The following is a 113,241-nucleotide window of genomic DNA, read 5'->3' as shown; positions in this document are numbered from 1 at the left end:
GGGGCGCCGTCGACCTGCGCGGCCGCCTGCCCGCGACGCTGACCCGGATCGACGCCGGCCAGGCGGCCGCGCACCAGATCGTGCCGGTGCTCGCGATCGCGCTGGTCCTGCTGGCCTGCCTGACCATCTATCTCGCCGTCCTCTACAGCACCGAGGGCCGCCGGCCCGAGCTGGCCGTCGTCGCCCTGCGCGGCGCCCGCTGGGGGCAGCGGTGGGCGCTGGCCACCGGCGAGAACGTCCTCGCGATCCTGGCCGGGTCGCTGGCCGGCTGCGTCGCCGGTCAGGTGCTGGTCGACGCGTTGGCGGCCTGGCGGTTCCCGGACGTGGGCAGCGACTTCGGGCTCGGCTCGCTGCGCTGGGCGCCGGTGGCGGCCGGGGCGGCCGTGCTGACCGCGCTGTTCGCCGAGCGCCGGCAGGTGTCGGCCCCGGTTGCCGAGTTGCTGCGCCGGGCGCCCCGGGTGCCCGGCATCGCCCGGGCGGTCGCGGCCGAACTGGTCGTCGTCGCCCTGGCCGCGGTGGCCGTGCTGCAACTGTCCGGTCAACTGCGCGGGGTCGGCACCGCGGCCGCGGCGCTCGTCCTGGTCGCGGGCGCACAGGTCGCGGCCCGCCTGCTCGTGCCGCTGGCCGCGATCGGGAGCCGTCAAGCCCTGCGCCGGGGCCGGCTCGGAGTCGCCCTGGCCGGTTTCCAGCTGTCCCGGCGGCCGGGCGCGATCCGCCTGTTCGCCCTGGTCACCGCGGCCGTGGCGGTCACCGGTTATGCCGCGGCCGCCATCGACGTGGCCGCCCGGGGCCGGGCCACCGAGGCTTTCACAGGCACCGGCGCGGCCCGGGTGCTGCACCTCGCGCCCACCAGCCGCCAGAACCTGCTGGCCGCGGTGCGCGCGGTCGACCCGTCCGGATCGTTCGCCCTGGCCGCGGTCCGGCTCCCGGGCGTGGACGGCGGCCCGGTGGCGGTCGCGGTCGACACCACCCGCCTGGGCGCGGTGGCCGAGTGGCCGCGGGAGGGCCCGGCGCCGTCGGCCGTCCGGGAAGCGCTGCGGCCGGACGCGCCGCCGCCGCCGGCGTTCGACGGCGTACGGATCTCGGCCGAGGTCACCGCGACCTTCGAGCCCGGCAAGTACGTCACCCTGACCGCGATCCTGTCGCCGCGCAACGGCGGCGAGGACCAACGGGTCGAGTTCGGCGAGCTGCGTCCCGGCCGTCACCAGTATCAGCGTCCGGTACCGGCCTGCGCCCGCGGGTGCACGCTGAACACCCTGCGGATCACCGGCGGCCAAGGCACGATCGACGCCGGTGGGACCATCGCCGTGCATCGGCTGACCGGCGCCGGCGTTCTGGCCACGCCCGAGCGCTGGCGGGCCTCCGAGGGCGGCACGATCGGCACGGCCGGCGACGGGCTGCTGATCAAGGTGGCCTCGCTGGCCGAGACGACCGACGGCCTGCTCGTGCAACCGGTCACCACCCCCTATCCGCTGCCCGTGGCCACGGCCGGGATCGCGGCCCTGCGCGGCTTCGAGGGGCTCGACCACCGGAACGTGCCGGTCGTCGTGCGGCTGCCGGTGCCGGTCGTGCCCGGCGCCGGTTCGCCCGCGATCCTGGCCGACCTGGACTACGCCGACCGGCTCGCCGCCGACGGCTTGCCCAGCACCGAGCCGATGGTGTGGCTCAACGCGCACGCGCCGGCGGACCTCGGCGACCAGCTCGCCGCGCACGGGGTCACCGTGGTCGGGGAGACCCGGGCCGATCAGGTACGCCGGAGCCTCGACGAACAGGGGCCGGCCATCGCCATGGTGTTCTACGGGATGGTCGCCGGGCTGGCCACAGTCCTCGCCGCGGGGACGCTCGTGCTGGCCGCCACGGTCGACCGGAACCGCCGGGTCGAGGACCTGTCCGCCCTGCGGAACCAGGGCCTGACCCGGGCCGCCGTCCGGCAGGCGACCCTGTGGACCTACCCGGCGCTGGTGGCGGTGGCGGCGACGGCCGGGATCGGCGTGGCCCTGGGCGGCTGGTGGCTCACCGGCTGGGCGCTGCCCCTGGCCGGCCTCGAACCGTCCAGCCTGTCGACCGCGCAGGCACCCCGGCTGCCGGTCGTCGTGGCCACCAGTCTCGGCTCCGCCGCGCTGCTCGCCGTCGTGGCCGGGCTGGCCGGTCACCGCACCCTGCGCCGGACCGGACCTGGACCTTCCCGGCCACGACGGCCGGCCTGACCGGCGCCGTCCGGCCGGCGGCGACGCTGTTCCGAGCCGGCGCGGTACCGACCGCAGTACGCGCCTCCGGCCGTCCCCAACCCGGTCGAGTACGCCTGGGGGTCGATCAGCCGGTTCGCACCTCCACGCCGGCGAACGACACCTCGGCCGCAGTGACCGGGTCGTCGTTGGTGACGCCGAGCTGGACCCGCCCGGAGGTCAGGCCGGGGTTGGCGACGGACGCCTGCACGGCCGTGTTGTTGTCGACCGCGACGGTGGCGTGGGTGCCGCTGATCGTGACGGTCAGGGCGTGGGGCGCGTTCGGCGTCAGCGGGACCGCGGACGTGCGGCCGATCGAGGTCAGCACCGCGCCGTTCCGCTCCTCCAGCTCGAGGGTGTCAGCACAGGCGGTCAGCTGGTAGCCGTGGGTCTCGTGGTGGCGGAACCACACCATGGCGCAGGAGTCATGGCCGACCAGGCTGACGTTGACGGTGACCTCGGCGCCACCACGCGCGGCGCCTGCGGCGGGCTCTCGGCGATGATCTGTTCCAGCAGGTCACGGGCGCCGAAGCGACCGGTCTCCCGGTGGTCCCGTAAGGCGGGCAGGACCGGTTCCACGGGCGACGCCGAGCTCCCGGCCGCAATCGGGCTCGGGGTGTCGACAGTGAGCAGCTCCGGCGTCTGCACGAGGAGAAGCCGTTGCAGCAGCTCGTTCGCGGTCGGCCGCTTTCGGGGGTCCTTGTCGAGGGCCGCGGCGACCAGCGAGGCCGGATGGCCGGACAGGTGCGGCGGTTTCGTGAGTACCCGAGCCATGGCCGCCACCGGGGTGTCGCCGCCGAACGGGACGCGGCCGGTGCCGGCGAACGCGATCACGGCACCCCAGGCGAAGATGTCGGCCGCCGGTGAGTCGGGACCGACGCTCGGGTCGAGCCGTTCGGGCGCCATGTAGTCGACAGTGCCCATCCACTGGCCCGGCCGGGTGTGCTGCGTGATGCCCCCGAGGGCCCGGGCGATACCGAAGTCGATCACCTTGGGCAGACCGAGCGAAAGCAGCACATTGGCCGGTTTCAGGTCGCGATGGATGACGCCGGCGCCGTGGATCGCGGTGAGGGCAGTCGCGACGCCGACCGCCACGCTGTGCAGATCTCCGGGCGACATCGGGCCGCGCTCGTCGATCATCTCTTGCAGGCTGGGGCCGTCGACGTATTCCACGACCAGGTAGGGGGCGTCGCTCTCGGAGTCGGCGGCGAGGACCCCGGGGTGATCGCCTCGGACCCGCTGACCTACAGCCAGCCGGCGCGGCGCAGCACCCGGTGCAGGGCGAACGCGCTGACCAGCACGAGCAGCAGGACCGTCGGGTAGCCGTAGCGGGAGGTCAGCTCGGGCATGTGGGTGAAGTTCATGCCGTAGATGCCGGCGATCGCGGTCGGCAGGGCCGCGATGGCCGCCCACGATGCGATCTTGCGCAGGTCGTTGTTCTGCTCGACGGTGAGCTGGGCCAGGCGGGCCTGCAGCAGCGCGTTCAGCACGTCGTCGAACGCGACCACCTGTTCGACCGCGGCGATGTGGTGGTCGGCGACGTCGCTGAAGTAGCGGCGGATCTCTTTCGGCAGGTCGGCGAACTGCTTGCCGGTCAGCGCGGCCAGCGGGCGCTGCAGCGGCAGCACCGCCGCCTTGAACTTCATCAGCTGGCGTTTGAGCTGGTAGACCTGTTCGACAGTGACCGGTGTGCCAGGGGCGAACACGGCCGCCTCGGTCAGTTCGATGTCGAGCTGCAGGGCCGCCGCGATGTCGACGTACGCATCCACGAGCCGGTCGAGGATCGCGTGCACCACCGACCACGGGCCCTGGGCCAGCGCCCGCGCGTCCCGGCTGAGGTCGGCCCGCAGCGAGCTGAGCTCCATGACCGTGCCCTGGCGGACGGTGATGACGAAGTTCGGGCCGACGAAGAGCCGGACGAACCCCGTGCTGACGATCTCGCTGGTGGCGGTGACCCGCTCGTGCTCGACGTACTGGGCGGCCCGGACAACGAGGAAGAAGACATCCTCGTACCGCTCGATCTTGACCCGCTGCTCCCGGTGCAGGATGTCCTCGACGGCCAGCGGATGCAGCCCGAACACCTCGGCCACCCGGGTCAGCGCGGCCTCGGTCGGCTCGTGCAGCCCGAGCCACACGAAGGCGCCCTCGTGCTCGCACGCCCGCTCGTAGAGCCCGGCCAGGTCGGCGGCCGGGCCGGGGCTCTCGACGGCCACCCCGTCGACGTAGAGCTCGCAGCCCACGATCGCGGTGTGGTCGGCCCGGCCCCGCACGACCGGCCGCGGCGGCTGCCAGGTGCGTCGCCCGTCCACGATTGCCTCCACCCCCGGCCGGGAGCCTACTGCGGCGAGGTGACGGCGCCGGTCTGGAACGTCGAGACCGGCGTGCCCGCCTCGACGGTTCGGGTGACGGTGCACAGCTTGTCGTGCGACTGCCGGATCACCCGGGGCACGACGGCCCGCGCCCGGTCGCCCGCTTCCCCGGGCGGGAACGCGAGGTCGAACTCGACCTCCAGGTTTTCGAGCCGGTTCTCGCCGTCCGCGGTCCGCACCTTGTCGCCCCGGACCCGGATCAGGAACCGCTCGGGCTCGCCCTTGCGGCTGGTCACCACGTCGACGTCGATCCCCGAGCACCCGCCGATCGCCGCGAGCAGCAGCTCGACCGGCGTGAACCGCTCGTCGTCGCCCGTGCCCAGGGGAATGACCCCACCGCGGACGTTCCGGACGTCGTACGCGCCCTCGCCGGTCCGCTCGATCTCGACCGACCGCTGGTTCTCGTGGCTCATGGCCGCGACGCTACGCGCCCCCGGGCGTCACCAGGGCAGCACCCCGTTCTCGTCCCGCAGGGTGCCGGTCGGGCCGTCCGGGCCGAGGGTGGCCAGGCCGACCACGACGCGGGCGCTCTCGGCCACCGGGCGGCCGATGCCGAAGGCGGCGGTCATGTCGGTCGCGGTGGCGCCCGGCTCGACCGCGTTGAACCGGATGCCCGGGTGGGCCTTGGCGTACTGGACGGTGAGCATGGTGGCGGCCGCCTTGGACGCCGCGTAGAGGGCCAGCGGCAGGCCGTACTCGGGACGCTCGGGGTTGGTCACGGCCCAGAACGAGCCCATGCTGCTCGAGACGGTGACGACCGTGGGGTTGGCGGACTCGCGCAACAGGGGCAGCGCGGCCTCGGTGACCCGCACGACGCTCACCGCGTTGGTGTCGAACGCGCGCAGGGCGGCCGGGCCGTCGAGGTCGCCGGCGGCCAGGATGCCCGCGTTGTGCACCAGCACGTCGAGGCGGCCCTCGTCGGCGCCGACCGTCGCCAGCGCCGCCCGCACCGAGTCGTCGTCGGTCACGTCGAGCTGGACGAAGCGGGCGCCGAGATCGGCGGCGGCCTTCTCACCCCGTACGGCGTCCCGGGCCCCCACATAGACGGTGTGGCCCAGGTCCAGAAGCTGCCGGGCGGTCTCGAAACCGATGCCCTTGTTGGCCCCGGTGATCAGTGTGATGGTCATGTCACCGAGGTTCGCTCGGGCCCGGGCCGGCAGGCAGAGCCCTCTTCAGCCTGGGGTGTCGCAGGACCCCCTCTGTTCGCGGGACGCCGACCTACGCTGGATCCGTGAACGAGACGACCAACGCCCTCGGGGCCTTCCTGCGGGCCCGGCGCGAGCTGGTGACGCCCGAGCAGGCGGGCATCCCCGAGGTCGGCGTGCGGCGGGTGCCGGGGCTGCGGCGCGAGGAGGTCGCGATGCTGGCCGGCATCAGCGCCGACTACTACCTGCGGCTCGAACGCGGCCGCGACCGCAACCCGTCGGCCCAGGTGCTCGAGTCGATCGCGCGGGTGCTCCGGCTCGACGACGACCACCTGGCCCACCTGCTGTCGCTGGTCGGCGAGGCGACCCGGCAGCGCCGGCGGCGGCCCCGCCGTCGCGAGACGCCGCCGGCGGGCGTACTCAAACTGCTCGACTCGCTGGTGCAGCCGGCCTTCATCGAGGACCGCTATTTCGACATCCTGGCCTCGAACCGGCTGGCCCGGGCGCTCTCCCCGCGCATCGCGGCGGGCAGCAACCAGCTGCTCGACCTGTTCCTCGACCCGAACGAGCAGGCGCTGTACCCGGAGTGGAAGAACGTCACGGAATGCTTCGTGGCCAACCTGCGGCAGGCCGTGGGCACCGACACCGACGACCCGCGGTTCATCGAGATCACCGGTGAGCTGTCGCTGGCCAGCCCCCGCTTCCGGCAGTTGTGGGCCCGTCACGAGGTACGCGGCCAGCACGGCACCCCGATCCGGCTGGAGCACCCGCAGGTCGGCGAGCTGACCCTCAACCGGGAGAGGCTGACCATCGCCGGGGCCGAGAGCCTGATGCTGGTCGTCCTTCACCCCGACGCCGGCTCCAGCGACGCCGACAAGCTGGCCCTGCTGGCCTCGGCCGGTCTGCCCGCCCACAGCTCCGCGCCCGAGGTCAGGACCACGACGGGACAGTGACGATCCATCGTCCTCACTACCATCGTCGCCATGATCCAGAACATTGCGGGGATGCTCGTCGGTCAGGACTTCGGGGCGTGGTCGCGGGCCGACATCGAGCGGATCGCCGGCGCCGCCGGGTGGTCCGTCCAGGACGGCGAGTACAGCCTGCCTCTCGAGACGGGTGGCCCGCTGAAGGCGCGGTCCATGAAGATCAGCTACGGCCAGGACGAGTTCGGCTTCGGCGAGCAGACCGATCTCGAGGTGTCCGAGACCTGCGCCCCCGAGGCGCTGGCGGAACTGCACGCAGCCACCCTGGCTGCCGTTGTCGCCGTGCTCGGACCGCCGGCGATGGTCGGCGGCCCGGACGCGTGGACGTTCTGGCGCCGTCCACGGGTGCGGTTGGAACGCAACCTCCGGCGCTCGTCGGTCACCCTGCGGGTGGAGCCGACCGAGCCGGCCGAGGAGGAGGAGTACAAGAACGCGGAGTACCTCCCGGGCTGGCGGCCCGCCCACCTCTGGAACGCCGAGCCCGACGTGAACAGCGCCGCGGCCAAGTCGCTGGACGGCATGATGATCTATGAGGCCGGGCCGGCCACGACCTGGGACGAGTTCGAGTCGAGCCTGCGCGACCTGTTCGTCTCGCTGGCCTCGGACGTGCCTACTCTGATCGACCACGTGCCCCACGTGGGCTGGGAGATCTCCGAGGCGACGGGCGACCATGCCGTGGCAGGCGGGTTCAACGCCGACGGTGTCACCGTGTACTCGCTCGTGTACAACACGACCGAGTACACCACCTACCCGACGCTGCCCCTGGGACCGGACAGCGGCTCGCGGGTCGCCCAGATCACCGTCGACACCTTCCGCGACTGGGGAATCACCTCACCGGCCGGGCTGCGCCACGAGTGCTACGTCCGGAACCCGGTCCGGCTGAGCGCGATTTCCGGGTTCCGCGTGCCCCTGGCCTGATCGGGACCGTCGGCCAGGAGCTCCGAGACAGTCACGAAGCGGTAGCCCTTCTCCTGCAGGGCGCAGATCATTGCGGGCAGGGCGTTCAGCGCGACCAGGCGGCGCTTGTCCCCAGCGTCGTGGGCCAGCACGATCGCCCCCGGACGTACAGTGTCGATCAGATCCTGGGCCTGTGCGGTGGGGTCACCGGCGTACCGGCGCTCACGCATCTGATGCGACCACAGCGCGATGTCGTAACCCATCGAGTCGGCGGCCAGCACGGTCGACCCACCGAGATGCCCGTACGGGGGCCGCATGAGGGTCGCTTCGCGGCCGAGGTGCCGCTTGATGGCGTCGTGGGTGCGCTCGAGCTCCCGCCGGGCGCCGGCCAGGTCGAGGGTGGCCAGGTCGTCGTGCGACCACGAATGGTTGCCCACCTCGTGCCGCCCGAACCGCTGCCGCACGAGCCCCGCATGCTCGTCGAGGTGCCGCCCGACCACGAAGAAGGTGGCCGGCACCCGAGCCTCGTCGAGCACGTCGAGAAACTGAGGCGTGTACTCCGGCAACGGCCCGTCATCGAACGTCAGCGCGACCAACTTCTCTTCCGTACGCCGGAAGTAGTGGATCTGCACCCCGCCGTGCGCCACCGCGTCCAGGTTGTCGGCCGCCGACGCGTACCCACCACCCAGCGGCGGCCGATCCCACCCCAGCCAGTGCCGGACCGGCTCGGCCCCGGCAAAAGCGGTGGCCGCCCCGGCCATCGTGAACAGCGATCCGCGCAGCAGCGCCCGTCGGTCGACCATGACGCAGCAGCCTGGTTGATCATGAACACTTCCCGCGTCGGCCACCGGACAGGTTCCGGCGGCCGTCACTATCGGCCGGAAGTAAGAGCGGTTGTCAGCCGTTGGTCTTGTCGCGCCAGGCCAGCATGTCGCGCAGTTCGGTGAGGTCGGGCTGCGGGCCGCCGGTGCTGACGGTGAACAGGCGGGCTCCCAGTTCGTGCATGCGGTCGCGGCTGTCGGGCTTGCCGACCACCGACACCTCGATCTCGGACGGGTCGCGGCCGATCGTCTCGCAGTGGCCGCGCAGCACGCCCAGCTTGTGTTCCAGGGTCTCGGCGTCGGCGAAGCTGTGCCAGATGTCGGCGTGCTTGGCCACCAGGCGCAGCGTCTTCTTCTCGCCGCCGCCGCCGATCAGGGTCGGGATCTTGCGGGTCGGAGCCGGGTTCAGCTTGGCCCAGCGGGATTCGATGCGGGGCAGCGCCTCGGCCAGCGCGTCGAGGCGGCCGCCGGCCGTGCCGAACTCGTAGCCGTACTCGTTGTAGTCACGCTCGAACCAGCCCGAGCCGATGCCCAGGATGAGCCGGCCGCCACTGATGTGGTCGACCGTGCGGGCCATGTCGGCCAGCAGGTCCGGGTTGCGGTAGCTGTTACAGGTGACCAGGGCGCCGATCTCGACCCGGCTGGTCTGCTCGGCCCAGGCGGCCAGCATCGTCCAGCACTCGAAGTGCAGCCCGTCCGGCTCGCCGTAGAGCGGATAGAAGTGGTCCCAGTTGAACAGGATGTCGGCGCCCAGGTCCTCGGCCTCGGCGGCGGTGCGGCGGATGGTGTCGTAGTCCATGTGCTGGGGCTGAAGTTGCAGCCCGATCCGGACCGGCCTGGAAGTCATGATCGAAGCCTAGGCCTGCCGATGCCGTCGCGCTCGGCAAGCCTCGTCGGTGGGCGTGCTCAGCCGGCCGCGGGCACCGGTGTGACGGCCGCCAGCCAGTCGGTCAGGGCGTCGCCGGGCATCGGGCGGGCGAAGTGGTAGCCCTGGCCGTAGGTGCAGCCCATCTCGACCAGGCAGGCGGCCTGCTCGGCGGTCTCGATGCCCTCGGCCACCACGTGCAGCTTGTAGGCCTGGGCCAGGCGGACCACGGCCTCGGCCACCGCGTACGCCTCGGGGTCGGTGTCGATGCCGGTGACGAAGGAGCGGTCGATCTTGAGGACGCTGACCGGCAGGGCCCGCAGGTAGCTCAGCGCCGCGTAGCCGGTGCCGAAGTCGTCGACCGAGAGGCCGATGCCCATCGCGCGCAGCTCGCTCAGGCGGGCCACGGTGTGCTCGTCGGGTTGCAGCACCACGCTCTCGGTCAGCTCCAGCGACAGACGGTCGGCCCGGAAGCCGGTCTCGTCGAGGATGCCGCGGATGGTGTCGACCAGGCCGGCCTGCATGACCTGCCGCGCCGACAGGTTGACGCTCAGCCACACCGGCTCCGGCCAGTCGGCGGCCTGGCGGCACGCCTCGCGCAGCACCCACTCGCCCATCGGGATCACGGCGCCGGTCTCCTCGGCCAGCTCGATGAAGGCACCCGGCATCAGCAGGCCCCGGGTCGGGTGGTTCCAGCGCACCAGCGCCTCGACCGCCATGTTCCCACCGCCGCTCAGGTCGACGACCGGCTGGAAGTGGACCACGAGCTCGTTGTTGGCCACGGCCGCCCGCAGCTCGGCGTCGCGGGCCTGGGTGTCCAGCTCCGGGGAGTACACGCGGTACTGGCCGCGGCCGGAGCGCTTGGCCGCGTACATGGCCGTGTCGGCGTGAGCCAGCAGCCGCGCGCCGTCGGTGGTCGTCTCGTCACGGAACGCGACGCCGATGCTGGCCTCGACGTTCAGCAGCACGTCGCCGAAGATGACCGGCGTGCGCAGGGCGTCGACCAGGCGCTGGGCGATGCTCTCGGCGACCTGGCGGTTGGGCAGCGCGGGCAGCACGACGGCGAACTCGTCGCCGCCGAGCCGGCCGGCCGTGTCGCCGGAGCGGATGACCGCGCGCAGCGCCGTCGCGACCGCCTTGAGCACGGCGTCGCCGGCCTCGTGGCCGTGCGCGTCGTTGATCGGCTTGAAGTGGTCGAGGTCGATCAGCAGGACGGCGCTGTGCCGCCCCTCGCGCACCGGCTGCCGGGTCACCTCGGTCAGGCGCTCGGTGATGAGGGCGCGGTTGGACAGGCCGGTGAGCGGGTCGGTCACGGCCAGGCGGCGGTTCTCCTGCTGGGCGAACATCTGCCGCACGATGACCAGGGCGGTCAACGCGATGGCGCCGAAGATCATGCCGCCCAGCGGGTACAGCGACTGCTCGCGGGCGACGAAGGCCAGCAGACCGTACGCGAGCACGACAGCGACGTACGGCAGCCACCCCAGCCGGCCGCGGCCGGGCCGCTCGACTTCGGTGAGCTGGTCCTGAAGCAGCCGGCGGCGGGTCGCCAGCAGGGCCAGGAAGGCGGCCGTGGCCCACAGCGCGTAGGGCCAGCTGCCGGGCTTGAAGAACACCCCGAACTGCACGTACGCGATGGTGAAGGCGCTGTCGGCCACCACCTTGACCGCCATTGACCCGGCCAGCAGGCCCACCACGGCCCCGGCCTGCGCGCGGCGCAGCAGCACGGTGATGAGCGCGAAGACGAGCAGCAGGTCGAGCACGGGCACGGCAGTCGAGAACACCAGCACGACCGGGTCGGCCCCGCCCATGTGCACGATGGGACCGATCTCGAGGTACCAGAGAGCCATGCAGGCGCCGGCCACGACGATCAGCGAGTCGATCAGAAGCTTGACCCGCTCGGCGCCGGTCCGCCGCCCGACCGGCAGCATGAGCACGCCGGCGACGACGAACGAGAGTCCCACCGCGTACAGATAGTCGGCGAGGCTGGGGTAGGTCGGCAGCCCGGGCACGAAGTTCTGAGCCATCGACACGCAGTGGGCCACGACCTGGAAGAGGAACGACACCATGAGCAGCGTCCACGCCCGTCGCTCGCGGCGCTCCAGTCCGGGCTTGCGCACCACGCGTCCGGCCAGCACCGCGGACAGCACCGTGACCGGCAGGTAGGCCAGATCGTTGGACATCCGCTCCTGGACGTCGCCACTCCATTCGCTGAAGCACTGGACCAGGAGGAGCACCCCGAGCAGGGCGCCGGAACCCCACACGGCGGCCGTCAGCAGCCGGGACGAACGTGCTCGCAGTTGTGCCATGGCCATCCGATCGGCCGCAACCCGCCGGGGCTGCGGCCGATCACCGTTGCGAGCCGGGAGCAAACAGACCTAAGGCGTGTTTCATAACTGGACCTCGCCGCAGGCCGACCCCAGTTATGAAACACGCCTTAGCCGTACAGGTAGCGGTTCGCGTTGTCCGTGAGCAGTTTCTGTCGCTGGGCCGGGGTGAGGAACGAGGCCGTGCGGACGACGTTCCCGGCCGGGCGCTCGCCCAGCGGGTAGGGGTAGTCGCTGCCGACCACCACCCGGTCCTCGCCCATGGTGTCGACCAGCAACCGCAGCGCGGGCTCGCTGAACACCACGGAGTCGACGTAGAGGCGGTCGGTGTACTCGCTGGGCGGCCGGGTCGAGCGTCCCCGCACGAGGTCGCCGCGCCGGTGCCAGGCGTTGTCGGCCCGGCCCAGCCAGTACGGGAAGCTGCCCCCGCCGTGGGCGAAGCACAGCCGCAGCGTGTCCGGCACCTGGTCGAGCACGCCGCCCAGGATCAGCGCCAGCGCCGACAGGTGGGTCTCGGCCGGCATGCCGGTGAGCCAGCGCGCCATCCAGCGGTCGAGGCGCGGGCCGTCGGGCATGTCCCACGGGTGCACGAAGACAGGCGCCCCCACGGCCGCGCAGTGCTGCAGGAACTCCACGATCCCAGCCGCGTCGAGGTCCTGGTCGCCGACGTGATTGCCGATCTCGACGCCGACATGGCCGGCTGCGAGAGACCGGTCGAGCTCGGCACACGCAGCCGCCGGATCCTGCAACGGAACCTGACAAAATGGCACAAATCGCGAATCGCCGTCAACCATCGACAGCGTGAGGTCGTTGAAGATCTGCGCCAATGCCACCGCCTGAGCGGGCGTGCGGTCGTAGCCGAAGAAGACCGGCGTCGGCGACACGACCTGGCGTTCGATCCCGTCGAGATCCATGTCGGCCCGGCGGACCGACGGGTCCCAGGCCGAGGAGTCGACCCGCCGGAACTCGGTGTCGCGGATCATGATCATCGCTTCGCGCTCGGACTCGATCCGGAGCCAGGGCCAGCCGGTGCCGCCGCACGCGACTTCGAGATCCGGCCAGCCCTTCGGCACGACGTGCGTGTGGACGTCGATGGTCAAGCGTCAGCCCTTTCCGGGGTGCAGCGCGCCGCAGTTGCCGCAGGTACGGGCCTTCTCGTCCTCGTAGAAGGCCGTGAACACCGGCGGCAGGTCCTCGACGATGTCACGCACCTGCAGCTCGACCTCGTGCACCTTGTGGTTGCACTCGAAGCAGTACCACTGGAACTTCTCGAGCGTGCCCTCCTCGCGCACCCGCTCGACGACCAGGCCGATCGAGCCCGCCTCGGGCCGCTGCGGCGAGTGCGGCGTGTTGCCGGGCAGCACCCACATCTCACCCTCGCGGATGTGCACGTCCTTGGGCCCCTCGGGCGTCATGGTCTTGACGTGCATGTTGCCCTTGACCTGGTAGAAGAACTCCTCGTAGGGGTCGACGTGGAAGTCGGTCCGCGAGTTCGGGCCGCCGACCACCATGACGATGAAGTCGTCACCGGTCGGGAACATCTGCTTGTTGCCGACCGGCGGCTTGAGCAGGTGCTTGTTGTCCTCGATCCAGCCCGGGAAGTTGATCGGGTCGGTCATGACGCCTCCAATGGCAGTACGGCGACGGCTTGGATCTCGATGAGCAGGTGCGGATGGGGCAGTTGGTGCACGGCGACGGTCGTCCGGGTCGGGCCGTCGTAGTCGAAGAACTCGGCGTAGACGGCGTTGTAGCCGCCGAAGTCGTTCATGTTGACCAGGTACGTCGTGATCTGCACGAGGTCGTCCAGCGAGGCCCCGACCGAGGCCAGGATGTCGGCGATGTTGGTGATCACCGCCCGCGTCTGCACCGCGATGTCGAGCGACGTCGTGCCCATGGCGTCGACCGAGGCCCCGGCGATGGAGTTGTCCGGCAACCGGCTGCTGGTCCCGCTCACGAAGGCGAACCCGTTGGCCACCTTGACGTGCGGGAACCTCCCGCGCGGGGTGGCCTTGCCGTCGACCAGCTTCCCGGTCATGCCGACGCCACCAGCGAGGCCGACCCCAGACCTTCAACCTCTACCCGTACGGTCTGACCGGGCCCGACGGCCACGGCCGCGGTCGCCGCCCCGGCCAGCACGACCCAGTCGTCCTCGAGCGTGCCGGCCAGCCGCAGCGCCTCGGCGAAGGCCTCCCGCGGATCACCGAGGATCGCCGCCGTGGAGCCGCTCTCGATTACCTCGCCGTCGAGGATCAGCTGCACGCCGAGGCTGTCGATGTTCCCGGGGAGCGGCTGCCAGGCCCCGACCACGAACCCGGCGGCCGACGTGTTGTCGGCGATCACCTCGTCCAGGGTGAACTTGAAGTCGAGCCAGCGCGAGTCGATCACCTCGAGCGCGGGCGCGACGGCCGCGATCGCCCCGTCGCGCACCAGGAACGCCACCTCGGGCTCGACCTTGGGGTGGATGCGCGGCCCGAGGTCGAGCAGTCCGCCGTCCTCGATCCGCATGGCGTCGGTCAGCCAGCCCCAGATGACCGAGTCCACGCCCATCTGCTGCATCTTGGCCTTGCTGGTCAGCCCCAGCTTGACCCCGGCCACCGTCTCGCCTCGGGCCAGCCGCAGGTCGACCACCTCGCGCTGCACGGCATACGGATCATCCGCCGGGAAGGACCCCGACTCGAGCTCGGTGGCGGTGGTGAGGGCGTTGTCGAGAGCGACAGCGAACGAGGTCATGACATGTCCAAGCAGACGTTGGTGTATTCGGAGTAGAAGTCGAGCGAGTGCCGCCCACCCTCGCGGCCCACGCCCGAGGCGCGCATGCCGCCGAACGGGGTGCGCAGGTCGCGCAGGAACCACGTGTTGACCCAGACCAGGCCCACGTCGAGCGAGGCGCCGGCCCGCAGCGCCCGGCCCACGTCGCGGGTCCAGACCGTGCCGGCCAGGCCGTACGCGCTGTCGTTGGCCAGCGCGAAGGCCTCGTCCTCGTCGTCGAACGGCGCGATGTGGCAGATGGGACCGAAGATCTCTTCCCGTACGGTCCGGGCGTCCTGGCCCAGGCCCGTGATCACGGTCGGCTCGATGTACGACCCGCCGTCGCGCGCGTCGCCGAAGTGCGGCACGCCCCCGCCGGCCAGCACTGTCGCGCCCTCCTGGCGGGCCAGGTCGTAGTAGCCGAGCACCTTGTCGCGGTGCGCCTTGGAGATCAGCGGCATGGTGCCGGTGGTCTCGTCCGAGGGCCACCCGTACGTCAGCTCCTTGGCCCTGGCCGCCAGCCGCTCGGTGAACTCGTCGAAGACCGGCCGCTGCACGTACAGCCGCTCGGTGCACAGGCAGACCTGGCCGCCGTTGGTGAAGCTGGACCGCACGCTGCCGGCCACCGCCGCGTCCAGGTCGGCGTCGGCGAAGATCAGCCCCGCGTTCTTGCCGCCGAGCTCGAACGACACCGGCTTCACCCCGGGCGCGGCCGCGCGCATGATGGCCGAGCCGGTGGCCGACTCGCCGGTGAAGGTGATCGCGTCGACGTCGGGGTGGGTGGTCAGCCACTCGCCGGCCGCGTCCGGCCCGTGGCCGTGCACGAGGTTGAACACGCCCTCGGGGACGCCGGCCGCGGCCATCACCTCGGCCAGCACCGTGGCCGAGGCCGGGGTCTCCTCGCTGGGCTTCACGATGACCGCGTTGCCGCAGGCCAGCGCCGGCGCCACCTTCCAGGTGAGCAGCAGCAGGGGCAGGTTCCAGGGCACGATGACGGCGACCACGCCCATCGGCTTGCGCACGGCGTAGTTGAGCGCGCGGCCACCGCCGGCGGTGGCCGTGGTGAACGATTCGGTGCCGGTCGCGGCGACCACGTCGGCGAAGGCCCGGAAGTTGGCCGCGCCGCGGGGGATGTCGAGCGTACGGGCCTGGGTGTAGGTCTTTCCGGTGTCGGTGACCTCGGCCGTGACCAGGTCGTCGAACCGGCGCTCGAGCTCGTCGGCGATGCGGCGGAGCACGGTCGCGCGCTCCTGCTCGGTCGTGCGGCCCCAGGGCCCGCGCACGGCGGCCCGGGCGGCGGCCACAGCGTCGTCCACATCGGAGCGCGGCGACTCGGTGACCGAGAAGACCGTCTCGCCGGTGACCGGGGACGCCTTGGCGAACGTGGTGGCGGCCGGGCGGAACTCGCCGGCGATGAAGTTGCGCAGCTGGGGCGGGCTGTCGGTCATCGGGTCAACCTCCGGATCAGGGCCGTCGCGGCCAGCGCGACCAGGGCCCCGGCCACCGCGCCGACGACCTGGTGCTGCTGCTTGACGCGGCGGCGGACCTCGGCGTACGGCGTGGTCGAGAACGACACCAGCTCGTAGCGCGAGACGTACTTGCCGGGCAGCCAGCGTTCGAGGGTGTGCTCGACGTTCTTGCCCAGCTTGAAGAACGGGTCGGCCACCTTGTCGCGCATCTCGACGAAGTTGGCCAGGGCCATCTCGGCGATCGCCTCCGAGTTCTCGCGCCGCCCCTGCTCGTACAGGGGAAGGGCTTCGGCCCAGTTGTCGCCGGTGGCGTCGAGGCAGCGGTCGAGCTCGACCACGTCCTCGAAGCTGGCGTTGGCGCCCTGACCGTAGAACGGGACGATGGCGTGCGCGGCGTCGCCGATCAGCGCGACCCGGCCCAGCATCTGCCAGGGCGCGCACTTGACCGTGCCGAGCAGGCCGACCGGGTTGTGCCGGTAGTCCTCGACCAGGTTCGGGATCAGCTCGAGCAGGTCGGGGTAGTTCTCGCGGAAGTGCCGCTCGACCGCGGCCGGGCTGCCGATCGAGGCGAAGCTGTCGCTGCCCGAGCTGGGCCAGAACAGCGTGCCGGTGAACGAGCGGTCCGGGTTGGGCAGCGCGATCATCATCGACGTGCCGCGGGGCCAGATGTGCAGGGCGCCCGGGTCCAGCGCGTACTCGCCGTCGCGGGCCGGGATGGTCAGCTCCTTGTAGCCGTAGTCGAGGAAGCTGACCGTCTCGGAGAAGCCTTCCCCGGCGTACGCCATGAGGAGTCCCCGCGTGGCCGAGCCGGCCCCGTCCGCGCCCAGCACGATGTCGGCCTTGGCCGAACTGCCGTCGGCGAACCCGAGGGTCCCCAGCGAAGGGTCGAGCGCGGTCAGCGGGTGGTCGAAGTGGATGGTCACGCCGGGGGTGGCGCCCGCGGCGTCGAGCAGCGCGTCGTTGAGGGCGCCGCGGCCGATCGAGTTGATGGCCCGGTCCCCCGACAGGCTGTACGGCTGGAAGTTCGTCTCGCCGTGCAGCGGGTGCACCATCCGGCCCCGCATCGGCAGCGCGTCCCGCAGCACCTCTTCGTCCAGCCCGATCCGGCGCAGCGCGTCGATGCCCCGCTCGGACAGCGCGAGGTTGATCGACCGGCCGCGCTCGGCCCCGGTGACCCGCGGGTCGGGGCGGCGCTCGTACAGGTCGACGGTGTAGCCCCGGCGCCCCAGATAGCAGGCGAGCAGGCTGCCGCACAGCCCGGCCCCGACGACCGCTACGTGCTTCACTTGGTCTCCTCCACACAGGCGGCGAGCGCCTCGGCGGCCCGGCGGCAGTCCTCGTAGGTCGAATAGAGCGGCACCGGCGCGAACCGCACGATGTCGGGCTGCCGCGCGTCGGCGATGACCCCGTACTCGAAACGCAGCCGCTTGGTCAGCGCGCCCGCGTTGCCCTCGAGCAGGCGGACCGAGAGCTGGCAGCCGTGCCGTTCCGGCTCGCGGGGCGTGATGATCGACAGCGGGCGCGTCGCGACCACCGCGTCGAGCAGTTCGCGCAGGTACGTGGTGAGGCGCAGGCTGCGCTCGCGCAGGGCGGGCATCCCGATCTCGTCGAAAATGCGGAGCGACGTACGGACCGGGCCCATGGCGAAGATGGGCGGATTCGACACCTGCCAGGCGTCGGCGCTGCGCGGCGGCCGCGACTCGGGGGTCATCTCGAAGCGGGTGGCCGACTCGGTGCTCCACCAGCCCTCGAAGCGCTGCAGGTCGGCGCCGTGGTGGCGCTCGTGGATGAACACGCCGGCCAGTGCGCCCGGCCCCGAGTTCAAGTATTTGTACGAGCACCAGGCCGCGAAGTCGGCGCCCCACTCGTGCAGGCTGAGCGGCACGTTGCCGGCCGCGTGGGCCAGGTCCCAGCCGACGACGGCACCCGCTTCGCGCCCGGCGGTGGTGATGGTGGCCATGTCCATCAGCTCGCCGGTGAGGTAGTTGACGCCGCCCAGCATCAGCAGGGCCACGGTGCCGCCCTCGTCGCGCAGGAACGCCAGGACGTCCTCGGTGCGCAGCGTGTCCTCGCCGTCGCGTGGGCGCAGGCGTACGACAGTGGTGTCGGGGTCGAGGCCGTGGAACCGGGCCTGGCTGCGGACGGCGTAGCTGTCCGACGGGAACGCCGCGTCCTCGATGACGATGCGGGTGCGGTCACCGGCCGGGCGGTAGAACGACACCATCAGCAGGTGCAGGTCGACGGTGAGCGAGTTCATCACCACGACCTCGGACGGCAGCGCGCCGACGAGCCGGGCCGCGGGCTGGGTCAGCAGCTCGTGGTACGGCAGCCAGGGCCGGGCCGCGTCCAGATGCCCCTCCACGCCCAGCCGGGCCCAGTCGTCGAGGTCCTCGTTCAACTCGACCCGGGTCGCCCGGGGCTGCAGCCCGAGCGAGTTGCCGGCGAAGTACGCCACCTCGGGGTGATCGCCGCCCTCGGCCGGCGGGATATGGAAGAGGTGCCGGTGCCCCGGATCCTGCTCGTCTTGCCGCATCACATCTCCGTCCGCGAGGTCCACAGCTCGGGGAAGACCGGCCGGCTCATGCTGCGCTGCAGGAAAGCCAGGCCGTTCGATCCACCGGTGCCGCTCTTGGCCCCCATTGTTCTTTGCACTGCCTTGAGATGCAGGTAACGCCAGTCGCCGAATCGATCGGCGACCTCGGTCAGCGCCTCACCCAGCAGCCTAAGGTGGTTCTCGGGGCCGGTGTCGCGATAGATGCGCACCCAGGCGTCCGACACCGACTGCTCGGCCTCGTGCTCGTCGGCGACGTCCCGCCCCAGCAACTCGGGCTTGAGGTCGTGACCCTGGCGGGCGAGCAGCGCGATCACCTCGTCCCACAGGCTCGGCCGCTGCAGGGCCGCGGTGAGCTCGTCGTGCTCGGGGGTGCCCTTGAACGGGCGCATCAGCGACCTGGTCCGCAGCCCGAGCAGGAACTCGACCTGCCGGTACATGGCCGACTGGAAGCCGGAGCCCTCGCCCAGCAGGTCGCGGAACTTGTTGAAGTCGGCCGGGGTCATCCAGCGCAGGGTCTGCCAGGCCGCGTTCAGGCCCTCGATGTGCAGGGCGGCCCGCTTGAGCGGGGCCAGCGCCTCCCACGTCTGGTCGGCGCGCACGTGGTCGCGCGCCTGTTCCAGCTCGTGCCGGATGAGGTTGAAGTACAGCTCCATGATCTGGCTGACCACCAGGAACGACATCTCGCCGGGGTCACCGCTCAGCGTCTTCTGCAGCGTATGCAGGGTGCTGGCGTGCACGTAGGCGTCGTAGGGCACCCGCTGCCCGAACTCCAGGGTCGGCGCGCCGCCGTTACGGGATCGACGGGCGTCACGCTCCGCCGCATTGGTGGGCCGCACGGCCGCCGTACTCACGGTTTCCACTGACTTCTCCTCGCCCTTGACCGGTCCATGATTTCGCTGCGAGGGGCCCGGCCGGAATGCCGAATTAACGGCCCTGACCTCCGGGAGCCGAAGATCGGTGGCTAGATTTGGGCTATCGGTTAACGATCGGAAGGTTGCCTGATGGACGCGATGGACTGGGCGTTGCTGCGCGAGTTGCAGGACGACGCACGCCTGTCCTACAGCGAGCTCTCCCGGCGGGTCCACCTGTCGCCGCCGGCGGTGGCCGAGCGGGTGCGCCGGCTCGAGGAGACCGGGGTCATCACCGGCTATCACGCCCACGTCGACCTGGCCAGGACCGGCCGCCAGGTGCTCGCCCTGATCCGGATGTCCTGCTACGGCCCGACGTGCGTGTTGCGCGACGACAAGGTGCCGACCTGGCCCGAGGTGCTGGAGATCAACCGGGTCACCGGCGACACCTGTTGCGTGCTCAAGGTCGCGACCGCCTCGATGGAGGCGTTCGAGGAGGTCATCGACCGGTTGGGCGGGTACGGGGCGCCGTCCAGCACGATGATTCTGTCCACTCCGCTGACCTGGCAGCCGATCGCGCCTCCGCTCGATTTTTAGTACCATCGAACGCGTGACGGAGCCGCTCGAAGACACCTCGGCCGTGCAGGTCGGTCCGCGCATCCGCGAGTTCCGCAAGCAGCGCGGCCTCACCCTGCGCAGCCTGGCCGCCCGCTCCGGGTTGTCGATCGGCTTCCTGTCCCAGGTCGAGCGGGGCATCTCGTCGATCGGGCTGACCGCGCTGGGCAGCGTGGCCGGCGCGCTCGGGCACTCGGTGGCCGACTTCTTCGACACCCCCATGGCCGGCCCGGCCGACGACCCGGTGGTGGTGCCGATGCCGCGGCACTTCACGCTGACCCGGGGCGAGACGGCGGCTGTGCAGTACGTGTCGGGCCAGCAGACCTACCGCATGCTGTCCGACCGCGGGGCCGGGCTGGTGCTCGAGCCCATGGTGGTGCACATCGCGCCGGGCGGGCGGCGCGAGAACGCGTACGGCCACGCCGGCGAGGAATTCGCGTACGTGATCTCGGGCGAGCTGCTCTACGAGGTCGACGGGGTCGAACACCGGCTGAGCCCCGGCGACAGCGTGCACCTGCGCTCATCGGTCCCGCACAGCATGTACAACGACACCGAAGAGGTGACCACCGTCGTCTCGGTGGTCACCCCACGGCTGTTCTGAGTGTTCACGTACGTGAAATAACCGCTGCCATCGTCGCCGCCCAGATGGCCGAGCCCGGCGCGATCACGTCGAAGTGGTCGCCCGCCTGCTCCAGCAGCGTGATGCCGGAGGCGGCGGCGAACCGCCGGTTGATGTCGACCAGGTCGAGGCTGTCGCCGCTGCCCTGCACGAGCAGCGCCGGCGAGGCCAGCGGCAGCCGGGCCATGGGGTCGCTCGCCGCGTAGACGTCGGGCACATCATCCGGCCCGCCGCCCAGGGCGGTCGTGATCGCGCCCTCGCCCAGGAACCGCCGCTGCCCCTCACCGAGGTCGAGCACGCCGGCCAGCGACACGGCCAGGGCCAGGCCGGGGTCGTCGGCGGCCAGACGCAGCGCGAGCTGACCGCCGGCCGAGTGCCCGAACAGCACGATCGGCGCGCCGGGGTGGCGCTCCCGGGCCTCGGCGACACCGTTGCGCAGGTCGTCGGTGGTGGCGTCCCAGCCGTTCCGGTCAGGGCGGCGGTATTCGAGGTTCCAGCTCGTCCAGCCCCGGGCGGTCAGGTCGATGGCGAGCGCGTCCATCAGGTCGGCGGCCCAGTTCGACCGCCAGAACCCACCGTGGACGAGGATCCCGACCGGCGCCACGGAGGGGGCGTCTGCGGCGCCGGTCGGGATCCGCTCATCGGCCCACTGCTCCGGGTGCTCGCCGTAGGCGATCCGGGTGGCGGGCTCCCGCAGGCGGTGGACGGCGTGCTTGATCGCCCAGGCCAGCCCCCACACGCCCCGGCCGTGCAGGTGCAGCTGCGAGACGGGCTCGGCCGCGGTGGTCAGGTCGTAGAAGACAGTGTTCGCGGGACCAGCGGCGATGAGCGCACGGTCGGCCCCGACCACCACGGCGGGGCCGTCGTGCGCGGCCAGCTCGGCGGCGGTCGCGGCGGAGACCACCTTCAAGCCGACGTCCAGATCCCAGGCCGTGCTGCCGGCCAGCGAGGTGAGCAGGCCGCGATCAGCGACCAGGTCAGGACCAAGAACGAGCAGAACGTCCATCGCGACGAACTCCTAACGGGACGACCGTGGTGACTGACAGTGCGAGAAGCAGAAGCCGAGCCGATCTTGCATCTTCCGCCCAAGCACACCCCGCCCTCCCAAAGGGGGCCCCCGTCCACCGGGAATTATGGCGAATTTTTGGCGGCGGGCGACGGCTTGGTCCTGGCGGCCTGTGGACAACTGACGACTGGGGACAACGCGTGAAGATCGGCCGAACGTGCTAGCGAAGCGCAACCTGCTGCCGGGCGAGCAGATGTGCTACCGGGAAAGCAGCGGCAGAACCTCCTTGCCCAGCAGTTCGACGCCACGGTCGTCGGTCAGGCCGTGTGGGGTGCCGAACTCGACCCGGGAGACCCCGGCGTCGATCAGTTTCTGGGCCTGGGCGGCGACCTGGGACGGGGTGCCGGAGAAGGCGAAGCGGTCCAGCACGTCGTCCGGGATCAGCTTGCCGGCTTCGACGTCGCGGCCGTCGTCGACCAGTTTTCCGACCTCGGCGACCAGGCCGTCGGGCAGGGTCACCGTCGGGTCGAGCTCGGCCACCACCGCCAAATACATGGCCACTTCGGTGCGCGCTTTCGCACGAGCCGCTTCGCCGTCGGTGTCGACCACGGTCACCGCGCCCAGCACGATGCCGATCTCCTCCACGTCACGTCCCGCTTCGAGAGCGCCGAGGGCCAGCCGCTCGCGGATCACCGGGACCATGTCGGGGTTGGCGCTGCCACCGACCTTGATCTCGTCGGCGATCCGGCCGGCCAGGGCCGCGCCCTGCGGACCCCACGCGCCGAGCAGCAGCGGAATCGACGGACGCTGGCGGTCGTACCGCAGCACGGTGTCCGGTTCCAACGAGAAGACGCGGCCCGAAAAGCCCGATCGCTCACCCCGCAGCAGGTGAGAAACGACCGAGGCCGCCTCGGCCAGGGCGGTCAGCGGGCGCGGCTGCGGCAGCCCGACCGCGCCCAGCCAGGTGCCCCGGGCCAGCCCCAGGTACGCCCGCCCGTGCGACGCCAGGTCGAGGGCAGCGATCTGCCCCGCGATCTCGTACGGCGCCATCGAATAGGGGTTGAGACAAGCTGGCCCCAGCCGTACGCGGGATGTCGCGCCCGCCATCTCGAGCAGCGGGAAGATCGGCGGCTGGTACATCAGGTCGCCGAACACGGTCAGCACGTCGAAGCCGGCGGCCTCGGCCGAGCGGGCCAGCCGGGCGTACGTGCCGGCGGGTTTGTCGCTCTGCAGGCCGAGGCCGATCTCCGTACGCATCAGGTCAGGTCCTCGGAGTTCATCGTGCGCTTGCAGGTGCGCTCGACCTTCATGACGAGGCGCTCCTCGGGGTCGGGGCAGATGAAGTGCGAGTCCTGCGCGAGCCAGTCGCCGGCGGGCAGGTCGCGCTGTTTGGCCGCGAGGAAGGGCAGCACCGAGGCCAGCGCGTACACGCAGAAGTGTTTGCCCTCGGGGATGGTGAGGTGCGCGCTGTTCTTGAGGTCGAAGTGGTCGCCCACCTCCATCCCGCACACCGACCGGCCCTCGATCCGGTCGACGCTGACCCGCAGGTCGTAGATGTCCATCTCGCTCATGATGCCTCCTCGTTGAAGCGGTTGACCTGCACGATGACCTTGCCGGTGGTGCGCCGGGCGGCCAGGTCGGCCAACGCGGCCGGTGCCTCCTCCAGGGACACCACCCGGGTGACCGGCGGCCGCAACTCGCCCGCGGCGCACCGGCGGAACAGTTCGTCGTAGGCGGCCCGCACTTCCGCCGGGCGGGCCCACGGATAGCGCGACCCCCACGAGACGCCGATCAGGTCGGCGTTGCGGGCGATCAGCCGGGCCGGGTCGACCGGCGGGGGTGGCCCGGCCGCCATGCCCACGCTGACCAGCCGTCCCTCGAAGGCCAGGCGGTCGATCGAGCGGCTCAGCAGGTCGCCGCCGACCGGGTCGATCACCACGTCGAGGTCACCGGGGAAGTCTTCGTAGCCCCAGGCCTCGGCCGCGCCCTGCGCCAGACATATGTCCCTTTTCTCGGGCGAACCCGCGGTGGCGATCACTCGGGCGCCGCGGGCGACAGCCAACTGGATGGTCGCGATCCCGACCCCGCCCGCACCGGCATGCACCAGCACGGTTTCGCCCGGCTTCAGGCGCGCCCGTTCGAGCGCGAACCACGAGGTCTGGTACGTCACCGGAAGCGCGGCCGCCGTGATCGGATCCACGTCCGAGGGCCGTTCCACCACGAGGTCGGCATCGATGGTGACGGTGTCGCCGAGCGCGCCGTGCGGCAGAGCCGGGCACGCCACGACCTCCCGGCCGATCCACTCCGCCGGCCCGTCGATCACCCGTCCCGCCGCCTCCACGCCCGGCGTCATCGGTGGGTCGGGCCGCACCGGGTACTCGCCCCGGCACAACGACACGTCCAGGAAGTTGAGGCCGACCGCGTGCACCGCCAGCGTCACCTGCCCCGGCCCCGGCGGCGGGTCGTCGTCCAGAGTGGCGAGCCGCAACACGTCCTGCGGCTCGCCCTCCGACGTGGCGATCAAGCGGCGGATCACGCGCGGACCAGCTCGAAGGGCGTGGCGATCAGCCGGCTGATCACGGGCGCACCAGCTCCGAGTGGTGGTGCACGATCCGCCACTCGCCGTCGATGCAGCGCAGCACGTCGGTCACCCGCGACCGCTGCTCCTCGCCGCCGGCGGCGTCCCGCGTCACCAGCACGTACCGGGCCACGCCGGTGTCGCCCCAGACATCGATCCGCTTCTCGGTGGCGGCCATGACGTCGAGCACCGGCCGCTCCCCCGCCGCGTCCCGCGTCTCCCGGTACGTGTCGAGTTCGCGCCGCGTCCGCAGCGGGCCCGGCAGGTGCGTCTCCCATGTCGTCACGTCGTCGTGCAGATGCGCGTCGAAGCCGGCGCGGTCGCCCTTCAGGAACGACGCGTACATGTCGTCGATGCCGGCCGCGATGGCCGCGGCCCCGATCTCGGCGAAACTCATCGCTGCTCCTCAGGGAGGGACTCGTGGTGAACGGAGGTGGCCGCGGAGGCGAGGGCGACGTCGTCCCGGTACACCTGGCCGCCCTTCATCACCCAGCGCACGCCCCGGAAGGCCGAGGTGTCGTCGAGCGGGTCGGCGTCCATGGCGATCAGATCCGCGTACTTGCCTTCCTCGACCGTGCCCAGGTCGTCGGTGAGGCCGAGCCAGCCGATCGGTCCGCGGGTGCCGGCGTGCAGCGCCCGCTCCGGCCCGAGGTGCTCGGCCAGGTTCTCCAGCTCGCGCACGGTCGCGTTGGTGCCCTCGAACGACCAGAACGGGGGCATGTCGCTGCCGAGGAGGATCTCCACCCCGGCATCCAGGGCCATCTTGAAGCTCTCGATGTGCCGCGGCCCCGCGCCCAGCGACCGGCACTGCATCCATTCCGGTACGCCGAGCTCGTCGAAGAACTCCTTGCAGCGCGTGACGAGCAGGGTCGGCACGAGCGCCGTGCCCTGCTCGGCCATCCGCGCCGCGACCTGCGGGGTCAGCTGGTAGCCGTGCTCGACGCAGTCCAGCCCGAGCTCGACCGCGGCCGCGATGACCTCGGCCGGCCCGGCGTGCGCGGTCACCTTGCGGCCCCACGCGTGGGCGGTCTCGATGACCGCGGCCATCTCGTCGGCGAACAGCTGCGGGGTCGAGATGGCCTCGTGCTCACCGGCCAGCCCGCCCGAGATCATCACTTTGATCAGGTCGGCCCCGGCCTTGATCTGGCTGCGGACGCCGTGCCGGAAGCCGACCGGCCCGTCGCACTCCATGGTGTCGCCGCTCTCGTGCCCGTGCCCGCCCGTGCACACCAGCGCCCGGCCCGCCGTGTACATGCGCGGCCCCGGCACACGTCCGGCCTTGATGGCCCGCCGCAGCGCGAAGTCCGCGTGGTCCTTCTCGGCCACATTGCGTACGGTCGTGACCCCGCACTCGAGCGTGCGGCGCGCGCCGTCGGCCATATAGAGGGCCAGGTCGTGCGGCCCCATGTCCTTGACCGCGTTGCCACCACCGCCGGGCAGCGACAGCGAGAAGTGGGTGTGCATGTTGGTCAGTCCGGGCGTCACGAACGCGCCGCCCAGGTCCCGCTCCACGACCGGTCCCGCTTTCCGGGCCTGAGAAGCGATTTCGGAGTACGGACCCACGGCCGTGATGCGGTCGCCGGTGATCCACACGCCGGCGTCCTTGATCGGGAGCGCCCGGGCGTCGACCACCGTGCAGTTGCCGAGTAGTTGGTTCATGCGTTCACCCCGTACACCTTGCGGGCCGCCTCGTCCGAGACGTAGCCCTCCTGAACGTCGTGGCGCACCGCTTCCGGGTCGCGATGGGCCGGGTCGCCGTGCCCGCCGCCACCGGCGGTCAGCAGCGTGATCCGGTCGCCCGCGCGCACGGGGGTGCGTTTGGTGCTGACCCGCCTCTCGCGGTCGGTGCCGGGGAAGACGACGACCTGGTTCGGTTCGGGCGACCGTCCGCCGTCGAGCGCCCACGGCGCGCTCCTGGTCTTCTTGATGACCGACAGGAACTCGCCGTCGGTGACGAACCGGATGTCGCGCCGCAGCCCGCAGCCGCCCCGGAACCGGCCGGCGCCGCCCGAGTCGGCCCGGATCTCGACGCGGTCGAAGAACATGCCGGTCTTGGCCTCGAGCACTTCGACCGGGGTGTTGCGGGCCTGGGTCTGGCAAAGGTGATTGGCCGGGCCGATGCCGTCGTGGTCGGGTGAGCCGCCCCAGCCGACCGGGTCGTTGTTGCTGACCGCGAACATCGCGCCGGTGTCGGGGTGGACGCCGACCATCATGAAGCCCGGCACGTCGCCCCCGCTGCTGGCCGGCAGCCGCTCCGGCATGCCTTGCGCCAGCGCTTTGTAGATGAGCTCGAGCGCGACCGTGCCGGTCCACTGGGTGAACGTGGCCGCCGGGTAGACCGCGTGGAACAGAGTCCCCGGCTCGGCTTCCACCCGCAGCGGGGCGAAGTGGCCGGCGTTGGTCTGCTCGTCGGGGGTGGTGATGGCCTTGAACGCGACCCGGCAGGTGGCGATGGTCGAGCCGATCGGCAGGTTGACCGGGCCCGGCACGGCCGGCGAGGAACCGGCGAAGTCGACAGTGAACGTGCCGTCCTGGATGGTCACCGTGCAGCGCATGAGGATCGGGTCCTCGGTCACCCCGTCGTCGTCCAGCCAGTCCTCGGCGGTCCAGCTGCCCTGCGGCAGCCGCGCCACCGCCTCGGCCGCTGACTCCTCGGCGGCGGCGACGAAGCGGTCGACCACCGCGTCCACCACCGGTGCGGTGTAGCGATCGAACAGCTCGGCCACCCGCCGTTCGCCCGTGCGCAGGGCAGCGACCTGGGCATTGAAGTCGCCCAGCACGAGGTCCGGCATGCGGGAGTTGAAGCGGATCAGCTCCAGGATGTCGCGCACCGGCTCGCCGCGGGAGACCACCTTCGTACCCGGGAAAACAAGACCCTCTTGGTGCATGTCGGTGGAGTCGAGCACGTAGCCCGCGTCCTTGGCCCCGAGATCCATCCAGTGGGCCCGGATGCACAGGTACGCCACCAGTTCGCCGCCGGAGAACACGGGCGCGAACATCGTCGCGTCGTAGGAGTGCGCGGCGTTCCAGTAGGGGTAGTTGAGGATGAAGATGTCCCCCTCCTGCAACTCCCCCACGTACTCGACGCCCATGCGGATCGAGTAGTCGTTGGCGCCCAGGAACCGCGACAACCCGGTCGACTCGGCCACCAGCCGCAGCGACCGGTCGTAGATCGAGATCCCGAAGTCGTGCACCTCGTAGATGACCGGGTTGAAAGCCGTCCGTACGAGCGCCGCCCGCATCTCCTCGGCCGCGGACACGAGGTGGTTGCGGATGACCTCGACGGTGGCCCCGTCAGTCATCGATCTCCACCCCGTAGACCTCCTCGGCCGCGGCCGCCGACACGTACCCCTCGGCGACGTCACGGCGAACCGCAGCCGGCTCCCGATCGGCTGGGTCGCCGTGACCGCCGCCGCCCGCGGTGAGCAGGGTGACCCGGTCACCCGGCACCACGGTCAGGCGCTTGGTGCTGATGCGTTCCTCGCGGTCGGTGCCGGGGAACGCGACGATCTGGTTCGGGTCGGGCCGAAGGCCGCCGGCGAGCGCCCACGGCCGGCTCTTGGTCTTCTTGATGACCATGAGGAACTCGCCCGGCGTGACGAACTTGATCTCGCGCCGCACCCCGGCCCCGCCCCGGAACTTGCCGGCCCCGCCGGAGTCGGTGCGGATCTCGACCCGCTCCATGAACATGCCGGTGCGGGCCTCCATCACCTCGATCGGGGTGCCGCGCCCGGTGCTGCCGCTGACGTGGGTGGCCGCGTCCGTGCCGTCGTGGTCGGCGGTGCCGCCCCAGCCGACGAAGTCGTTGTTGCTGACCGCGAACATGGCCCCGGTGTCGGGGTGGACGCCGACCATCATGAAGCCGGGCACGTCACCGCCGCTGGACGCGGGCAGCCGCTCCGGCATGCCCTGGGCGAGCGCCTTGAGGATCAGCTCGAACGCCACGATGCCGGTCCACAGGGTGAACGTGGGCTGCGGGTAGACCGCGTGGAACAGCGTGCCCGGCTCGGCCCGTACTTCGAGTGGCGCCACCGTGCCCGCGTTGGACGGCTCGTGGGGCGAGGTCAGCGACTTGAGAATCACCTTGCAGATGGCCTCGGTGGCGCCGAACGGCATGTTGATCGGGCCGCGAACTGCGGGCGAGGAGCCGGCGAAGTCGACCAGGAACTTGCCGTCGGCGATGGTGACCGTGACCCGCATCCTGACCGGCTCGTCGGTGATGCCGTCGTCGTCCAGGAAGTCCTCGGCGGTCCAGGTGCCCTGGGGCAGCGCGGCCAGGGCGGACCGGGTGCGGGCCTCGCCGTCGGCGATGATCCGGTCGATCGCGGCCAGCACGGTCGCGCGGCCGAACTTGGCGTGGATCTCGAGCAGGCGGCGCTCACCGGTGCGGATGGCCGAGATCTGCGCGTGCAGGTCGCCCAGGATGGCGTCGGGCATCCGGGAGTTGAACCGCAGCAGCTCGTGGATGTCGCGCACCGGCTCGCCGCGCGAGACGACCTTCGTACCCGGGAAGATCAGACCCTCCTGGTGCATGTCGGTCGAGTCGAGCACGTAGCCCGGGTCCTTGGCCCCCAGGTCCATCCAGTGGGCACGGATGCACAGGAAGCCGATCAGGTCGTCGCCGTCGAACACCGGAGCGAACAGGGTGGCGTCGGAGGCGTGGGCCGCGTTCCAGTACGGGTAGTTGAGCAGCACGACGTCGCCCGGGAACAGGTTCTCGACGCCCACGTACTCGACGCCCTTGCGCAGCGAGTAGTCGTTGGCGCCCAGGAACGAGGTGAGCCCGGTGGCCTCGGCGATCGGTCGCATCTGCGCGTCGTACAGCGACAGGCCGAAGTCGTGCACCTCGTAGATGACCGGGTTGAACGACGTACGGATGAGGGTGGCCCGCATCTCCTCGGCCGCCGACAGCAGATAGCTGCGCACGACCTCGACGCGAGCGCCGTCCAATGTGGTCACTTGGTCACCTCCGCCGGCGTGACGTGCAGGTAGCCGTGCTCGTCGACGGTCACGTTCTGGCCGCTGGGCACCACGGTGGTCGAGGTGCCCTCGTCGACCAGGGCCGGGCCGGCAAAACGGTGGCCCGCCCTCAGATCGGCCCGGTCGTAGACGGCGAACGGAACGATCTCCCGGGTGCCGAAATCAAAGGCTTCCCGATGCGTACGGGGTGTGGCCTCGCCGCCCGCCTCAATGCGCGGGAGCTCCGGCCGGGAGGTGCGGCCGATACCGCGTACGCGCAAATTGAGGATCTGCAGCGGGTTGCTCATCGTGTGGCCGTAACGCGCGTGGTGCAGCTCGTTGAAAGCGGCCCGCACGGCCTCGGCGTCCAACGTGGAACCGACAGTGACCATCAGGCTGTGCTCCTGACCCAGGTAGCGCAGCTCGAACTGCCGCTCCAGCACGCCGTCGCCGGCCGGCACCCCCTGCGCGGACAGCGACGCGATGGCCTCGGCCTCGGTCTCCTTGAACAACGGCTCCAGGGCGGCCAGGTCGGCGCCGTCCAACGTCGTCATCACCGTACGGCTGAAGTCGTTGACGATGTCGGCCGAGAGCATGCCCCAGGCCGAGAAGCCGGACGGCGCGAACGGCACCAGCACCTCGCCGATGCCCATCTCGCGGGCCAGCAGCGGGGCCAGCAGCGGACCGGCGCCACCAAAGGCCAGCAGCGAGAACACCCGCGGGTCGTGACCGCGCTCGACGGTGATCTGGCGGACCGCGCCGACCGTCTTGGCCAGCAGCACGTCGAAGATGCCGGCCGCGGCGTCGGGCACCGAGAGCCCCAGCGGCTCGGCCAGCTGTTCACGGATGGCGTCGCGGGCGGCCTCGTCGGCCAGGCCCATGGTGCCGGCCAGGAAGCGTTCGGGGTCGACGAAGCCGAGCACCACGGCAGCGTCCGTGACGGTGGGCTGGGTGCCGCCGCGGCCGTAACAGACCGGTCCGGGGGCGGCGCCGGCGCTCTGCGGGCCCACCTTGAGCAGGCCACGGTCGAGCCAGGCGATCGATCCGCCGCCGGCGCCGATCGTGCGGATGTCGTACGTGGGGATCAGCAGGGGGTAGTGCTCGAGCTGGGCCTCGTAGGCGGCGACGGCGGTGCCCTTCTCGATCACGCAGGCGTCGAGCGAGGTGCCGCCGATGTCGAAGGTGAGCATGTTGTCGCGGCCCAGCTCGCCGGCCAGGTAGGCCGCGCCGACGATGCCGCCGGCCGGGCCGCTGAGCACGGTGTGGGTGGGCGAGGTCTTGGCCACCGCGCCGGTCATCGAGCCGCCACCCGAGCGCATGATCAGGAAGCGGCCGGCGAAGCCCTGGTCGGCCAGGCCCTTCTCGAGCTCGTCGACGTACCGCTCGAAGATCGGGCGGATGTAGGCCTCGAGGACGGTGGTGCTGGTCCGCTCGTACTCCCGGTACTCGCGCACGATGTCGGTGCTCAGCGAGAGGCTGACGTCCGGGTAGGCCTCGCGGATGATCCGGGCCGTCTCGCGCTCGTGCGTGGGGTCGAGGAACGAGTGCAGGAAACAGATCGCGATCGACGTGACGCCCTGGTTCTCGACCAGCTCGCGCGCGGCGTCGCGGACGCTCTGCGGGTCGAGCTCGTCGACGACGGCGCCCTTGTAGTCGAGGCGGCCCTTGACACCGGCCGTGAAGCGGCGCTGGACCAGGCTTTCCGGGCGCTGGTAACGGAAGTCGTACATGTGGTCGGACGGCACGTTGCCCCGGCCGATCAGGAAGACGTCCCGGAAGCCCTCGTTGGTGATGATGCCGGTGTTGCCGCCGCGCCGCTCCAGCACCGCGTTCAGCCCCAGGGTGGTGCCGTGGATGAACAGCTCCACCTCGGACAGGTCGGTGCCGAGCGCGGCGATCGCGTTGAGCACGCCCTCGGCCGGGTGGGCCGGCGTGGTCGACGCCTTACGGAAGCGGACCTGACCGGTACGGGTGTCGAGCTCCATCGCGTCGACGAACGTGCCGCCGATGTCCACGGCCAACCTGATGCTCATGACGAACTCTTTCCGATCAGGGCGGGCAGCTCGGGGATGCGCCAGCAGGCGGCCCGGCTTTCGCCGTAGGGCTGAAGGGTCTGCTCCTGCGACCGGCACGTGTCGGTCACGAAGGGGCAGCGGGCGGCGAGGGCGCAGCCGGTGGCGGCGTCGGCCTCGTCGAGGTCCTTGACCAGCTCGACGTCCGCGGTGCGGGTCTCGCCGAGCCGGGGCGCGCTGCCGAGCAGCGCGCGGGTGTACGGGTGCTGGGGATTGTCGAAGACCTCGTCGACCGGCCCCTCCTCGACCACCCGGCCGAGGTAGAGCACGACGACCCGGTCGGCGAAGCCACGAACGGTGGCGAGGTCGTGCGAGATGAACACCGAACCGTGGCCGGCGTCGGCCGCGACATCGGCGATGACATCGAGGATCTGGGCCTGCACGGTGACGTCGAGGGCGCTGGTCGGCTCGTCGAACACGATCAGGTCGGGCTGGCCGACGAGCGCCCGCGCGATCCCGATCCGCTGCGCCTGGCCGCCGGAGAGCTCGTGCGGCATCCGGGTCAGGATCGAGCTGTCGAGCTCCATCCGCTGGAGCGCGGCCTCGGTCTTCTTGGTCCGCTCGGCCGTCGAGACCTTGGCCGCCCGCAACGGCTCGGCGATGGAGTCGGCCACGGTCCGGCGCGGGCTGAGCGAGCCGATCGGGTCCTGGAACACCATCTGGGCCCGCGTCCGCTCGACGCGGCTCTGCTTGCGGACGCTCTTGCCGGCCACCTCGACGCTGCCCTCGGACGGCTCGACCAGGCCCATGATCAGCTTGGCCAGCGTCGACTTGCCGCAGCCGCTCTCCCCCACGACGCCGAGCGTCTCGCCGGCCTTGATTTCCAGACTGACGCCCCGCAACGCGTGATGCCCACCCGACCCGAACCGGCTGCGATAGACAACGTGCGCATCCTGCACCCGCAACACCACCCGCCCGGCCTCAGCGGACCGGCCGGGCTCGGCGTGCCCGCTCGACTCCGCGTGGTTGCTCGGCACTGTGTCGGCGAAGAGTGGTTCTTCCTGGGGGTGGAAGCACGCCAGGGACCAACCGCTGGAGAGGGCCTTCGTCTCCGGGCGGGTCTCGCGGCACACGTCGGTCGCGTGGGCGCAGCGCGGGGCGAAGGGACAGTTGTGCGGAGCGGCGGTCATCAGGGGCATGCCGCCGGCCGTGGCGACCGCTCGGCCGCCGCTGACGTCGGGGACCGAGCGGAGCAGGGCTCGCGTGTAGGGGTGCGCGGGGTGACGCAGCACCTGGGCGGCGGGGCCGGTTTCGACGACAGTGCCGGCGTAGAGGACGACCACGCGGTCGCAGACCTCGGCGATCGAGGCCAGGTCGTGCGAGATGAGCAGGACGCCGCGGCCGTCGGTGTCGGCGGCGTGGCGGAACTGGCGCAGGATCTCACGGGTCAGCGTCACGTCGAGGCCGGTGGTCGGCTCGTCGGCGATCAGCAGGCCGGGCGCGCAGCCGGTGGCCAGCGAGATCATCACGCGCTGGGCCATGCCGCCCGACAGCTCGTGCGGGTAGGCCTCCAGGCGTCGCGACGGGTTGCGGATGCCGACCGCGGCGAACAGCTCCTTGGCCGATTCGGCGGCGCGCTTGCCGTCCATGTCCTGGTGGGTGACGAGGCGGTCGATCAGCTGCCGCCCGACCGTGCGGGTCGGGCTGAGCGCGCCCCGCGGGTTCTGGAAGCACATCGCCGCGCCCCGGCCCCGGTGGTGGGCCAGCGCGGCCGCGTCCATCCGGAGCACGTCATCGCCGTCGAAGCCGACCCGGCCCGTGGCGTGCGAGCCTGACGGAAGCATCCCCACGATCGCGCGGGCGACCATGCTCTTGCCGCCGCCGCTCTCTCCCACCAGGCCGACCACTTCGCCCGGCGCCACCGAGAAGCTGACGTTGCTGAGGGCCGCGACCTGCCGGCCCGGCCGGTGAATGACCACCGAGAGGTCTTCGATCTGGAGCATGGTCACCGCCTTTCCTGGAGGAGCCGTACCGGCCGGCGCTTCCGCGGCCGCCCGCTGAGCAAGCTGAAGCCGAACAAGACGGCCGGGCGACGGCTGGGTTCGCTGGAGCTGGGCATGGTCACCGCCGGCTCTTGGCGTCGGCGCGTTCCTGGAGGCCCTCGCCGAGCAGGCTGAAGCCGAGGACGCACACGAGCAGGGCCAGGCCGGGTGGGACCGAGGTCCACCAGCGGCCGGCTACCACGTCCGAGGTGCCGAGGCTGATCATCGAGCCCCACTCGGCCGTGGGCACCGTTACGCCCAGGCCGAGGAAGGACAGGCCGGCCAGGGTGAGCATGGCCCAGCCGCAGTTGAGCGGGGCGATGACGCGGACCGGGGTCAGGCTGTTGGGCAGCAGGTGGCGCCACATGATGCCGAGCGTGGACGCGCCGGAGGTCTTGGCCGCCTCGATGTACTGCATCTCGCGCAAGGTCCGCACCTCGGCTCGCACCAGCCGGGCGTACGCCGGGGCATTGACCGCGGCGATCGTGATCACCAGGTTGAAGAAGCCGCCGCCGAGCAGGGCCGACACCGCGAGGGCCAGGATGAACGTGGGGAACGCCTGGAAGATGTCGACGATGCGCATCAGCACGTCGTCGACCCAGCCGCCCAGGTAGCCGGCGAGCAGGCCGAGCAGCGTGCCCACGACCACGGCCAGGGCCACCGCCAGCACGGCGATGCCGAGGTCGATGCGGGCCGCGTGCAGCACCCGGCTCCACACGTCCATGCCGTTGCCGTCGCTGCCGAGCAGGTGTTCGCCGCCGGGCGCGGCCAGGGTGCCGGACGGGTCGATCTCTTTCGGGCCCCACGAGCTCAGCAGCGGGGCGAAGATCGCGGCCAGGGCGGCGACGATCAGGATGCCGCTGCCCACATAGATGAGGGCTTTGGCGAACCGGCCGTCCTTGGTGCCGGAGACGACCGGCAGCATCTCGAGTGAGGCCATCAGATTTTCACCCTCGGGTCGAGCCAGGCGTGCACGACGTCGGCGATGAGGAAGACCAGCACGTAGGCGAAGGCGATGATCAGCACGGACGCCTGCACGACCGGGTAGTCGCGGTAGAGCAGCCCGCGCAGCGCCCACTGGCCGAAGCCCTGCCACGAGTAGACGTACTCGACCAGGACCGTCGAGCCGAGCGCGGTGCCGAAGACCAGCGCGGCCAGCGACGGCAACCGGACGAGGGTGGCCCGCCGCAGGTAGCCGCGCAGCAGCGTGCGCTCCGGCAGGCCGTGGGCGGCGGCCGCGGCGTACGCCTCGGATCGCAGCACTTCCAGGGCCGAGGCCCGGACGCTGCGCAGCAGGGGCGCCAGCACGCCGATGACCAGGGTCAGCACCGGCAGCACGAGGTGCGCGGCCGACGAGCTGATGGCCGGCCCATTGCCGGTGATCAGCGCGTCGATCAGGTCGGCCCCGGTCAGCGGGGTGAGGTTGGTGTCGGGGTCGACGCGGCCGCTGGGCGCCGGGAACCAGCCCAGGGCGGCATAGCCGACCAGGATCAGCACCAGGCCCAGCCAGAACTCGGGTATCGAGTTGCCGAACAGGGCGAAGATCCGTACGGAATGATCGCCGACGGTGTCGGCCCGCCGTGCCGACCAGATGCCGAGCCAGATGGCCAGCACGATGGCGATCGACACCGCGATGAACACCAGTTCCAGGGTGGGCCCGAGGCGCAGCGCCATCTCGCCGGTGACCGAGGCGCCGCTCTGGATCGAGGTGCCGAAGTCACCGGTGACGAGCCCGCCCAGATAGTCCAGGAACTGTTTCCAGATGGGCTGATCGAGGCCGAAGCGGGCGCGCGCGGCGTCCGCATCGGCCTCGGTCGCGTTGGGCCCGAGGATGCTGCGGATCGGGTCACCGGGCAGCACGCGCACCAGCAGGAAGGTCAGCACGACCACCCCGAGCAGAACCGGGATCAGCTGGAGCAGCCGGCGACCGACGAAACGCAGAATTCGCACGGGATCAGGCCGATGCGCTCAGGTAACGGAGACGCGCGAGGCCGTCCATCGGCTGCACCCAGCCCGCGACCTTCTCGCGTACGGGAAGGTTGAAGTTGGGTTGACAGATGATCACCCAGGGCACGTCGGCGGCCAGGATGGTCTGCACCTGGGCCCACAGCTGCTGGCGGGCGGCGTCGTCGACGGTGGTGTGCGACTTGGTGTAGATCTCTTCGATCTCGGGGTTGGTGTAGTTCGAGTAGTTCAGGGCGGCGCCCTTGACGAAGCTGGTGGCCAGCATGTACTCGACGTCGTTGACCCAGAGCTGACCGGTGGTGATCTGCAGCGGGATGCTCTTCTGGCCCCGGCGCTCGCCCAGTGTGGCCGGGTCGAGCGGGGTCAGCTTGAGGGTGATCCCGGCCTTGGCCGCCTCGGCCTGCACCTGCACGGCGATCTTCTGCTGCTCGTCGCTGTCGGAGGCGAACACCAGCTCCGAGCTGATGCTGGTCTTGCCCGACGCCGCGAGGGCCTGCTTGGCCTTCTCGATGTCGTACGTGAACGGGTAGCCGGTCTCGGCGTAGCCGGGCATGTCCAGCGGCACCAGGCTCTTGGTGGGCCGCGCGTCGCCCCCGTACACGTTCTTGATGATCTGCTCGTAGGGCACCGCGTAAGCCAGGGCCTTACGGACGTTCACGTCGTCGAACGGCGCCGTGGTGACCGACATCTGGATCGCGACCTGGTTGTTGCTGGCCGCCGAGAGCACCTTGACCCCCTCGACCTTCTTCAGGTCCTGCAGGTCCTGGCCGGTGATGCCGAGGGCGATGTCGATGTCGCCCGCCTGCAGCTGCAGCCGCTGGTTGGCCGCGGCCGGCACGACCGAGAGCCGGATGGTCGGGGTCTTGGCCCCGTCGGTGCCCGGGTAGCCGGTGTTGGCGGTCAGCTCGATCTCCTGGCCCTGGGTGGCCTTGCTGACGTTGAAGTAGCCGCCGGTGGGCGCGTTCTTGGCGAACCATTCCTTGGCCCACGGGTCGGCGTCGGTGGCGTGCTTCTTGGCCTCGACCGAGTCGAAGACGTAGAGCGAGATGGCCTGGATCTGCTTGGTCAGGGCGCTCGGGAACTCCTGGTGGAACTCGACCGTGTAGTCGTCCTTGACGATGACCTGCTCGGCCTTGGTCAGGCCGATGGTGCGGTAGATGCCGGCCACGTTGGCCTGGGCCGCGAACGCGCGGTCCTTGGACCACTTGACGTCGGCCGCCTTCATCTCGTTGCCGCTGGCGAACTTGACGCCCTGACGCAGCTTGAGCGTCCAGATCTTCTGGGTGCTGTCCGGCTCGAACGACTCGGCGAAGGTGGGCGTGATGTTCGCGGTGTCGAGGATCTCGCTGTCCCCGGCCTTGGTCACGCCATAGTCGATCATGTATGGGTACACGTTCTTGAACAGCATCAACGCGGTCAGGTCGAAGCCCACGAAGTCCTGGTCCCAGCTCGACAGGTAGCTCGAGACGGCGATCCGCAGGGTGCTCGCGGCCGGGCCGCCCGAGGCCTTGGACTCCGGGTTGTCCTTGCTGCCGGCGGCGCAGGCGCCGGTCGTCATCAGAAGCGCCACGCTGCCACCGAGCTGAAGCAGGCCGCGACGAGAAATGTTTGGCGGAGCCATGAGTGGTCCTCCTAGAGCCGAACGGCTGGCCGGCCCAACAGGCCGTGAACGGAGTTCTACCGGATAACGTGAGAGTGAACAAGAGCCTGCCTGTTGTTCACAGCAAGACCGCAACACTTGGGCCGGAGACTCGCCCGAACAGCCGATTACCAGCGTCAGAAGAGTTCACAAGCGTTCACACACCCGATACAAACGTTTGTTCACGGTAGCGCCGACCACCCGGCCCGCGCGGCTAAAGTCGGCCGTTCCGCGGCCGATGAGTAGTCGATGTTCTTCATGGTCGGCGCGGTGCTGCTGCTGCCGATGCGGCCCATGACCCGGGGCGAGAAGGTCACGCCGGCCCTGAACATGTCCACCGTCCTGGCCGCCGGGGTGCTGTTCGCCCTCCACCTGGTCGTGGTGCCGGTCTGGGCCGGGTCGACCACGTTCGCCGCGTCCGGGCCCACCATCGGCTCCAACCTGGCCGCGGTGCGGGCGCTGGGGGTCCGGATCGCGCTCGACGACTTCGGCACCGGGGCATCGACGCTGAGCCTGCTGGTCGACTGCCCGGTCGACCAGATCAAGCTCGACCGCTCGTTCGTCCCCGTGCCGGGCCGCGACGCCATCGCCCGCGCCGTGCTGCAACTCGCTCAGGCCATGAATGTCGAGACAGTTGCCGAGGGTGTCGAGACGATCGAGCAGGCCGAACTGCTGACGGCCATGGGCTACCGGCGGGCCCAGGGCTTCTATTTCGCCCGCCCGATGCCGGCCGACCGCATCGGCGTCGAACCGGCCCTAAGGAGCTAGCGGCTCCTTGCCGTCGGCCAGCGTGAGCAGGGTCGGGCGGAGCAGGCCGCCGCTCGTGGCGACGAGATCGCCGGCGATCTGCAGGGACCGGGCCCGCAGTGAGGTCACCCAGCGCACGGAGCCGTCGCGGTCGAGCGCCACTGCCTGGTCGTCGCCGAACGAGGCGACCAGGCGGCCGTCGTCGGCGCAGGCCAGCGCGCGCGGGCGGTCCCGGGCCACGCGCAGGCGGTGGGCCGGGCGGAACTCGGCGTCGAAGCAGGTCGCCTGACCGTCCGGGCCGGCCACCACCAGCAGCGTGCTCGACCAGGTGCAGGCACTGACCGGCTTGTCGGTCAGCTTCACCCACTCGCCCGGACGCCGGCCGGGCCGCCAGAGCCGGGCCCAGCCGCTGTCGGTGACCGCGACGACCTCGCTGCCGCGGTAGTGCGCGCCCACCACCGGCCGCCCGCCGGTCAGTTCGGCCCGGCCCACGCAGGCGCCGCTGCCGACGTCCCAGACCGAGGTGCGGCCGGAGCCGGTCATGCTGAACACCCAGGCCCCGCCGGCCACCCAGCCGACGTGCCGGGGCCGGTCGGGCAGGGCGGCCCAGCGCGCGACGCCCTCGGGCGGACGGTCGTCCCGCAGCCGCCAGAGCGCGCCCGAGCCGTCGGCCGACGCCGTGGCCAGCATGTCGGTCGCGGCCGGGCTCCAGGCCGCGGCCACGATGCCCCGGCCCAGGCGCAGCCGCCCGGCCGGCTGGGGGCGGGCCGGATCGGCCGTGTCCCACAGCGTCAGCTCGCCGTTGGGCGCGCTGACCGTGAGCCGGCGCGCATCGGGGCGGAACGCTATAGCCCCATAGGGAGAAGTTCTCACAGAGGTGGTCCCTGGTCCGCTCGGTTCGACGGCGGATCCCGGCGGGACGGGATGCTCCACAGTGGCGGCCGTGGAGCATCCCGTCGCCCGCGCGGCCAGGACGCATCGACAGCCTCATGGCCATTCTCGGGAAACGCTGGGTGGGCACACCAGGGAGTGCGCACATTCGCATGAATAGCGGTGCGCGGTGTGCACGAACGTTCAATTAACTGTCGTTACAGTGATGCGCTTATGGCCTCCGACCAGGCCATCGAGTCATCCGGGCATTCAGTTTTCAGTCCTTGTGGGTATCGCAAGCCGCCGCCACAGCAAGGCTCGAACGATGTGCCACTGACATGCTTCTATATGGATCGAGGATGCGCAAGCACCGAATGCCAATACCTCTGACAATTGGTCGGGTAAAGGGCCCGCTGTGGCGCCTCTGTTCGATCTGCGCGAGGATCATGTGGTTCTTGGGGTCGCCGACTGCTGGGAGAACTCCGATGGCGTACGCCCGCAAGCTGGCCGACGGTCAGTCCTGCCGCATCCACGTCCACGACGTCGCCACCGGCGCCGGCACGGTGGTGCACAGCAGCCCGACGATCCTGTTCGAGGCGCCCAACTGGACCGCCGACGGCCAGCTGATCCTCAACGGCGACGGCCTGCTGTGGAGCATGCCGGCCGACGGGTCCGAGCCACCGCGCCCGATCCCGCTCGAGGGCGTGCCCGAACTGAACAACGACCACGTGCCGGCCCCGAAGGGCAACACCATCTATATGTCGGCCAACGACGGGCACATCTACGCGGCTTCGCTCAGCGGCGGTCCGGGGCGCCGGGTGACCCACGCCGACCACCGGCACTTCCTGCACGGTGTCAGCCCCGACGGCGCCACCCTGGCCTATGTCGGCGTCGAGCCGGACGACTGGTCGACCGCCAGCCTTCGCACGATCGGCGTCGATGGAACCGGCGGCAGCCCGCTCACCGCGCCCGGCGGCATCGACGACGGCCCGGAATACTCGCCCGACGGCGGCTGGATCTATTTCAACACCGAGCGCTTCTCCCCCGGGCAGGCCCAGATCGCCCGCATCCGGCCCGACGGCAGCGACGTCGAACAGCTGACCTTCGACGAACGGGTCAACTGGTTCCCGCACTTCGCCCCGGACGGTGAGCACGCGCTCTACCTCAGCTACCCGCCCGGCACCCAGGGCCACCCGGCCGACCTTCCGGTCGAGCTGCGGCTGGTGCGGGGCGGCGACTGGCGGAATCCGCGCACGGTCGTCGCCCTCGACGGCGGCCAGGGCACCGTCAACGTCAACAGCTGGTCCCCCGACTCCCTCCGCTTCGCCTACGTCGACTACCCGTAGGCCGGGCCCGAATACGCCGGACAGCCCAGGCCAGGCCGGTTCCGAGCCCGATGGCGGCGTAGATCTCGAGCAGTCCCCGCCCGTAGTCGAGGGGCAGGATCGACGGGTTGTCGGCGACCCGGCCCCGGCCCAGCACCAGCGGAGTCGCCACCACGGTCACGGCCAGGCCGATCAGCAGCGCCGCGCGAACCGGGGTGCGCGACCGGACGGGGACGAAGCGGCCGATCAGCGCGCCGGCGGCGAGGGTCAGCGGCAGCAGGACGGCGTCGTGGGCCACCAGCACCGCGACGAGGAAGACGTAGGCGCCGCCTTTGAGGTCGGCGTCGGTGAGGGCGCCGATCACCGCGTAGGCCATGACCAGCCCGCCGGCCCCGATCAGCACCCGCCGCACGGTTGTCACGAAGCCCTCCGTACGGTGATCCGCCCGACCCACTTGGTCTGCAGCACGCCCGGCCGGTTGGGCGCGATCAGCCGGGCCGGATAGCCGTGGTCGGGGTGCAGCGGCTGACCGCCGAGTCGCAGGGCGAGCAGCGTGTACGGGTCCCGGGCGTGCGGTGGCGGCACGGTCGTGGCCCGGTAGCGCCCCCGGGCCTCGAGCGACTCGACGTAGGCCTCGGCGCCCTCGGGGTCGAGGCCGGCCCGGGCGATCAGGTCGCGCAGCCGCACCCCGGTCCAGGTCGCCGTGGCACTCCAGCCCTCGACGCAGCTGATCGGCAGCACCACGGTGTGCTGGGGCAAGGCGGCCAGGTCGGCCAGGCTCAGGCTCTCGGTGCGGCCGGGCCCGGTCAGGGCGAGCCGGTAGGCCGGGTCGAAGATGGCGTCGCGGACGCCGGCCCCGCCCGCGGTCTTGTTCACCGGCAGCTGCTGCGGCCCGGTCCGGGGCCGGCGCGGCGCGAGCACCGAGACCGGCGCGAGCGGGGCCACGGTCTGCCCGGCGGTGGCCACGGTGATCAGTCCGGCCGCGACGCCGACCGCGCCGAGCAGGCCGCGGCGGGTGAGGGCGCCCGCCGGGGCGTGCTCCGGGGACGGCCGGGTGAGCGCGGTCCGGATGATCGGGAGCTGCACGCCGATGTGGGCCAGCAGGGCGCCGATGGCCAGCCAGGCCGACCAGTAGTGGCCGGCGGTGAAGAAGAACGGCATCGGCTCGTACCACCGGGCGATGTTGAGGATGCCGCTGATCAGCTGGAACAGGGCGGCGGCGACCAGCGCGGCGATGCTCGCCCGCTCGATCGCGTGGGCCGGGTCGCGGACCGGCGGCCAGCTGAACAGCCTCGGGTAGACCGACCACAGCTTCGCGCCCAGCAGCGGCACCGAGGCCAGGCCGGTCGCCACGTGGACGCCCTGGGTGACCCGGTAGAGGCCGACCGGCCGCGACGGCCAGCCGAACCAGGCCGGCGGGTGCTGGATGAGATGGCTGAGCAGGCCGGTCACGAAGCAGATCAGGAACGCGACGCCCAGCGCGGCCCCGAGCAGGCTGGTCAGCCGGGGCGACCGGGCCCGGGTGTCGAAGGCGCCGCGCCGCAGCGGGCCCCGGCGCAGCGCGGCCGGCGGGGGCGGCAGCGGCCGGCTCATCCAGCTGTGGACGTGCCGGATCAGCCGCCCAGCGTCGCGAACCATCGGCCCGCCTCCGTCCACGTGTGCGCGACCCGCAACCCGGCCGCGGCGGCCGGCACGGAGAGATCACTGACGGCCAGCACGGCCCATCGGAACGGCTCACCCGCAGCCGGCCCGCCGGCGGTGATCCGGGCCGGGCCCGACCAGCTGCGGGTGCCGGGCGGGGCCAGTTCGACGTGCACCCGGCCGCCGGGGCCGAGCAGTTCGCGGCAGCGGCGCAGCAGCCGCACCGGGTCGCCGCCGATGCCGATGTTGCCGTCGGCCAGCAGCAGATGCCGCCACCGGCCCTCACCGGGCAGCGGGCCGAAGACATCGCGCAGCAGAGCGGTGGCGCCGCGGGCCCGGGCCAGGCGCACGGCGGCGGCGCTGATGTCGATGCCGAGCGCGGGATGGCCGCGCCGGTTGAGGGCGTAGGTGAGCCGGCCCGGCCCGCAGCCGATGTCGAGGACCGGACCGTGGCAGCGGTCGAGCAGGCTGTCGTCGCCGGGCAGCCGGCCGCGGCACCAGGCGGCCGCGTCGAGGTGGTGCTCGGCCCCGCTGTCGTGGTGGACGGTCAGAGTGCCCGGCGATCCGGCGCCGGCGCGTTCGAAGGCGGCGTCGAAGACCGCGAGGGCGGTCATGCCGTGAGCTCCAGGGCCACAGCGGCGCCGAATCGGCTGCCGGCCGGGCAGAGCGCGGCCACCGCGTACGCGTCGGCGGCGGTGTCGACGTCGGTCAGCACGGGCAGGGTGACGATCCGCAGACCACGATCCACGAGCGCGGCCCGGGTCAGCTCGCCCGTCAGGTAGGTCGACATCGGAACGTCCCGCAACACTCGTGCGTGGACGGGATCGCGCAGGCCCAGCGCCCACCACCCGCCGTCCCGGGCCGGGCCGAGCACCGCATCGACCCCGTCCCCGGCCAGCCGGGTCAGGGCCTCGGCCAGCCGGGCCGGTCCGGCCTGCGGGGTGTCCATGCCGATCAGCAGCGTGGCCCGGCCCGGTCGCGCCGTGTCGGCGTACGCGTGGGCCAGCCGTTCCCCGAGCGCGCCACCGCGCTGGGACACCCGGTCCCACCCGGGCGGCGCGGCCAGATCCCCGTCCACGGCCAGGATCCGGGCCGCGGCCGGGGTGGCGGCGACGGCGTCCAGGGTGTCGGCGAGCGCGGCCGCGGCGATCCGGGCCGCCGACCGCGGTGTACACGGTGGACAGAGACGAGTCTTGACCCGGCCCGGCACCGGCGTCTTGGCCAGCACCACGATCTGCGCGCTCACCGGGCCAGCACCGCGCTCATGTCCCGGACGGCGCGCAGTGTGCCCCGTACCGTGCCGCTGACCTTGGATTTCGTTCCCGCGGCGCGCGGATGGTAGGCCACGTCGACCTCGGCCACCGGCCACCCGGCGCGGGCGGCGGCGATCAGCAGCTCCAGCGGATAGCCGAAGCGGCGGTCGCGCAGATCGAGCGCCAGCAGGTCGTCGCGGCGGACCGCCCGCATCGGGCCGATGTCGTGCACGTCCAGGCCGGTGCCGCGGCGCAGCCGGTGGGCCAGCAGGGCGTTGCCGAGCCGGGCGTGCGGCGGCCAGGCCCGGCGGGTGGTCGGCCGGCGGCGGGCGACGGCGAGCCGCACCCGCCCGGCCCGCACCGGGTCGGCCAGCCGGGGCAGCTCGGCCGGGTCGAAGGAGCCGTCGGCGTCCATCACGCAGACGACCCCGTCGGCCGGGGCCGACGCGACGACCCCGGCGTGCACGGCGGCGCCGTAACCGGGGCGGGGCACGGTCACCACGGACGCGCCGAGCTCGCGGGCCACGTGGGCGGTGCCGTCGGTCGAGCCGTTGTCGGCCACGATCGCGCGGTAGCCGTCGGGTATCCGGCCCAGCAGCCAGGGCAGGGCGGGCGCCTCGTTCAGACAGGGCAGCACAACGTCGGTCATGGACGCCGAAGCTAGCCCCGGGGAACCGGCCGCGGAGCCGGAACCGCCTTACCGCTTCCTTACGTCCCCGGAAGTTCTTACGAACCGCTGACGTGCTGGTCAGCGGCCCGCCCGAACGGCTTCGGCGGGTCTAGGTTCGGTGGCGTGACCCACGTACTCGTGACCGGCGGCGCCGGTTTCATCGGCACCCACGTGACCGCGGCCCTGCTCGATGCCGGGCACGAGGTGCGGGTGCTCGACTCGGCCCACCCCGCCGCCCATTCCGGCCCGCTCCCCCGCGACATTCACGGCGCCCCACTGGTGCGCGGGGACGTTCGCGATGCCTCCACAGTGGCCGGTGTGCTGCAGGGCATCGACGTGGTCGTGCACCAGGCGGCGATGGTCGGCATGGGCGTCGACCTGGACGACCTGCCGGCCTACGCCGGATGCAACGACCTCGGGACGGCCGTGCTGCTGGCCGCGATGGCCCGCCAGGATGTGCGCCGGTTGGTGCTCGCCAGTTCGATGGTGGTGTACGGGGAGGGCGCCTACACCTGCCCGGCCGACGGCCCGGTGCGGCCCGCGGCCCGCGAGATCGCCGACCTGGCCGCGGGCCGCTTCGAACCGCCCTGCCCCCGCTGCGGCCGCGACCTGACGCCGGCCCTGGTCGACGAGGACGCCGTGCTCGACCCCCGCAGTGTCTACGCGGCCACGAAGCTCGCTCAGGAGCATCTGAGCGCGGCCTGGGCCCGGCAGACCGGCGGGTCGGTGGCGGCGTTGCGCTACCACAACGTGTACGGGCCGGGGATGCCCCGGGACACGCCGTACAGCGGGGTCGCGGCCATCTTCCGGTCCGCGCTGGAGGCCGGGCGGGCCCCGTCGGTCTTCGAGGACGGGGGCCAGCGGCGCGACTTCGTGCACGTGTCCGATGTGGCCCGGGCCAACCTGGCCGCCGTGGGCGCCGACCGGGCCGGGTTCCGCGCCTTCAACGTGGCCTCGGGCCGGCCCGCGACCATCGGCGCCATGGCGGCCGAGCTGGCCGGGGCCGTCGACGGCCCGCGGCCGGTGGTGACCGGCGAGTTCCGCCTCGGGGACGTGCGGCACATCGTGGCCTCCCCGGCCCGGGCCGCGGCCGAACTGGGCTTCACGGCCTCGACCGGCCTGGCCGCGGGAATGGCCGAGTTCGCCCACGCCGCTCTGCGCCGGTGAGGACGCGCCGCCCGGCGCGGCTCGCGATCGTCCGGGCCGACCTGGTCGCGGGCGGTGCCGCCCTGGGGCTGATCGCGCTCGCGGCGGTGGCCGGTGCGGCTCTCTATCTGGCCGGGCGCCCGGTGCACGCCAGTTCGGCGCCGTTCACCGGCCGCTGGCTGCCCCACCTCGGCCCCGGCACCCCCCTTGCGCTCGCGGTGGCGACGGCGGTCGTCGCGTACGGCCCACGGCTCGCCGCGGCGCTGCCGTGGCGCCGCCTGCTCGCGGTCGGCTACGCCACCTCGGCGGCCTGGATCGTGGCTCTGGCCCTGGTCGACGGGTGGTCGCGCGGGCTGGCCGGGCGGCTCACCACCGATCACGAATACCTCAGCGAGGTCGCCGGGGTCACCGGCGTCACCGCCTTCCTGCGCGGCTTCGCGGACCGCATCGTCGACTTCCAGCCCGATTCCTGGAGCACCCACGTCTCCGGTCACCCGCCGGGCGCGTTGCTGGTCTTCGTCGGCCTCGACCGGATCGGGCTCGGCGGGGGCGGCTGGGCCGCCGTCGTCTGCGTGGCCGCCGGCGCCCTGTGCTCGGTGGCCGTGCCGGTCACCATCCGGGCGCTCGGCGACGAATCCGCAGCCCGCGCGGCCGTTCCGTTCGTGGCGCTGTTCCCGGGGGCGGTATGGATCGGGGTCTCGGCCGACGGGCTGTTCGCCGGCTTCGCCGCCGCCGGCTTGGCTCTGCTCGCGCTGGCTCTGACCGGCCGCCGCGTGGGGGCCGCAGTGGGGGCGGGGCTCCTGCTCGGTGGGTGCCTCTATCTGTCGTACGGGCTGGTGTTGCTGGTCGTTCCGGCCGCCGCCGTGGTCGTGCTCGCGACCCGCGCCTGGCGGATTCTCGCGGTGGCCATCGGCGCGGCGGCCGTGGTGGCGGCCGCGTTCACTTTGGGTGGCTTCTGGTGGCTCGAGGGATACCAGCTGGTCACGGTCCGGTACTACCAAGGAGTGGCGAGCGTCCGCCCGTACGCCTATTGGGTCTGGGCCAACCTCGCGCTGCTCGTCGCCTGCGCCGGACCGGCCGCGGCGGTGATCCTGCGCAGGGCCCGTCGGTGGCGCCCGGTGGCGGTCCTGCCGGTCGCGGCCCTGCTGGCGATCCTGGTCGCCGACGTGTCCGGCTACAGCAAGGCCGAGGTGGAACGGATCTGGCTGCCGTTCGCGGTCTGGCTGATGGCCGGGGCCGCCCTGATCCCGGCCCCCGGCCGCCGGTTCTGGCTGGCCGTTCAGGCCACGGTCGCCCTGCTGGTCAACCATCTGCTGCTCACCACCTGGTGAGCCGTAAGAACCTCGAAAGGTCTCGGGCCGCCCGGTCGCGCCCGCGGATCGGTAGCGTCGGAGGGTGCCCACCGTGCTCGTCGTCGACGACGACCCGACCGTCAGCGACGTCGTCCGCCGCTACCTCGAACAGGACGGCTACCACGTCCGGCTGGCCGCCGACGGCCTCGCCGCGCTCGCCCTGGCCGAGCAGGACCAGCCCGACCTGGTCGTCCTCGACCTCATGATGCCCGGCCTGGACGGCCTCGAGGTGTGCCGGCGGCTGCGCCGGCGCCACGCCGGGCTGCCGGTGGTCATGCTGACCGCGCTCGGTGACGAGGGCGACCGGGTGGCCGGGCTCGAGGTCGGCGCCGACGACTACGTGACCAAGCCGTTCTCGCCGCGCGAACTGGTGCTGCGGGTCCGATCGGTGCTGCGCCGCAGCCCACCGGCGACCGGGTCGGCGCTGCTGCTGAGCGACGGCGACCTCACGGCCGACACCGGCCGCCGGATCGCGAGCCTCGGTGACCGGCCGCTGGCGCTGACCGTGCGCGAGTTCGACCTGCTGGTCTTCCTGCTGCGGCATCCGGCTCGCGCCTGGTCCCGGGCCGAGCTGCTCGAACAGGTCTGGGGCTGGCAGTTCGGCGACCAGTCGACGGTCACCGTGCACGTCCGGCGGCTGCGCGAGAAGATCGAGGACGACCCGGCGACGCCCCGGCGCATCGTCACGGCCTGGGGTGTCGGCTACCGCTACGAGCGTACGCAATGACTGACCTGCTCCTCATCGCCGTGTACGCGCTGGCCGCCGGGGCCGTCGTGGGCGCGCTCGGCCTGCTCCTGCTGCGTCGGCTGGGCGGCCGGTCGATCGCCGTCCACGTCGCTGTCCTGCTGGTGGTCACCGTCGCGGCGGTCGTGGCCGGCGTCGTCACCGTGGCCCAGGCCATGTTCCTGTCCGCCCACGACCTGCAGGTCGTGGTGCTGACCGTGCTGGCCGCGGCCGTGGTCAGCCTGGCCCTGGGCATCACGTTCGGCCGCCGCCTGGCCGCCGCGGCCATGTGGTCGGCCCAGGCCCGCGAACGCGAACGGCAGCTCGAGGCCGGCCGCCGCGAACTGGTGGCCTGGGTCTCGCACGACCTGCGGACGCCGCTGGCCGGCCTGCGGGCGATGGCCGAGGCCCTCGAGGACGGGGTCGTGGCCGAGCCGGCCGCCGTCGCCGACTACCACCGCCGGATCCGGGTCGAGACCGATCGGATGGCCCTGCTGGTCGACGACCTGTTCGAACTGTCCCGGATCAACGCGGGCGCGTTGCGGCTCGCCCTGGCCCAGGTGCCGCTGGGCGACGTCGTCTCCGAGGCTCTAGCGGCCACCGCGCCGCTGGCCGCGCACCGCCGCATCCGGCTGGTCGCGGCCGAGTCGGGCTGGCCGATCGTGCTGGGCAGCGAGCCCGAGCTGGGCCGGGTCGTCACGAACCTGCTGGTCAACTCCGTGCGCTACACCCCGCCCGACGGCACGGTGCGGATCGAGGCCGGGCGCGACGACCAGGACGCCTGGCTGGCGGTCACCGACACCTGCGGCGGCATCCCGGAGGACGACCTGCCCCGGGTGTTCGACGTGGCCTTCCGCGGCGAGCGGGCCCGCAGCCCGGCCCCGGCCGGCACGGCCGGCGGCGGGCTCGGCCTGGCCATCGTCCGCGGTCTGGTCGAGGCCCACGGCGGCCGGGTCGGCGTGGGCAACACCGGCGACGGCTGCCGGTTCGTCGTCCGTCTGCCCGCCCGATGACCGGAACCGTTGTCGCCGTTCGCGCCGTGCGCGAGGCTGATCACATGAATGACGAACATCTGCGCCGGTGCGTGGAGCTCGCGACGGAAGCCCTCGACGCCGGCGACTATCCGTTCGGGTCGGTGCTGGTCGATGCCGAGGGCGCGGTGCGGGCCGAGGAGCGCAACCGCGAGGTCACCGAGGCCGACCCGACCGCGCACCCGGAATTCGCGCTGGCCCGCTGGGCCGCGGCCAACCTGAGCCCGGCCGAGCGGGCCCGGTGCACGGTCTACACCTCGGGCGAGCACTGCCCGATGTGTGCGGCCGCGCACGGGTGGGTGGGTCTAGGCCCGATTGTGTACGCCGGGTCGGCCGTCCAACTGGCCGGCTGGCGCACCGGGTGGGGGCAGCCGGCGTCGCCGGTGGCCGTGCTGCCCATCAGCACCGTCGTGCCCGGCCTGGACGTCACCGGCCCGGTCACGCCGTACGACGAGCAGATGCGGACGTTGCACGAGAGGGCCGGCCGGCGATGAGCGACGGGGCGAAGCAACTACGACTGATCGTCGAGGTCGAGGACTTCGACGCCGCCGTGGCGTTCTTCCGCGACACGCTTGGGCTGACCCAGGAGGCGGCCTTCAGCGGCGACGGCGACGAGCGCGTGATGATCCTCGAAGCCGGGCGGGCCACCCTGGAACTGGCCAACCCGGCCCACCACCGCTACATCGACCAGGTCGAGGTGGGCCGCCCGGTGGCGCCCCGGTTCCGGCTCGCGTTCGAGGTGTCCGACGCGACGGCCCGTACGACCGAAGCGGCCGCGGCCGGCGCCGAGGTGGTCGCCGCGCCGACCGAGACACCGTGGCGCTCGCTCAACGCCCGCCTGGACGCGCCGGGCGACCTGCACATCACGCTGTTCCAGGAGCTTGATCAGTGAGCGTGCGCAGGCCGAACGCGCTGCGGTGGAAGACCAGCGGCAGCGAGTGGTCGGTGTGCTGCACCGCGTGCAGGCGCAACAGGACGATCGTGTGGTCGCCCGCCTCGACCTCGCGGTAGATCGTGGTGTCGAACTGGGCCAGGCCGTCGGGCAGGGTCACCGCCCCGTGCTCGGTCAGCCCGACCTCGACGCCGGTGAAGCGGGCGGCCACCGGCCCGGCCAGCTGACGGGCCAGGCCGCCGTGCCGGTCGGCCAGGATCGTGACGCCCAGGTGGGCCGATCGGCGCAGGTCGGGCCACGTCTTCGAGGTGTTGGCGATGGAGAACGACACCAGCGGCGGGTCGAGGCTGACCGAGGTGAACGAGCTGGCGGCCAGCCCGACCAGCTCGCCGTCGACCTGCGCGGCCACCGCGACCACCCCGCTGGGGAAGATGCCGAAGGCCTGGCGCAGGCGGGCCGGGTCGAGGTCCTGGTTGGTGGGGAACGACGGGGAAAGCTGGGTCATGGCAGCCCCTCTCGTGGGTACGCCCCCTGACCCTAACTCCTACTAGACCTATATGCGAAGCGGTTAGGGGAGCCGGTCAGCCTGGGATCGGGAGGCCCTGGATGCGCCACCGGGTTCGGCGGAATCTGGAACTCCGCCGTTGACACGTTCCCGAGGAGCTCCGATGGACAACTTCGTGCCCGACCTTTCCGGCCGGCTCGCCCTGGTGACGGGGGCGAGCGACGGCGTCGGGCTGAGCCTGGCGACCCGGCTCGCCGGCGCCGGGGCCGAGGTCCTTCTTCCCGTACGCAACCAGGCCAAGGGAGAGGCGGCGCTCGCCAAGATCCGGCAGCAGCATCCGCGGGCGCGGCTGACGCTGCACGAGCTCGATCTGTCGTCGCTGGCGTCGGTGGCCGCCCTCGGTTCCCGGCTGCGCGACGAGGGCCGGCCCCTCCACATCCTGGTCGGCAACGCCGGGGTGATGACCCCGCCCGACCGGCAGGCCACGGCCGACGGGTTCGAGCTGCAGTTCGGCACCAACCACCTGGGCCACTTCGCGTTGACCGCCCACCTGCGGCCGCTGCTCAGCGCGGGCCGGGCCCGGGTGACGTCGCAGCTCAGCGTGGCCGCCGACCGCGGTGGCATCAACTGGGACGACCCGAACTGGGAGAAGTCGTACGACGGTTTCGCCGCCTACAGTCAATCCAAGATCGCGTACGGAATGTTCGGCCTCGAACTGCAGCGGCGCAGCGAGGCCGAGGGCTGGGGCATCACCAGCAACCTGGCGCACCCCGGGATCGCCGCCACCAACCTGTTGCAGGCCCGGCCCGAGGTCGGCCGCCCCCGCGCCACCGTCGGCGGCCGGGCGATCCGGGCGCTGGGCCGCCTCGGCCTGCTGGTCGGCACGGCCGAGACGGCGATGCTGCCCGCCCTGTACGCCGCAACCGCCCCGGACGCCCGCGGCGGCCTGTTCTACGGGCCGAGCGGCTTTCAGCACATGTCCGGGCCACCCGCCGAACAGGCCCTGTACTCCCGACTACGCAGCGAACAGGACGCGAAGCGCATCTGGCAGCTCTCCGAGCAACTCACCCGGACCACCTTCGCGGCCGCCCGAGACGCCTGATCGCCACGCCGCCCGGCCCAGGCTCCCGCCAACCGGTCCGCTCGGCGATCTGACGGGCGGACCGGGCGTGGGTGGTTCCGGCGCGGGCCGCGCGGGTGGTGACGAGGTTGGCCAGGACGGCGTGGGCGCGGCCCTCGACCACCCGGTAGCCGCCTCGGCCGGCCAGCACCAGCGCTTGGCGGGCGGCCTTGCGAGCGATCGCGGGGGGATGGGGGCGCTGTCCTCGGCGTACGCCACGAAGGCCTCGGCGACGAAGCCGCGGCCGCCGACCTCGCGGCACAGGCGGAGAGTGAGCACCTCGGCCAGCTGAGCCAGCAGCGCCGCTTGGGCGGCGGCCGCACCGTCCTCGCGGCACATCCGGATCGCCGCCCGGTAATACTCCTCCGCGCCGGCCAGGTCGCCCCGCCAGGAGGAGGTGATCCCCAGATTGCCGAGCTGCACGATCTCGCCCGGGCGCCAGCCGATCCGGCGGTTCATGTCGAGGGCCTGGCGCTGATGGACGGCGGCTTGATCGAGATCGCCGAGCATCCCGTGGGCAGCGGCGAGATTGCCGAGGACCGCCGCCTCCGACTCGGCCCACCCGCAGCGACGGCCCAGCTCGAGGGCCTCACCGAAGTGGACCAGCGCCGCCCGGAAGTCACCGGCCGCATGTCGGCAGTGGCCCCGGCTGGTCGCCATGGCCACCCGCGCCCGCTCGTCACCACAAGCCGCGGCCGCCGCCGAGCCGGCCCCGACCAACTCCCACCACTGAGTGATCTTGGCCTGATAGAAGCCGTAGCCGCGCAGGGTGTCGGCCAGCCGCCACGGCTCCTCGTCCGGCCCGGTGGCCGCCGCGACCAGATTGTCGAACTCACGACCCAGCCACTCCAGCGCAGCCGCCCGATCAGCAGGCACGTCGGCCGTGTCACCCGCCTCGGCGGCCGCACGGTCCTGGTCGGACGATTGCAGCCGCAGGAGCTGGGGGTGCAGGATTCGGGCGTCGGCGCCGGCCCGGCGGCGGTAGTGGTGGACCAGGCGGCGTACGGCGGCGCGGCCGTCGAAGGCCGCGGCTCGTTCCCGGGCGTATTCGCGGGTCAGGTCGTGCGGCGCGCGGCCGGCCGTTCGAGCAGGTGGGCGCCGGCCAGCCGGTCGAGATGCCCGGCCACCTCGGCGGTGGGGCGGCCGGACAGCGCGGCCGCCGCCTCGACGTCCAGGTCGGCCCCGGGCGGCAGGCCGACAACCGGGGCTGTCCGCCGCTGACCCAGCCGACCACGCTCACCTCGAGCGTCTCGGCGGCCGGGGACGTCAACCTGAGCTGGAGCAACTACGGGCGGGACATGTGGTACTGGGTGGAGTCGCGCGACGTCACCGCCGGCACCGACTGGAAGCGTCCCGAACTGTGGCAGCAGGACACGTCGATGACCGACATCCCGGTCACCGACGGCGACACGCAGGGCCACACCTTCGAGTGGCGCGTCAAACCGTTCGCCAACGCCGGCGGCGGCGAGGTCCCCGCGTCCAACGTGGTCCGCCAGACGGTCACCGTGCAGCGTCCGAGCCAGGTCACCGGCGTCACCGCCACCGCGACCGGCAACGGGGCCATCCGGGTCAACTGGAACGCCACCACCCACCCGTCGGGTCGCGTCTACTACTTCGTCGACCACTGGAACATCACGGCCGGTCACACCGCCGATCAGGCGGTGCGGTCGGCGCCCCTCGAGCCGGGCACCACGGCCCTGTCCATCAACTTCGTACCCGGTACAGAAATGGGTTTCCGGGTCTTCGCCCGCAACATCGGCGGCCTCAGCCAAGCGTCCGCCTCGGTCCAGGCCGTCGCCTGACCGGTCTCGGACGGTCAGTGTCTCCTGGGTGGCCAACCGCCCACCATCGGGCGGAGCCGTCCGGCCGGCCATCCAGGAGACCGACCCAGCACCGGCAGCGTTGCGAGCCGGATCGCCTGAGTCGTCCATGCAAACGGCGAGTGCCCGCAGGAGCAGTTGAGCCATCGACATCCGGTCGTTGATCGCCAACCACAACGGCGCCCAGCTCGCGGGCACCCTGTTCCCGCTCGCCTCGGCCGGTCGCCGGCTGGGCGCCGCCGGTGTGGTCGCGGCAGGTACCGAGGCGCGCGAGCTCACCCCCGCTGAGCTGGGCCGACGGCCCGGGGTGTTCGGTGCGGCGCGGACAAGGCAGAACTCCGGCTCCTCGCGGCCAGCCACACGCAGCCGGCGGCCAGGATGACGCCATGGGCGATGCGGCCCGCCGGGGGCAGGAAGAACTGAGGCAGGAACAACACATAGCCGGCCGCGAAGAAAACGCCGGCCGGGCCCCGCACGGCCATTCCGGTCGCGACGCCGGCCACGGCCAAGAGGATCAGACCGACGCCGAACATGGTGACGGCCACCGGCTGGTAGCGGACCTCGTCGACCGTGGTGAGCAGGTCCGTTCCGGGGTTGCGGGCCAGCGCGTGCAGGCCGAAGTCCTCGGCGCCGTAGTAGGGCAGCACCAGCGCCGTGCCGATCCAGGCCGTGAGCAGGGCGGTCAGCGACGAACGGGACGACACCCGGGAGTGCAGGGCGAGCAGGCCCAGGCTGACCGCGAGAAAGCCGAGCATGGCGAACAGGTGCGAGGCGACCCAGGCCGGGGACGACATGGCTTCGATCGCGCCGTCCACCGTGGTCTCGTCGGTCCACGGGCGCAGCACCGGGTAGAGCAGGAACATCAGACCGGCAAAGGCGAACAGCGCACTCATTCCAGGCTCCTCAGCACCATGGTGACCACCTGATCGAAACTGGCCTCGACGTCCTCGGGCAGACCGAAACCACCGCCCGCTTCCAGCACGACAAAACCGTGCACGGTCGCCCGCATCCGCCGGATCGCATGGGTCGCGGCCGAGCCTTCCAGCCCGTACGCCCGGAGCACTGCCGCAAAAACGCCGAGCAGCTCGGCGCCCGCAGCGGCCACGGCCGGCACCTGCAACGCGTTGGGCGGCACCACCGCGTACCGGCCGGGGTTGGCCAAGGCGAACGCCCGGTACTCCCGCATCAGGGCGGCGACCGCGTCCGCACGGCTGCGCCCCATGACCGCGGCGGCGCAGAGCTTGGTGAGCTGCCGGACGACCGCGACGGCCATCAGCTCGCGCAGCGCACCGACGCTACCCACGTGCTTGTAGAGCGAGGGGGCAGCCACTCCGGCCCGTTCAGCGACGGCAGCCAGGCTGAGCGCCTCAAGCCCCTTCTCATCAACCAGATCAAGCGCGACCCCGACCAGCACCTCGGGACTCAACCCGGCCCTAGGCATAAAAGCTACTCTGCATAGCTTTTAAGCTATCTGGCATAGCCAACCCTGGCAACGACGAATTCCAGATCAAGGTCACGGACCCGTCGCGCCCGTCCGGCGGGGCGCCCCCGATCCGGATCCGCGACGTGGGCGTGAGCACCCGACCGCACCGCCTCACTCTCGTCGTCGCCGGCACGACGGGCGCCTACGCAGGCAGTGGCGGACTCGGAAGGCTGCGGACCGCGCCCGCCTCGCCTAGTTGCAGGCCGCAGCGGCCTGGCTGCCCACCCTCATCCCGTCACGGGCAGCGCAGGCCGGCCGCCCACCCCCACCCCGTCACGGGCGGCGCGAGCCGGCTGACCACCCATGGGCGTCAGCTACACCGGGGATGCGCGCGGCTGCCGTGGGTCACCACCCGACCGCGGGTACGACGGCCTTTCGGGTCGCCGGGTAGGATGAGCGGTCCAGCGCGCAACCGGGATGACGCTCGCCGCGTTTGACTGTCCGAGAGCCCACCACCCAGACCTGGGAGAGATCGCTTTGAGGATGTCCGCCGTAGTTACGTCCCTCGGTATCGCCGTCGCCGCCGTCATGTCGGCCGCCAGCGCCGGAGTGGCCGTGGCGGACGATCAGCCCGCGTTCGCCGCCCCCGCCGCGGAGGCTGCTGCCCCGGCCGCGCCAACTCCCGTCGCCGCCGCTCCCGCTGCGTCGGTCCCCGTCGCCGCGGAGGTTGCCGCCACCCCGGTCCCCGCGATCGCCGACCGCGACCCCGCGCTCAAGTACAAGCAGGACGGCAAGGTCGTCACCATCGCCCGCAAGGGCGCGAAGGTCGCCACGGTCACGCTGAAGTCGGCCACCTACGCCAAGAAGTCGACCAAGGCCGTGCTGTCGGTAGCCGCCACCCGCCCGTTCACGATCAACCCGGCCATGTTCACCCTGTACGACACCCAGGGCTGGGAGAACGACCCGACCCAGACCAAGCCCGTGCGCTTCGAGGCCGGCACCCGCTCGCTCACCCTGAACTTCAAGCGCACCCAGGGCGACCCGGCCGCACTGGGCTGGGTCCCGCAGTACGGCGAAGCCGCCGTGGCCGTCTGGGAACGCTGACCCAGCCAAGAGCGTCCACTCACCCCGGACAAACCTCTCTGGCGTCTCCGCAATCCAGCCTGCCCACAACAGGCAGGTCGTTCCGGACGAAGCCCCTACCGAACTGAGTCCCGTGCCGAACTGAGTCCTGTGCCGGACCGAGTCCCACGCCGGACCGAGTCCCCCGCCGCACTGAGTTCCTCGCTGGGCCGGGTCCCGCGTCGGACCGAGTCCCGCGCTGGGCCGAATCCCAAGTCCCTTGCCGGACCAGTCTCGTGCCGCGCTGAATCCGGTCCCGGGCTGGATCCGGTGCCGGACTGGATCCGGTGCCAGACTGGATCCGGTGCCAGACTGGATCCGGTGCCGGACTGAGATCCGTGCAGCATTTGAATCCCGCACGAGACCGAGTTCCGTGCCGGACCGAGCCCCGCGCGGACGGCCCGATCGAGGCGGCCCGGGTCCATGGGGTCGGCGAGTGGCAAATCGGCTGGCCCGAGTCCTGGGCTGGCCCCAGTTCCACGCCGGGCACAGTTCCATGCCGAACTCAGGACCACGCCGACAAGGTTCATGCCGAATTCAGGACCACGCCGGAGTGACGCCTAATTGACCCGGCGCTGAGCGGGGCCGCCTTCTACGAGGCGCCAGTCCGGACGATTGCCGCGACGCTTTGTACGAGGCTGAGCCGGGCCGTTCCCAGACCCAGCACCGCGCACGACGCTGCCCCACGCCAACTCAAACGCGTGACCGCCCCACCTCCGCGAGCCCTGTCACTGGCTCGAAGGCTCGCCGGTTGCGCTCCATCCCCTCGTCGCGACCAGCCCGGTCGTAAGCGCCGCCGCGCAGCCGACCTACGAGCATGCTCCTGTTCACTTGACGAGCCACCCATGCAGGCTGACACTCGGCCTCAAGCATCCTAGGAACCTAGCTCATTACTGCCGGCGGCCCCACTGCCGGCCGCCCGCCGGTCACCATTGGCCGCCCCACCTGCTGGCCGCCCTGCTGCTGGCCGGTCCACCATTAGCCGCCCTTACCGCTGGCCACCCGCACTGCTCACGGCTCCCACTGTTGGCCACCCGCACCGCTGGCCACCCGCACCGTTGACCACACCCACCGTTGACCACACCCACCGTTGACCACCCGCACTGTTGACGGCTCCCACTGTTGACCGCCTCCACCGTTAGCCGCCCCCGCTGGACGCCCAACTGCTGGCCGCCCTTCCCCACCCCCCCACCCGCCGCCACTGCCGATCTCCTTGGTGCTGCTCGCCTCCTGCCGTCGTCTGCCATCCGCGGCCGCCTCCCCGCTCGCCGGCCGCTGCCCGGCGATGGCAGGCCCTCGACAACAAGAGCGTCATTCAGGATTCGGAGATGTCTCCACTTTTCGTTGACGAAGCGGAGAACTCTCCGTTAGCGTGGGCTCATCGCACAAGGAGGACGGGACATGACTGATGTGTTGGTGACCGGGGGTTCCGGCTATATCGGCAGCTGGTGCACGTTGGCGCTGCTCACGGACGGATATCGGGTGCGGACGACCGTACGGGACCTCGGTTGTGAGACTCAGGTGCGCGCGATGCTGCAGCACGGCGGCACCGACCACCTCGAATTCGTACGGGCTGATCTGCGGGACGACGAGGGCTGGGCCGACGCCGCGGCCGGGTGCGACTACGTGCTGCACGTCGCGTCGCCGACGCTGACGCAAGTGCCGCGCGACGACGACGAGATGGTCCGGCCGGCCGTCGACGGCACGTTGCGGGTGCTGCGCGCGGCCCACGGCGCCGGGGTCAAGCGGGTGGTGATGACCTCCGCAATCGGCGCTATCGCCTATGGGCACGAGCCGCGCGACACCCCGTTCACCGAGCAGGACTGGACAAATGTCGATGCGGACATCGCGCCGTACCAAAAATCGAAGACGCTGGCCGAGCGCGCGGCCTGGGATTTTGTGGCCGGTGAGGGGCGTGGCCTGGAACTGTCCACGGTCAACCCGACCGCTGTGCTGGGGCCGGTGCTCGGGCCGGACTACTCGCCGTCGCTGAACTCGATCGCGCGCATGCTCGACGGGTCGGCGCCGGCGCTGCTGAAGTTCGCCACCGGGTACGTCGACGTGCGGGACGTGGCGTCGCTGCACCTGCTCGCGATGACCGAGCCGGCCGCCGCCGGGGAACGGTTCATCGCGACCGCCGGTCACAGTCTGTGGCAGCGGGACATCGCCGCCGTCCTGCGGGAGCGGTTGGGCGCGCGGGCCGCGAAGGTGCCGACGCGGGAGATGCCGCTGGTCGTGGCGCGCGGGCTGGCCAAGGTCAACCCGCAGATGGGTGCCCTGCGGATGCTGCTGGGCCGCAACCTCGACGCGACCTCGGCCAAGGCCGAACGCCTGCTGGGCTGGAAGGCGCGGCCGATCGAGGACACGATCGCCGAGACCGCCGAGAGTCTGCTGGCGCTGTGACGCAGGAATGCCCTCCGGGCATCACGCCCGGAGGGCCATCCTCCCCCGCCGTCACGGCCAGACTGGCTTTTACGATGATCGCGGCTCGCGGCGGCCGCGGCATTGACCGCCGGCGCACAGGCCTTGCCACTCCCCGCTTGACCTGCCGGCCCCGGCTCGCTCCAATGGAGGTTTACGCCGGCGGAAGGGAGGCGCGGTGGGATCAGTGTCCGCACCGGAACGCTTCGCCGATTACCGGCAGCGCATGGCCCACCTGCCCGTCGCGGTCGATGTGAGCGGCGACCCGGCCGAGAACTTCCAGTCCGACGTACGCACGGTCGTCCTCGACCCCGAGGTCGAGCTCTCGGTCAACGCCATCCGCGGCTGCCGCATGATCGCCCGCCGCACCCCGGCCATGGTCCGGCGCTCCGACCCGGAGGCGTACCGCTTCCTGGTCGTCCTGCACGGCCGGGCCGACGCCACCCACTGCGGCCGCGGCGGCCGCTTCGAAACTTCAGACATGGGTTTGTACGACACCTCGCAGCCGTTCGAAGTCGCCCGCGCGGCCCAGACCCTGCCCGCCGCCTTCGCGATGATCACGTTCGCCCCCGGGCGCCTCGCCGTGCCCCGCCGAACGGCGGCCGACCTCATGGGAGCCCGGCTCGACGGCCGCCGCGGCGTCGGCGCGGTGGTCGCCGACTTCGTCCGCCGCCTGGCCACCGAGAGCCAGGACTGCACCCCCGCCGACCGCACCCGGCTGGCCCGCTCGGCCCTCGACCTGATCGGCGTCGCCCTGGCCCACGAGATCGACCACGAGCCACCCCGCACGACCGAGGCCTGGCGCCGCTCCATGGTCACCCGAGCCCAGCATTTCATCGAGTCCCACCTGGGTGACCCCGCATTGGACCCCGCCACGGTCGCCGCGGCCCACCACATTTCCGTACGCCTCTTGCACAAGCTCTTCGAAGAGGCCGGCATCTCAGTCGCCGACTGGATCCGCACCCGCCGCCTGGAACGCTGCCGAGACGACCTGTCAGACCCACTGCAACAAACCCGTCCCGTACGCCTGATTGCCGCCCAGTGGGGCTTCCGGAGCGACGCCCATTTCAACCGAGCCTTTCGAACCGCCTACGGCCAGCCCCCAGGCGAATGGCGCTCCACCCGTCCCTGATCCGCAGCAAGGCGATCACCCACCGCCGCCCAGACGCCACCGCACGGGCGCGGCGCGGCAGAAAGCGCGCGTCCGGGCGTCAACGGCCGGGCGTCAACGGCCGGGCGTCAACGGCCGGGCGTCCTCCACGGAACCGTACTGCCCTCAAGGCCGCTCGACCGACATGATCTGCTCCGTCGTCGGAGCAGCCGACCGAGGTTACGTCCGCATCCGACGCCGAACGAGGTGATCGACATCCCCATATCCCGGCGCGCCTGAACGCTCATGCCGGCACACCGCCGCTGGCGGTACCGAGCGGAGATCGGTCCGGCCGGCGAGGGCGCTGATGAGGGCGGCGACGCCGAAAAGTCCGGGCGACGACCTGTGCGAGGGAGAGCGCTAGAAGATCGCAAGAGGAGGCGAGGCACCAACAGCCCGGCCAGCGAAGGCGGCAGCGCCGACAACTCCCGGGCGACGACCTGTGCGAGGGAGAGCACTAGAAGATCGCAAGAGGAGGCGAGGCACCAGCGGCCCGGCCGGCGAGAGCATCGATAAGGACGGCGACGCCGGACAGAAGCCAGCGCCGCACGAAGGTACGGACAGTCTTGAACGTGAGCACAACCGACGCGTTGGTAACAGGAGCCCGAAGAGACGGTGCTGCCGTCTGCCTCGTCCGTCCTGTACGGAATCGTCGGTTGGCGCCGAAGATGGGGATGGGGTGCTGGCGCGGTCTGGGCTTTGGTCGGCAAGCAGCCGAGGCGGGCATCGGCGGAGTTCGCGCTTCTTGCCGCGTGGATTCGTCGAGCGTTGCGCACTCCCGACCGAGGCTTGCGGCGCGTCCAGGATCTTGCCGGCGCGGGGTGCCGGCCCGGTCGGCCCGGTCGGCCCGGTCGGCCCGGTCGGCGGGGGAAGGCTGGGCCGCTGAATGTACGTCATCTGATGACGAGTCGTTCGCGACTGAGTCGCCGTGGCCCGGATGTGTGGGTTCGGGCCGTGAACTGGTCGCCCCGGCGGGCCAGATCAACGGCGGGACGGCCTCGGCCGGATCATGCAAGCCCAACTGGCCGCACTCACGGGAACAGCCACGGGACCGGCACAACTTTCCCGCGTGCCGCCGGGCGAGGCCCCATCGGCGGCGCCGCGCATGGTCGCGACGAAATTCCTCCTTGCTCGGTGAATAGTTGCGCGCTTTCGTGCGAGCCCGCAGGGCGGCAGTTTCCTGCCGGCCGAATAATGAGAGCTGCTGGTATCGCATGAGTACATTTTTCCGCACGGCGGACGGCGTCCGCCAATTTTCGATCATGCCAATTCAGAATGGAGGACGGCGGGTCGCGAACTAGGTCTCTCGACCGCCCTGAAATGGGCTGGGCGACAAGGGTGAGGGAAGGCTCCGAGTCAACTGTCACCGGACGGGGCGGCCCTCGGCGGTCCTATGCGCGGCTTCCGGACTGGCAGTTCTTTTCGTCCGGCCACGGGCGGGGCGGGGCCGTCGCGCCGTCGGAGAATGCCGGGTACAACCTGGGGTTTCAGGCTGAGGAGACCTACGTGCGGCCGGTGTGGCCCGGGGTGAGGAACGCGTGCGCGGAGAGCGAATACGGTTCGGCGTATCGGGTAGGTGTTCTTCGAGTCCGAGGTGCGGTGCGCAGAGGCTATTTGGTCTGGACGTCGATGCCGCCCAGCGCGACGCTCGGCTGCTCAGTCGCGTTCCCCCTTCTTGCGGCCCACTTACTCTTCAGGCTCAGGTCCGGTGGCATTGAGTATCGCCACAGCCGCGTGATATAGCGGAACATACACAGAATGTTGGCATCGATCTCGGTTTTAGCATTCGCGTTGTCACCTGTCTGAATTGAGGATGTATCCACCATTCCAGGCGGCAGCATCGGTCGAATGTATTCCGCATTCTCCAAAGCGATGGACCGATGCGGATGCGGTCCGGCGTCACGGTTGTGGGCACGGATGAGCGCATGGATCCGGCACCTCAGCGGCATTCTCAAGAAAATTATTCGAGGAGAAAGATCCTCAGGGCGAGAACTGTAGACAGGACGGGCTCCCTCGCAGAAGGCGACAAATCCGGGGCGGTTCTGCCCGATCATGCCGTGGCCGATGTAACGTGCGCCTCGTCGAAGGGCCCTCCGGCAGGTTCGGACCAGTCCAGACGACGAAACGGGGGCATCACATGAAATTGAACGTCCATCGCACCATCAGCGCGCTGGCTGTGGCCGGGGCTTTGGTGGTGAGCAGCGGCGGGATCGTCGCCGCGGCGGCCGCGCTCAACGCCAAGCCGCTGCGGGCCGAATTCACGCCGACGCAGCAGGTGCAGGCCAAGCCGCTGCGGGCCGAATAGCAGGTGCCGCGCGCGGGCTGGTCCGGGCCAGCCCGCGCCGGTCACCCCGCCCGGACTCGGCGGCGGTCACCCCGCCCGGGGCGTGGGCGACGGCAGTCACCCGGCCCGGCGTGGAGACGGCGGCGGTCACCCGGCCCGAACTGAAGCCGCTGGCGGTCACCCCGGCCCGGGGCGTGGCCGGGCGGCAGGCTGACCAGCAGGTCCATCGCGGACAGCAGTGCCGCAGGCCGAATGGCCGCGCGCCCCCGCCGGCTTGTCCAGGCCCAGTCTTCGGGGTCACCGAACCAGGGCGTGGCCGGCGGGCCGCCTCCGAGCAGGTCTCCCGCGGAAAGCCTAGGAGGAGCGAACGGCCACGCCGAGCACCGCAGCCGCACCGCCGGCGGACTGGCCGGCGGTAGTCATCCGGACCAAGGTGTGGCCGGGGGCCCTCCGACCGGTAGGTCGACTGCGAACAGCCGGCCCGCGTTCGGATGCCGCTCAGAGTCGGCTGGGGTGTAGCCCTCCTGGGATGTGGTGATGAACAGTGTCCGGCCGGCGAAGGCGCAGCTCGAGACCTGCGGCGCCGGCACCACGACGGCGGCCAGCTTCTCGCCGTTCGGGGTGTAGCGGCATACCTGGCCGCCGCCCCACAAGGCCACCCACAAGCAGCCCTCGTCGTCGACACACATGCCGTCGGGCTGGCCGTCGGCCGGGTCGATGTGGAAGGCCGGGCGCCGCTCGACCGGCTCGCCGTCGGCGGCGATCGTGAAGACGTCTACGCGCCGGGTCGGGGTGTCGATGTAGTACATGCGGTCGCCCGTCGGCGTCCAGGCCAAGCCGTTCGAGATGGTGACGTCGGAGAGGATTGTCTGCACCTTGCCGTCGTACCGGTAGAGGGATCCGGCGCCGGGCGTCTTGGCCCAGGCCATGCTGCCGGCGTAGAAACGTCCCCGCGGATCGCACTTGCCGTCGTTCATGCGGTTGGTGTCGCGCACTGCCGCCTCGGGCTCGGCCACCACCTCGACCTGGCCGTCGGACGACAGCCGCGCGAACCCGGCCCCGGCCGCCAGCAGCCAGCCGTCCTCCCCTGCCACCGGCACGACCGCACCGACCGGCGTTCCTATGTCGTACGTCCGCACCGGGCGCAACGAGCCGCCGGCGTACCGGGACCGATGGACCAGGCCGGCGAACTGGTCGACCCACAGCAGTTCGCCCCGCCGCGCGTCCCAGGCCGGGCCCTCGGCGTGTTCGGCCCGGTCCTCGGTCACGGCCCGCGCGGCGTACATCATTCCCGCATCGTAAGGGGACTCAGAAGATGACGCGGACCTCCTGGGGCCAGCCGCAGGCTTCGGCGATCTTGCCGGCCCACACCCGCGCCGTGGCCTCGTCGGGCACGTCGACGACGGTCAGGCCGCCCAGCCACTCCTTGGTCTCGACGTACGGGCCGTCGGTGAACAGCACGCTGCCGCTCGTGGCGTCGGCGCTGAAGATCGGGCCGTCCTCCTCCAGGCCGCCGGCGAAGAGGTACTGCCCGGCCGCCTTGATCTCTTCGACGACGGCGTTGGCCAGCGGCCCGCGGCTGCGGAACCACTCCTCGCTGTGGTCGCCCACCCACTGCTGGTTGAAGTAGATGATGTACTGCGGCATCGTCGCTCCTCGGTTCGGCCGGACCCGATGTCCGTTCCTGCCTACGCTACGAACGACGTCCGGCCGATCCGACAACCACCCCGAGAAAATTATCGGCCGCAGCGGAACGGCGCCACGCCGGCCGCCATCCGGATGCCACCCAGCAGGTGGGCCAGCAGCAGGGGCTCGGCGTAGTACTCGGGCTTGTGGCCCAGCGCCGTGTAAAAAGCACGACCCCCGTCGTACGGCTGGCACCAGCTGATCGGGTGATGCCGGCCCATGCCGGGCGAGCCGCCGGGCTCGCTGTAGCCGCGCGGATCGTACGTACGCTCGTCGACCTCGGCCAGCACCCGCACGGTGTGCCGCGGGTTGGTGCGGAAGTTGTACCACTCCTCCTCGCGCACCCACTTCTTCGGCAGCGGCCGGGTGGCGGCGGTGTCGCGGCCCAGCACGTTGACGGTGGCCACCTGGTACTGGGCGTTGACCGAGCCCGGGTGGTCCCGGAAGTAAGCGCCGACCAGGCCGCCGTACCAGGCCCAGTCATACTCGGTGTCGGAAGCGGCGTGGATGCCCGCGTAGCCGCCGCCGGCCCGGATGTACCGCTCGAACGCGCCCTGCTGGGCGTCGTTCAGCACGTCACCGGTGGTGCTCAGCCAGATCACGACGTCGTAGCGGCGCAGGTTGGCGTCGGTGAACGCCGCCGCGTCCTCGGTGGCGTCGACCCGGAAGTGGTTCCGGGCGCCGAGCTGCTCGATCGCGGCCACGCCGGCCGGGATCGAATCGTGCCGGAAGGCCGCGGTCTTCGAGAAGACCAGGGCGCTGAACCGGCCGTGTCCCGCGTTCGCCGCCCCGGCCGGGACCGTCAGTCCGGCCGCCACGACCACTGCCACCATGAATCGAACCAGATTGCGCATGCGCCCCCCTCGGTCGAATAAATCGAACACTATGACTTGATCGCGGACGCAGGAAGGGGTTTCTACATGCTCTCCGCCTGGCGATCAGGTGGTCCGGGAGCTTGGATCACCAGCATTAGTACGCACACCCGGCCCCGGCACGGACGCGTCCGTGAACTGGCTGACCTACGACTAACCCGCGCGGACCGGGCGGCCGACCAGCGCCGGCAGGTCGGCCATCGACGCGAAGATGTGGGTGGCCCCCGCGTCGAGCAGCGCCTGGGGCGGATGGTGGGCCAGGCTGCCGGGCGGGCAGAACCCGAAAACGGTGGCCCCCGCGGCAACGCCGGCGGTAACACCCGGCACGGTGTCCTCGACAACGGCGGCCTTCGCCGGGTCGATGTTCATAAAGGCGGCCGCGGCCAGGTAGACGTCAGGCGCCGGCTTGCTGTGCGCCTGATCCATCCCACTGAACATCTTGCCCGCGAACACCTGGTCGAGGCCCACTTTGCGCAGCTGGAGCTGAACCTTGCCGAGATCGGCCCCGCTGGCGCAGGCGATCCGCCCGTCCATCAGCTCGTTGATCTCGCTCGCGGCCACCACCGCTCCCGGAATCGGCTGGAGCCGCTCGACCAGAGCCGCGTTGCGGCGCTCCCGGAATTCCTCCAGCCACGCATCGGTGACCACAAAGCCGGTGTGAGCGGTGATGATGGCGGTCTCGTCGCGGAGGGCCCGGCCCACGAAGAGGCGGAAACAGTCCTCCTGACTGACGAGCCAGCCGAGTTCGTGCAGCATCTCCCGGAGCACCCCATTGGTGATGCTCTCGGAGTCCACCAAAACGCCATCACAGTCGAACAGAACCGCGTCGAACGCTCCCACCTCACCCATGGCCGCGACCCTACCCGGCCCCGCTCAAACCCCTGACCAGCCCCGATCCACCCGCCAGATACCTCACTCGCGGCACCACCACCCAGCGGCCGCCAGGATCAGCCGATGGTGAGGCCGTCCAGGCTGAGGGCCGCCGGCAGTGGTGGCGGCGCGTGGGCTGATGCTCAGGAGCGGCCGCCGGGGTCAGCCGAGGGTGAGGCTGTCCAGGTTGGGACCGCCGGTGGTGGTGGCGGTGGCTCGGATTCGGACTGTGGTTCCGGCGGGGAGGGTGGCGGTCAGGGTTGCGGTTCGCCACGTCTTCCAGTCGCCGGTGGGTGGGAAGGACAGGGTGGCGGCAACGGTGCCGTTGACGGTGACTTGTAAGGGGCGGTCGGCCGCTCCGCCGTTGGTGTAGCGGAAGCGCAACGGGTGAGCGCCCGCCGTGGGCACGGCCACCGTCCACTCCAGGTAGGCGCCGGTCGTGTTCGGGTAGTCGACGTAGGCGGTGCCGGTGTAGCCCGCGTGCTGAGTGGCCAGCACCGGGCCGCTGCGGGTGGCGTCCTCGGCCTCGTAGACGGCCACCGGTGACGATGGCGGGAAGGCGGCGCCGCTCGGCTCGATCGTGGCCGCTGCCCCGCCGCCGGCCAGCACGCCGATCGCAGGTGTGATCACCGACAGCACTCGGCGGGCGGCGTTCCAGACCTGGCCGCTGCCGTTCAGGATGGCGGCCGACTCGCTCGTGAAGGCGGGCAGCACGGCGCCCCCGTTGACGCGCATGCCGACCGCGGCCGACAAGCCGTGGTAGCGCACCACATAGCGGCGGGACGTCGGTGCGCCCGCATAGGTCCCCACGGGATGGTTGATCGTCACGCGCAGGGCGGCGTGCACAAAAGCAAGACGTGTGCTGCTGCTGGCTTGGATCTCGGTGACGCCGTCGTCCTCGTACACCTCGAAACTGCCGTCCTGGCCCGTATAGACCTCGACCTCGAGCTGCGTTTTATCCAGGAAGGCTGTGCTGTGCGCGTATTTGTACTTCGGCAGCAGGCTTCCCGCTTTGACGTACATGATGATTTCGCCGGTGCTGGTCACGTAGCTTTTCTCGACCGTGTCCGAGCCGACGTTCTTGGCGTCGGACCAGAAGTTGTACCAGGTGTCGCCGGCGGGCAGCCAGACGTTCTGCACCGCGCCCCCGGTATCCGTGGTCACCGGCATCACGAGGATCGACGGGCCCCACATGTATTGCAGGTCGTGCGTGTACGCCATGGGATTGTTCTGGTGTTCGACAACCATTGCGCGGGCCATCGGCACACCGGTCGCGTGGGCCAGACGAGCCACCGTGTAGATGTACGGCATCAGCGTGTAGCGCACCCGGGCGTACTTCATGAAGTCAGCCTGTTCGGTCGCGCCCTGGTCGATCGGCCACCGTGAGGCAGCCGGGCCCTGCGCGCCGGTGTCGCCGTTGGAATGGGGGCGCCACACCGGCGACAGGCTCGACCAGGCCGCCACCCAATTGCGATACATGCCGTTCGACAGCACCGCTCCGAAGAAACCGCCCCCGTCGATGTTGGCGAAGGGGAAGCCGCCCAGTCCGGCGTTCTGCATGCCGCGGATCTGTTCCTTCATTTCCGCGTACGTCGAATTGATGTCGCCGGTCCACAAGTGCCCATAGCGTTGTTGTCCGGCGGTCGCGCCTCTCGTGAAAATCCACGGGCGCCCGGTGCGGCCGCGGTCCCAGCCCTCCTGGCCGGCCGCCTTCTGGCAATAGAGAAAGAACGCGTTGCGCAGTTCGGCCCAGCGCTGCCCGTTCGCGGCGAGCGCGCCGTACGGGATCGGGCCCATCTCGTCCGGCTCGTCGATCCACAACGCGTCGCCGGGGTAGCCCAGCCGCGGGTCGAGGGCCTTGGTCCAGAACACCGTCCACAGCCAGGATCGGGTGTTCGGGTTGCTCCAGTCGGGGACGGCGTCGTTGTCGCTGACCGCGGTGACGTCGGCCGGCGCGAACCCGTACGCCGGATTCCAGCCGGCCATCTCGTTCGAGTTGTTGCGGTTGTAGTCGAGCGTGGTGAGCACGCCGTGCTCGTCGGCCCAGCGTTTGAACGCGGCCGGGTCGGGCCAGCGCTGCGGGCTGAACTCGAACCACGAGCCGCTCCAGCCGCCCGAGCCGGCCCGCCAGCGGTTGTCGTTGACCTGCACGTCGAGCGGGTACCCGGCCGCGCGCAGGGCGGTGATCCGGGTCGTCCACCAGTTCTGATCGCTGACCTGGGGGAAGTTCTTGTCGGAGAGCTGCAGCCCGAACACGCCCAGCCGCGGGAAGCGGGGGCGGCCGGTCAGTTGGGTGTAGCGGTCGAGCAGCCCGGCGAAGGTGGGCCCGGCGATGACGAAGTAGTCCAATTGGGGGCGTACGCCGGGGGCGCCGTGCCCGTCGGCCGAGAACTCGTAAATGCCGCCGCTGCCGAAGTTGAACGTGGTGTCGAAAGTGGTGTTGAAGAAGACGGCGTAACCGCGCGACGACAGGTACAGCGGGACGATGGCCGGCGCCTGGTCGATGTGCTGCGACTGCAATCCGTAGTTGTGCGCGACGATGTCGCCCGTGCGGTCGATTTTCGGGGCCCGCCCGTAGAGGCCGTGCCCTGCCTTGACGAAGCGCTCACCGGCGGCCGCGGCCGTGAACGTCTGCCGCACCCCGTCGGCGCCCCAGCTCAGGCTGTGGGTGGCGTCCTCACCGGCGTACCGGGTGCCGTCGGTGGCGGCGAACTCGAGGCGCACCGGGTCCTTGGTCAGCACGACCCGCAGGCCGGCGGCGGCGATCGTGAGGCGGTCGGCGGCGTCGGTCACGGCCAGGCTGCCTCCGAGACCGGTGTGCGCGGCCGGGTCGACCATCTCGTAGCGGTCGTCGGCGAAGAACGTCTCGCCGCTGCGCACGGCCCGCACGCGGAGCATGTGGCCCCCGTACGCCGTGATGCGCAGTTGCTGCCCGGTCGTGCTCGTCACCGTGACCGTGCGGCGGTCGGCCGTGTGGCTGCGATAGCCGGCCAGCGTCTCGTCGGCCGCCGCCGTCCCGGATCCGACGGGGACGGCGGCCAGGCCGGCCAGCTTGAGGAAGTTCCGACGGGACGGCGCAGTCATCCCTTACATCTATAGCTATCAATCCTTGACGTCAACGGCGGGCGGCCAGCGCCACCAGGAACTGGCCGCCCCCGGGCTCGACGCTCGCGGTCACCGGCAGGCCCGGCACCAGCCGCGAGAAGCGGTCGACCAGCCAGTCCGCCGCCTCCTGGGCGTCCTGGCGCCTCGGGCACCGGGCCACCAGCTCGCGCCCGCCCTTGCGCTCGAGCCGCTCGGCCACGGTGATCAGCGGCGCCGGCTCGATCACGTGCAGCCGGTCGGGCCAGGCGATGACCACCTTGACCGCGCCCTTGCGGGTGTTGCAGGCGCGGTGGGCGAGCCGCTCGGTGAGCTTGGCCTTGCGGTCGGCGGTGCGGCTGTCGACGCTGGGACCGCGCGGATCGTTCACCGACATCTCGGCGTCGACCGGCTCGTCACACACCCAGCACCGCCAGCCGTCCCGTTCCGCCACGTCGTCAAGAAGACTCATGCCGGCAAACTACTGGCCTACGGGCTGCACAGATGCGGCGACACCCAGTCCCGCGCGGAACCGTTCCAGACCGGGCGCCATTTCCGCACTTCGTAGTAGATGTTGTAGCTGTAGACGTGATAGTCGAAGGCTTCGTCCGGGTACGGGATGACGGTCCGGCCGTTGTCGATGCGCACGATCGTCGTGGCGCCGTCGTTGGTGCTGTCGCTGATCGAGGCCACGGCCGGCACCCGGGTGTCGTCCCAGATGACGGTCGAGACCACCTTCTTGGCGTCGGTCTTGAAGTCGAACCGGATCCGGTTGTACGGGTCGCAGTAGGGCCCGAGGACACTGAAGGCCAGCGCGGGCGCGGCGTGGACCACGACCACGCCGGCGCCGGCCAGAACGACGGTCAGAGTGCGGGTCAGCATGCGTCTGAGCACGAGCAACTCCTTTCGGACAAGCACGTTCTCGCCGCCCCCCGATGGTGAAGCCTGCGGCGAGAGCTTGGACATCGATACTTGCGATAGTCTCGGCGGACCCTGTTGTGGAATTGTTGTGGCCGAGTTCCTGGGGAGCGTGTGATCGAGTTCCGCCTGCTGGGCCCGGTCGAGCTGTGGGTCGGCGACACGCGGCTCGATGTCGGTCAGCCCCGGCAACGCGCAGTGCTGGCGGTCCTGGCGGCCGACGCCGGGCGCACGGTCAGCGCCGACACCCTGATCGACCGGTTGTGGGGCGAGACTCCCCCGGCGACGGCCCGGCGCTCGTTGCACGCCCACGTCGCCCGGGTGCGGGGCGTGCTGGCTCAGGCCGGCGGTCAGGTCGCGCTGATTCACTGTACGGGTGGCTATCGTCTCGACACCGAACCCGAGCGCGTCGATCTGCACCGTATGCGCGCCCTGCTCGAACGAGGCCGGCACGACGTCGGCCCGCTGCGCGAGGCGGTCGCGCTGTGGCGCGGTGAACCGCTCACCGGCGTCACCGGGCCCTGGGCCGACCGGATGAGGCAGAGCTGGCAGCAGGAACACCTCGACCTGATGCTGGCCTGGGCCCGGGCCGAGCTGGTGGCGGGTGATCCCGGCCCGGTGATCCGGCGGTTGTCCGAGCTGACCGGTGAGCACCCGCTGACCGAGCCCCTGGACACCGAGCTGATCCGGGCCTTGCACACGGCCGGGCGGTCGGCCGAGGCGCTGGCCCGGTACGCCGAGGTGCGCGACCGGCTGGCCGACGAACTCGGGGTCGACCCGGGGACCGAACTCCAGGCGCTGCACCGGACGATCCTCGGCGGCCCACCGCCCGCGCCCGTCGTCCCCGCGCAGCTGCCGGCCGAGGTCGCCGGCTTCACCGGTCGTGACGCGCTGCTGGCCGAGCTCGACGCGTTGCCACCGGGAGCGGTCGCTACGCTTTCCGGTCCGGCCGGGGTCGGCAAGACCTCGCTCGCCGTGCACTGGGCCCGCCGGGCGGCCCACCTCTTCCCGGACGGCCAGCTGTACGCCGACCTGCGCGGCTTCGACGCGGGGGACCAGGTGCTGGACCCGGGCGAGGCCGTCCGCGGTTTCCTGCACGCTCTCGGCGTGCCTCCCGACCGGATGCCACCCACCGCCGCGGCCCAGGCCGGCCTGTATCGCAGCCTGCTGGCCGGCCGGCGGGTCCTGGTCCTGCTCGACAACGCGCGCGACGCCGACCACGTCCGCGACCTGCTGCCCGGGTCGCCGACGGGGCTGACCGTGGTGACCAGCCGCAACCAGCTGACGCCGCTGCTGGCCACCCACGGCGCGCGGCCGGTCCGGCTCGTCCCGCTCACGGCGGGCGAGGCCCACGACCTGCTGAGCCGGCGGCTCGGCGCGGGCCGGGTCACCGCCGACCCCGGGGCCACGGCCCAGATCATCGACGCCTGCGCCGGGCTGCCCCTGGCCCTGGCCATCGCGGCCGCCCGGGTCCAGCACAACACGTTTCCGCTGCAAGCGTTCGCCGGGGAGCTGGCCGGCGCCCGGCTCGACGCGCTGGACGCCGGTGACAGCGCGACCCGGATCGAGACGGTGTTCGACTGGTCGTACACCGCGCTGAGCCCCTCCGCGGCCCGGCTCTTCCGGCTGCTCAGCCTGCACCCGGGCCCGGACGTCGGGACCGCGGCGGCGGCCGGCCTGACCGGTGAGCGGCCGTCGGCGACGCGGCGGGACCTGGCCGAACTGGTGCGGGCCAGCATGCTCGCCGAGCAGGCGCCCGGCCGCTACGCCTTTCACGACCTGCTGCGGGCGTACGCCGGAAAGGGCACCCGCGACGAGGCCGCCACCACCCGCCTGCTCGACCACTACCTGCACACGGCAAGCGCCGCCGCCAAGATTCTCGACCCGGCCCAGGACCCGCTGTCGCTCGAGCCGCCCGCACCCGGCGTGAGGGTGGACCCGCCGGTGAAATACGAGGAGGCCATGGACTGGTTCACCGCCGAGCGCCTCCCGCTGCTGGCCGTGATCCGGCAGGCCGCCGCGGCCGGGTACGACGCTGTCAGCTGGCAGCTGACCCTCAGCATGGTCACGTTCCTCGACTGGCAGGGCTACTGGCACGACCTGGAGGCGGCCTGCCGGATCGCGGTCGAGGCTGCCGCCCGCTGCGCGGACGCCACCGCGCTGGCCCGGGCCCATCGCAATCTCTCCGTCGCACACCTGGGCCTCCGCCGGTTCGACGAGGGCGAGGCCGAGCTCCGCACCGCCCTCGGGATCAGCACCGGGGCCGGCGACGTGATCGGGCAGGCGTACGCCCACAACAGCCTGGCCGCCCTGCACGACCGGCAGGACCGGCCCGACCTGGCCCTGCCCGAGGCCCGGCGCTCCCTGGAGCTGTTCGAGACCACCGGCCACCGGGTCGGCCAGGCCAACGCCCTCAACTCGGTCGGCTGGTACCAGGCCCTGCTCGGCGCGTACGAGGAATCCGTTGCCTCCTGCCGCCGCGCCCTCGCCCTGCTGGAAGAGCTGGGCGATCGGTACGGCCAGGCGCACACCTGGGACAGCCTCGGCTACTCGGCCCATCACCTGGGCCGCCACGCCGACGCCGTCGACTGCTATCAGCACGCCGTGGCCATCTTCCACGACCTCGGCGACCGCTACCAGGAGGCCGACACCACCGGCAAGCTGGGCGACGTGCACCAGGGCGCCGGAGACCTCGAGGCGGCCCGCGCAGCGTGGCAGCACGCGTGGGGCATCCTCACCGAACTCGACCACCCGGATGCGGCCGCCCTGCAGGCCAGGCTGGGCTGACTACGCCGCGGCGACGGCTTCGAGGACCGTCGCGGCCACGGCGTCGGGCTGCGAGGCGGCGATGGCGTGCGACGCGCCGGCCACCTCGGTCACGCCCCGCGGGGACGAGCGGCCGACCTGGAAGCGGAACAGCTCGACCGGGATGTTGAGGTCGGCGTCGCCGTAGACCTGCCACGACGGCACGCTCTTCCAGGCCGGGGTCACCGACAGGCCGTCGGTCAGCGCCTTCTCGGTCACCGCGCGCTGGGTGCGGCCGAGCAGGATCGCGTCCTCGAGCTCGATGTCGGCCGCGAACTGCTCCGGGAACTTGGCCAGCGTGATCTTCAGCTCGGTCCCGCCCGAGGCCAGCGGGTACGAGTCGAGGGCCTGGCCCAGCGTGCTGCCGGCGAACTTGTTGGCCAGCACCAGCGCCGACTCGCCGGTGTCGGGCGTGAACGCGGCCACGTAGACCAGCGACTGCACCGGGGCCAGACCCGACGCCGCCTCGGTGATGACCATTCCGCCGTACGAGTGACCGACCAGGATCACCGGCCGGCCGACCCCGTTGACGACGTCCCGCACGTACGCGGCGTCGGTGGCCAGGCTCCGCAGCGGGTTCCCGACCGCGAACGCGTCCACTCCCTCCTTGCCCAGCCGGGCCAGCACGGCGTTCCACGCGGTCGAGTCGGCGAAGGCGCCGTGCACCAGTACGACGGTCGGTTTGTCGGACATCTTGGTCTCCCCAGTTCGTTGGTCTGCCGCCGACGCTAGGGACCCGCAGTGCCGAAACGGTGCCGGTCCGTCAGCCACCCGGACGTGCGACCGGACAACTCGCCCGCGACCCGGCGCGGTCCGTATAGTCGCCGCCGTGGCAGACGACAGCCCCAAGGAAGCCTGCGGCGTCTTCGGCGTCCGCGACCCTCAGCAACCGGCCGCCCATCTGACCTACCTCGGGCTCTACGCCCTGCAGCACCGCGGCCAGGAATCGGCCGGCATCGCCGTCAGCGACGGCGACAAGGTTCTGGTCGACAAGGACATGGGCCTGGTCTCGACCATCTTCGACACCCACCGCCTGCAGGCCCTGCCCGGCGGCCTGGCCATCGGGCACGTCCGCTACGCGACCACCGGGGCCAGCGCCTGGCACAACGCCCAGCCCGTCTCGCGGCACGCCGGCGACATCTTCTTCGCGCTCGGCCACAACGGCAACCTCGTCAACACCACCGACCTGACCACTGAGAGCGGCAGCGACAGCGACGTCGTCGCGGCCCTGCTGGCCGAGGCCCTCCCCCGGCACGGGGACGACCTGATCGAGGCGGCCACCGAGGTCCTGCCCCGCCTGCGCGGCGCCTACTCGTTCGTGCTGATGGACGAGACCCGGCTCATCGGCGCCCGCGACCCGCACGGCTTCCGGCCGCTGTTCCTGGGCCGGCTGGACACCGGGGGCTGGGTGCTGGCCTCCGAGACGCCGGCGCTCGACGTGGTCGGCGCGGCCGTGGTCCGCGAGATCGAACCGGGTGAGCTCGTCGTGATCGACGACGACGGGGTGCGCAGCGTGCAGTTCAGCGCCCCGGAGCCGCGGGCCCTGTGCTCCTTCGAGTTCGTCTACATCGCCCGCCCCGACGGGCAGCTGGCCGGCATCGGGGTGCACGCCGCCCGCCGTCGCATGGGGGTCGCGCTGGCCGCCCAGGCCCCGGTCGAGGCCGACATGGTCATGCCCATCCCGGACTCCTCGATCCCGGGCGCGCAGGGGTACGCCGCCGCCTCCGGCATCGAGTACGGGGACGGCCTGATCAAGAATCGCTACATCGGGCGTACGTTCATCGCCCCCAACCAGCAGCTCCGCGAGAACGCCGTCCGGCTGAAGTTCAACGCGATCGCCGACAACGTGGCCGGTAAGCGGCTGATCGTGGTCGAGGACTCGATCGTCCGCGCCACGACATTGCGCGCCACCATGAAACTGCTGCGCGACGCGGGCGCGGCCGAGATCCACCTGCGGGTGCTGTCGCCGCCGTACCGGTGGTCCTGCTACTACGGTCTCGACACGTCCGACCGCAGCAAGCTGGTCGCGGCCACGATGACCGTCGACCAGATCCGCGACCACCTCGGGGCCGACACGCTCGCCTACCTCGAGCTCGACGGCATGATGAACGCGATCACCCCCACCCCCGGCGGCTTCTGCACAGCCTGCCTGACCGGCCGGTACCCCGTCCCGTGAACGGCGCGTGACCGATCAGCGGCGGACGCCGTAGCTCAGGTGCAGCACCCGGTTGCCCTGGATCACCACGTCCGGGTCCTCCAGCAGGTACTGCGCCTCGACCGAGCCGAAAAAGCGTTTGCCCGAGCCGAGCACGACGGGCACGACGTCCATGCGGACCTCGTCGACCAGGCCCGCGGCCAGCGCCTGACCGCCGACGTCGCCGGCGGCGACCTCGACGAGGCGGTCGCCCGCCAGTTCCTGGGCCTTGACCACGGCGGCCTCGATGCCGTCGACGAAGTGGAACGGCGCCCCGGCGTCCCAGCCCTCGGGGGCGGGGCGGTGCGTCACCACGACCACGTGGTCGATCCCGGACGGCGGCTTGCCGTCCCAGCCGTCGGTCAGGTCGAAGACGTGGCGGCCGGCGATCGTCACCCCGATCCGGTCCCAGTAGGCCCGGGTGTGGTCGTAGGACGCCTGCGACACCTTCAGGACGCCGCTGTCGTCCAACGGCACCTCACCGCCGGTCAGCCAGTCGAACAACGGTCCGGGCTGGTCATTCTCGTCGGCGATGAAACCGTCCACCGACACCGAGGCGTACATGACCACCTTGCCCACGGGACTCTCCTCTGTCTTGGCGAGCCCCCAAGTTAGCGTGCCCCGAGCCGCCGCTCTTGTAAGAAATCAATCGGCCGGCAGCGGCCATCCCTCCAGCGCGTGACCCGGATGCTCGCGCAGGAACCGCCGCCGCACCTCGAGGTACCGGGTCGGGGTGAGTCCGGTGAACGCCCGGAACTCGTGTCCGAAGTGGGCCTGGTCGAAGTAGCCGGCGTCGTGGGCGACCTCGCCCCAGTCGATCGGCCCGGCCGGGTCGAGCGCGAACACGGTGCCGGTGAAGCGGTAGGTGCGGGCCAGCCGCTTCGGCGTGACCCCGACGAGCTGCTTGAACCGCTGGGCCAGGTGGGTGCTGCTGATACCGGCCGCCCCGGTCAGGTCGCCGATCGCCACCGCGCCGCCGGCCGCCGCGATGACGCCGCTCGCGTGGCGGACCAGTCCCAGGCCGGGGAGCCCGCCCAGCCGCCGCGTCAGCTCCGCCTCGAGGATCGTCAGCATCTCGTGCGGGCCGGGCGCCGACGCCAGCCGGTCCCGCAACGAGGCCACGGCGGGCCGGCCCCACACCTGCTCGACCGTGAGCGGCCGGTCGCACAGCTCGGCCGCGGGCATCGGCAGGAACGGCGCCAGACCCCACGGCTTGAAGTGCACCCCGACGGACCGGGTGGGGCAGGGGTAGCTGAACTCGTACGCCCGGGTCGGCATGGTGATCACGCAACCGTCGGCGTACCCGGCGCCGTGAATGCCGAACGGCGCCCCGAGATTGAGGATGAGCAGCGCCGACGGCGCGGGCGGCAGCGTCAGCCGGGCGTAAGGCGGCGTCCCGGCCAGGTAGTAGAAGTCGTCGATCAGCCCGTCCAGCGGCGGCCGCGGCACCCGCGACACATACTCCATGGCCGTCACAGCCAGGTCCGATCGGTGCTGCGCGGGTCGCTGCCGTGCCCCGACAGCGCCCCCTCGCTGGAGTGCACGAGCCGCGCCCCCAACCCGGCCGCCCGCCGCATCGCGTCGCGAATCGCCACCCCGTTGACCCGGGGATCGGTGGTGACGTCGGTCTGCGCGACGGCGATCCGCATCCGGCCACGGTAGCCCGACCGTTGCCTGCTCCTGTCAGGGTGTGGCTGGGGCCGCCGGCGCTGCTGATACTCGATTCGTGGACAGCAGACGACAGCTCGGTGAGTTCCTGGCCAGCCGCCGGTCGCAGGTGCGGCCGGCCGAGGTGGGACTGACCGGGTACGGCGACCGGCGGCGGGTTCCGGGGCTGCGCCGGGAGGAGCTGGCGTTGCTGGCCGGGGTCAGCGCCTCCTACTACGCCCGGCTCGAGCAGGGCTATTCGCAGAACGCCTCGCCCGAGGTGCTCGACGCGATCGCCCGGGCGCTGCGGCTGAACGACGGCGAGCGCCGGCACCTGCACGAACTGGCGGCCGGCGCCCGGGCCCGGCCGGCCGCGCGGCGCTCGGCCCCGGAACGGATGACGCCCGAACTCGAGCAGCTGGTCGAGGCGATGGGCGACACCCCGGCGCTGGTGCTGGGCCGGCACAGCGACGTCCTGGCCTGGAACCGTACGGGGCACGCGCTGTTCGCCGGGCACGTCGACCCGGCCGATCCGGATCGCCCGCGCGGCCGTCCGAACATGGCCCGGCTCGTCTTCCTGGACGAGCACACCCGCGAGCTGTACGCGGACTGGCCGGCCAAGGCCCGGGCCGTGGTCGGCACCCTGCGGGTCGCGGCGGGCCGGCGCCCCGGCGACGCGGCGATCGCGGCCCTGGTCGGCGACCTGACCGTCCGCAGCACCGAGTTCGCCGAGATGTGGGCCGCGCACCGGGTCAAGACCGGCGGCGACGCCACGTACGTCATGCGGCACCCGCTGGTCGGCGAGCTCACTGTCACTCAGCAGGCCCTGACCACCGAGCAGGGCCGCACGGTCGTCGTCGCGACCACTGAGCGCGGCTCCCCCTCGCGGGAGGCCATGTCCCTGCTCGCCCACACCACCACCGACTATCGAGGAGCAGAATCATCAACGAGATCAAACTGGGCGACGTGACCGTGACCCGGGTCGAGGAGACCCACGGCCCGATCATGCCCACCGCAGCGTTCTTCCCCACGGTCCCGGACGAGGCCTGGCAGCGCCACGAGGCCACCCTCGTTCCCGACCACCTGGGCGACGGCACGGTGCACGCGGCCATGCAGACGTGGGTGCTGCGCAGCGAGGGCCGCACGATCCTGATCGACACCGGCCTCGGCAACGACAAGACCCGCCCCGCCGTCCCCGCCTGGGACCATCTGAGCCTGGACTACCTGGGCAACCTGGCCCGGGCCGGGGTACGCCCGGAGGACGTGGATCTGGTCGTCAACACCCACCTGCACGTCGACCACGTCGGCTGGAACACCCGCCAGGCCGGCGGCGAGTGGGTACCGACCTTCCCGAACGCCACCTATCTGATGCCGCGCCCCGACTTCGTCTTCTGGGACCCGGCACATCATCCCGGTCTGGCCGGCGGCGTCAACGAGAACGCGTTCGAGGACAGCGTCGCCCCGGTCCACGCGGCCGGCCAGGTGCAGCTGTGGGAGGGCACGCACACGATCGACGCCAACCTGCGCCTGCGGGCCGCGCCCGGGCACACCCCGGGTTCGAGCGTGCTGATGCTGGAGTCCGGCGGCGATCGCGCCCTGTTCGCCGGCGACATCTTCCACACCCCGCTGCAGCTGGCCGAGCTCGACCACAGCAGCTGCTTCGACGAGGACCCGGCGACGTCCGCGGTGACCCGGCGCGCGCTGCTCGGGTGGGCGGCCGACACCAACGCCCTGGTCGTGCCGGCCCATTTGAGCGGCCATGGCGCCCTGGAGATCCAGCGCCACGGCAGCGCGTTCGCGGTCAGCGGATGGGCGCCCTTCGACCGCTTGTGAGACCGGACTTCTCACCTCGGCTGCGGCCGTGTCGAAGATAAGGACGTGCAGGATCGCCCGCCGCTGTTCGCTGACCGGGCGTTCCAGACCGTCACGGCATTGCTGGTTGTCAATGTCGGGCTGTTCCTGGCTCAGGAGCATCTCGGGCGGCTGTGGCCCGAGCCGGTGAACTGGCTGCTGGTGATCGCGGTCATCGTCCCCACCCTGGTGCTCTGCCGCCGGGTCCAGCGGGATCCGGGCTCGTCGCCCGTGGTCCGGCGCTACTGGCTGACCGTTCGGATCGGCACCTCGATGTTCGTCGTCGTCGCCGTGCTGCGCGCGCTGTCCGGTCTGGGGGCCGGCGAGTGGTTGGTGCCCGTTTCCGTCGTGCTGCACCTCGTCGGCGGCATCGTGCTCACCGGCCCGCTCGTCGGTCTGCCCTTCAGCGCCCGCAGCCGCGCCCGCAAGTTGGGCGTCTGGCTCGACCTGGGCACCCTGACCTCGGCCGCCGGGCTGCTGATCTGGCACTTCGCCGCGTCCGCGCAGTTCGCCGACGGCCGGGTCACCGGGTACCGGGTGTTCGCGGCGGTCGTGATCATGGGTGCCGGGCTCAACGGGGTCTATCTGGCGGCCAAGGTGGTGCTGGCCGGGGTCGACTCGTTCGCGCGCCGCGGGCTTTACTGGATCGGCGCGTCGGCGCTGATCGGCGGCCTCGGCTCGGCGGTCAGCTTCCTGCACCCGCACCAGCCCCAGGGCAACCTGCTGGTGCTGGTGCTGCCGTTCGCGGCCTACGCGGCCGCGCTCGGCGCCCGCATGCAGGTGGTGGACACCGCGGCCGGGGCCCGGCCCCGGCGGCCACCGCGCGGTTACAGCCTGATGCCGTACGTGGCCATCGCGACCGTCGACCTCATGGTCGTCTATCACAACGTCCGGGGCACCAGTAACGGCATGCTGATCGACGGGGTCGCGGTCGCGCTGACCGCGATCGTGGTCGTCCGCCAGCTGATCGCCTTCCGGCAGAACGACGCGCTGCTGGCCCGGATCGGGGTCCAGGAGAAGCGGTACCGCTACGAGGCCACCCACGACATGCTGACCGGCCTGGCCAACCGCTCCCTGTTCAGCGAGCGGGTCACCGCCGCCGTGGCCGAGGCCGGCCCGGACACGCTGATCAGCATCGTGCTGATCGACCTCGACGACTTCAAGGTCGTCAACGACACGCTGGGCCATGCCACCGGCGACGCGCTGCTGGTCCACGTGGCCGAGCGGATGCAGGAGGCGGTGCGGTCGGCCGACACGGTGGCCCGGCTCGGCGGCGACGAGTTCGCCATCCTGTTCGAGGGGGTCGAAGCGGCCGACGTCGAATCGGCGCTGACCCGGATCGCGGCCGCCCTGCTCGAGCCGGCCCTGGTCGACGGCGAGCCGATGACCGTCAAGGCCAGCTTCGGGGTGGTCGACGGGCACGGCGGCGACGACGCGGGCGACCTGCTGCGTCAGGCCGACATCGCGATGTACGAGGCCAAGGCGCGCGGCGACGGCGGTTACGAGCGGTACCGGCCCGGCATGGAGGCCCGCGGCGCCGAGAACAACCGCCGGGCCGCCGCGTTGCGCACGGCCATCCTCGAGGACCAGTTGGTGGTGTACTTCCAACCGGTGGTGACCCTGCCCGGCGGCCGGATCACCGGCGCCGAGGCCCTGGTGCGCTGGCAGCACCCGGCCGAGGGCCTGCTCGGCCCGGGCGCCTTCATCGACGCCGCCGAGCAGACCGGCCTGATCGTGCCGCTCGGCACCTGGGTGCTGCGGGCCGCGACCCGCGAGGCGGCGGGCTGGCCCGGCGAGCTGACCGTCTCGGTCAACGTGTCGGCCCGGCAGCTGCGCCAGCCCGGCTTCCCGGCCCTGGTCGCGGCGGCCCTGGACGAGAGCGGGCTGCCCGCCCGCCGGCTGACCGTGGAGATCACCGAATCGGTCGCGGTCGGCGGCGGCGCCACCACCGAGAACCTGCAGGGGCTGCGCGACCTCGGCGTACGCCTGTCGCTCGACGACTTCGGCACCGGCGCGTCGACCCTGACGCTGCTGGCCACCTGCCCGGTCGACCAGATCAAGCTGGACCGCTCGTTCGTCCCCGACGGCGGCCCCGACGCGATCGCCGACGCCGTGGCCCAGATGGCCCGCGCCTTCGACCTGGACGCGGTGGCCGAGGGCGTCGAGACCGAGGAGCAGGCGATCCGGCTGACCGGCCTGGGCTACGAGAAGGCCCAGGGCTACTGGTTCGCCCGCCCGATGCCCGCGGCCGACCTACGCGCCCGCCTCACCACCGCGGACGTGGGCTGAGCGTCAGAGGTACTTGGCCAGCGTGGTGGCGACCTCGGCCCGCATCGGGTCCGGGTCGGCCCAGCTCCAGTTGGGGTGGGCCCGGTTGGTCATCAGCGACACGACCAGCTTCTTACGCGGGTCGACCAGCAGCGAGGTGCCGGTGAACCCGGTGTGCCCGAACGTGGTCGGCGCCGACAGCGTGCCCATGAACCAGGGCTGACGCAGCGTCACCCCGAGCCCGTGGTCGGACGGGCGGCCCGGCCGTTCCGGGTCGACCGCGGGCAGGCCGGCGTTGTGGTTGGTCAGCATCTCCTTGACGATCTCGGCCGACAGGATGCGCCGGCCGCCGTAGATGCCGCCGGCCAGCAGCATCTGACCGGTCAGGGCCACGTCACGGGCCGTGCCGAACATGCCGGCGCTGCCGATCACCCCGCCCATCTGGTACGCGATGTCGTCGTGCACGGTGCCGCGGAGCAGACCCCGGGACGTACGGGCGTCGGTGGCGGCCAGCCGGGCCGCCTGATCGGCCGCGGTGAGCCACTTGCGCGGGTTGAACCCCATGTAGCGCGCGCCCAGCGGGGCGGTGACCCCGTTCTTGATGGCCGCGTCGAGCGTGAGACCGGTGACCTTCTCGACGATCTGACCGGCCACCATGAGCCCGGCACTGGAGTAGCGGAAGGCCTTCGCCCCGCCGACCAGCGGAGTCGCGAGCACCTTGGCCCGCTGCGCGGCGACCGACAGCCCCTTGACGCCCGTGACCCCGACCGGCAGGCCACTGGTGTGGGTCAGCAGCATGCGTACGGTGACCTGGGCCTTGCCGGTGCCGGTGAACCCGGGCAGGTAGCGGACGACGGGCGCGTCCAGGTCGACCCGGCCCTGGTCGACCTGCTGCAGCAGCGCGATCGCCACGTACACCTTGGTCAGCGAGGCCAGGTCCCAGATCGTGTCGGTCCGGGTGGCGACCCGCTTGGCCGCGGCCAGCTCGACCGGCCCGGCGCCGTAGCGCAGCGCGTGCCCGACGGCCAGGTTGGCCGTGGTCGAGTTGTTGACCATGACGACCAGCGCCGCCCCGGCGTACGTCGGGTGCTTCGGGTTGGCCGTGGTCGGCTTCAGATACTTGGTCAGCACCGCCTTGAGCGGGGCCACATAGGCCGGCGCCGCGGCGGCGGCCGCGGCCCCCGCACCCTGACCGCCGCTGGACTGACCGTCGAACCAGCCGCTCGCCTCCCGCTTGCAGCCGGCAGCGGTGGCGGTGAGGGCGGCGGCTCCGGCCCCCAGGAGGTGGCGGCGAGTCAAAGACATGGCCGAGATCATGCCAAGAGTCACCTGATGTCGGCAATCGCCCAGCCCGGGAACTGTTGATCGAACCACTTGTTGAGACCCCTGTTACGCAGGTCAGCTAGGGTGGCGCGATGCCGAGCCGACGCCTCCGTCTTCCGCTGGTGCTCACCGCCACGGCCGTCACGCTGGGTGGGGTGCTGGTCGTCGCCGGCTTCGCCCGGTCCGAGGCCGAGCCCGCTTCGGTCACAACGGTCGCCACGCCGCTCCCCCAGCCCAGCTCGGCGGCGCCGTCGGCCTCGGCCCCGCCCACGGTGGCCCCGAAGATCGGGTCGGCGCTGGCTCTCACCTCGCCCCCGCCACCGAAGCCGACGGTCAAGCCGTTCAACGGGATTCACGTCGACTGCAAGCGGGGCAACGACGACAACAAGGGCACATTGGCCAAACCCTTGCGGACGATCGACGCGGCCACCTCGCGGTCGCTCGACCCGGGCGCGGCGATCGGGCTGGTCCGCGGCTGCACCTGGCCGACCACGGTTCAGCTGCGGGGTGACGGCACCAAGAGCAAACCGATCAAGCTCACCGCGTACGGGTCCGGGGCGCTGCCCGTCATCGACGGCCGCGACGGGGGCTCGGACGCGGTCGTTCTGCTGTCCGGTGCGTACCAAATTCTGGAGAACGTCCGGGTCACCAACGCGCGGGCCAACGGCGTACAGATCATGGGCGCCAACAGCGGGGTGCGCTCGAGCACGGTCGACAACGCGGGCGTCGGCGTGCAGTTCCGCGCCCCCGGCACCTGGGCCGACCGGGTCACGGTCCGTGACCTCAACATGGTGCGCAACACCCCCGGCGGTGACGACGACTACGGCGCCGTCGGCTTCCTGGTCGAGTCGAACGGCGTCGACATCGGCCACAGCAGCTGCACCAACTGCCGGGCCCCGAGCAACGACTACGGCCACGACGGCGGCTTCGTCGAGGTGTGGAACTACGCCGACGACCTGGACGTGCACGACAACACCGGCTCCAACACCCAGGGCATCCTCGAGATCGGCGCCGACCAGCCCGACTCGTCGGCCCACAACATCCGCCTGCGCAACAACACGTTCCGCAACTCGCACGGCGGCCTGGTGCTGCACACCGACAACAACTTCGCCATCGCACGGGCCCGGATCGCGATCACCGGCAACACGATCTCGAGCACCGGTTCGCAGGACCCGCCCATCCTCGACGGCGACCTGAGCACGGTGACCTTCGAGGGCAACACGGTGAGCACGGCCAGCTTCGTGGCCCACCGCACGCCCGCCGTCCACCGCTGCAACAGCATCACCCTGCGCGGCGGGGCCGAGGTCGGTTACCAGCGGCACAGCACCGAACGGGTGGGTGGCAAAGCCTCGTGCTGAGGACCGGCGCACGGCTGCGATAGCGTGATCGCGGGCCACACGTCAGGAGATATGTGATGACCGAATCCACCGCCAGTCCCGACACCCCGGACGAAGAAACCGAGGTCTTCACCAACCGGGCCGCCCGGCGGGCCAAGGGCAAGAGCACGTCGAAGCCCGGCGTCTTCGCCAAGGGCCGGCCCCCGGCCGGTCAGGGCTCGGTGCAGAGCCCCCGCCAGTACGGCAACCGCCGCAGCGGCTGAGCGGCCCTGGTTCCGGCCGGACGGCATGGACAGGTCGTACACGAGGTCGGCCATCGCCTCGGCCGGAACCACGCAGCCGTCGTCGAGCCACGACTTGAGCAGCCGGAACAGGCCGCCACTGTGATAGTCGACGACGTAGCCGAGCAGCGGCGGGTTCCCGACGTCCTCCCGCCCGTAGCGGGCGAACATGGTCATCACATCGCCGACGTGCAGCCGGATGCGGTCCATCACCTGATCCTGGTTCTCCAGACGCATGACCAGCTGCAGGCAGTCCGAGTGCCGGCGCCACTGCGTGAAGGCCTCGATGAGCAGGCTCCGCCGAACCCGCCGATCCACCTGCCCTTCGATCATGCCCCCAAGGACGACCCGGCCCACCGCGATGTGACAGGCCCCCGGCGCGCCGTTCGCAGCGAGGTAGGTCTCGAAGGCCGGGTCGTCACCTCCGCTGCGGCCCCTGATGCGCTCGCGATGGGGGTGAAGATCCTGGGGACTTCGCCCCCAACCCCCAGCCATCGCTGGAGATGCACTCTGGCGATGGCTGCGGCGAGGGCTTGGCTGAGAAGAAGACCCCCGACCCCCGACGCCGCCCTCCCCGCTGATCGCGGTGACCGGGGCTGGCCCCGACGGTCAGGGCGACTGACGGGAAGGGACGCGGACGTGCCGATGTCCCATGCTGGGGAAGGCCGGAGGGGCGGGCGTGAGCACCTCCCGCAAGGCGTACCCACACTTGTTGGCCACCCGGCAGGACGCTGAGTTGTCGATCGCGTGGAACAGCTCCAGACGGCTCAGCGACACCATCTTCTGTGTCTCCAACGCCCAACGGGAGGCGGTGGCCAAGGCGCGAGGGGCGACTCCGGTTCCTCGAGCGTGCGCGGCGGTCCAATAGCCGACCTGCGCCACCCCAGCCGTCTCGACCTTCACCACGACGTACCCGAGTAGAAATTGATCATCGGCGTTGGAAACCACGGCGAAGCTGAACCGTGTCGCTTCGACCCATCCCGCGGCTTGCGCCTTCAACCATTCCTGGGCCTGCGGCTCGTCCGTCAGAGGGGTGGTCAAGGTGCGGCGCAGCAGCTCATCCTGATGGGCCGCGACGAGGTTCTTGATGTCGTCCCGTCGCCAGGGCCGCAGCAGCAAGGCAGTCGAAGTTCCTTCTCCCGGCACACTCAGACGAACTGTCATGGTCGTCCATTCTGCGCCGGGCCGAGATTCCCCTGACCGCGACCTGACGTCCGTGCCGCCGGGCCCCTGATGCCCTCGCGACGGGGGGTGAAGATCCTGGGGACTTCGCCCCCAGACCCCCAGCCATCGCTGGAGATGCACTCTGGCGATGGTTACGGCAGGTGGGCTTGGGTGATCTCCGGGCAACGGCGTCAAGAGCGAATCGCAAGGAGGGGGAGGGCGCAAGCAAAGAACGCTTGCGCCCTCCCCCTCCTCACGATGAGCTGCGACTGCCGTCGCCCGGAGATCACCCAAGCCAGAACTCACCCTGAGAAGAAAACCCCCGACCCCGCGCTCCCCGCTGATCGCGGCCGGGAGGTCGGTGCGGTGTCCGCTCGGGCCTGGATCCGGCGGTACGGGTTGTGGCCGTCGCGGCGTAGTTGGTGGTGGATGGCGGCGCAGTAGATGAGGTCGAACAGGAGCCAGACGCCGTTCACGATCAGGATGTGCGTCTCGTCCGGTGGGTGGACGAACGTGAAGACGAACTCCCAGGCCAGGTTCAGGGCCAGGGCGACCAGCGGCATGCCGAACGTGCGGTCGCGGAAGCCCCGGTAGATCAGGGCGAGGTAGGTGATCGTCCAGGCGAGACCACTGATCAAGATCATTGCCGTGCTCACGGCGAGCGACGCTAGGAGGGCCCCTCGAGCCGGCAATGTCAGTCGCCGCCGGTCGACAGTTAGCTGACAGAGACGCGAAAGTGTCCGGGGCGTGGGCCCCGGACACTCCGGCGGATCAGCTGGTGCGCTTCGCGGCGCCGACCTCGTACGGGATCGGCTCCCAGTTGGCGTTCTGGCCGACGGTGTCGTCGCCCTCGATCTCGTCCGCCACGCGCCGGATGTTGAGGCCGGCGTTCTTGGCCTCGAGCAGGGTCTCGTCGTCGTACTTCGAGGCCCGGAACGAGTTGACCATGTAGGTGCGGGTCTTCATGTACTCGACGTAGCGGTCGTGGTGGGCGTCGTCGAGGCCGAGCGCGGCGAAGACCGCGAGCCGGTCGCCGTCGGCCTTGGCGATGCGCCACTTCGGGATGTTCGGGATGTCCTTGGGCTCCGGGTGGACCCACTTGGGGAATTTGTAGAGAACGCCGTTGCCGCTGTGCGTGGTGCGCATGCTCCACACCGCGAGATCACCGACGCGGCTGCGGACGTAGACATTCTTTCCGAACGCGTGGTCGGCCGTATTGTGCGATTTCGCACGCAGGTTCAAACCGCCCGTGTGCGACCAGTGGTCCTGCAGATAGATCCCGAACCGCAGCAGCGTGTAGCGGCCGTTCCAGTCCGGCCCCTTGCCGTCCTTGCGGTCCACGTTGTCCTTGTGGAAACCGCGCTGGCCGGAATTGATCGTGTACGAGCTGTCGCCCGAGTACCAGATCTCGTCGCTGCCCAGGAGCTGCCTGGCGACGCTGACGAAACGGCCGTCGACCAGCGTGCTTCGCATCTTCGGGTTGGACAGCAGGTCGCCCGGGCCCCGGCCGCGCGAGGCGAAGGCCGCTTCCCGGAAAGCCTTGATCTCGTCGCGCGAGTAGACGTTGCGGATGATCTGGTAACCGTTCTCCCAGAACGCATTCACGTCGACAGCTAGATCTTTTGCCATTGTTTCCTCACCCGATTGCTCGCCATGTTTTCACGTAGGCAACGAAGCCGGATTCGGCTCCCCCGTTGCACGCAGTGAAGCTTCTGGCCCCGCCGTCCCGGGCACAACGGCTGGGGCCCGGGATTCTGGCGGTTACCCCGCCGTGAAACCTCGTTGAAGCCGAAGTGAAGCCGCGCCGTGCCGGCCGTAGAGCCCGGCCAGCGGGCTCACCCGGAAGCGGTCATGGTTGAGTTGCTCGACCAGATGGACCCCGACGAGCCGGTCGAGATGCCGCCGGACGACCGGCACGGGCAGCAGGGCCACCTCGGCCGCCTGCCCGGTCGTGAACGCCTTGGCCGAGTGCACCGCGATCTGGCGGACGAGTTCGGCCGCCTCGGGCTCGAGCCGCCGGAACGACCACGACAGCGACCGCGGCAGCGACCCGGTGGCGCCGTCGCCCGCGTCGAGCGCGGCCAGCCGGTCGGACTCGTCGAGCAATTGGGCCAGCCACGACGACGGTGACACGTGCGGCAGCCGGGCCATCCGCTCGGCCAGGATGCGCAGCGCCAGGGGCGTACGGTCGCACAGCTCGGCCAGCCGGGCCGCCTCTTCCGACCGCGGGTTGAGCCCGAGCAGCGACGACGCCTCGGCCGGTTCGAGCCGGGGCACGGTCAGCCGCACCGCGCCGTCGTGCACGACCAGGCCCCGCAGCTGATTGCGGCTGGTGATCACGGCCGTGGCCTCGGGACCGGGCAGCAGCGGGCGCACCTGGTCGGCGTCGAGCGCGTTGTCGAGCAGCACGGCCAGCCGGCGGCCCGCGGTCAACGTACGGAAGAGCTGGGCCCGGGCCGTGAGACCGGTGGGCACGGCGGCGCCGAGGCCCTCGAGCAGCACGGCCAGCGCGTCGGCCGGGTCGAGGGGCGGCTCGTCGGCGTACCCCCGGAGGTCGAGATAGAGCCGGCCGTCGGGGTAGTCGATCGCGTTGTCGTGCAGCCACCGCAGGGCCAGGGCCGACTTGCCGATGCCGGCCGGCCCGTCCAGCACGACCACCGCCGCCGCCTCGTCGCGGTGCCAGTCGAGGGTGGCGAACTCCTCGGCCCGGCCGACGAAGTGCATCGCCCCGGCCGGCAGCGTCTGCGGCGCGACCTCGGGCCCGGCCGTCATGACCTGCACCGGGGCCGCCCCCTCGACCAGCAGGGGATGCAGGCCGGAGCCGCGCAGGATCTGCTGGTGGACCTCGCGCAGCTCGGCCCCCGGCTCGACGCCGAGCTCGTCGATGAACCGGCGTGACACCGAGTGGTACGCGCTGAGCGCCTCGGCCTGGCGCCCCTGCCGGAACAGACCGGCCATGAGCTGCACCCAGAACCTCTCCCGGAACGGGTGCTCGACGGTGAGCCGCCGCAGCTCGGGCACGAGGTCTTCGGTGTGGTGCAGCAGCAGGTCGACCTCGATCCGCCGCTCCAGCGCGAGCAGCCGGCGCTCGTCGATCGCGGGCAGGTCCATCTCGTGCAGCCACGGCGACGCGACGTCGGCGCAGGCCGGGCCCCGCCACAGCCCGAGCGCCTCACGCAGCAGCCGGGACTGGGCGTCGAGCCCGGCAGCGTCGCCGGCCGCGGCCACCAGCCGGTCGAACTCGTGCAGGTCGAGCTCGCCGGGTTCGACGAACAGCGAGTACCCGGCCGGGCCGGTGATGACCGAGTTGGGCCAGGGCAGCTCGTGCCGCAGCCGCACGATGTTGGTCTGCACGACCCGGCGCAGCGAGTGCGGGGCCTCACCGGGCCACATCCGCTGCGCCAGCTGGGCCACCGACAGCTGCTGGTTCGCGTGCAGCAGCAGCGCGGCCAGCAGGGTGCGGACCTTGCCCCCGGTCACCGGCCGCGTCTGTCCCTCGTGCTCCACCAGCAGCGGACCAAGGATCCGATACCGCACGCCCACCTCCCCCGTGAGACGCCTGGCCACGGCCGATTGTCTCGACAGGCCTGAAACTTGCCCAGACCGTAGACACCTCGACCCCGCCCCGCCACCCCGTGGCCGACCCCCGTTTGCCGCACAAAGGAATACGTCGCAGAACGGCAATACAAAGCGAGAAGTGAATCAAGAAATAGTGCGGCGTTCGACGGGCAGACCGGCTCGAGTCAGCAGACCCGCACCGATCATGGCCACCAGCGGGGCGATCAGCACGAAGAGCAAATTCGTCCCGGGCACGGTCAGCGGGAACGGGGTCGGCATGGGCCATTCGCCGCTCCGGCTCACGTTGATCGCGGTCAGCACGGCGAAGCCGGACAGCAGACCGGCCGCGACCCCGAGCCCGGAGCCGAGCCCGGCGATCACGCCGGCCTGGCTGAGGGACAACCTCCGCCGTACGCCCGGGTCCGCCCCCACCGCGGCCAGCGTGGACAGATCGGCCCGCCGGTCGGCCGCGGCCAGGCCGGTGGCGATCCCGGCCGCCCCCAGGGTGATCAGCGTGGACGCGAGCGCGAGCAGGTAGAGCATCGGGTCGTTGTCGTCGGGCGGGCCGGTCGCCACCGTCGCCCGCCCGGCCCCGGCCGCGGCCAGGTCGGCGTTGAGCCGGTCGAGCGCCGCCGTCCCGGGCTCGGCCGGGGTGGTGGCGACCAGGCCAGCCGCGACCGTGGGGAACCCGGCCCGCTGGGCCAGCACCGGCGGGAGCACGGTGCCGCTGGCGTACGGACCGGCCGCCAGCAGGTAGCCAGGCACCCGGTACTCCTCGGGGGTCCTCGCCTGCTCGATCCGGTTGACCGTCACGGTGACCAGCCCGTCGTCGTCGAGCAGGAACGGATCGGAGACGACCGCGCCGCCCCGGTCCAGGGTGTCGACGGCCCGCTCGAGGTCGGCGCCGGTCGCCCCGGTCAGGGCGACCACGGCGTCCCGGCCGCCGACGACGGACCAGAAGGCCGGGAATCCGGAACCCTGCGTGATGTGCTCGGCCGCGCAGCGGGGGTCGGCGATGAGAGCGTCGATCTCGTCCTGGCTCCGCGGCGGGTTGTCCTCGCCGGGGCAGCGCTGGGCGGGCGCGCGGACCGGGATCAGCTGGCACGCCGTGGAGGGGTCCGGTCCGGCGCAGACGGTCTGCGTGATCTCGGTCAGCGGGGCGCCGGGCAGGGCCCGGTCGAAGGCCGCCCGCACCGGGTCCGGTGAGCCCGGCCCGTAGGTGACACTGATGTGCCCGTACGGCAGGGAGGCTCGGTAGTTGAGCTCTTGCCGACCGGCCGAACTGGACAGATAGACACCGATGGCGACCGTGCCGGCCACCGCGGCCATGACCGCGGAGACGGCCGGGGCCGCCGCCGACCGGTTGCGCGCGGTGTCCCGCAACGCGATCCGCGGGGCCGCGGGCAGGCGGCCGCCCAGCAGCGCGACCAGCCCGACCAGCGAGGGCGTGCACAGCACCAGACCGATCTGGGTGACGGCCAGCCCGGCCACGATCAGCTCCACGCTGGTGCGCCGGGCGGCCAGACCGGCGACGACGGCCCCGGCCGTGGCCAGCAGCAGGCCGAGGACCAGCCAGCGACGCCGGGAGCGCACCGCGCCGCGCCGGCCGGCCAGGGCGGTCACCACGTCGGCGCGGGCGGCCGCGAACGCCGGCACGACCGCCGCCAGCAGGCCGGTGGCCACGGCCAGCACGGCGATCCCGGCCAGCGTGGCCGGGTCGAACCGGTAGCCGCCGGCCCGCGCGCCGACCAGCATCTGCTCGGACAGCGGACGGGCCAGCACAGCCACCACCACCCCCAGCAGCAGGCCGAGGGCCGCGCCGGCGCCCCCGAGCACGAGGCCGTCGGCGAGCACGATCCGGCGCAGGTGGGCCCGGCTGCCACCGTTGGCCGCGACCAGGGCCAGCGAGCGTTGCCGCCGCCGGGCCCCGATGGCGAACGCCGGGCCGGCCAGCAGCACGATCTCGAGCACGGCCAGGCCGACGACGATCCGGACCAGGCTCAGGCCCTCGGCCTCCTGCTCGTCGAGCTCGGTCCGCGGCGGGTCGAGCAGGACGGCCCGCGACGTCACGGTCAGCCCGTCCCGGTTGAGCGGCCCGACCTGGGCCCAGTCGACCGGCTCGGGCGTGACGGCCAGCCACTGGGCCGCCCCCTGATCGGCCGGGCCGGGCGCGAGGACCACGACCTCGCCCAGATCGTCCGGGAACTCGACCGTGCCGACGGCGGTCCAGCTCCGGGCGCCGTCGAGCGACCGGATGGTGTCGCCGAAGCGGGACCGCGCCGCCGCGGACAGGGCCACCTCGCCCGGCCCGCGCGGGGCCCGGCCGTCGACCAGCACGGCCCTTCCCCGGTGGATCGGATCGGCCAGATCCATCTCGTGGGTCCGGACGCCGGCCAGGCCCCCGGTCACGGTCCGGAACTCGGTCTCACCGGAACGGACCGGGACGACCCGGCTGCCCTCGGGCAGCAGGGCCAGCATCTCGCGTTCGGTGCGCAGGGCCGGCCCGGGCGACGTCTCACCGGCCGGGCGCCACTTCCTACCGATCGCGTCCTGCTCGACCGGGCCGGCCAGGCGCACGGTGAGCAGCGCGTCGGCCGCGCCCAACTGCCGGGTGGCCTGCTCGGCCGGGGTCAGGGTGAACATGTCGTACGAGACGGCGGTGCCGGCCAGCGCGGCCACGGGCACGGCGATCATGGCGACGACCAGCGCGGCCCGGCCCCGGGCACGCCGGCTCTCGCGCCGGGCGATCCGCAGCGCCGTCCGCCACGATCCGAGCAGGGGGATTCTCACGAGCGGTGCTCCAACAGGTCGTCGACGGAGTCGAGCGGTCCGGACGAGTCGACGACCACGCCGTCCCGCAGGAAGATCACCCGGTCGGCCCAGCCCGCGTGCCGCGCCTCGTGCGTGACCAGCAGCCCGGCCGCGCCCGCGTCGACCCGCTCGCGCAGCACCCGCAGCACCGCCTCGCCGGTTCCGGAGTCCAGCGCGCCGGTGGGCTCGTCGGCCAGCACCAGCCGCCGCTCGCCGACCAGGGCCCGCGCGATGGCCACGCGCTGCTGCTGACCGCCCGACATCTCGTCCGGGAACCGGCCCGCGAGATCGGTCACGCCCACTTCGGACAGTGCGCCCAGGGCCGCCCGCCGGGCCCGGCGCACGCTCACGCCGTCGAGCTCCAGCGGCAGCGCCACGTTCTCGGCGGCGGTCAGGCTGGGCAGCAGGTTGAAGTCCTGGAAGACGTACCCGACGGTCCGCCGCCGCACCGCGGCCAGCTCGCGCAGGCTCAGATCGTCGAGCGAGCGGCCCTCGACCAGCACCTCGCCCTGGCTCGGCCCGTCCAGCCCGCCGGCCAGGTTGAGCAGCGTCGACTTGCCGGAACCGGACGGGCCCATGATCGCCACCAGCTCCCCCGGCCGCACCCGCAGGGTCACACCCCGCAAGGCGTGGACGGCGGTCGGGCCACGGCCGTGCGTGCGGTGCACATCGCGTAGTTCCAGCACGCTGCTCATCGCCTGTTCCTCTCGCGCTCCTCGACCGGCGCGCCGGCCGGGGCGACCGGGCCGGGCCGATGGCGCAGGATCGTCGTCTCGCAGTGGTCGAGCCAGCGGATCTCGGCCTCGCACTGGAAGATCAGCGAGTCGAGCACCAGCCGCCACGACAGGTCGTCCTGGTCGCTCGGCCGGGTCTTGAGCCGCGTGTACTCCTGCAGCGCCCGGACGCCCGCCGTGCGCTGGCTCTGCACGACGGCGGTCACGTCGACCCCCGGCGTGGTCATGGCCAGCGCCAGCTTGATCGCCAGCTCGTCACGCGGCCGGTCGGTGCGTTCGAGCGGCGTGCTGAACCATCGGCTGAGCTCGGCCCGTCCGCTTTCGGTTATTTCGTACGGCCGTTGCCCGCCCTCGCCCTCGGGCCGGGGACGCACGAAATCGTCGCGTTCGAGGCGCGACAGCGTGGTGTAGACCTGCCCGATGTTGAGGGCCCAGGTGCCGCCGACGCTCGCCTCGAACGCCGCCCTCAGCTGATAGCCGTGCATCGGACCCCGCTCGAGCAGAGCCAGCAAGCCGTGACGAATGGACATGCCTACATGGTATGCATACCGAGTATGCTCGACGCCAGAGGGCCGCCCGCCGTGCCAAGATCGTGTTCGACGGCGCACCACCTCGACGAAGGAACGAGCCTTGCTGACCGACCTCTCCCGCGACCAGCTCGCCACCTATCGCAGCACGCAGACCGCCCCCGACGGCTTCGACGACTTCTGGGCCGGGACCCTGGCCGAGGCGGCCCGGCACGACATCGGCGTACGCCTGAACCAGGTCGAGACCAACCTCGAAACCATTTCCGTGTACGACGTGACGTTCCGGGGCTTTGCCGGCCAGGACGTCCGGGCCTGGCTGCGGGTGCCCGCCCACGCCACCGGCCCGCTGCCCGCCGTGGTGCAGTACGTCGGGTACGGCGGCGGTCGCGGCCACGCCCTGGAGAACCTGCTGTGGGCCTCGGCCGGCTTCGCCCACCTGCAGATGGACACGCGGGGCCAGGGCTCGGGCTGGAGCCTGGGCGCCACCCCCGACGAGGCGCCGTCGCAGCCGCAGGTGCCGGGCGTCATGACCCGCGGCATCCTCGACCCGGCCACCTACTACTACCGGCGGATGTTCACCGACGCGGTGCGGGCGGTCGACGCCGCGCGCAGCCTCGACGTGGTCGACAACAACCGGATCGCCGTGCTCGGCGGCAGCCAGGGCGGCGGCAACGCGCTCGCGGTGGCCGGGCTGCGCTCCGACCTGGCCGCGGCCGTGGCGTTCGTGCCGTTCCTGTGCGACTTCCCGCGCGCGCTGGCGGTGACGGAGTCGTACCCGTACAAGGAAATCATCGACTACCTGGTCGTGCACCGCACCGAGGTCGACCCGGTACGCCGCACCCTGGCCTATTTCGACGGCGTCAACTTCGCCGCCCGCGCGACCGCACCCGCCCTGTTCTCGGCCGCGCTGCGCGACACCGTGTGCCCGCCCTCCACGGTGTTCGGCGCGTTCCACGAGTACGGCGGCGAGAAAGAGATCGAGGTCTGGGAGTTCAACGGCCACGAGGGCGGCGGCATCCTCGACGAGGAACGCGCGCTGGCCTTCCTGCGGAGCCGGCTCTGACGGGCCGACCGATCATCCCGGGCTTCCGTCCCGACCCGGGCGTCTGCCGGGTCGGCGACGGCCACGACCTGGCCTGCTCCGGCTTCGAGCACTTCCTCGGCCTGCCCCGAGGCACGCTTTGACATCGGCGCGGCCGAGTTCATCCTTGGCGATCCGCGACCAGTGACACGCCTTCACCATCAAGCGAGAGAAGGATCTCACCGCGACTGTTCCGACATCTTACGACTTCTTCACCGCTGATGAAGAGCCACTCCCACGGCCTCGAATTCCTGCGCTCCAAGACATCAATGCTCGACAAGTCCACGGGCACCGGGCGAAGGGATCGCAGACGGGATGGAACCCATTCCAGACCATGAGCGCCGCGGTGGATGTATCCATGCCGCCAACGCTTGCCCAGCCCACGCCTCGAGTGGTCTTTCAACGCCGCCGGCACCCATGGCCCTGAATGGGCTCCGCCGCGAGCAAGGCCGCCGATGAACCCACCTACGGCACTACTCACGAATTCACCCACCATGCCCCACATGGCCATATTGTACGAGGCCACGAGCATCGAGGCCGCCGGTGAATCCGGCACGACCGGACCGGGGCCGACGACCCCGAAAGCCCAGCAACGACACGAGATGCACCGAATGCGCTGCCCACTCCGGGTTCCGCCATACCGATCACTCTTCACGGCCGCGTGCCGGGAACTGGATGAAGCTCGCGGTGTGCTGTACGTTCTTGCCCGTGAGCGAGAAAGAATTGGCCGAGAATCCGGAATCGTATTTCACCGCCCTGTTGGTGGGCGCGGCCAAATTGCCCGGCGTTCGCATCGACCGGGCCGCCTACCTGCGAAGCGCGCTCAGCCGGTATTGCACCGAGGATGACATTCGGCGGGCCGTCGACCACTCTCCCGCCGTCGCCAACATTCCGCTCGACGTGCTCGATCGGGTGGCCAACGAGTCGATCCGGTACGAGACGGCCAAGGTCAGCGCCCTGTCGGCCGCGGCCGGAATTCCCGGCCTGCTTTTTCTGCCGGCCACCGTGCCGGCCGACATGGCCCAATACTTCGGTCACATGTTGCGCATCGCCCAGAAGCTCGCCTATTTGTACAGCTGGCCCGATCTGTTGTCCGACGACGGCGACGAACTCGACGACGCGACCAAGGGCATGCTGACCCTTTTCGTCGGCGTGATGTTCGGGACCCAGTCGGCCAACGCCGCCGTGGGAAAGGTGGCCGCCGAACTGTCCAAGACGGTGGCCCGGAAGCTGCCGCAGAAGGCGCTCACCCAGGGCGTGATCTACCCGGTCGTCAAGAAGGTCGCCGCCTATCTCAGCGTGCGGATGACCAAGCAGACGTTCGCCAAGACGGTCTCGAAGGCGATCCCCCTCATCGGGGCGGTCGTGTCGGGCGGGCTCACCCTGGCCACCTTCCTGCCGATGGCCAACCGGCTCAGGACGCACCTCGCGAGCCTGGATCTCACCAAGCCGAAGCCCCCGGTCACCGACGATCAGGTGATCGACGGCGAAATCGTCTGATCCACATAGGAGCCGGACGCCGTAGCATCCAAGGTTGTGGATGTCGAAACGGATCGCCAGACAGTGCTGGACGTCGGGTTCGATGAGCGCGTCCAGCCGCCCAAACTGCTGCTCTTCGCCGTTCAGCACCTGCTGACCCTGTCCGCCATCTGGGTCTTCCCGGTGCTGATCGGCATCACCCTCGGCCTCGCCACCGGCGACGTCACCGCCATGATCCAGGCCTCGTTCCTGCTGGCCGGGGTCGTCACCGTGCTGCAGTCGAGCCGGATCGTGCGGCTGCCCATCGTGCAGGGCCCGACCGCCGCCTTCTTCGCGGCCGTGCTCGCGGCCGGCGCCGCCTACGGTCTCGACGCCGCGTTCGGGTCGATGATCGTGGCCGGGCTGATCTTCATGCTGCTCACGATCCCGATCGGCCGGCTCGGAGTGCTGATCCATTTTCTGCGCTTCGCGACCGACCCGCTGGTCTACGGCACGATCTGCCTGATCATCGGGGCCCAGCTGGCCACCCTGGGACTGCCCGGCTGGTTCGGGGCCGAGGGCCGGCCCGGGTACGGCTGGGACCTCTTCTGGGTCGGCCTGGCCACCCTGCTCACGGTGGTGGCCTGTCTGCTGCTCGGCGGAACGACGCTGATCCGGCGGGCCGCCGTCCTCATCGGCATGCTGGTCGGCTCGGTGCTGGCCGCCGTGACCGGCCTGTGGAGCCTGCCCGACTTCTCCGGGGTCGCGTTCGTCGGGCCGCCGTCGCTGCTGCCGTTCGGGTTCGCTGTGGCCTGGCCGGCTGTCCTGCTGATGCTGCTGGCCTTCCTCGAGTCGAGCGCCGAGGCGGTCGGCATGTACACGCTCGTCTCGCGCTGGGGCGGCACCGAACTGACCCGCGAGCGCATCAACCGCGGCCTTTTCACCGAGTACGCCGGGTCGGTCGCCGGCGCCCTGTTCGGCGGTCTCGGCACCGCGTCCTACCCGGAGAACGCGGGCATTGTCCGGGTCACCCGGGTCGGCAGCCGGTTCGTCACCATGGCGGCCGGGGTCATCGCCATCGCCCTGGCCTTCCTGCCCGTGTTCAGCGCCTTCGTGGCTGGCCTGCCCGGGGCGGTGCTGGCCGCCGCGTCCACGGTGCTGTTCGGGATCATCGCGATGAGCGGCGTGCAGATGATGAGCACCGTGCGGTGGGACGAGCTCAACCTGACCGTGGCCGGCACCGCGTTCATCCTGGCCCTGGGCGGTCAGTGGCTGCCCGAGGCGTTCGTGGCGACCATGCCGGACTGGGTGCGGGCCCTGGTCACGACCCCGATGATGTTCGGCGCGGTGCTGCTCATCGTGCTCAACGCCGCCGTCAACTACGGCCTGCGCCCGTGGCTGGAGCGCCGGTGATCACGCTGCGACTCAACCACCAGCAGCACGACTTCCTGCGGACGGTGGCCGACCGGGACGCCCACCTGGGCGACGTCGGCGACCTCGTGCGCGCCGCGCTGGCAGACGCGTCCGTCCATGAGAACCGGGCCACTCCGGCCCCAACTTCCGGGCCATCCGACCGTACGGGGGAAATTCTTCAGCCGGGCACCGGGAAGGCGTTCGAGGTGGCGGCGGGCCAGGTGCTGCGGATCGAGCAGATCGAGGGGCACCAGTGCGTCGACCTCAACGTCTTCAACCGTGCGGACGGCCGCGAACGGCTGCACGTCGGCCGTACGCGGGGAATGCAGGGCCTGCACCCGGGACCGGGCGACGTGCTGTGGTCGAACGCGCCGTGGGAACGCCCGATCATGGCGATCACCGGCGGCACGGCGACGACCGACACCCAGTTCCCGTTCTGCAGCCGCCTGATCTACAGCGCGTTCTTCGGCCTGCGAGACCGCACGAACTGCCAGGAGATCCAGAACGAGGCCCAGCGCGAGTACGGCCTGGACCCGTGGGACCTGCACGAGTCGCTGAACCTGTTCATGCACACCGCCCCCGGCCCCGACGGCGAACCGGTCATCCTGCGCAACGTGGCCCGCCCCGGCGATCACATCGAGTTCGTGGCCCTGATCGACGTGCTCGCCGTCCCCAACGTGTGCGGCGACGACCTCTCCAACTGCAGCAACTTCGGCGTACGACCGGTACGCGTGACGATTACGCCGGGTGGGCCGGCCGACGCCGAGCGCGCCCGGGCCGCGTACGACCGGTCCGTTGTTCTCGGCCTGCCGAGCCCGCGCGAGTATCCCGGCGCCCGCCCGCTCCAACGCGATCCGGGTTATGTGGCGGCTTTCCCACATCTGCCACTGCACCCGGCCGACGTGGCGGTCGAAGTAAGCGCGGAACACCTCGACCGCTTCGCCCGGGCCCGCAACACCGACCTGTACGGCGACGACGAGGCGGCCGCCCTGCGCGACATCGTCCTGTCCTGGGCGATCGACCGGCTGGGCGCCTTCGCCGGCAACGCGTGGCCCTAGGCCGGCGCCTGCCCGGCCAGGACCCGAGCGCGCCGCGTCTCGTACTCCTCGGCCGAGATGACGCCCAGACCGTGGAACAGGCCAAGGTCATCACAACTGAAACCGATGAGGAAACTGGAGACCGTCTCCTCGAGCCCGGCCCAGGTGACCAGCACGTGCTGGGGAATGGGCTCACTGATCACGCCGGGGTGCCCGCGCCACAGCCGATCACACAGGGGTGGTGGATCCCCGGCGCCGACCATCGTGACGTCGGGGCCGCTCTTCGTGAGTCCGAGATACTCGACGAAGAGCCCCGCCGACAGCCGGGAAACATCCAGAACGTCGGACTCGGCCATCACCCGAGGCTACGCGAGATCATCCGAACGAGCCGTCGGTTCGTCCCGTGTAGGCGTCGCATCCGTCGTACTCGAAACGCACGCGGGCGTCGAACGCCGAGACCGGGTTGGAGCAGACACCGTAGTCGGCCCCGAGCCGGCCGTGCAGGGCGATCCAGAACGCGCATCCGCCGCACTGCTCGTCGTACCAGTGCTCGGGGTAGTCCGGATCGCCGGTCACGCGATGGCGTTCCTTGACCCACCGGTGGTGACAAGCATCGTTGTGCCGCTCGTCGTCACCGGTCCACACCCCGGAAGTCATGCTGTGATCGTCGCGCACGGCGTATCGCCCAGCGCCACAACGACGGCTCGGCGGCGTGTCGGTGCCGCCGGCAACGCGGGCGCTGATGAAGCGCCGGTCAACCTCGGCGGCAGTCGGGCAGGTTCAAGCCGCCCCGGTCATCCTGATCGACCCTGACCTCCGAGATGTACCCCGAGCGCCCGTCCTCGTCGGTCGCGCCGTACCAGCGCTTCGACTTGAAGAACGCGACGTTCCGGACGGCCTTCTCATGTTCGATGTCCGCGTTGTAGATCCAGGCGCCGTTCACTTGACAGTGCGCCTTGAGCACGTCGTCGGTGCGGAGGGCGGAGCCACTGACCGGACATTCACATTCGACCTTGGGAAGCTGGTTGAGAAATAGGTCGCCGCCATCCTGCAACACCCCTTCCTGGTCGATCGCCACGCTGGAGATCGTGATGGGCTCCGAACGGTGCTCGCTCTTCCAAAGGTTGACCGCTATCACCCCGCCGGCGAGCAAGAAACCGAACAGCACAAAAACGAGCGCCCGGGTGAGCTGACCTCGCGTGAGCTTGCCGCGTCTCCACAGGAGCCCGATCACAGCGGCGGCAACGACCACGAACGCCAGCAACTGCCAGGCGACCGATCGGGAGTTCCCGGACGACTCCAGGTCGACCAGAGCGCCGAGGAGCGTGGCCAAGGCGACGAACGCGCCACCGACCAACTCGAGAGAAGCGGATTTCTCGCCGGACTCCGCGACGGCGGGCTGATCCTGTCCGACACGAGCCATGGGACACCACCGGTTGAGTAATGGCAGACCACCAGCAGCAAAACATAGGCCGTCGACAATGGACAGAAGAATCGTCACTCACTCATCTGCCGGTTGCGGGACAACGGGTCGAAGGAGCAGGACGGTCAGGGCGGCGGCGGAGCAGATCAGCATCGTGACGGCCATGGCGGTGGCGGTCACCGGGCCGGGCAGGCTCATCGCCGAGGCAGCCAGGCCGCCGATCAGGAACTGCAGCAAGCCCTGCAACGACGAGGCGGCGCCGGCCGCGCCGCCGTGACCGTCCAAGGCCAGGGAGGTGGCGTTGGCCAGCACCATCCCGAGCATCGAGACCACCACGAACAGGGCGACCAGCAGGAACAGCAACGGCAGCCCGAGCGTCGCGCCGGCCAGGACGCCGGCCGAACCCAGGGTGGCGATCGTCAGGCTGATCCGCAGCAGCGTGCGTTCCGCGGCCACCCGCCCCACCAGCAGGCCGTTGAGCTGGCCGAGCAGCACGATGCCGAGCCCGTTGAGGCCGAAGACCAGGCTGAACTGTTGCGCGCTGAGCCCGTACGCGTCCTGGAGCACGAACGACGACCCCGAGATGTACGCGAAGACCGCGGCGAACATCAGCGCCGCGGTCAGCACGTAGCGCAGGTAGGACGGGTCGGTGACGAGCGTGCGGAAGGTTCGCAGGTCGGTGCGTGCCCGGTTGTCCGCGGGCAACGTCTCGGGCAGCGTGAACACCACCGCGAGCAGCAGCACCAGGCCGATGCCGGCCAGCACGACGAACACGGCCCGCCAGGTGGTGACCCGCAGCAGCTGCCCGCCGAGCACCGGGGCCAGGATCGGCGCCACCCCGTTGACCACCATGAGGGTCGAGAAGAACCGGGTCATCGCCGTGCCCTGGAACAGGTCGCGCACGATGGCCCGGGCCAGCACGATGCCCGCGGCCGCCCCCAGCGACTGCACGACCCGCCCGGCGATCAGCCACTCGACGGTCGGCGCGACCGCGCACCACACCGAACCGATGAGGTACAGCACGATGCCGGTGAGCAGCGGGCGCCGCCGCCCCCAGCTGTCGGACAGCGGCCCCACGATCACCTGTCCGACGGCCAGACCGACAACGAACACGGTCAGCGTCAGCTGGACCAGCGACGGGCTGGTGCGCAGCTCGTCGGCCATGCCGGGCATCGCCGGCAGGTACATGTCGATGGTGAGCGGGCCGAAACCGCTCAGCGACCCCAGGATCAGCGCCAGCCGCAGTCGATGATCGACACGAGTTATGAGCACATAATTATGGTGCCATAATCCACTAGGATGACGCCATGCCCGCCGACGAAGCCCTGGCCGATCTGGCCGACCTGATCCTCAACGTCGGCCGGCTCGTGCGCGCCCGCACGCCCGAGGGTCCGCACGTGGTGGCCCTCACCGAGACCGAGCGGCAGGTCATGCGCGTCGTCGACCTCTACCCCGGCGCCGCCCCGAGCGAGATCGCCCGCCGCACGCAGCTGCAGCGCACCAACGTCAGCACGGCGCTGCGCAGCCTCGAGGACAAAGAGATGATTTCCCGTACGGCCGTGGCGGGCCGCGGCATCGCCGTGCGCCCGACGCGGCGGGCGGCCGACAATCTGCGCGTGCTGCGTGCCGCCTGGGCCCAGGAACTGGCCACGATCCTCGGCGACGACCTGGACGCCGCCCGCCGGTGCGCCGAGGTGCTGAGCCGCCTGGAACGCGGCTTCACCTCCGACGAGGGCTCTTAGGACGTCTTCGCGTCGACCTCGAGCGGGACGACGTCGGTGCGCAGCCAGGTCTCGTAGTAGTCGAAGGCGACCTGGGCCTTGCTCCAGGTGATGGACCGGATGCGCAGCAGCGGCGTGCCCTCGGGAACGTCGAGGTGGCCGGCCAGCACCCGGTCGGCCGGGACGGCGTGGACGACCCGCTTGGCCCGGGCCGCGACGTAACCCGCGTCCTGCAGGGCCGCGGTCAGCGAGGACGTGCCGTCGCGGACGCCGGTGGCCGCGGCCACCCGGGGAGAGCTCGCCGCGACGGATGTCGTCGAGCAGCACGTCATACAGCTGCTCGTAGTAAGGCACCGGCGAGGCGCGCTCGGTGCTCTTCATCCGCTGACTGTGCGGACAGTTTCCGCAAGAGGCCTTACCGGTAGCCGAGCGCCTCCCGGGCCGCGCAGTGCTGCTCCATGATCACCTTTGTCGTGGGGGCGGCCGGGGTCGACGATCACCGGCTTACCCCGCGACCAAGCCGACCAGCAGTTGAGCCGCTCAGTGCGGCGCCGGCCGGTCTCCGGACGAGACGCGACCTGTGCGTGGCGATCACCCGAGCCACGCTACTGGTGATCGTGATCCACGTGGAGCCGGAAACGCTCCCCTAAACCAGGCTGCGCTGGTTGTCGTCGCCCGTGGTGGCGGGGTCGGTGGTGGTGGTCGGTGGGGTGGGTTCGGTGGGCTCGGTCGTGCCCGGGTCGGTCGGTTCGACCGTGGGCTCGGTCGGCTCGACCGGGGGTGTGGTCTCGTCGTCGGTCGGGGTCGGCTTCACCGGGGGCTTCGTGGTCGCGGGCGGGCTGGTCGGCGCGGACGACGGAGCCTTGGTGGTCGGCGCGGACGACGGGGCCTTGGTGGTCCTGGTCTTCGGCGTCTTCTTGCGGACCTGCGTGGTGGTGGTCTCGGTCGTCTCGCGAACCCGGACCGAGGCCGACGGTGACGGGGTGGGCCGGCTGGTCTGGGGCGAGGTCGCCACCGGGCGCGGGCCCTCGACCGCGGCCTCGGCCTCGCGGCCGCCGGGGGTGACCGTGCCGTTGGCCAGCTGCACTCCGACGACGCTGACGATGGCCGCGATGACGGCGGCCGAGCCGACGACCAGGGCGCGCCGCCGCGACCGCTGGCGCGAGGTGACCGGCGCCGGCAGCAGGACGGCCGACTGGTCGGCGGGGCGGATCGTGGCGACCGGGCGCACCTGGCGGGTCAGCGGGGCCGGGCGGCCGGCCCGGCGGAAGAGCTCGGCCAGCTCGACCGCGGCCGGGCGGGCGTCGGGGTCTTCGGTCGTGGCCGCCTCGTAGAGCCGGACGAGCTCGCGCGGCACCCCGGCCAGGCGCGGCAGGCGGGGCGCGGGGCGGTCGTGCCGGGCGGCCAGGACCGCGCCGACGTGCTCACCCGGCCAGGCGCGGGCGCCGGTGAGGCTCTCGAACAGCAGCAGGCCGAGACCGTAGACGTCGGCGGCGGGGTAGCTGGGCTCGCCGCGCAGCTGTTCGGGGGCCAGGTAGGCCGGGCTGCCCCACAGCGCGCCGTTGGCGTCGATGGCGGGCTGGCCGGCGACGGCGGCGATGCCGAAGTCGAGCACCTTGACGCCGTCGGGGGTCAGCATGATGTTGCGCGGGTTGACGTCGCGGTGGACGAGGTTCTGCGCGTGGGCGACGGCCAGCGCTGATGCCGTCTCGGCGGCGATCTCGGCCGCGCGGCGCCACCGCAGGGCGCCGGTGCGGGCGATCAGGTCGGCCAGGGTCTCGCCGCCGACGAACTCCATGACCAGGTACGGGGTGCGGGTGTCGCTGTCGACGATCTCGCCGTAGTCGTAGACCTGGGCGATGTTGGGATGGCTGAGCCCGGCCGCGGTGCGGGCCTCGAGCAGAACGCCGGTCGCCGACACGTCGAACATCTTGATGGCCACGGGACGCTTCAATACGCTGTCGAACCCGTAACGAACCACAGCGCTGCCACCCTGGCCGAGGACTTCCCCCACCCGGTAGCGACCCGCTAGTTTTTGCACTGCGACCTCCCCGTTGGCCCGAGCGGCGACGCCGTCGTGACCATGATCGATCCGCAGCATACCCGGGCCCACTGACATAAAAACTGTGTCACTGACCGCACAAGCCGAACATCAGAGGAACAACTTGGCTGTCCAGGGCACGCGATCCGGCGTTCCGTGCGGCTCGATTCCGTAATACTCGTACAGATCAGCCAGGGGCTCGTCGGCGGGCGCACCCGCGACCTGCACTCGGGTGCGGTCCAGCCGCACGGTCTCCTCGGTCACGCTGTCGACACAGTCAGCCGGAATGTACAAAGGACCGGCGCCGACGCCGAAAAGTCCGCCGTGTTCGACCTGCAGCAATTGCACCTTCTCGCGCTCCGGGTCGATCAGCAGCTCATCGACCCGGCCGATCTCCTTGCCCTCGCAGTCGACCACCCGGTGGCCGCGGACGTCCTGGGCCGGTTCGCGCCTCAGATGGCTGCCGTCGCCCAGCCGGATCATGGTGCCGGTTCCGGAATTCATCGTGCACCTCCGTAGGTCGCGTTGTCCGGCAACGCTATGCACGACATGTCGCGAACACCCGACAGCACCTTCACACTTCGGTGACACACCGGTGCCGCCCCGGCGGTGAGCCGGGGCGGCACCCTGGTGGCTACTGCGGGGCCACGACCCACAGCAGCTGGTCGTCGACGACGGCGGTCTCGCCCGAGGCGATCGTGATGATGTCGGCCGAGTCGTAGTCGGGCTTCTGGTGGGCGTACTGCGAGTTGTCGCCGGCGCTGAACCGGACCTTGTAGCGGCCCGGCTCCAGCAGGCCGCTGAAGTCGTAGGCGCCGTCGGACCCGGTCATGGTGTCCGACTGGTTGGCGGTGTCGACGTTGAGGAAGCTGACGTACACGCCCCCGGCCGGCGCCCCCGCGGCGTCGGTCAGGCGGCCCGAGATCCCGGCCAGGGCCGCGGCCCGGTCGGTCACCCGCACGGTCTCGCCCGAGCCCACGAAGAACCGGGTGGCCCGGGCCGGGTCGAAGGTGTGGGGCACGTACTGGCCGAGCGCACCGACCGCGTAGTTGACGATGAACGTCGAGTCGGGTCGCACCTTGATCCGGAACCGGCCGTCGGCCGCGGTGGTGCCGCCGTGCTCCGAGGTGTTGTCGGCGTTGGTCACGTTGACCGCCGCGTGGGCGGCCGGTTGCCCGTCCGGGCCGAAGAACCGGCCGGCGATGTATCCGGCCGCGGTGACGACGCTGTTCGCGGTCGTGGTGCGGTTGGCCCGCACCCGGTAGGTCCGGGCCTCGGCCGGGTCGCTGATCCGGCCCGGGGCCCACTCCGACCAGCCGCCGAGGCCGATGCGCACCTGGTAGGCGCCGGCCTCGAGGCCCGAGACGGTGAACCGGCCCCGGCTGTCGGCCTGCAACTCCTGCACGGCGTCGCTCGACGGGTCGGCGAAGACCCCGATCACGGCGTCCGGCACGACGGCGCCCTGGGTGTCGCGGACGACGCCGGCCAGGCTGCCGGTGGGGTCGGCGGCGAACGCCGGACCGGCCGCCGACGACGCGGCGACGATTCCGGCCACGGCCGCGGCGAGCACTGATCGGCGGCGTACCTGATTGAACTGCATGGAATTTCTCCTGTCCCCGTTGTGGTACGGGAGACGTTATTGACGCCCGGTCCCTCCGCAGTGGAGAGACCGGGCGTCATGGCACGAAGCCAGGAGAGATCAGCGGCGGAACTGGATCCAGTTGACGTTGACGAAGTCGTCGGGCTGCCCGCTGGTGAACGTCAGGAAGACCGTGTGCCGGCCGGACACGTTGGCCACGTTGCCGGGCACCGACCGCCAGCTCTGCCAGCCGCCGGTGTTGCCGAGGGCGAAGCTGCCGATCGGCGCGTTGCCGCGGTTGTCGATGCGCACCTCCACCAGACCGCTGATCCCGGCCGCCGCACCCGAGGCGACCCGGGCCACGAAGTCGCGCACCCCGCCCGTACCGAATTCGACGTTGTTGAACTGCACCCAGTCGCCGGTGCGGATCGCGCCGATGTTCTGCCCGCCCTCGCTCGCGGTCTCGACGATCACGCCGGACTGGGCGTTGAACGATTCGGCCTGAATCTGCGCGTACGCGTCCCGCACGCCCCCGGGAGGCGGTGTGGTCGGGGGTGTCGTTCCGCCGCCGCGGGTGTAGACGGCGACGTAGTCGACCAGCATCGGATAGCCGGGCACGGTGGCGCTGGTCGGCGTGCCGAAACCGGCCACGCCGTTGGGGAAACCGCCGCCCATGGCCACGTTGAGCAGGATGTGATAGCCGGCGTGGCCGGTCATGTTGCTCCAGTGCGGCTCGCCGACCTGGTTCTGGTTCACGGCATGGAACTGCTGGCCGTCCACGTACCACCGCAGTTGATTGGGCGAGACGCTGCGGTCCCATTCGAAGGCGTACGTATGGAAGTTGCCCTGACACGTCGAGCCGGGGCACCCGCGGCTGGCGCCGAGGCCGTTGGTCTCGTTGCACGGCCCGCCCGGGTTCACGCCGCAGTGCAGCACGCCCCAGACCGAGTTGATCCCGTTGACGTTCTCCATCACGTCGAACTCGCCGATGGCAGGCCAGCTGTAACGGTCGGCGCGGTAGGGCGCGCCCAGCGCCCAGAACGCGGGCCAGTAGCCGAGGGCCGCGTTGCCGGTGACGTTGGGCATCTGGATGCGGCCCTCCATCCGCAGCACCCCGTTGGCCGGCGCCTTGAAGTCGGTGCGCTGGGTCTCGATCCGGGCCGAGGTCCACTGGCCGGATCCGTTGCGCAGGGGCGTGATGCGCAGGTTGCCGCCGCCGTCGTGGGCGACGTTGCTGGTGCTGTTGGTGTACGTCTGGATCTCGCCGGTCCCCCACTGCGGCGGGCCGCCGGGATAGCTGGTGCCGGTGTCGATGATCCAGTTGGCGCCGTTGGGCAGGGTGCCGGCGGCGCCGGTGAAGTCGTCGGCCCAGACCTGGGTCCAGCCCGACGGCGGCGGGGGCAGGGCGGCGCCGGCCGAGACGGCCAGTGCGATCGGGGCGGCCAGGGCGCCGGTGGCGATGGCAGCGACCAGGAGGCGGGTGCGGACAGTCATGGGTTCGCCCTTCTACTCGGGCTACACGCTTCGGGGAGCGCTCTCAGAGAAGTTTCGAACTCGTTAAGTGATCGAGTCAAACATGAACGGATGTCGATGTCCGTTCGGGCAATGGGGCCGAGATCAACACTGCGGCAGAATGCAGCGGCATGGACTCGCCATTGACCACTGTCGGTCTCCCGATCGCGCTCGGCATCATCATGCTCGGCCTCGGTCTCGGCCTGACCGTGGCCGACTTCCGGCGCGTCGTCAGCTATCCGAAGGCGGCCCTGATCGCGCTCGGCTGCCAGGTTCTGCTGCTGCCCGCGCTGTGCTTCGCCCTGGTCGTGGCGCTCGACCTGCCACCCGTACTGGCAGTCGGCATGATGCTTCTCGCGGCGTCACCGGGTGGCACGACGGCGAATCTCTACAGCCATTTGTTCGGCGGGCACGTGGCCCTCAACGTGACCCTTACCGCGGTCAACTCGGTGCTGGCGGTGGTCACCCTGCCGATCATCGTGAACCTCTCGGCCGCGCACTTCCTGCCGGATGCCGGGTCGATCGGCCTGCAGTTCGACAAGGTGCTCCAGGTCTTCGCGATCGTGCTGGTGCCGGTGGCCATCGGCATGGCGCTGCGGGCCCGGTTCCCGGGGCTGGCCGACCGGCTGGCCCGGCCGGTGAAAATTGTGTCCGTCGTCGTGCTGGTCGCGGTGATCGCCGGCACCGTGCTGCGGGAGCGCGACAACATCACCGACTACCTCGTGTCCGTCGGTCTGGCGGTGCTCGTCTTCAACGTGATCAGCCTGGCCATCGGGTACGGCGCACCCCGGCTGGCCGGCGTCGGCCGCCGCGAGTCGATCGCCGTCGGCATGGAGATCGGCATCCACAACAGCACCCTGGCCATCGCCATCGCGGTCAGCCCGGCCCTGCTGAACAGCACCGAGATGGCCGTCCCGGCCGCCGTCTACGGCATCGTCATGTTCTTCACCGCCGCCGCCTTCGGCTACCTCGTCACCCGCCGCCGCGAGCGCGAGCCGGCAGTCTGAGTCCGAGCTCTACGACACCGAACCAGTAGCCGCTGCGGCGTTGTCGGCGGCAAGCCACCCGGCTGGGTTCCCGCAATCGTGATATCGACCCGTGACCGGATGGATAAGGACATCGTTGGTCGAGCAGCCGCCGCCCAGAAGCCCGGCGCGGATGCAGGATGCCGTAGCGGTGGGCATCGACGCCGGGAACAGAGGCGGCAGCGATGGCGGCCGAGGTCCCGGCCGCGGCCCGAGCGGCTACCAGGGTCACGACCCTGCCGATGGCGGGGCGAAACCGACTCGGACCGTCAGACCACCGGACGGGCCGGGGGTGGCGGTCGCGGTGCCGCCGTGGGCGCGGGCCACGGCGCGGACGATCGACAGGCCGAGGCCGGTGCCGGTGGCCGAGCCGACGCGGTCGGTCAGGCGCTGGAACGGCTCGAACAGGCGGGGGATCTCGGCCGCGGTGACGGCCGGGCCGGTGTTGGTCACCGTCAGTTCGCCCGGCTTGCAGGTCACGGTGACCGAACCACCGGGGACGTTGTAGGCGAGCGCGTTCTCGACCAGGTTCTGCACCAGGCGTTCCAGCAGCACCGGGTCGCCCCGCAGCGGGGACGGCGCGGTCGCCACGGTCACCGTGGGGCCGCCGGCCGGGGCCAGGGCGGCCACGTGCTCCGCGATGTCGGCCAGGTCGAGCGGGACCGGGTCGGCCAGCTCCTGGTCGCCGCGGGCCAGCAGCAGCAGGCCGTCGATCAGGCGGGTGTGCCGGGCGTTCACGGCCAGCAGCGCCTCGCCCAGCCGGCGTACGTCGGGAGAGGGGTGGGGATGGGCCAGCGCGACCTCGATCAGGGTGCGGTTGATGGCCAGCGGGGTCCGCAGCTCGTGCGAGGCGTTGGCCGCGAACCGGCGCTGGGCCGCGAACGCCGTGTCCAGCCGGGCCAGCATGTCGTCGAACGTGTCGGCCAGCCGGCGCAGCTCGTCGCGGGGGCCGGTCAGGCCGATCCGCTCGTGCAGGTTGCGGCCGGCGACGCGGCGGGCGGTGGCGGTGATCTCGGCGATCGGGCGTAGCGTGCGGCCGGCCGCGAACCAGGCCGCGACCACCCCGGCCACGGCCACCGCGGCCAGGGCCAGGCCGCCCTGCTGCAGCAACGACGTCAAGGTGGCGTCCCGGAAGTCGGACTGCAGGTCGCGCACCAGCCCGGCCGTGCGGACGAGGTTGATCTCGTCCGGCAGCGGCTGGGTCGGCTGGATGGCGGTGTCGATGGCGAGCACGGCCGCGGTGCTGACCGGCTGCCGCTCGAGGGCCTGCCCCAGCAGCAGGTAGGTGATGGTCAGCAGCGCCGCCCCGGCCAGCACGAACAGGCCGCCGTAGAGCACGGTCAGGCGCAGGCGGACGGTCCAGCGGTGGCTCATCGGATCCGGTACCCGACGCCGGTGACGGTCTCGACCACGGCGGGCGGGCCGAGCTTGCGGCGCAGCGTCATCACGACCACCCGCACGACATTGGTGAACGGGTCGGTGTGCTCGTCCCAGGCCCGTTCCAGCAGCTGTTCGGTGCTGACCACGGCGCCGTCGGCCCGCAGCAGCTCCTCCAGCACGGCGAACTCCTTGCGCGAGAGCCCGACCACCCGCCCGTCCCGGAAGACCTCGCGGTGGGTGGTGTCCAGGCGCAGACCGGCCCGTTCCAGCACGGGTGGCGAGGCCGGGCGGGCCCGGCGGCCGAGCGCCCGCACCCGGGCCACCAGCTCGGCGAACGCGAACGGTTTGGCCAGGTAGTCGTCGGCCCCCAGACCCAGCCCGTGTACGCGGTCGGCGAGCTCGCCCGCGGCCGTGAGCATCAGGATGCGGACGTCACCGCCGGCAACGGCCCGGCACACGTCGTCGCCGTGCACCTTCGGCAGGTCGCGATCGAGCACCAGCACGTCGTACTCGTTGACCGCGAGCCGTTGCAGGGCCTCGTCCCCGTCGTGCACGGTGTCGACGGCGAGCGCCTGGAGCCGGAGCCCCTCGGCGATCGCGCCGGCCATCACGATCTCGTCCTCGGCGATAAGCACACGCATCGGGACATGGTTACCGGCCCGGCTATAAGAATCCTGTAAGCGTCCGCGCTGATGATGATCTTACGGGCGGTCGGGTGGGCTGGGCCGCATGAGACGAATCCTCGTACCCCTGACGCTTCTGACCCTCGCGCTGACCGGCTGTTCGCAGGCCGGGAACGGCGCCGCACCGAGTCCTTCGGCCTCGACGGCCGATGAGAAGAGCCAATTGCGGGCGTACGCGAAATGCATGCGGGCCAACGGCGTCGACATGCCCGATCCGAACGGCAACGGGGTGCTGGGCGCCCCGGCCATGAAGGCGGGCTCGCCCGAGTTGAAGACCATGGAGAAGGCGGACGAGAAATGCCGTGACCTCATTCCGGCCGGGGCCGCTGGGGAACCGCAGAAGGTCTCGGCCGAGGATCTGGAAAAGGCGCGGGCGCTCTCGAAGTGCATGCGCGAGAACGGGTTGCCGGACTTCCCGGACCCGGACCCGGAGACGGGCGCGGTGGCGCTGTCCGAGAAGACGGTCGACGTGAAGAAGATGGCCGCGGCCGGCGAGAAGTGCGGCGGCATGGCTCCCCTCGCCGTGACCAAATGATGCGGCGCCGGATCATCGCCGGGGTGGTGGTGGCGGTGGCCGGGGCGGGCACGACGGTCGTCGCGCTCCGCGCCGACGGCGGGCAGCCCGCCGCCGCTCCCCCGCCACCCGGGTCCACGGCCGCGGTCGAGCGCGAGACCCTGTCGGGGTCGGTCACGGTCGACGGCCGCCTCGGTTACGGCGAAGAGGTGCCCATCATGTCGAAGGCGCCGGGCACGGTCACGTGGCTGCCCGAGGTCGGCGCGACGGTCGAGCGCGGCGAGCCCGTGCTGCGGGCCGACAACCTACCGGTCGTGCTGCTGTACGGGGTCATGCCGATGTACCGCGAGCTGCGACCCGGCGTCGAGGGCCCGGACGTCGCCCTGCTGGAACGCAACCTGCGCGCGCTCGGCTACGCGGGCTTCACGGTCGACGACGAGTACACCGGGCTGACGGCCAAGGCCGTGCGTCGCTGGCAGAAGGATCTTGGCCTTCCCTCGAGCGGTGTGGTGGATCCGGCGTCGCTGGTCGTCGCGAGCGGGGCGATCCGGGTGGCCGCGCTCGCCGTCCGGCCGGGGGCGGCAGCCACCGGCGAGGTGCTGAAGTACACCGGGGCCGCGTCGGTGGTCACGGTCGACGTCGAGGCCTCCGCGTCGGGGTGGGCCCGGCGCGGGGTGAAGGTCACCGTCACGCTGCCCGACGGCAAGGAGGTGGCCGGCACGGTGGCGTCGGTCGGGGCCAAGGTGTCACCGCAGGATCCCGGGGACCAACCGACGGTCCCGGTGACGGTGGCCCTGTCGGCCCCGGTCGGCCGGCTGCGCGAGGGGCCGGTGACCGCGACGTACGTCAGTGAGCAGCGCAAGAACGTGCTCACCGTGCCGGTCGCGGCGCTGGTGGCGCTGGCCGAGGGCGGCTACGGCGTGGAGGTGGTCGAGGGCGGCGCCCGCCGGTTTGTCCGGGTCGAGGTCGGGCTGTTCGCCGACGGCAAGGTCGAGGTGCGCGGGGCCGGACTGGCCGAGGGCATGACCGTGGGGATGCCCGCATGATCACGATGAGCAACGTCGGCAAGGTCTATCCGGGCGGGGTGACGGCGCTCGACGACGTGTCGCTGTCGGTGGCGGCGGGCGAGTTGCTGGCCGTGGTCGGGCCGTCCGGCTCCGGCAAGTCGACGATGCTGCACCTGTTGGGCGCGCTCGACCGCCCGTCGGCCGGCACCGTGCGGATCGCCGGCCACGACGTCGCCGCGCTGCCCGACCGGTCGCTGAGCGCACTGCGGGCCCGGACCATCGGGTTCATCTTCCAGCAGTTCCACCTGGCGTCCGGGGTCTCGGCCCTCGACAACGTGGCCGACGGGTTGCTCTATTCGGGCGTACGCCGCCGCGAGCGCCGCACCCGGGCCGCGATCGCGCTGGAACGGGTCGGCCTGATCCACCGCGCCCACCACCGCCCGCACGAGATGTCCGGCGGCGAACGGCAACGGGTGGCCATCGCCCGCGCCGTGGTGGCCGACCCCGCCCTGCTGCTGGCCGACGAGCCCACCGGCAACCTCGACTCGGCGTCGGGCGCGGTGGTCATGGACCTGCTGCACGATCTGAACCGGGCCGGCACGACCACGGTCGTCATCACCCACGACCGCGACATCGCGGCCGCCCTGCCCCGGCGGGTCGCCCTGCGCGACGGAAAGCTGGTCGCGACATGACCACTCGGTTGCGACCGGCCCGGCTGGCCGGCTCGGACGTGCTGCGGCTCGGGGCGGCCGGTCTGCGGGCCCGGCCGTTGCGGATGGTGTTGTCGGCGGCCGGGATCGCCATCGGCATCGCGGCCATGCTGGCCGTGGTCGGTCTCTCGGCATCGAGCCGGGCCGGGCTGGACCGGGCGCTGGCCGCGCTCGGCACCAACCTGCTGACCGCCGCGCCGGGCCAGACCCTCACCGGCGAGGAGGCCTCCCTGCCGCCGGAGTCGCTCGCGATGGCGGGCCGGATTCCCTCCGTACGGTCGGTGAGCGCGACCGGCCGCCTGAGCGCCCGGGTCTATCGCACCTCGTTCGTCCCCACCGCCGAACACGGCAGCATCAGCGTGCTGGCGGCCCGGCCCGACCTGCTGCGGGCGCTCGAGATCGGGATGGCCCAGGGCCGCTGGCTCACCACCACCAAGCCCGGCAGCCCGGCCGTCGTCCTGGGCTCCGGGGCGGCCGACCGGCTCGGCGTCCACGCCCCCGGCGGCCGGGTGTGGCTGGGCGGGCAGTGGTTCGCCGTGGTGGGCCTGCTGGCGTCCTCGCCGCTGGCCCCGGAACTCGACTCGGCGGCCCTGGTCGACTGGTCGACGGCCACCACGCGGCTGGGCTTCGACGGTCACCCGACCACCGTCTACACCCGGTCCGACGAGGCGGCCGTCGAGCAGGTGCGGCGGGTGCTCGGGGCCACGGTCAACCCGGCCGCGCCGCACGAGGTGAAGGTGTCCCGCCCGTCCGACGCGCTGGCCGCGGCCCGGGCCACCGACGCCGCGCTCAACGGCCTGCTGCTCGGGCTGGGCGCGGTGGCACTGCTGGTGGGCGGGGTCGGGGTGGCCAACACCATGGTCATCTCGGTGCTGGAACGCCGGGGCGAGATCGGCCTGCGCCGCGCTCTCGGGGCCACCGGCGCCCACATCGGCCAGCAGTTCCTCACCGAGTCGCTGCTGCTGTCCACGGCCGGCGGCCTGGCCGGGGCCGCGCTGGGGGCCCTGGTCACGGTGGCCTGGGCGTGGTGGCGGTCGTGGCCGGTGGCGATGCCGCTCTGGGCCCCGGCCGGCGGCCTGGCCGCGACGATCCTGGTCGGCGTGATCGCGGGCCTCTACCCGGCCGCACGGGCGGCCCGTCTCGCCCCGACCGAGGCACTCTCCGGCTAGTTGATCCGTTCGCGGCCGGCCCGCAGGAAGGGGCCGGCCGCGACCGCGGCCAGCACCGCGAAGATCAGGAACTGCTGGGCCTCCGGGCTGAAGCCGGATGGGCCGGTCAGCAGCGCGGCGGTGAGCGGGGCCAGCACGAAGTTGTTGCCCGCGTGGGCCAGGCAGGCCGGCCAGACACTGCCGCTGCGCGCTCGCAGCCAGGCCAGGAGCACTTCCTGGGCGACGATCCAGAGGGTCCACCCGGCCAGGCCGAGCGCCAGGTGGCCGTACTCGACGTAGCCCAGGAAGGCCAGCGGAAAGTGCCAGATCGCGGCGATCAGCCCGGCCGCCACCGCCGCCCGGCGGGGCCGTCCGGGGCAGATGCGCACCAGCAGGTAGCCGGTCCAGCCGAACTCCTCACCCCAGAACAGCACGGTGCCGGCCACCGCGAGCAGGCCGAGCGCCGGCGGCACCGCCCAGAGCGGCAGACCCGGCACCAGGTCGGCGGTCACCAGTCCGGACGGCTCCCACCGTCCGGCGATCGCACCGATCCCGACGACGACCGCGGCTATGACCAGCGGGCCCAGCCCGGCCAGCAGATAGAAGCGCCAGGCCGCGCGCAACCGCGGCCGGGAACCGGAGTCGGCGAAGCCCTCGCGGGTGATCCAGCGCCGCACCACCAGCGCCGCAACGGCCGGGGCGAAGGCCGCCGGCGCCTGCACCAGCGGGTTGACCAGCGACCAGCCGAGCCCCAGATGCGCCACCGCCTCCCAGATCCAGGCGATGCCGAAGGAGAGGACGAGAAAGGCAGTCGGTCCTTTTGTCATGCGTTTCAGCCCACCAACGCCGGAGGCTGCTGTCATGACGGCCCGCCACCCCGGGCAGGGTGGTGCCAGCCCTACCTTCGTACGGGGGTCAACCGGCTGTCCTGAGTGGCCGGATCCCCTCTACCGTCTCCAGGCATGTCTCTTCCGGCTGCCGTGCTGCTGGCCGGCGTGTTGCCTGTGGCCTACGGGGTCGTCGGGCTGCTGCTGGCGACCCTGGCCTTCGCGCTCGCCGGCCCGCTCCTGGTCCACCTGAGCGGACCGGTCGCGGTCGGCTTCGGCACCGTGGACACGGTGGCCGAGGCCACCCGGTGGGCCCTGGTCGCGCTGCTCCTGACCCCCGCCGCGCCCCTGCTGGTCAAGACGCTGGCGGGCGGCCAGGCCGCGCTCGCCCGCCGGTTGGTGGCCGGCACGCCCGAGTTCCTCGCGGTGTCCCGGTCCCGCACCCGGCTGATCGACGCCTTCGACGCCGAACGCCGCCGCATCGAACGGGACCTGCACGACGGGGCCCAGCAGCGGCTGATCGGCATCACCCTGCAACTCGGCCTGGCCCGGTGCGACCTGCCGCCGGACGTTCCGGGCGCCGCCGCCGTGGCCCGCGCCCACGACCAGGTGCGGGCGCTCACGGTCGAGCTCCGTGAGCTCGTCCACGGCATCCACCCGCACCTGCTGACCGACCTGGGCCTGCCGGCCGCCCTGCGCGACCTGGGCGACCGGTGTCCCGTGCCGGCCGAGGTGGACGCGGACCTCGCGGTGCGCCTGCCGGAACGGGTCGAGGCCACCGTCTGGTTCGTGGTGGCCGAGGCCCTGACGAACGTGGCCCGGCACGCGGCCGCCACGACCGTGCGGGTGACGGCCCGGCTCCACCGCACCACGCTGACCGTCGAGGTGCGCGACGACGGTCGCGGCGGCGCCGACCCGGCCGGCGGAAGCGGCCTGACCGGGCTGGCCGACCGGGTCGAGGCGACCGGCGGGCGCCTCGAACTGTCCAGTCCGCCGGGCGGCCCCACCCTGCTGCGGGCGGTGCTGCCGTGCCGGTGAGAACCGTCCTGGCCGAGGACGAACTGCTGCTGCGGGCCGGCCTGACCGAGCTGCTGACCCGGTTCGGATTCACGGTCTGCGCGGCCGTCGGCGACGCGGGCGCCCTGGCCGCCGCGGTCGGCGAGCACCGGCCGGACCTGGTCGTCACCGACGTCCGGATGCCCCCGGGCTTCCGCGACGAGGGGTTGCGCACCGCCCTCGCCCTGCGGGCGGCCCACCCCGGGCTCGCGGTCGCGGTGCTCAGTCAGTACGTCGAACCGGACCTGGCGGCCCGGCTCCTCGACTCCGGCGCCGGACGCGGCGTCGGCTACCTGCTGAAGGAAAGGGTGGCCGCGATCGCGCATCGCCTGCACATCTCCGACACGGTCGTCGGCAAGCACATCGGCAACGTGCTGGCCAAGCTCGACCTGCCGCCGACCGACGACGTCCACCGCCGGGTGATGGCCGTCCTGACCTACCTGCGCGCGGACTCCCCGGCCGGTCAGGGGGTGTAGACCTCGGCCATCGTGGTGACCGTGCCGTTCCTGGTGGTCAGCTCGACCAGGCCCTCGGTGCCGAGCCGTTCGGCCAGTTGGCCGGGGGTGATTCTGCAGGTGCCGACGGTCACCGGGTCGGCGGCGCAGCGTTCGGGGTCGTCGAACGTGCTGGTGAGTTCGGGGGTGGCGGCGGTCGGCAGGGTGACCGCCATGCGGCTGTCCTCGGTGACCCAGGCCTGCTCGCACGGGTTGTCCGAGGTGGACGCCAGGTTGAAGGTCTGGCAGTACTCGTCGCCGGTGAGGAACAGGACCGGTTCCACGATGACCGACCGGGCCTTCGGGTTGTAGCCGCGGACCTTGACTATCGACTTCGTGCTGCCCGTCCGGACGTCGGTGAAGGTGAGCGGGGGCGGGGCAGCCGGCGCGGCCTCGATCGGCCTGATCTCGGCCCGCCGGATCACCGCCCCGGCCCGTACGTCCTGGTCCTTGGCCTCGTCGGCCGGGCCCACGCCGAACGCGACCCGGCCCGCGGCCAGGCTCGGATCGGTCAGCTTCTGCTCGAGTTCGACGTCGCCGTCGACGGTCACCGTCGCCACCTCGTCGCGCAGGCTCAGGACGACGTGGCGGCGCTGCCCGGGGCCGAAGCGGGGCTGGTCGGCCGAGCCCAGCGTGGTCGCCCGGACCGCGCCCTCGTGCCGGATCCGGATCGTCCGCGGGCAGAGGTCGAGCCAGTACGAGCCCGGCCCGGCGTTCCGGAACTGGATCTCGGCGCACGAGCGGGTGTCGTCGACGGCGACGTCGGCCGAGATCATCTGGTCGCCGGCGAAGCTCGCGGCCGGGCCGGGACACACCATCGCCGAGCTGGGCGTCGACATGGCCAGGCCGTTCTTGAAGGAGCAGACACCCCCGTACGCGTCGGTGGTGGCCTTCCATTGGCCGGGCCGATCGAGCGGGTCGACCACCCACGCGCCCCGGATCGCCCCGGGCACCGGCATGGTGGTCAGCGTCTCGGGCGGCTTCACCACGACCTTCTCGGTCGGCCGGCTGTAGAGGCCCACGGCC

Annotated in this window: 110 protein-coding genes (2 of these 110 only partly in view); 37 read left to right on the top strand and 73 right to left on the bottom strand. The window is 71.6% G+C overall.

Annotated elements, in window-relative coordinates; translation table 11 throughout:
• A protein-coding gene (locus tag M1L60_RS26155; protein ID WP_253240163.1) for an FtsX-like permease family protein crosses the window boundary here: on the top strand, positions 1-2,207 show its 3' portion. 802 nt of this gene lie to the left of the window's left edge; only the last 2,207 of its 3,009 coding nucleotides appear in the window; its start codon lies beyond the left edge, outside the window; the stop codon is at positions 2,205-2,207.
• A gap of 106 nt (positions 2,208-2,313) precedes the next feature.
• Here M1L60_RS26155 and M1L60_RS26150 read toward each other — a convergent pair whose 3' ends face one another.
• The 5 genes from M1L60_RS26150 to M1L60_RS26130 are packed head-to-tail and all read right to left on the bottom strand — an operon-like array spanning position 2,314 to position 5,721.
• Entirely contained in the window at positions 2,314-2,640 is a 327-nt protein-coding gene (locus M1L60_RS26150; RefSeq protein WP_253240162.1) for a hypothetical protein, read from the bottom strand.
• Positions 2,598-3,479, bottom strand: a complete 882-nt coding sequence (locus M1L60_RS26145; protein ID WP_256517109.1) for a serine/threonine-protein kinase — start codon at positions 3,477-3,479, stop codon at positions 2,598-2,600. The genes M1L60_RS26150 and M1L60_RS26145 overlap by 43 nt, the downstream gene beginning before the upstream one ends.
• Positions 3,470-4,534: a magnesium and cobalt transport protein CorA gene (locus M1L60_RS26140; RefSeq protein WP_253240160.1), complete on the bottom strand. Its 1,065-nt coding sequence runs from the start codon at positions 4,532-4,534 to the stop codon at positions 3,470-3,472. The genes M1L60_RS26145 and M1L60_RS26140 overlap by 10 nt, the downstream gene beginning before the upstream one ends.
• Before the next feature lie 26 nt (positions 4,535-4,560).
• Complete coding sequence (locus M1L60_RS26135) at positions 4,561-5,007, bottom strand: OsmC family protein (protein ID WP_253240159.1); 447 nt, start codon at positions 5,005-5,007, stop codon at positions 4,561-4,563.
• 27 nt (positions 5,008-5,034) lie between these two features.
• Positions 5,035-5,721, bottom strand: coding sequence for an SDR family NAD(P)-dependent oxidoreductase (locus tag M1L60_RS26130; protein WP_253240158.1), 687 nt, complete (start codon positions 5,719-5,721; stop codon positions 5,035-5,037).
• A gap of 104 nt (positions 5,722-5,825) precedes the next feature.
• On the opposite strand from M1L60_RS26130, the gene M1L60_RS26125 reads away from it, so the two are divergent.
• The gene (locus M1L60_RS26125) at positions 5,826-6,692 is read left to right on the top strand and encodes a helix-turn-helix domain-containing protein (protein WP_253240157.1); all 867 of its coding nucleotides are present in this window, start codon (positions 5,826-5,828) and stop codon (positions 6,690-6,692) included.
• Positions 6,693-6,722: 30 nt separating this feature from the next.
• Positions 6,723-7,640, top strand: coding sequence for a DUF6301 family protein (locus M1L60_RS26120; RefSeq protein ID WP_253240156.1), 918 nt, complete (start codon positions 6,723-6,725; stop codon positions 7,638-7,640).
• Here M1L60_RS26120 and M1L60_RS26115 read toward each other — a convergent pair.
• The 11 genes from M1L60_RS26115 to M1L60_RS26065 form a co-directional block, all read right to left on the bottom strand.
• Positions 7,580-8,422: a polysaccharide deacetylase family protein gene (locus M1L60_RS26115; RefSeq protein ID WP_253240155.1), complete on the bottom strand. Its 843-nt coding sequence runs from the start codon at positions 8,420-8,422 to the stop codon at positions 7,580-7,582. The genes M1L60_RS26120 and M1L60_RS26115 overlap by 61 nt on opposite strands.
• A gap of 94 nt (positions 8,423-8,516) precedes the next feature.
• Complete coding sequence (locus M1L60_RS26110) at positions 8,517-9,287, bottom strand: LLM class F420-dependent oxidoreductase (protein WP_253240154.1); 771 nt, start codon at positions 9,285-9,287, stop codon at positions 8,517-8,519.
• Positions 9,288-9,346: 59 nt separating this feature from the next.
• On the bottom strand, positions 9,347-11,611 hold the full coding sequence (locus M1L60_RS26105; protein ID WP_253240153.1) for a putative bifunctional diguanylate cyclase/phosphodiesterase: 2,265 nt from the start codon (positions 11,609-11,611) through the stop codon (positions 9,347-9,349).
• A gap of 128 nt (positions 11,612-11,739) precedes the next feature.
• Positions 11,740-12,729, bottom strand: coding sequence for an amidohydrolase family protein (locus M1L60_RS26100; RefSeq protein ID WP_253240152.1), 990 nt, complete (start codon positions 12,727-12,729; stop codon positions 11,740-11,742).
• Between the two features lie 3 nt (positions 12,730-12,732).
• Positions 12,733-13,248 (bottom strand): 3-hydroxyanthranilate 3,4-dioxygenase, encoded by a 516-nt coding sequence (locus M1L60_RS26095; RefSeq protein WP_253240151.1) that lies wholly within the window; start codon positions 13,246-13,248, stop codon positions 12,733-12,735.
• Positions 13,245-13,664: a RidA family protein gene (locus M1L60_RS26090; RefSeq protein WP_253240150.1), complete on the bottom strand. Its 420-nt coding sequence runs from the start codon at positions 13,662-13,664 to the stop codon at positions 13,245-13,247. Before M1L60_RS26090 ends, M1L60_RS26095 begins: the two co-directional genes overlap by 4 nt.
• Positions 13,661-14,359 (bottom strand): 2-keto-4-pentenoate hydratase, encoded by a 699-nt coding sequence (locus tag M1L60_RS26085; RefSeq protein WP_253240149.1) that lies wholly within the window; start codon positions 14,357-14,359, stop codon positions 13,661-13,663. The genes M1L60_RS26090 and M1L60_RS26085 overlap by 4 nt, the downstream gene beginning before the upstream one ends.
• Complete coding sequence (locus M1L60_RS26080; RefSeq protein WP_253240148.1) at positions 14,356-15,825, bottom strand: 2-hydroxymuconic semialdehyde dehydrogenase; 1,470 nt, start codon at positions 15,823-15,825, stop codon at positions 14,356-14,358. Before M1L60_RS26080 ends, M1L60_RS26085 begins: the two co-directional genes overlap by 4 nt.
• Positions 15,822-17,132 (bottom strand): FAD-dependent oxidoreductase, encoded by a 1,311-nt coding sequence (locus M1L60_RS26075; RefSeq protein WP_253240147.1) that lies wholly within the window; start codon positions 17,130-17,132, stop codon positions 15,822-15,824. The genes M1L60_RS26080 and M1L60_RS26075 overlap by 4 nt, the downstream gene beginning before the upstream one ends.
• Positions 17,129-18,379 (bottom strand): kynureninase, encoded by a 1,251-nt coding sequence (gene kynU / locus M1L60_RS26070; RefSeq protein ID WP_253240146.1) that lies wholly within the window; start codon positions 18,377-18,379, stop codon positions 17,129-17,131. The genes M1L60_RS26075 and kynU overlap by 4 nt, the downstream gene beginning before the upstream one ends.
• Entirely contained in the window at positions 18,379-19,260 is an 882-nt protein-coding gene (locus M1L60_RS26065) for a tryptophan 2,3-dioxygenase (RefSeq protein ID WP_438862154.1), read from the bottom strand. The genes kynU and M1L60_RS26065 overlap by 1 nt, the downstream gene beginning before the upstream one ends.
• Positions 19,261-19,401: 141 nt before the next feature.
• Between M1L60_RS26065 and M1L60_RS26060 the strand changes: the two genes are divergently transcribed.
• Positions 19,402-19,845 (top strand): Lrp/AsnC family transcriptional regulator, encoded by a 444-nt coding sequence (locus M1L60_RS26060; RefSeq protein WP_253240145.1) that lies wholly within the window; start codon positions 19,402-19,404, stop codon positions 19,843-19,845.
• A gap of 13 nt (positions 19,846-19,858) precedes the next feature.
• Entirely contained in the window at positions 19,859-20,464 is a 606-nt protein-coding gene (locus tag M1L60_RS47960) for a helix-turn-helix domain-containing protein (RefSeq protein WP_253240144.1), read from the top strand.
• 4 nt (positions 20,465-20,468) lie between these two features.
• Here M1L60_RS47960 and M1L60_RS26050 read toward each other — a convergent pair whose 3' ends face one another.
• The 13 genes from M1L60_RS26050 to M1L60_RS25990 form a co-directional block, all read right to left on the bottom strand.
• Positions 20,469-21,488: an alpha/beta hydrolase family protein gene (locus M1L60_RS26050; RefSeq protein WP_253240143.1), complete on the bottom strand. Its 1,020-nt coding sequence runs from the start codon at positions 21,486-21,488 to the stop codon at positions 20,469-20,471.
• Positions 21,489-21,746: 258 nt separating this feature from the next.
• Positions 21,747-22,745 carry an LLM class flavin-dependent oxidoreductase gene (locus M1L60_RS26045; protein ID WP_253240142.1) on the bottom strand — a complete coding sequence of 333 codons (999 nt, stop codon included), beginning with the start codon at positions 22,743-22,745 and terminating at the stop codon, positions 21,747-21,749.
• A complete protein-coding gene (locus tag M1L60_RS26040) occupies positions 22,745-23,059 on the bottom strand; it encodes a TIGR04076 family protein (RefSeq protein WP_253240141.1) in 315 nt (104 codons plus the stop codon). The genes M1L60_RS26045 and M1L60_RS26040 overlap by 1 nt, the downstream gene beginning before the upstream one ends.
• Positions 23,056-24,024, bottom strand: a complete 969-nt coding sequence (locus M1L60_RS26035; protein ID WP_253240140.1) for an NADPH:quinone oxidoreductase family protein — start codon at positions 24,022-24,024, stop codon at positions 23,056-23,058. Before M1L60_RS26035 ends, M1L60_RS26040 begins: the two co-directional genes overlap by 4 nt.
• A gap of 40 nt (positions 24,025-24,064) precedes the next feature.
• On the bottom strand, positions 24,065-24,463 hold the full coding sequence (locus M1L60_RS26030; RefSeq protein ID WP_253240139.1) for a nuclear transport factor 2 family protein: 399 nt from the start codon (positions 24,461-24,463) through the stop codon (positions 24,065-24,067).
• Positions 24,460-25,725, bottom strand: a complete 1,266-nt coding sequence (locus tag M1L60_RS26025) for an amidohydrolase family protein (RefSeq protein WP_253240138.1) — start codon at positions 25,723-25,725, stop codon at positions 24,460-24,462. Before M1L60_RS26025 ends, M1L60_RS26030 begins: the two co-directional genes overlap by 4 nt.
• Complete coding sequence (locus tag M1L60_RS26020; protein WP_253240137.1) at positions 25,722-27,368, bottom strand: hydantoinase B/oxoprolinase family protein; 1,647 nt, start codon at positions 27,366-27,368, stop codon at positions 25,722-25,724. Before M1L60_RS26020 ends, M1L60_RS26025 begins: the two co-directional genes overlap by 4 nt.
• Entirely contained in the window at positions 27,361-29,025 is a 1,665-nt protein-coding gene (locus M1L60_RS26015; protein ID WP_253240136.1) for a hydantoinase B/oxoprolinase family protein, read from the bottom strand. The genes M1L60_RS26020 and M1L60_RS26015 overlap by 8 nt, the downstream gene beginning before the upstream one ends.
• The gene (locus tag M1L60_RS26010) at positions 29,022-31,058 is read right to left on the bottom strand and encodes a hydantoinase/oxoprolinase family protein (RefSeq protein ID WP_253240135.1); all 2,037 of its coding nucleotides are present in this window, start codon (positions 31,056-31,058) and stop codon (positions 29,022-29,024) included. Before M1L60_RS26010 ends, M1L60_RS26015 begins: the two co-directional genes overlap by 4 nt.
• Positions 31,055-33,040 (bottom strand): ABC transporter ATP-binding protein, encoded by a 1,986-nt coding sequence (locus M1L60_RS26005; protein ID WP_253240134.1) that lies wholly within the window; start codon positions 33,038-33,040, stop codon positions 31,055-31,057. Before M1L60_RS26005 ends, M1L60_RS26010 begins: the two co-directional genes overlap by 4 nt.
• Before the next feature lie 118 nt (positions 33,041-33,158).
• Positions 33,159-34,019, bottom strand: coding sequence for an ABC transporter permease (locus tag M1L60_RS26000; protein ID WP_253240133.1), 861 nt, complete (start codon positions 34,017-34,019; stop codon positions 33,159-33,161).
• Entirely contained in the window at positions 34,019-35,029 is a 1,011-nt protein-coding gene (locus M1L60_RS25995; protein ID WP_253240132.1) for an ABC transporter permease, read from the bottom strand. The genes M1L60_RS26000 and M1L60_RS25995 overlap by 1 nt, the downstream gene beginning before the upstream one ends.
• Positions 35,030-35,033: 4 nt before the next feature.
• The gene (locus M1L60_RS25990; RefSeq protein WP_253240131.1) at positions 35,034-36,614 is read right to left on the bottom strand and encodes an ABC transporter substrate-binding protein; all 1,581 of its coding nucleotides are present in this window, start codon (positions 36,612-36,614) and stop codon (positions 35,034-35,036) included.
• 318 nt (positions 36,615-36,932) lie between these two features.
• Here M1L60_RS25990 and M1L60_RS25985 point away from each other — a divergent pair, with 318 nt between their 5' ends.
• On the top strand, positions 36,933-37,451 hold the full coding sequence (locus M1L60_RS25985) for an EAL domain-containing protein (protein ID WP_253240130.1): 519 nt from the start codon (positions 36,933-36,935) through the stop codon (positions 37,449-37,451).
• On the opposite strand, the gene M1L60_RS25980 is transcribed toward M1L60_RS25985, so the two are convergent.
• The gene (locus tag M1L60_RS25980; RefSeq protein WP_253240129.1) at positions 37,440-38,303 is read right to left on the bottom strand and encodes a WD40 repeat domain-containing protein; all 864 of its coding nucleotides are present in this window, start codon (positions 38,301-38,303) and stop codon (positions 37,440-37,442) included. The two genes, M1L60_RS25985 and M1L60_RS25980, sit on opposite strands and share 12 nt — an antisense overlap.
• A gap of 482 nt (positions 38,304-38,785) precedes the next feature.
• Here M1L60_RS25980 and M1L60_RS25975 point away from each other — a divergent pair, with 482 nt between their 5' ends.
• Positions 38,786-39,646, top strand: coding sequence for a TolB family protein (locus M1L60_RS25975; RefSeq protein WP_253240128.1), 861 nt, complete (start codon positions 38,786-38,788; stop codon positions 39,644-39,646).
• Here M1L60_RS25975 and M1L60_RS25970 read toward each other — a convergent pair.
• Genes M1L60_RS25970 through M1L60_RS25950 form a run of 5 tightly spaced genes read right to left on the bottom strand, consistent with a single transcriptional unit; the run spans position 39,594 to position 43,168 of the window.
• Positions 39,594-40,046 carry a hypothetical protein gene (locus M1L60_RS25970; RefSeq protein WP_253240127.1) on the bottom strand — a complete coding sequence of 151 codons (453 nt, stop codon included), beginning with the start codon at positions 40,044-40,046 and terminating at the stop codon, positions 39,594-39,596. The genes M1L60_RS25975 and M1L60_RS25970 overlap by 53 nt on opposite strands.
• Positions 40,043-41,263, bottom strand: a complete 1,221-nt coding sequence (locus tag M1L60_RS25965; RefSeq protein WP_253240126.1) for a molybdopterin-dependent oxidoreductase — start codon at positions 41,261-41,263, stop codon at positions 40,043-40,045. Before M1L60_RS25965 ends, M1L60_RS25970 begins: the two co-directional genes overlap by 4 nt.
• Positions 41,239-41,880 carry a methyltransferase domain-containing protein gene (locus M1L60_RS25960; RefSeq protein ID WP_253240125.1) on the bottom strand — a complete coding sequence of 214 codons (642 nt, stop codon included), beginning with the start codon at positions 41,878-41,880 and terminating at the stop codon, positions 41,239-41,241. Before M1L60_RS25960 ends, M1L60_RS25965 begins: the two co-directional genes overlap by 25 nt.
• Positions 41,877-42,512 carry a TIGR04282 family arsenosugar biosynthesis glycosyltransferase gene (locus M1L60_RS25955; protein ID WP_253240124.1) on the bottom strand — a complete coding sequence of 212 codons (636 nt, stop codon included), beginning with the start codon at positions 42,510-42,512 and terminating at the stop codon, positions 41,877-41,879. The genes M1L60_RS25960 and M1L60_RS25955 overlap by 4 nt, the downstream gene beginning before the upstream one ends.
• On the bottom strand, positions 42,509-43,168 hold the full coding sequence (locus M1L60_RS25950; RefSeq protein ID WP_253240123.1) for a glycosyltransferase family 2 protein: 660 nt from the start codon (positions 43,166-43,168) through the stop codon (positions 42,509-42,511). The genes M1L60_RS25955 and M1L60_RS25950 overlap by 4 nt, the downstream gene beginning before the upstream one ends.
• Before the next feature lie 144 nt (positions 43,169-43,312).
• Between M1L60_RS25950 and M1L60_RS25945 the strand changes: the two genes are divergently transcribed.
• The 6 genes from M1L60_RS25945 (at position 43,313) to M1L60_RS25920 (ending at position 48,334) form a co-directional block, all read left to right on the top strand.
• A complete protein-coding gene (locus tag M1L60_RS25945) occupies positions 43,313-44,356 on the top strand; it encodes an NAD-dependent epimerase/dehydratase family protein (RefSeq protein ID WP_253240122.1) in 1,044 nt (347 codons plus the stop codon).
• Positions 44,353-45,666: a hypothetical protein gene (locus tag M1L60_RS25940; RefSeq protein ID WP_253240121.1), complete on the top strand. Its 1,314-nt coding sequence runs from the start codon at positions 44,353-44,355 to the stop codon at positions 45,664-45,666. The genes M1L60_RS25945 and M1L60_RS25940 overlap by 4 nt, the downstream gene beginning before the upstream one ends.
• A gap of 64 nt (positions 45,667-45,730) precedes the next feature.
• Positions 45,731-46,414, top strand: coding sequence for a response regulator transcription factor (locus M1L60_RS25935; protein ID WP_253240120.1), 684 nt, complete (start codon positions 45,731-45,733; stop codon positions 46,412-46,414).
• On the top strand, positions 46,411-47,424 hold the full coding sequence (locus M1L60_RS25930) for a sensor histidine kinase (protein ID WP_253240119.1): 1,014 nt from the start codon (positions 46,411-46,413) through the stop codon (positions 47,422-47,424). Before M1L60_RS25935 ends, M1L60_RS25930 begins: the two co-directional genes overlap by 4 nt.
• 44 nt (positions 47,425-47,468) lie before the next feature.
• Complete coding sequence (locus M1L60_RS25925; protein ID WP_253240118.1) at positions 47,469-47,936, top strand: nucleoside deaminase; 468 nt, start codon at positions 47,469-47,471, stop codon at positions 47,934-47,936.
• Entirely contained in the window at positions 47,933-48,334 is a 402-nt protein-coding gene (locus M1L60_RS25920) for a VOC family protein (RefSeq protein WP_253240117.1), read from the top strand. Before M1L60_RS25925 ends, M1L60_RS25920 begins: the two co-directional genes overlap by 4 nt.
• Here the strand turns inward: M1L60_RS25920 and M1L60_RS25915 are convergent.
• Positions 48,306-48,839 carry a flavin reductase family protein gene (locus M1L60_RS25915; protein ID WP_253240116.1) on the bottom strand — a complete coding sequence of 178 codons (534 nt, stop codon included), beginning with the start codon at positions 48,837-48,839 and terminating at the stop codon, positions 48,306-48,308. The two genes, M1L60_RS25920 and M1L60_RS25915, sit on opposite strands and share 29 nt — an antisense overlap.
• 163 nt (positions 48,840-49,002) lie before the next feature.
• Between M1L60_RS25915 and M1L60_RS25910 the strand changes: the two genes are divergently transcribed.
• Entirely contained in the window at positions 49,003-49,941 is a 939-nt protein-coding gene (locus M1L60_RS25910; protein WP_253240115.1) for an SDR family oxidoreductase, read from the top strand.
• Here M1L60_RS25910 and M1L60_RS25905 read toward each other — a convergent pair.
• Complete coding sequence (locus tag M1L60_RS25905; RefSeq protein WP_253240114.1) at positions 49,855-50,835, bottom strand: tetratricopeptide repeat protein; 981 nt, start codon at positions 50,833-50,835, stop codon at positions 49,855-49,857. The genes M1L60_RS25910 and M1L60_RS25905 overlap by 87 nt on opposite strands.
• 215 nt (positions 50,836-51,050) lie before the next feature.
• Between M1L60_RS25905 and M1L60_RS25900 the strand changes: the two genes are divergently transcribed.
• Complete coding sequence (locus M1L60_RS25900; RefSeq protein WP_253240113.1) at positions 51,051-51,761, top strand: fibronectin type III domain-containing protein; 711 nt, start codon at positions 51,051-51,053, stop codon at positions 51,759-51,761.
• A gap of 293 nt (positions 51,762-52,054) precedes the next feature.
• On the opposite strand, the gene M1L60_RS25895 is transcribed toward M1L60_RS25900, so the two are convergent.
• Together M1L60_RS25895 and M1L60_RS25890 are read right to left on the bottom strand one after the other, a co-directional pair.
• Positions 52,055-52,672: a hypothetical protein gene (locus tag M1L60_RS25895; protein ID WP_253240112.1), complete on the bottom strand. Its 618-nt coding sequence runs from the start codon at positions 52,670-52,672 to the stop codon at positions 52,055-52,057.
• Positions 52,669-53,220: a TetR/AcrR family transcriptional regulator gene (locus tag M1L60_RS25890; protein ID WP_253240111.1), complete on the bottom strand. Its 552-nt coding sequence runs from the start codon at positions 53,218-53,220 to the stop codon at positions 52,669-52,671. The genes M1L60_RS25895 and M1L60_RS25890 overlap by 4 nt, the downstream gene beginning before the upstream one ends.
• 525 nt (positions 53,221-53,745) lie before the next feature.
• Here M1L60_RS25890 and M1L60_RS25885 point away from each other — a divergent pair.
• The 3 genes from M1L60_RS25885 to M1L60_RS25875 all read left to right on the top strand — a co-directional run bounded on the left by M1L60_RS25885 (position 53,746) and on the right by M1L60_RS25875 (position 57,877).
• Positions 53,746-54,306: a hypothetical protein gene (locus M1L60_RS25885; protein WP_253240110.1), complete on the top strand. Its 561-nt coding sequence runs from the start codon at positions 53,746-53,748 to the stop codon at positions 54,304-54,306.
• A gap of 1,419 nt (positions 54,307-55,725) precedes the next feature.
• Positions 55,726-56,727 carry an SDR family oxidoreductase gene (locus M1L60_RS25880; RefSeq protein ID WP_253240109.1) on the top strand — a complete coding sequence of 334 codons (1,002 nt, stop codon included), beginning with the start codon at positions 55,726-55,728 and terminating at the stop codon, positions 56,725-56,727.
• 196 nt (positions 56,728-56,923) lie between these two features.
• Entirely contained in the window at positions 56,924-57,877 is a 954-nt protein-coding gene (locus M1L60_RS25875; protein ID WP_253240108.1) for a helix-turn-helix domain-containing protein, read from the top strand.
• 1,628 nt (positions 57,878-59,505) lie between these two features.
• Here M1L60_RS25875 and M1L60_RS25870 read toward each other — a convergent pair.
• The gene (locus tag M1L60_RS25870; RefSeq protein WP_253240107.1) at positions 59,506-59,949 is read right to left on the bottom strand and encodes a hypothetical protein; all 444 of its coding nucleotides are present in this window, start codon (positions 59,947-59,949) and stop codon (positions 59,506-59,508) included.
• A gap of 83 nt (positions 59,950-60,032) precedes the next feature.
• Between M1L60_RS25870 and M1L60_RS25865 the strand changes: the two genes are divergently transcribed.
• A complete protein-coding gene (locus M1L60_RS25865) occupies positions 60,033-60,200 on the top strand; it encodes a hypothetical protein (protein WP_253240106.1) in 168 nt (55 codons plus the stop codon).
• A gap of 398 nt (positions 60,201-60,598) precedes the next feature.
• Here M1L60_RS25865 and M1L60_RS25860 read toward each other — a convergent pair whose 3' ends face one another.
• The 7 genes from M1L60_RS25860 to M1L60_RS25830 all read right to left on the bottom strand — a co-directional run bounded on the left by M1L60_RS25860 (position 60,599) and on the right by M1L60_RS25830 (position 67,582).
• A complete protein-coding gene (locus tag M1L60_RS25860) occupies positions 60,599-61,468 on the bottom strand; it encodes an SMP-30/gluconolactonase/LRE family protein (RefSeq protein ID WP_253240105.1) in 870 nt (289 codons plus the stop codon).
• A gap of 19 nt (positions 61,469-61,487) precedes the next feature.
• On the bottom strand, positions 61,488-61,826 hold the full coding sequence (locus tag M1L60_RS25855) for a YciI family protein (protein WP_253240104.1): 339 nt from the start codon (positions 61,824-61,826) through the stop codon (positions 61,488-61,490).
• Positions 61,827-61,915: 89 nt separating this feature from the next.
• Complete coding sequence (locus tag M1L60_RS25850; protein WP_308208539.1) at positions 61,916-62,719, bottom strand: ThuA domain-containing protein; 804 nt, start codon at positions 62,717-62,719, stop codon at positions 61,916-61,918.
• Positions 62,720-62,890: 171 nt separating this feature from the next.
• Positions 62,891-63,586 (bottom strand): HAD family hydrolase, encoded by a 696-nt coding sequence (locus tag M1L60_RS25845; protein ID WP_253240103.1) that lies wholly within the window; start codon positions 63,584-63,586, stop codon positions 62,891-62,893.
• A 183-nt stretch (positions 63,587-63,769) separates the two neighbouring features.
• Positions 63,770-66,691, bottom strand: a complete 2,922-nt coding sequence (locus M1L60_RS25840) for a TIM-barrel domain-containing protein (protein WP_253240102.1) — start codon at positions 66,689-66,691, stop codon at positions 63,770-63,772.
• A gap of 31 nt (positions 66,692-66,722) precedes the next feature.
• Positions 66,723-67,160 (bottom strand): hypothetical protein, encoded by a 438-nt coding sequence (locus M1L60_RS25835; RefSeq protein ID WP_253240101.1) that lies wholly within the window; start codon positions 67,158-67,160, stop codon positions 66,723-66,725.
• Positions 67,161-67,177: 17 nt separating this feature from the next.
• A complete protein-coding gene (locus tag M1L60_RS25830) occupies positions 67,178-67,582 on the bottom strand; it encodes a hypothetical protein (protein ID WP_253240100.1) in 405 nt (134 codons plus the stop codon).
• Positions 67,583-67,720: 138 nt separating this feature from the next.
• Here M1L60_RS25830 and M1L60_RS25825 point away from each other — a divergent pair, with 138 nt between their 5' ends.
• The gene (locus tag M1L60_RS25825) at positions 67,721-70,393 is read left to right on the top strand and encodes an AfsR/SARP family transcriptional regulator (RefSeq protein ID WP_253240099.1); all 2,673 of its coding nucleotides are present in this window, start codon (positions 67,721-67,723) and stop codon (positions 70,391-70,393) included.
• Here the strand turns inward: M1L60_RS25825 and M1L60_RS25820 are convergent, their stop codons facing one another.
• On the bottom strand, positions 70,394-71,104 hold the full coding sequence (locus M1L60_RS25820) for an alpha/beta fold hydrolase (protein ID WP_253240098.1): 711 nt from the start codon (positions 71,102-71,104) through the stop codon (positions 70,394-70,396). It abuts the gene before it with no gap.
• Positions 71,105-71,240: 136 nt separating this feature from the next.
• Here M1L60_RS25820 and purF point away from each other — a divergent pair, with 136 nt between their 5' ends.
• Positions 71,241-72,587 carry an amidophosphoribosyltransferase gene (gene purF, locus M1L60_RS25815; protein WP_253240097.1) on the top strand — a complete coding sequence of 449 codons (1,347 nt, stop codon included), beginning with the start codon at positions 71,241-71,243 and terminating at the stop codon, positions 72,585-72,587.
• A gap of 15 nt (positions 72,588-72,602) precedes the next feature.
• Here the strand turns inward: purF and M1L60_RS25810 are convergent, their stop codons facing one another.
• The 3 genes from M1L60_RS25810 to M1L60_RS25800 all read right to left on the bottom strand — a co-directional run bounded on the left by M1L60_RS25810 (position 72,603) and on the right by M1L60_RS25800 (position 74,254).
• Positions 72,603-73,184 carry a dihydrofolate reductase family protein gene (locus tag M1L60_RS25810; RefSeq protein WP_253240096.1) on the bottom strand — a complete coding sequence of 194 codons (582 nt, stop codon included), beginning with the start codon at positions 73,182-73,184 and terminating at the stop codon, positions 72,603-72,605.
• A gap of 66 nt (positions 73,185-73,250) precedes the next feature.
• Positions 73,251-74,072, bottom strand: coding sequence for an AraC family transcriptional regulator (locus M1L60_RS25805; protein ID WP_253240095.1), 822 nt, complete (start codon positions 74,070-74,072; stop codon positions 73,251-73,253).
• A gap of 5 nt (positions 74,073-74,077) precedes the next feature.
• The gene (locus M1L60_RS25800) at positions 74,078-74,254 is read right to left on the bottom strand and encodes a hypothetical protein (protein ID WP_253240094.1); all 177 of its coding nucleotides are present in this window, start codon (positions 74,252-74,254) and stop codon (positions 74,078-74,080) included.
• Positions 74,255-74,331: 77 nt separating this feature from the next.
• On the opposite strand from M1L60_RS25800, the gene M1L60_RS47955 reads away from it, so the two are divergent.
• The 3 genes from M1L60_RS47955 to M1L60_RS47950 are packed head-to-tail and all read left to right on the top strand — an operon-like array spanning position 74,332 to position 78,392.
• On the top strand, positions 74,332-75,222 hold the full coding sequence (locus tag M1L60_RS47955; RefSeq protein WP_253240093.1) for a helix-turn-helix domain-containing protein: 891 nt from the start codon (positions 74,332-74,334) through the stop codon (positions 75,220-75,222).
• Positions 75,219-76,085: an MBL fold metallo-hydrolase gene (locus tag M1L60_RS25790; protein WP_253240092.1), complete on the top strand. Its 867-nt coding sequence runs from the start codon at positions 75,219-75,221 to the stop codon at positions 76,083-76,085. The genes M1L60_RS47955 and M1L60_RS25790 overlap by 4 nt, the downstream gene beginning before the upstream one ends.
• Positions 76,086-76,130: 45 nt before the next feature.
• Positions 76,131-78,392 (top strand): putative bifunctional diguanylate cyclase/phosphodiesterase, encoded by a 2,262-nt coding sequence (locus M1L60_RS47950; protein ID WP_253240091.1) that lies wholly within the window; start codon positions 76,131-76,133, stop codon positions 78,390-78,392.
• A 3-nt stretch (positions 78,393-78,395) separates the two neighbouring features.
• Here the strand turns inward: M1L60_RS47950 and M1L60_RS25780 are convergent, their stop codons facing one another.
• Positions 78,396-79,676, bottom strand: a complete 1,281-nt coding sequence (locus M1L60_RS25780) for a serine hydrolase domain-containing protein (protein WP_253240090.1) — start codon at positions 79,674-79,676, stop codon at positions 78,396-78,398.
• 110 nt (positions 79,677-79,786) lie between these two features.
• Here M1L60_RS25780 and M1L60_RS25775 point away from each other — a divergent pair, with 110 nt between their 5' ends.
• A complete protein-coding gene (locus tag M1L60_RS25775) occupies positions 79,787-81,052 on the top strand; it encodes a right-handed parallel beta-helix repeat-containing protein (RefSeq protein WP_253240089.1) in 1,266 nt (421 codons plus the stop codon).
• Here the strand turns inward: M1L60_RS25775 and M1L60_RS25770 are convergent.
• The 8 genes from M1L60_RS25770 to M1L60_RS25735 form a co-directional block, all read right to left on the bottom strand.
• Complete coding sequence (locus tag M1L60_RS25770; protein WP_253240088.1) at positions 81,004-81,669, bottom strand: TetR-like C-terminal domain-containing protein; 666 nt, start codon at positions 81,667-81,669, stop codon at positions 81,004-81,006. The two genes, M1L60_RS25775 and M1L60_RS25770, sit on opposite strands and share 49 nt — an antisense overlap.
• 252 nt (positions 81,670-81,921) lie before the next feature.
• Positions 81,922-82,476: a GNAT family N-acetyltransferase gene (locus tag M1L60_RS25765; RefSeq protein ID WP_253240087.1), complete on the bottom strand. Its 555-nt coding sequence runs from the start codon at positions 82,474-82,476 to the stop codon at positions 81,922-81,924.
• Positions 82,477-82,778: 302 nt separating this feature from the next.
• Entirely contained in the window at positions 82,779-83,132 is a 354-nt protein-coding gene (locus M1L60_RS25760; RefSeq protein WP_253240086.1) for a transmembrane-type terpene cyclase, read from the bottom strand.
• A 115-nt stretch (positions 83,133-83,247) separates the two neighbouring features.
• On the bottom strand, positions 83,248-84,081 hold the full coding sequence (locus M1L60_RS25755; protein ID WP_253240085.1) for a phytanoyl-CoA dioxygenase family protein: 834 nt from the start codon (positions 84,079-84,081) through the stop codon (positions 83,248-83,250).
• A gap of 156 nt (positions 84,082-84,237) precedes the next feature.
• Positions 84,238-86,013, bottom strand: a complete 1,776-nt coding sequence (locus tag M1L60_RS25750) for an AfsR/SARP family transcriptional regulator (RefSeq protein WP_253240084.1) — start codon at positions 86,011-86,013, stop codon at positions 84,238-84,240.
• A 165-nt stretch (positions 86,014-86,178) separates the two neighbouring features.
• Positions 86,179-88,824, bottom strand: coding sequence for an FtsX-like permease family protein (locus tag M1L60_RS25745; RefSeq protein WP_253240083.1), 2,646 nt, complete (start codon positions 88,822-88,824; stop codon positions 86,179-86,181).
• On the bottom strand, positions 88,821-89,540 hold the full coding sequence (locus tag M1L60_RS25740; protein ID WP_253240082.1) for an ABC transporter ATP-binding protein: 720 nt from the start codon (positions 89,538-89,540) through the stop codon (positions 88,821-88,823). Before M1L60_RS25740 ends, M1L60_RS25745 begins: the two co-directional genes overlap by 4 nt.
• On the bottom strand, positions 89,537-90,109 hold the full coding sequence (locus M1L60_RS25735; RefSeq protein ID WP_253240081.1) for a PadR family transcriptional regulator: 573 nt from the start codon (positions 90,107-90,109) through the stop codon (positions 89,537-89,539). The genes M1L60_RS25740 and M1L60_RS25735 overlap by 4 nt, the downstream gene beginning before the upstream one ends.
• Before the next feature lie 100 nt (positions 90,110-90,209).
• On the opposite strand from M1L60_RS25735, the gene M1L60_RS25730 reads away from it, so the two are divergent.
• The 4 genes from M1L60_RS25730 (at position 90,210) to M1L60_RS25715 (ending at position 95,116) form a co-directional block, all read left to right on the top strand.
• Complete coding sequence (locus M1L60_RS25730; protein WP_438862153.1) at positions 90,210-91,169, top strand: acetylxylan esterase; 960 nt, start codon at positions 90,210-90,212, stop codon at positions 91,167-91,169.
• A 726-nt stretch (positions 91,170-91,895) separates the two neighbouring features.
• A complete protein-coding gene (locus M1L60_RS25725; RefSeq protein WP_253240080.1) occupies positions 91,896-92,687 on the top strand; it encodes an EcsC family protein in 792 nt (263 codons plus the stop codon).
• Positions 92,688-92,723: 36 nt separating this feature from the next.
• On the top strand, positions 92,724-94,058 hold the full coding sequence (locus M1L60_RS25720; protein ID WP_253240079.1) for a uracil-xanthine permease family protein: 1,335 nt from the start codon (positions 92,724-92,726) through the stop codon (positions 94,056-94,058).
• Positions 94,055-95,116, top strand: coding sequence for a DUF1989 domain-containing protein (locus tag M1L60_RS25715; RefSeq protein WP_253240078.1), 1,062 nt, complete (start codon positions 94,055-94,057; stop codon positions 95,114-95,116). Before M1L60_RS25720 ends, M1L60_RS25715 begins: the two co-directional genes overlap by 4 nt.
• Here the strand turns inward: M1L60_RS25715 and M1L60_RS25710 are convergent.
• The 4 genes from M1L60_RS25710 to M1L60_RS25695 form a co-directional block, all read right to left on the bottom strand.
• Positions 95,113-95,451 carry a hypothetical protein gene (locus M1L60_RS25710; protein ID WP_253240077.1) on the bottom strand — a complete coding sequence of 113 codons (339 nt, stop codon included), beginning with the start codon at positions 95,449-95,451 and terminating at the stop codon, positions 95,113-95,115. The two genes, M1L60_RS25715 and M1L60_RS25710, sit on opposite strands and share 4 nt — an antisense overlap.
• 19 nt (positions 95,452-95,470) lie before the next feature.
• On the bottom strand, positions 95,471-95,752 hold the full coding sequence (locus tag M1L60_RS25705) for a DUF3027 domain-containing protein (protein ID WP_253240076.1): 282 nt from the start codon (positions 95,750-95,752) through the stop codon (positions 95,471-95,473).
• Positions 95,753-95,849: 97 nt separating this feature from the next.
• Positions 95,850-96,596 (bottom strand): hypothetical protein, encoded by a 747-nt coding sequence (locus M1L60_RS25700; protein ID WP_253240075.1) that lies wholly within the window; start codon positions 96,594-96,596, stop codon positions 95,850-95,852.
• The gene (locus M1L60_RS25695) at positions 96,597-97,790 is read right to left on the bottom strand and encodes a multidrug effflux MFS transporter (protein ID WP_253240074.1); all 1,194 of its coding nucleotides are present in this window, start codon (positions 97,788-97,790) and stop codon (positions 96,597-96,599) included. It abuts the gene before it with no gap.
• Between the two features lie 35 nt (positions 97,791-97,825).
• Between M1L60_RS25695 and M1L60_RS25690 the strand changes: the two genes are divergently transcribed.
• On the top strand, positions 97,826-98,260 hold the full coding sequence (locus tag M1L60_RS25690; protein WP_253240073.1) for a MarR family winged helix-turn-helix transcriptional regulator: 435 nt from the start codon (positions 97,826-97,828) through the stop codon (positions 98,258-98,260).
• Here the strand turns inward: M1L60_RS25690 and M1L60_RS25685 are convergent.
• The 5 genes from M1L60_RS25685 to M1L60_RS25665 form a co-directional block, all read right to left on the bottom strand.
• Entirely contained in the window at positions 98,257-98,526 is a 270-nt protein-coding gene (locus M1L60_RS25685; RefSeq protein ID WP_253240072.1) for a UTRA domain-containing protein, read from the bottom strand. The two genes, M1L60_RS25690 and M1L60_RS25685, sit on opposite strands and share 4 nt — an antisense overlap.
• A gap of 359 nt (positions 98,527-98,885) precedes the next feature.
• Positions 98,886-100,340, bottom strand: coding sequence for a serine/threonine-protein kinase (locus M1L60_RS25680; protein WP_253240071.1), 1,455 nt, complete (start codon positions 100,338-100,340; stop codon positions 98,886-98,888).
• A gap of 51 nt (positions 100,341-100,391) precedes the next feature.
• Positions 100,392-100,784, bottom strand: a complete 393-nt coding sequence (locus M1L60_RS25675; protein WP_253240070.1) for a PRC-barrel domain-containing protein — start codon at positions 100,782-100,784, stop codon at positions 100,392-100,394.
• Positions 100,785-100,914: 130 nt separating this feature from the next.
• Entirely contained in the window at positions 100,915-101,880 is a 966-nt protein-coding gene (locus M1L60_RS25670; RefSeq protein WP_253240069.1) for a carboxypeptidase-like regulatory domain-containing protein, read from the bottom strand.
• Positions 101,881-101,979: 99 nt separating this feature from the next.
• Positions 101,980-103,353 (bottom strand): carbohydrate-binding protein, encoded by a 1,374-nt coding sequence (locus tag M1L60_RS25665; RefSeq protein ID WP_253240068.1) that lies wholly within the window; start codon positions 103,351-103,353, stop codon positions 101,980-101,982.
• A gap of 149 nt (positions 103,354-103,502) precedes the next feature.
• On the opposite strand from M1L60_RS25665, the gene M1L60_RS25660 reads away from it, so the two are divergent.
• Complete coding sequence (locus M1L60_RS25660) at positions 103,503-104,378, top strand: bile acid:sodium symporter family protein (protein ID WP_253240067.1); 876 nt, start codon at positions 103,503-103,505, stop codon at positions 104,376-104,378.
• Positions 104,379-104,624: 246 nt separating this feature from the next.
• Here M1L60_RS25660 and M1L60_RS25655 read toward each other — a convergent pair whose 3' ends face one another.
• Complete coding sequence (locus tag M1L60_RS25655; RefSeq protein ID WP_253240066.1) at positions 104,625-105,770, bottom strand: sensor histidine kinase; 1,146 nt, start codon at positions 105,768-105,770, stop codon at positions 104,625-104,627.
• Positions 105,767-106,417 carry a response regulator transcription factor gene (locus M1L60_RS25650; protein WP_253240065.1) on the bottom strand — a complete coding sequence of 217 codons (651 nt, stop codon included), beginning with the start codon at positions 106,415-106,417 and terminating at the stop codon, positions 105,767-105,769. The genes M1L60_RS25655 and M1L60_RS25650 overlap by 4 nt, the downstream gene beginning before the upstream one ends.
• An 88-nt stretch (positions 106,418-106,505) precedes the next feature.
• Between M1L60_RS25650 and M1L60_RS25645 the strand changes: the two genes are divergently transcribed.
• The 4 genes from M1L60_RS25645 to M1L60_RS25630 are packed head-to-tail and all read left to right on the top strand — an operon-like array spanning position 106,506 to position 109,859.
• Positions 106,506-106,994 (top strand): hypothetical protein, encoded by a 489-nt coding sequence (locus tag M1L60_RS25645; RefSeq protein WP_253240064.1) that lies wholly within the window; start codon positions 106,506-106,508, stop codon positions 106,992-106,994.
• Positions 106,991-108,019 (top strand): peptidoglycan-binding protein, encoded by a 1,029-nt coding sequence (locus M1L60_RS25640; protein WP_253240063.1) that lies wholly within the window; start codon positions 106,991-106,993, stop codon positions 108,017-108,019. Before M1L60_RS25645 ends, M1L60_RS25640 begins: the two co-directional genes overlap by 4 nt.
• Positions 108,016-108,672 carry an ABC transporter ATP-binding protein gene (locus tag M1L60_RS25635; protein WP_253240062.1) on the top strand — a complete coding sequence of 219 codons (657 nt, stop codon included), beginning with the start codon at positions 108,016-108,018 and terminating at the stop codon, positions 108,670-108,672. The genes M1L60_RS25640 and M1L60_RS25635 overlap by 4 nt, the downstream gene beginning before the upstream one ends.
• On the top strand, positions 108,669-109,859 hold the full coding sequence (locus M1L60_RS25630; RefSeq protein ID WP_253240061.1) for an ABC transporter permease: 1,191 nt from the start codon (positions 108,669-108,671) through the stop codon (positions 109,857-109,859). Before M1L60_RS25635 ends, M1L60_RS25630 begins: the two co-directional genes overlap by 4 nt.
• Here M1L60_RS25630 and M1L60_RS25625 read toward each other — a convergent pair.
• Entirely contained in the window at positions 109,856-110,665 is an 810-nt protein-coding gene (locus M1L60_RS25625) for a CPBP family glutamic-type intramembrane protease (protein WP_253240060.1), read from the bottom strand. The genes M1L60_RS25630 and M1L60_RS25625 overlap by 4 nt on opposite strands.
• A 135-nt stretch (positions 110,666-110,800) precedes the next feature.
• On the opposite strand from M1L60_RS25625, the gene M1L60_RS25620 reads away from it, so the two are divergent.
• Positions 110,801-111,703: a sensor histidine kinase gene (locus M1L60_RS25620; RefSeq protein WP_253240059.1), complete on the top strand. Its 903-nt coding sequence runs from the start codon at positions 110,801-110,803 to the stop codon at positions 111,701-111,703.
• Entirely contained in the window at positions 111,700-112,197 is a 498-nt protein-coding gene (locus M1L60_RS25615) for a response regulator (RefSeq protein ID WP_253240200.1), read from the top strand. The genes M1L60_RS25620 and M1L60_RS25615 overlap by 4 nt, the downstream gene beginning before the upstream one ends.
• On the opposite strand, the gene M1L60_RS25610 is transcribed toward M1L60_RS25615, so the two are convergent.
• Positions 112,185-113,241: the 3' portion of a serine/threonine protein kinase gene (locus M1L60_RS25610; RefSeq protein ID WP_253240058.1), read on the bottom strand. Its footprint extends 953 nt past the window's final position; the window shows 1,057 of its 2,010 coding nt (coding positions 954-2,010); its start codon lies off the right edge, out of view; the stop codon is at positions 112,185-112,187. The genes M1L60_RS25615 and M1L60_RS25610 overlap by 13 nt on opposite strands.

The sequence above is a fragment of the Paractinoplanes aksuensis genome (assembly GCF_024137025.1).
GTDB lineage: Bacteria > Actinomycetota > Actinomycetes > Mycobacteriales > Micromonosporaceae > Actinoplanes > Actinoplanes aksuensis.
This window is presented reverse-complemented; position numbering and strand designations above follow the sequence as displayed.

Coding starts and splice junctions, on each gene's coding strand:
- M1L60_RS26150 (WP_253240162.1), bottom strand. CDS start 2,640: ATGGTGTGGTTCCGCCACCACGAGACCCACGGCTACCAGCTGACCGCC.
- M1L60_RS26135 (WP_253240159.1), bottom strand. CDS start 5,007: ATGAGCCACGAGAACCAGCGGTCGGTCGAGATCGAGCGGACCGGCGAG.
- M1L60_RS26130 (WP_253240158.1), bottom strand. CDS start 5,721: ATGACCATCACACTGATCACCGGGGCCAACAAGGGCATCGGTTTCGAG.
- M1L60_RS26120 (WP_253240156.1), top strand. CDS start 6,723: ATGATCCAGAACATTGCGGGGATGCTCGTCGGTCAGGACTTCGGGGCG.
- M1L60_RS26115 (WP_253240155.1), bottom strand. CDS start 8,422: ATGGTCGACCGACGGGCGCTGCTGCGCGGATCGCTGTTCACGATGGCC.
- M1L60_RS26110 (WP_253240154.1), bottom strand. CDS start 9,287: ATGACTTCCAGGCCGGTCCGGATCGGGCTGCAACTTCAGCCCCAGCAC.
- M1L60_RS26105 (WP_253240153.1), bottom strand. CDS start 11,611: ATGGCACAACTGCGAGCACGTTCGTCCCGGCTGCTGACGGCCGCCGTG.
- M1L60_RS26095 (WP_253240151.1), bottom strand. CDS start 13,248: ATGACCGACCCGATCAACTTCCCGGGCTGGATCGAGGACAACAAGCAC.
- M1L60_RS26090 (WP_253240150.1), bottom strand. CDS start 13,664: ATGACCGGGAAGCTGGTCGACGGCAAGGCCACCCCGCGCGGGAGGTTC.
- M1L60_RS26085 (WP_253240149.1), bottom strand. CDS start 14,359: ATGACCTCGTTCGCTGTCGCTCTCGACAACGCCCTCACCACCGCCACC.
- M1L60_RS26080 (WP_253240148.1), bottom strand. CDS start 15,825: ATGACCGACAGCCCGCCCCAGCTGCGCAACTTCATCGCCGGCGAGTTC.
- kynU (WP_253240146.1), bottom strand. CDS start 18,379: ATGCGGCAAGACGAGCAGGATCCGGGGCACCGGCACCTCTTCCATATC.
- M1L60_RS26060 (WP_253240145.1), top strand. CDS start 19,402: ATGGACGCGATGGACTGGGCGTTGCTGCGCGAGTTGCAGGACGACGCA.
- M1L60_RS26050 (WP_253240143.1), bottom strand. CDS start 21,488: ATGGACGTTCTGCTCGTTCTTGGTCCTGACCTGGTCGCTGATCGCGGC.
- M1L60_RS26045 (WP_253240142.1), bottom strand. CDS start 22,745: ATGCGTACGGAGATCGGCCTCGGCCTGCAGAGCGACAAACCCGCCGGC.
- M1L60_RS26040 (WP_253240141.1), bottom strand. CDS start 23,059: ATGAGCGAGATGGACATCTACGACCTGCGGGTCAGCGTCGACCGGATC.
- M1L60_RS26030 (WP_253240139.1), bottom strand. CDS start 24,463: ATGAGTTTCGCCGAGATCGGGGCCGCGGCCATCGCGGCCGGCATCGAC.
- M1L60_RS26025 (WP_253240138.1), bottom strand. CDS start 25,725: ATGAACCAACTACTCGGCAACTGCACGGTGGTCGACGCCCGGGCGCTC.
- M1L60_RS26020 (WP_253240137.1), bottom strand. CDS start 27,368: ATGACTGACGGGGCCACCGTCGAGGTCATCCGCAACCACCTCGTGTCC.
- M1L60_RS26010 (WP_253240135.1), bottom strand. CDS start 31,058: ATGAGCATCAGGTTGGCCGTGGACATCGGCGGCACGTTCGTCGACGCG.
- M1L60_RS26005 (WP_253240134.1), bottom strand. CDS start 33,040: ATGCTCCAGATCGAAGACCTCTCGGTGGTCATTCACCGGCCGGGCCGG.
- M1L60_RS26000 (WP_253240133.1), bottom strand. CDS start 34,019: ATGGCCTCACTCGAGATGCTGCCGGTCGTCTCCGGCACCAAGGACGGC.
- M1L60_RS25985 (WP_253240130.1), top strand. CDS start 36,933: ATGTTCTTCATGGTCGGCGCGGTGCTGCTGCTGCCGATGCGGCCCATG.
- M1L60_RS25975 (WP_253240128.1), top strand. CDS start 38,786: ATGGCGTACGCCCGCAAGCTGGCCGACGGTCAGTCCTGCCGCATCCAC.
- M1L60_RS25965 (WP_253240126.1), bottom strand. CDS start 41,263: ATGGTTCGCGACGCTGGGCGGCTGATCCGGCACGTCCACAGCTGGATG.
- M1L60_RS25960 (WP_253240125.1), bottom strand. CDS start 41,880: ATGACCGCCCTCGCGGTCTTCGACGCCGCCTTCGAACGCGCCGGCGCC.
- M1L60_RS25950 (WP_253240123.1), bottom strand. CDS start 43,168: ATGACCGACGTTGTGCTGCCCTGTCTGAACGAGGCGCCCGCCCTGCCC.
- M1L60_RS25930 (WP_253240119.1), top strand. CDS start 46,411: ATGACTGACCTGCTCCTCATCGCCGTGTACGCGCTGGCCGCCGGGGCC.
- M1L60_RS25925 (WP_253240118.1), top strand. CDS start 47,469: ATGAATGACGAACATCTGCGCCGGTGCGTGGAGCTCGCGACGGAAGCC.
- M1L60_RS25920 (WP_253240117.1), top strand. CDS start 47,933: ATGAGCGACGGGGCGAAGCAACTACGACTGATCGTCGAGGTCGAGGAC.
- M1L60_RS25915 (WP_253240116.1), bottom strand. CDS start 48,839: ATGACCCAGCTTTCCCCGTCGTTCCCCACCAACCAGGACCTCGACCCG.
- M1L60_RS25910 (WP_253240115.1), top strand. CDS start 49,003: ATGGACAACTTCGTGCCCGACCTTTCCGGCCGGCTCGCCCTGGTGACG.
- M1L60_RS25895 (WP_253240112.1), bottom strand. CDS start 52,672: ATGAGTGCGCTGTTCGCCTTTGCCGGTCTGATGTTCCTGCTCTACCCG.
- M1L60_RS25890 (WP_253240111.1), bottom strand. CDS start 53,220: ATGCCTAGGGCCGGGTTGAGTCCCGAGGTGCTGGTCGGGGTCGCGCTT.
- M1L60_RS25885 (WP_253240110.1), top strand. CDS start 53,746: ATGTCCGCCGTAGTTACGTCCCTCGGTATCGCCGTCGCCGCCGTCATG.
- M1L60_RS25880 (WP_253240109.1), top strand. CDS start 55,726: ATGACTGATGTGTTGGTGACCGGGGGTTCCGGCTATATCGGCAGCTGG.
- M1L60_RS25870 (WP_253240107.1), bottom strand. CDS start 59,949: ATGATCGGGCAGAACCGCCCCGGATTTGTCGCCTTCTGCGAGGGAGCC.
- M1L60_RS25865 (WP_253240106.1), top strand. CDS start 60,033: ATGAAATTGAACGTCCATCGCACCATCAGCGCGCTGGCTGTGGCCGGG.
- M1L60_RS25860 (WP_253240105.1), bottom strand. CDS start 61,468: ATGATGTACGCCGCGCGGGCCGTGACCGAGGACCGGGCCGAACACGCC.
- M1L60_RS25855 (WP_253240104.1), bottom strand. CDS start 61,826: ATGCCGCAGTACATCATCTACTTCAACCAGCAGTGGGTGGGCGACCAC.
- M1L60_RS25850 (WP_308208539.1), bottom strand. CDS start 62,719: ATGCGCAATCTGGTTCGATTCATGGTGGCAGTGGTCGTGGCGGCCGGA.
- M1L60_RS25845 (WP_253240103.1), bottom strand. CDS start 63,586: ATGGGTGAGGTGGGAGCGTTCGACGCGGTTCTGTTCGACTGTGATGGC.
- M1L60_RS25840 (WP_253240102.1), bottom strand. CDS start 66,691: ATGACTGCGCCGTCCCGTCGGAACTTCCTCAAGCTGGCCGGCCTGGCC.
- M1L60_RS25835 (WP_253240101.1), bottom strand. CDS start 67,160: ATGAGTCTTCTTGACGACGTGGCGGAACGGGACGGCTGGCGGTGCTGG.
- M1L60_RS25820 (WP_253240098.1), bottom strand. CDS start 71,104: ATGTCCGACAAACCGACCGTCGTACTGGTGCACGGCGCCTTCGCCGAC.
- M1L60_RS25805 (WP_253240095.1), bottom strand. CDS start 74,072: ATGGAGTATGTGTCGCGGGTGCCGCGGCCGCCGCTGGACGGGCTGATC.
- M1L60_RS25800 (WP_253240094.1), bottom strand. CDS start 74,254: ATGCGGATCGCCGTCGCGCAGACCGACGTCACCACCGATCCCCGGGTC.
- M1L60_RS25780 (WP_253240090.1), bottom strand. CDS start 79,676: ATGTCTTTGACTCGCCGCCACCTCCTGGGGGCCGGAGCCGCCGCCCTC.
- M1L60_RS25775 (WP_253240089.1), top strand. CDS start 79,787: ATGCCGAGCCGACGCCTCCGTCTTCCGCTGGTGCTCACCGCCACGGCC.
- M1L60_RS25765 (WP_253240087.1), bottom strand. CDS start 82,476: ATGACAGTTCGTCTGAGTGTGCCGGGAGAAGGAACTTCGACTGCCTTG.
- M1L60_RS25740 (WP_253240082.1), bottom strand. CDS start 89,540: ATGAGCAGCGTGCTGGAACTACGCGATGTGCACCGCACGCACGGCCGT.
- M1L60_RS25735 (WP_253240081.1), bottom strand. CDS start 90,109: ATGTCCATTCGTCACGGCTTGCTGGCTCTGCTCGAGCGGGGTCCGATG.
- M1L60_RS25710 (WP_253240077.1), bottom strand. CDS start 95,451: ATGGCCGAGTCCGACGTTCTGGATGTTTCCCGGCTGTCGGCGGGGCTC.
- M1L60_RS25705 (WP_253240076.1), bottom strand. CDS start 95,752: ATGACTTCCGGGGTGTGGACCGGTGACGACGAGCGGCACAACGATGCT.
- M1L60_RS25690 (WP_253240073.1), top strand. CDS start 97,826: ATGCCCGCCGACGAAGCCCTGGCCGATCTGGCCGACCTGATCCTCAAC.
- M1L60_RS25680 (WP_253240071.1), bottom strand. CDS start 100,340: ATGCTGCGGATCGATCATGGTCACGACGGCGTCGCCGCTCGGGCCAAC.
- M1L60_RS25675 (WP_253240070.1), bottom strand. CDS start 100,784: ATGAATTCCGGAACCGGCACCATGATCCGGCTGGGCGACGGCAGCCAT.
- M1L60_RS25670 (WP_253240069.1), bottom strand. CDS start 101,880: ATGCAGTTCAATCAGGTACGCCGCCGATCAGTGCTCGCCGCGGCCGTG.
- M1L60_RS25665 (WP_253240068.1), bottom strand. CDS start 103,353: ATGACTGTCCGCACCCGCCTCCTGGTCGCTGCCATCGCCACCGGCGCC.
- M1L60_RS25660 (WP_253240067.1), top strand. CDS start 103,503: ATGGACTCGCCATTGACCACTGTCGGTCTCCCGATCGCGCTCGGCATC.
- M1L60_RS25655 (WP_253240066.1), bottom strand. CDS start 105,770: ATGAGCCACCGCTGGACCGTCCGCCTGCGCCTGACCGTGCTCTACGGC.
- M1L60_RS25650 (WP_253240065.1), bottom strand. CDS start 106,417: ATGCGTGTGCTTATCGCCGAGGACGAGATCGTGATGGCCGGCGCGATC.
- M1L60_RS25645 (WP_253240064.1), top strand. CDS start 106,506: ATGAGACGAATCCTCGTACCCCTGACGCTTCTGACCCTCGCGCTGACC.
- M1L60_RS25640 (WP_253240063.1), top strand. CDS start 106,991: ATGATGCGGCGCCGGATCATCGCCGGGGTGGTGGTGGCGGTGGCCGGG.
- M1L60_RS25635 (WP_253240062.1), top strand. CDS start 108,016: ATGATCACGATGAGCAACGTCGGCAAGGTCTATCCGGGCGGGGTGACG.
- M1L60_RS25630 (WP_253240061.1), top strand. CDS start 108,669: ATGACCACTCGGTTGCGACCGGCCCGGCTGGCCGGCTCGGACGTGCTG.
- M1L60_RS25625 (WP_253240060.1), bottom strand. CDS start 110,665: ATGACAAAAGGACCGACTGCCTTTCTCGTCCTCTCCTTCGGCATCGCC.
- M1L60_RS25620 (WP_253240059.1), top strand. CDS start 110,801: ATGTCTCTTCCGGCTGCCGTGCTGCTGGCCGGCGTGTTGCCTGTGGCC.